The following is a 115,343-nucleotide window of genomic DNA, read 5'->3' on the forward strand; positions in this document are numbered from 1 at the left end:
ACTACCTGGACGGACTCGTCCCGCTGGCCCACGTGCTGGGGGACGAGGCGCTGCTCGGCAAGGCGCAGAAGTGGATCGAGGCGATCCTCGCCGGCCAGCGCCCCGACGGCCAGTTCGGCCCCGGGACCAACGAGGACTGGTGGCCCCGCATGGTCGCCCTCAAGGTCCTCGTCCAGCACGCCGACGCGACCGGCGACGACCGCGTACCCGGCTTCCTCGCCCGGTACTTCGCCTACCAGCTGGCCCACCTCCCCGACCGGCCCCTGGAGGAGTGGGGCGCCTACCGCGCCACCGAGAACGTCCTCGCCGTCCTGTGGCTGCACCGCCGCGAGCCGGACCCGCGCTGGCCCGAGCTGTGCGCGCGGCTGCTGGAGCAGAACGCCGACTGGACCGGCTACCTCACCGGCGACCTGATCACCGGCCGCGCCACCGTCTTCGACCACCTCACGCACGGCCCCAACGTCGCCATGGGCCTCAAGGAACCGGCGGTCCGCGCCCTCATCGACGGCGACCAGGAGCGGTACGCCGACCTCCGCGCCTGCCTCGCGGCGCTCGACCGCTGGCACGGGCAGGCGCACGGCATGTTTTCCGGCGACGAGTGGCTGGCCGGCCGCGAGGCGTACCAGGGCGTCGAGACCTGCCAGGTGGTCGAGTACCTCTACACGCTGGAGCAGTCGGGGCTGGCCTTCGGCGAGGGCGAACTCGGCGACCTCGCCGAGCTGGTGGCCTTCAACCACCTCGCGGCCAGCTGCGACGAGCGGATGCTCTCCCACCAGTACCACCAGCAGGCCACCCAGGTCTCCGCCACCGTCGAGCGCCGCCCCTGGACGCACAGCTCCGACGAGGCCAACATCTTCGGCCTCGAACCGCACTACGGCTGCTGCCTTGCCAACTTCCACCAGGGCTGGCCGAAGTTCGCCGCGTCCCTGTGGATGCGGCTGCCGGAGGACGAGGGGCTCGCCGTCTTCGCGTACGCCCCCAGCACGCTGCGCACGCGCGTCGGCGGCGCCGAGGTGACGATCGAGGAGTCCACCGACTACCCCTTCGAGGACACGGTGCGCCTCGCCGTCGACGTGTCCGAGCCCACCGCGTTCACCCTGCGCCTCCGCGTCCCGCGGTGGTGCGACGCGCCCGAACTGCTCCTCAACGGCGAGCGCCACCCCCTTCAGACCGGGGACGACGGCTACGCGACCGTGCGCCGCACCTGGCGGCCGGGCGACACCCTTCAACTCCGCCTGCCCATGGCGATCCGCCGCGTCCGGCGGGAACGGAACGCGGTCGGCGTCCGGCTCGGCCCGCTCGTGATGGTCGTCCCGGTCGAGGAGGGGTGGCGCCCCCTGCCCGAACCCCGCGGCCTCGGCGAGTGGGAGGTCGTCCCGCTGTCCTCCTGGAACTACGGCCTCCACCTGCGCGGCCGCGGCGGCCTGGAGAACTGGCGCGTCGAACGCGCCCCCGTCTCCGCCGTCCCGTTCGACCGCCGCGCCGTGCCCGTCACGATCCACGGCCGCGCCGCCACCGTGCCGTCGTGGGACCTCCGGGACGGCAGCGCGGCGGAGCCGCCGGACAGCCCGGTCGTGACCGGCTCGCCCGTCGTGGACCGCACACTCGTGCCGTACGGGTTCGCGCGGCTGCGCGTCGCCGAGATGCCCACCGTGCTCTCGGTCGCGGCCGACGGGCACGAAGTCCCCTGACCCACCTCGCTCCACCCCTCCTCACCCTGCTTCGGGAGACTTCACCCATGCACAGCGACCACTCCCTGATGGAAGCCCGCCTCCGCCGGGTCCTCGACGAACGCGTCCGCCCCGCCGTCTACCCCGCGTCCGTCCCGCTCGACGTCACCGTGTGGCACGCGCCGGGCGAACCGGTCCCGGTCGCCGAGGGGATGGCGGCCCCGCGCACGCCCATCGCGGTGGGCGACACGTGGGGCGCGCCCTGGGGAACGAGCTGGTTCACCGTCTCCGGCACCGTCCCCGCCGCCTGGGCGGGCCGGACGGTGGAGGCCCTGCTCGACATCGGCTTCGACGGGGACATGCCGGGCTTCCAGTGCGAGGGGCTCGTCCACCGGGCGGACGGCTCGCCGGTCAAGGGGCTCAACCCGCGCAACCAGTGGGTGCGCGTCGGCGACCCGGTCGCGGGCGGCGAGGAGGTGCTGCTGCACATCGAGGCGGCCTCCAACCCCGTCATCCTCGGCCCCGGCATGCCGTTCCTCCCGACGGAGCTCGGCGACCGCGAAACGGCGGGCGTCGCGAACCAGTACACCCTGCGGCGCATGGACCTGGCGGTCTTCGACCGCACGGTCTGGGAGCTGGTCCACGACCTCGAAGTGCTCGGCGAACTCGCGGCGGAACTCCCGCTGGACGCCGCGCGCCGGTGGGACATCCTCCGCGCGACGGAGCAGGCCCTGGACGCGCTCGACCTCCAGGACGTCAACGCGACGGCCGCCGCCGCCCGCGAGGCACTCGCCGGTGTCCTCGCTGCGCCCGCCACCGCGTCCGCCCACCGCGTCAGCGCCGTCGGCCACGCGCACATCGACTCGGCCTGGCTCTGGCCGCTGCGCGAGACGGTCCGCAAGGTCGCCCGCACCGCCGCGAACATGACGGCCCTGCTCGACGACGCGCCGGACTTCGTCTTCGCCATGTCCCAGGCGCAGCAGTTCGCCTGGATCAAGGAGCACCGGCCCGAGGTGTACGCGCGGGTGCGCGAGGCCGTGTCGGACGGCAGGTTCGTCCCGGCGGGCGGCATGTGGGTCGAGTCGGATACCAACATGCCGGGCTCCGAGGCGATGGCGCGGCAGTTCGTGCACGGACGGCGGTTCTTCCTGGAGGAGTTCGGGATCGAGAACGACGAGGTGTGGCTGCCCGACACGTTCGGCTTCGCGCCGGGACTGCCGCAGATCATCAGGGCGGCGGGCGCCAAGTGGCTGCTGACGCAGAAGATCTCCTGGTCGCAGACGAACGTCTTCCCGCACCACACGTTCGCCTGGGAGGGCATCGACGGCACCCGCGTCTTCACGCACTTCCCGCCCGTGGACACGTACAACTGCGAAGTGACCGGCGTCGAACTCGCCCACGCCGCCCGCAACTTCAAGGAGAAGGGCGCCGCCGGCAGCTCCCTCGCCCCCACCGGGTTCGGCGACGGCGGCGGCGGCACGACGCGCGAGATGGTCGCCAGGGCGGCGCGGCTGCGCGATCTGGAGGGCTCCCCGAAGGTCGTCTGGGAGACGCCCGCCGCCTTCTTCACCCGCGCCGAGGCCGAGTACCCCGACCCGCCGGTGTGGGTCGGCGAGTTGTACCTGGAGCTGCACCGGGGCACGCTGACCAGCCAGGCCCAGACCAAGCAGGGCAACCGGCGCAGCGAACACCTGCTGTACGAGGCCGAGTTGTGGGCCGCCACCGCGGCGGTGCGCACCGGGTTCCCGTACCCCTACGAAGCGCTGGACCGGCTGTGGAAGACGGTGCTGCTGCACCAGTTCCACGACATCCTGCCCGGCTCCTCGATCGCCTGGGTGCACCGGGAGGCACGCGCCACCTACGCGCGCCTGACCGAGGAACTGGACGGCATCGTCACCGCGGCCCAGCGCGCGCTCGCCGGCGAGGGCACGCACACCCTGACGTTCAACGCCGCCCCGCACCCCCGCGACGGCATCCCCGCGGGCGGCGCCGCCTCACCCGCCGCGGCCGGCTCCACCACCCGCGTCACGCCCCGCCCGGCGGGCGGCTTCGTCCTCGACAACGGCCTGCTGCGCGCCGAGATCGACGGCCGCGGCCTCCTCGTGTCGGTGTACGACCTCGCCGCCGGGCGCGAGACGATCCCCGCCGGAAGCGCGGCCAACCTGCTCCAGATCCACGCGGACTTCCCCAACCAGTGGGACGCCTGGGACATCGACAGCTTCTACCGCAACCAGGTGACCGACCTCCTCGCCCGCGACGAACTCGCCGCCGACGGCGAGGCATCGGTCCGCGTCACCCGCTCGTTCGGCTCCTCCCACGTCCGCCAGGTGATCACCCTCGCACCGGGCACGGCACGCGTCGAGATCGCCACCGAGGTGGACTGGCACGAGACCGAGAAGCTGCTGAAGCTCGCGTTCCCCCTCGACGTCCGCGCCGAACGCTACGCGTCGGAGACCCAGTTCGGGCACCACTACCGGCCGACGCACCGCAACACCTCCTGGGACGCCGCCAAGTTCGAGTCCTGCAACCACCGCTTCGTCCACGTCGAGGAGCCCGGCTGGGGCGTCGCCCTGGTCACCGACTCCACGTACGGACACGACGTGACGCGCACCGGCACCACGACGACGCTCCGCGCCTCCCTCCTGCGCGCCCCCCTCTTCCCCGACCCCCGCACCGACCAGGGCGTCCACCGCTTCCGCCACGCCCTCGTCCCGGGCGCGGCCATCGGCGACGCCGTGCGCGAGGGCTACGCGTTCAACCTGCCGCCACGGCGCCTGAACGGGAGCACGGCCGAGGTCCCGCCCCTGGTCGAGGTCACCGGCGCCGGGGTGGTCGTCAGCGCCGTGAAACTCGCGGACGACGGATCGGGCGACGTGGTGGTCCGCCTCTACGAATCCCACGGCGCCCGCACCACCGCACACGTCACACCCAGCTTCACCGTCACCGGAACGCACCGCACCGACCTGCTGGAACGCCCACAGGAGGAATCCACACTGGACATCCCCCTGCGCCCCTTCGAACTGACAACCCTCCGCCTCACAAGGCCCAAGTCGAACTGACACCAAACGCCGGGCGCGCCCCCCCACCAACGGCGCGCCCGGCGACCCGGGCACGCGATCGTAGGGCGAAGGCGGGTGGCCGGGTCAGTCGTACGCGGGCAGGCCGAGGTGCCGCCTCAGGCCCTCGGCCCCCGCGTCCGTGAGCCGGACCACGCGGGGCGCGGGACCCCGCCGCACCCAGTCGAGGTCGAACAGCCGCGCGGCGAGCGCCGCGCCCAGCCCCCCGGCGAGGTGGTGCTCCCGCTCGCTCCAGTCGACGCAGTAGCGCACGGCCGGACGGCGCGGCGGGAGCCGGTCGGTGTCGATGCCGAGCGCCGCGAACTCCCGCCGCCCGGTGTCGGTCAGCTCGTAGACCACGTCCCGTCCGTACGAGGCCGGCCGGTCGCGGACCGCCTCCCCGGGGCGGTGCACCCCGTCGTACCCGACCAGCATCCGGCGTTCGAGCAGGGCGCGCATCAGCGCGACGCCGAGCTGCCCGGCCAGGTGGTCGTAGCACGTCCGCGACCTGTGCAGGGCGTTGGTCCGGCTGCTCTCCCTCAGGGATGTGATCGGCAGCGGAGGCGCGATCAGCGCGAGGGCTTCCAGCGCCGCGACGACGTCAGGTCCCGAGAGCCGGTAGCAGCGGTTGCGGCCGCGCCGCTCGACCGTGACCAGCCCGCCGTCGACGAGCCTGGCGAGATGGACGCTCGCCGTCGCGGCGCCGACCCCGCCCTCCTCCGCGAGCACGCCCGCCGTGAGGGCCCGGCCGTCGGCGAGGGCCTTGAGCATCCGGGCACGCGTCGGATCGGCCACCAGGGCGGCGGCCCGCGCGATGTCCGTCTGCTGCTTCAGGGGTTCGCTCACGCCCCCACCGTACGACACCCACACTTCGTTCCCCGACGAAGTGTCCGGCGCCCAGACTCGGCACCATGACAGCCACCGAGACCAGGCGCGGCCCGCTCCGCACCGCCCCGCTCATCGCGCTGAGCCTCGGCTACTTCCTGGTGATGCTCGACGTCACCGTCGTGAACGTGGCGGTGCCCGACATCCGCCGGTCCCTGGCCGCGGACGCCTCCGCCCTCCAGTGGATCGTGGACGGATACAGCACGGTCTTCGCCGGGCTGCTGCTGCTCGGCGGCAGCCTCGGCGACCGCCTCGGCCACCGCAAGGTCTTCCTGGCCGGTCTCGCGGTCTTCGCCGGCTCCTCCGCCCTGTGCGCGCTCGCCCCGTCCACCGCCGCGCTGGTCGCGGGGCGCCTCCTCCAGGGCGCCGGCGCCGCGCTGCTGGTGCCCGCGTCCCTCGCCCTCCTCCAGCGCACCTACCCGGACCGGGCGGTACGGGCCCGCGCCATCGCCGTGTGGGGCGCCGTCGCCTCCATCGCGTTCGGCGCGGGTCCCGCCGTGGGCGGCCTGCTCGTCTCGGGACTCGGCTGGCGGGCGGTGTTCTGGCTGAACGTTCCCGTCGGCCTCCTCGCGGTCGTCCTCACGACCCGCCACATCGGCGCGGGCACCGGCGCGGCACCGTCCCACAGGACGGACCACGTCGGCCAGATCCTGGGCATCATCGGCCTCGTCTCCGGCGCCACCGCGCTGAACGAGGCGGGCACGCGCGGCTGGACGTCCCCGCTGGTGCTCGGCGCCCTGGCCGTCTCCGCCGCCGCCCTGACCGCCTTCGCCCGCGTCGAACTCTCCCTGGAACGGAGCGCCGCCGACGGCGGTGCACGGGCCCCGCTGATGCCGCCGTCGCTCTTCCGCGCCCGGGCCTTCTCCGCCACGGCGCTCATCGGCATGCTGATCAGCCTCGGCTACTACGGCATGCTGTTCCTCGCCACCCTCTACTTCCAGCAGGAACGCGGCTGGTCCACGCTCGCGACCGGCTTCGCGCTGCTCCCGTCGGCCTGCATGGGCCTGATCGCCGCTCCGCTGTTCAGCCGCATCGCCGCCCGCACCGGCCCCTACGCGCCGATGACCGGCGGCCTCCTCCTGGGCGCGGCCGGATTCCTGGGCTGGCTCCTCGCCTCCTCCGACACCCCGTACCCGGTCCTGCTGGCCGCCCTCGCCGCGACCGGCCTGGGGCAGACCACGACCGCCCTCGCCGCGACCGCCGCGATCATCGAGTCTGCCCCCACCGAGGGCGCGGGCATCGCCGCCGCGGTCTTCAACGTCGCACGCCAGCTCGGCAGCGCATTCGGCGTGGCCCTGTTCGGCACCTTCACCACCACATCGCGCAACTTCACGACAGGCCTGCACATATCCACGATCCTCGCCGCCACAGCGTTCTTCACCGGCGCACTACTGGCAGCCTCAACCAGCCGCCACACACACCCGCACACCCCCTGATCCACCACCCGGACCTGGGCCCTCTCCCCATCGAACTGCCCGAGCCGGACGTCCGCTGATTGAGAGCGGCGTTCGACTTGCACCCTGCGGCCGGAGGTGTCGTACGCGTGCCTGACGAGGCCCGGTGCTACTGCTCCGTGCGACGCAGGAACTGCCAGCCCAGCACGGCCAGGGCGAGCGTCTGCCCGAGAGAGGCGAACATGAGCACGGGCTGAACGACGGGAGAGCACCAGAACGCGGTCGTGCAGACCATGGGGAGAACCAGGTACGTGAACAGGTCCACCGCCGTCTGAAGCCGCTTGCGCACGGTGCGGCCCGCAACGTTGCGGTTGTAGACCTCCCAGCCGAACACTGCGCCTTGGGCGGAGGTGAGTTCCCCCAGGCGAGGTCCGAGCCGGTCGCGGACGTAGCAGCCGATCGCCGAGATCTTCTCGTCGTTGACCAGGTAGGTCCAGCCCAGGATCAGACAGATCGCGGGGATGGAGAGCAGCAGCCGGAACTGTCCGCTCCGGACGGTGATCGCCATGACCGCGGTGGCTGCGGCGAGCGTGAAGTAGAGCAGGTTGTCGCGAAACCCTATGCGGGTCTTCTGCTCCTCTTTGAGACGGTCGTACTCGGCCAGCAGGATCTTGCTCTCGGTGACATCATCCGTGGAGGTCACAGGGCACTCCTCTGCTCAAGCTCAGGATCAGCCGGCTGTCTGGAAGGGCGCGAGGTTGTCGGGACCGTGCCGTTCGATCCAGCTCTTTCCGTCCGCCGCTATCCCCTCAAGGAGGCGGAAGGTGTGGGTGGACCCGGCCGCGCTGAGGTTGATTTCTGAGATCTCCTCGGAGTCCTCGGTCGGTGCCAGTTGATGGGCGTCGGCGTCCTTGACGCGGATCTTCCTGGCCGGTCCGTTGGCGAGGAGGAGTTCCAGGTCGTAGCCGACGTCGGTGTTCTCCGTCACCTGCACGGAGGTCAGCGCGTCGAACCGGTAGTTGTTCCGCTGCTCGTTCTTGCGTGTCGCGTCGGCGAAGTTGAACTCGGAACTGACCTCGCGGATGCCGTCCTGGGTGAACAGGAACAAGCGGAAGACGTAGTGCGAGTACCGCCATGGGCCGCCTCGGACCCGGCCCCGCTTGTAGGAAGGCGCCGGGGCAACAAGGATGGTGTGGGTGATCAGGTCGCGCCAGGTGAGCCGGTGGTGCCGCAGTGCCTCATCGACGAAGGAAGTCTTGTCGCAAGTGAGCCAGGTCTCCATCTCCAGTTCGCTGGGGCGCGTATCGTCCAGGAACGACCGCCAGCGCCGGTAGGCGATCTGTCGTGCGGTCAGCTGCTCCAGGTACTCCTGAGTCTCCCGGTCCAGCCGGTGCTCTTCACGCCGGACCTCCAGCCACAGGCAAGCGGTCGCGTGCCCGGACCAGGCCGCACCGAGCACGGCCAGGAACGCCCACAGAGCCTGCGGTTGAGCGGCATCGGAGACCGCCGTGGCGAACGCGGCCAGAGCTGCCGCGCCGAGAACAGCGAGGGCCGCCACTGTCAGGGCCTTCGTCCTGGCCGGAGTCCGGTCCTGGCGGTGCTGATCGGACAAGGTGCCGTTGTTGTGGCGATGTCGGACGTCCTCGGCGAGGTACCGGATCAGCCAGTCGACCCGCTCCACACCGACCCGGCTCTCCCTGTAGAGATCCGCGATCTCGGCGGCGAGGCTGGCGCGGATCTGAACCGTGTGGTCGAGCCAGGCATCCGAGGTGAACCCGTGGGGCCTGCGAATGCTGAAGTAGTGATCGAACGAATGGCGGACGCGCTTGGTGAACCCGTCCTCGGCGGAGGTGGGGTCGCGCGGGTGTGGCACGCGGGCCCCGGCCGCGGAACCCGGCTTGGGCTCCCTGCCCCACCACCGGACGCCGAAGCGGCCCGCGGTCAGGCCCGCGCCGAGTGCCACCGGTAACTCGACGATCGCCTGGGCCGGATTCGAGATCAGTGCCAGGGTCCAGAGGAGCGCGCTGCTGACGACGAACAGGGCCGCCCGGACAGGGATGGCCGCTCTGGCGGCGGCAGCGGTGCTCGGGCGGGGCGGAACGGCCCGTGCCCCGATGGGGGCGGGGGTGAAGTATGCCCAGACCCTCTGGGCCCGGTCGTTGCCGAAGCGTTCTGCCCTGGCCCGTTCGAGGGTCTGCGCCCACAGGTCGTCCTTCAGCCCTCCGGTGAGCATGAGGTCGAGGTGGCGGAGGATCGCGTCGTGCTGGCGGCGCGGCAGGTCCTGCAGCTGCTTCAGCACGGGGCCGGTCTCGCTGCCGGCGGTGCTGAGCGCCGCCAACAGATCGAATGTGACGCGCAGTGCTGCTGTCCACTCGTCCTGGGCGTAGTTTTGAACGTGCCCGGAGATGTAACGCAGCCGCTGGACCTCTTCTGTACTCAGGTCGTGATGGGTGCGTGCGCTGAGCATGGCGAGCACCCAATGGAAACGAACCTCCGTGCCGTCGTAGCCCCGGACGATCGCATCAAGAATCATCTCTCGGGCTCGGCTGGGGACGCCGTCCTCCAAAAGCTGCACGCCGACCCGGTACTTCTCCTGCGGCGAGGCGTCTGGAGGGACGATGTAGATGGTGGAGTCGTGTACGGTCTCGGCCTGGATTCCGATGGTGGAGTTGTAGGCGGCCGAGCTGTACGCGGCCCCGTCGTCATTGCTCATGCCGAGTCACCGGCCGCAGCAACCATGGGGGCCAATGTGGCCACCAGGGCAGGGCACTCCGCGACCAGTCCGCGCAGCCTCTTGAGCGTCATGACCGTCCGCTTCGACGCTTCAGGAGTGCGCTCCCCGGCCGACCGGAGGGCGGACTCCAGATCGTTCAGGGCCTCCCGGTAGCTGTCCTCGTCGAGGGTGCCCTCGGCGCGGTGCCACCCCAGCTGATCGCGGAAGGCGTTCAGTTCTGTGATCAGGCCCGGCGGGCCGGATGCCTGCGAGGCCGCGTTCATGTAGACGCTGCTGCCCGTGACTGAGCCGGCCATGATGCCGACGGTGCTGTTGTGGACGGTGTTGCTGACTCGCCGGTCGAACCGGTCGGCCGAACCGGCCGCCCTGTCCTCCTTGGGCATTGCGGCCTCCTCCTGCTCGCCCACCAGTTCCACTGCCAACCGGATGGCGAACGCCGCCGCGTTCGCCGCGGCCCGCGGCTGCCAGTTGCGATCATCCGCACTGTTCTTCGTGCCGTCCGCCCGGTCGCTGATTCCCCGGACGATGGCCACCGGCGCTCCGCTGAGATGGCCGGCCTGGGCCACACCGGCCGCCTCCATCTCGATGGCGAGCGCGTCGTTGTAGTGCTGTCGGATCCACTTCGCCTCGGCTGAGATCCTTGAGTTCTGGACGATCTCGCCGGCGGCGATCGCCCCGAAACGCACCGCCGGTCCGTCCTCATGACCGGGTGCGGGATCCGCCCAGTCGTCCGAACGGGCCACGTGCGAGGCGAGCTGGCTGATGCCGTGCGGCGCCTCCCACACCCGGGGACGGGCTTTGAGTCCGTCGTCCTCGCTGGTCCCGCCGTGGTAGGCGTACACGTGTGACGCCATCACCACGTCACCCAGCCTGGTGGCGTCCCACAGGGCACCGGCGACTCCGACGAACAGCACGGCCACCGGTGAAAACTCCTGGATCGCGCGTTCCGCGATCACCGCGGCGGAATGGTTCCCCTTGTTCGTCAGACCGAGCGCGACGCGGCACGATGTGCCCCTTACGGTGCCCACTTCGAACCTGGTGCCGCGTTCATGGCGACGCACTTCCAGATCCACCAGCCTCTGGCGCACGGACTGGTATTCGAGATTGAGGGCGGTGAGAATAACCACCGGGCGTTTCGGCATCTACTCCTCTTCTCCTTTCGTGTTCTCTTCCGTCGCAGATGGCGCGGGTCGGATCAGCGGTGGGAACAGCACGGTGTTCGGACCGGCCCGGTAAAGCCGGGCGGGCCGTCCTCCCGTGGTCCTGCGGGCCGCGCCGACGGGGACGATGAATCCCTTCGCGGCTTGGACCTTCCGATAGAAATTGCGGGTGTCGAGTGTGGTGCCCCAGACAGCCTCGTACACCTGTTGCAGCTCTGCGATGGTGAAGATCTCCCCGCAGAACGCAGTGGCCAGTGCCGAGAATTCGAGCTTGGTACGCGCGCGTTCGATCCCGTCCGCGGCGATTCGACGGTGATCGAAGGCAAGGACAGCCTCGCCGGACAGAACGGCCTCTGCGGGAATCCACGCGGCATCGGTGGCATCCGTTCCCGCGACAGGGTCGGGCAGCCCCGGTGCGATTGCGAGGTGAGCCACAGAGACGACTCGGCCCCGCGGGTCGCGACCCGACCTCCCGTACACGGCCAGCTGTTCAAGGTGCACCCAGCCGGAGGTCAGTGCCGTTTCCTCACTCAGTTCGCGATGGGCGGCGTCCAGGATCTCCTCGCCATCGTGGTTCAGGAATCCTCCGGGCAGCGCGAGCATGCCTCGAAAGGGATCTTCGCCCCGCTCCACCAGGAGAACGTGCAGACGACTCTTCCGCAGCGTCAGGATCACGAGATCGACTGTCAGTAGGACAGGAGGTGGCGACCACGCCTCATCTTGCATGTCGGCAAGCTACTGCAGTTACTGTCACTTGCACAAGAAGTGGGGTGCTGGGGTCGAGGCGCCGCTCGATCCCACCGTCCTTCTCCGGGCGCCTCGGGGGCGTCCGGCGTGGCGAGGTGCCGCCGCCGCTACAGCCAGGTCGTCGCCAGCCAGGTGGTGGCGGCCGCGACGGCGATGAGTGCGAGGTTGAGTGCGATCTGACGGTCTCCCCGGCGGAGGTGCACCCCGGTCGCCAGGATCTGCAGCACTACGAAGCCGATGGCCGCGGCCAGCGCGAGCCAGGGCGCGATGCCGGTCACCGGGGGCAGGATCAGCCCGGCGGCACCAAGAACCTCCACCGTTCCGATGGCCCGGACGACCGGCATGGGCGTGCTGTCCACCCAGGCCATCATCGGCTGGAGCCGTTCCTTGGACCGGACGAGCTTCACTCCGCCCCCGTAGACGTAGAAGAGGGCGAGCGGCCCGGCGACGACCCAGTAGGCAACGTTCATGATGTCCTTTCGATCTCCCGACGACATATTCAGTACTGAACAAGTCTTTCAGAAGATGGCGACTGGTAAAGACCCCAGGACCCCTCTGGGAAGCTTCGGTAGGGTTGCCCGTCATGGGGACGTCGGAGGAAGGCGCTGTCGACCCGCGGGTCCAGCGCACACGCCGTGATGTCGTCGACGCCGCCACGGAGCTGTTCAAGTCCGAGGGCTGGGCGGCGGTGACCCATGCCGAGGTCGCCCGCCGCGCCGGATACTCCAAGGTGACCGTCTACGCGCACTGGCCGACCCGCCTTGACCTCGTCCGCGCCTCGGTCGGCCGGATCTGCGGCACGACCGAACATCCGCAGCCGACCGGCGACCTGCGCGCCGACCTGATCCGCGACCTGCTCGACTTCGCGGGCGACCTCTCCGAAGGCCACCTGACCCGCGTGCTCGGCGGCGTGTTCGAACGTGCGGGGACCGACCCGGCCGTGGACGAGATGCGCCAGCAGCTCTACGCCGAGGGCGCACACTCCCTGGAGGCGATCCTTGCCTCCCACCTGCCGGAAGAAGCGGTCACCCCCTGCGTGGCCCTGCTGACCGGCGGCGTACTCGTCCGCGTGGCCCTGCAAGGCGCACCGGCGACACGAGACTTCATCGAAGACCTGGTCGACAGGGTTCTCGCCTCGACAGACCGGTGACCCACCAACCCCCTGAGGCTTCACACATCCCCGATGCTTCCGCAGAGCCTTGATTAGTTGTCGCGGTCGGAGGTCAGGACGATCACAGGGGCCGGGGGACCGGAGCGCGAGCGCGGCGGCTGCGTACCTGTGTCGTGGACGCGTGAGAGGGTGGCGGCGTGAACCGACTCGGTGAAGCGACCTCGCCGTATCTGCTCCAGCATGCCGACAACCCCGTGGACTGGTGGCCCTGGTCTGGGGAGGCGTTTGCCGAGGCCCGGCGGCGTGATGTGCCGGTGTTGCTCAGTGTCGGGTATGCCTCGTGTCACTGGTGCCATGTCATGGCGCGGGAGAGTTTCGAGGACGCTGAGGTGGCGGCGTATCTCAATGAGCGGTTTGTCGCTGTCAAGGTGGACCGTGAGGAGCGGCCTGATGTGGATGCCGTCTATATGACGGCGGTCCAGGCCGCGACGGGGCAGGGTGGGTGGCCGATGACCGTGTTCATGACGGCGGAGGGGGAGCCGTTCTGGTTCGGCACCTACCTGCCGCCGAGGCCCGCGCACGGGCTGCCGTCGTTCCGGCAGGTGCTCGAAGGTGTCCACGCCGCGTGGAGCGAGCGGCGTGGTGAGGTGGACGGTGTCGCGGCCAGGATCGCCGCCGATCTGGCGGGCGCCGAGCGTGAGTACGACGCGCCGCGTCCGCCCGGTGCGGACGAGCTGGCGGCGGCCGTACGGGAGCTGGCGGAGCAGTTCGACGCGGAACGCGGTGGGTTCGGCGGCGCGCCGAAGTTCCCCCCGGCGATGACGCTGGAGTTCCTGCTGCGGCACCATGCCACCACCGGCTCGGCCGAGGCGCTGCACATGGTGGAGCGGACGTGTGAAGCCATGGCGCGTGGCGGGATCTATGACCAGCTCGGTGGAGGGTTCGCCCGGTATGCGGTGGACGCCGAGTGGGTGACGCCGCACTTCGAGAAGATGCTGTACGACAATGCGCTGCTCGCGCGTGTGTACACCCACCTGTGGCGTGCGACCGGTGCCGTGTGGGCCCGCCGGATCGCGCTGGAGACGTGCGACTTCATGGTCCGCGAACTGCGCACCCCGCAGGGCGGCTTCGCCTCCGCGCTCGACGCCGACAGCGAGCTGCCGGGCGGCGGCCACGAGGAGGGCGCGTTCTACACGTGGACCCGCGCGCAGCTCGCCGAGGCGCTGGGCGAGGGCGACGCCGTACGGGCCGCCGCCGCGTTCGGCCTCACCGACGACGCGCCCGTGCTGCGGCTGCCGCACCCCGCCGCCGCGCCGCCCGACGACCTGCGCGCCCGGCTGCTCGCCGCCCGCGCCCTGCGGCCGCGCCCCGAGCGCGACGACAAGGTGGTCACCGCGTGGAACGGCCTGGCCGTCGCCGCGCTCGCCGAGGCCGGCGCCTGCTTCGACCGGCCCGACCTCGTCCACGCGGCCACCGAGGCGGCCGTGCTGCTCGCCGAGCTGCACACGGACGGCGCGGGCCGCCTGGTCCGTACGTCGCGCGACGGCGGCGCCGGGACGAGCCGGGGCGTGCTGGAGGACTACGGGGACGCCGCCGAGGGCTTCCTCGCGCTGCACGGCGTGACGGGCGACCCCGTGTGGCTGGCCCGCGCGGGGGCGCTCCTGGAGACGGTGCTGACACGTTTCCGCGGCCCGGACGGCGCGCTCTTCGACACCCCCGACGACGGGGAGCGCCTGATCAGCCGCCCGCAGGACCCGTCCGACGGCGCCACCCCGTCCGGCTGGACCGCCGCCGCCGGGGCGCTGCTGTCCTACGCCGCGCTGACCGGCAGCGACCGGCACCGCGCGGCGGCGGAGACGGCGCTCGGCATCGTCACGCCGCTGGCGGGCCGGGCGCCCCGGTTCATCGGCTGGGGGCTCGCCGTCGCCGAGGCGGCGCTCGACGGGCCGCGGCAGGTGGCGGTCGTCGGCCCGCCGGGCGACCCGGCGACGGCGCTGCTGCACCTGGCGGCGCTGCGGGCGACGGCGCCGGGCGCGGTCGTGGCGCTGGGCGGGCAGGGGGAACGGGACGGTGCGGCGCCGCTGCTCGACGGCCGCACCGCGCGCGACGGGCGGGCGACGGCGTACGTGTGCCGCGGTTTCGTCTGCGAACTGCCGACGTCGGACCCGGCCGCCCTCGCGGGACAGCTGGGCCGCGACGCCTGAACGGGGCGGGACCCGGCGGTCAGCCGTGCTGGTAGGCCACCAGTGACACGCCGATGTAGTGCACGATGAACGCGGCCAGCGTGAAGAGGTGGAACACCTCGTGGAAGCCGAACCAGCGCGGCCACGGGTCCGGCCGCCGCAGCCCGTACACGATCCCGCCCGCGCTGTAGAGCAGCCCGCCGACCAGCACCAGCGTCAGCACCGCGCTGCCGCCCGTCTCCAGGAAGTCGGGCAGGACGAACAGCGCCGCCCAGCCGAGCGCGATGTAGCAGGGCGTGTACAGCCAGCGCGGGGCGCCCACCCAGAACACGCGGAACGCGATCCCCGCGAGGGCGCCCGCCCAGATCCCCCACAACAGGATCTGCTCCCGTGCGCCGTCCAGCAGCAGGATGGTGAACGGCGTGTAGGTGCCCGCGATGATCAGGAAGATGTTCGCGTGGTCCAGCCTGCGCAGCAGCCCGGCGACGCGCGGACTCCACTCGCCCCGGTGGTACAGGGCGCTGATGCCGAACAGCAGGCAGGCGGTCAGGGTGTAGACCGCGCAGGCCAGGCGGGCGCGCGGTGTCTCCGCGAGTGCGGTGAGGAAGACGCCCGCTATCAGGGCGGCGGGGAACATGCCGGCGTGCAGCCAGCCACGGAGCAAAGGCTTGGCGAGCGAGGTCATGCCGCTGATGGTACTGGCCTCGCACGCCTCTTCAAGCTCCGCTCACATGAGCCGCTCTGGACACAGACGAGAGAAGCAGGCACTATCAGATGAGCGGGGCCGCTCATCCGATGAGCACCCGTGCATTGTGTGCGATTCGCAGAAGAAAACCCTCAACTGTCAGGATCGAACGTGACGCTGACTCCAGCAGCTCCCGTCGCCGCCCACGCCCCGACCCGCCACCGCGACCTGCTCGCCTGGGTGGCGGACATAGCCGCCCTCACCGAGCCCGACGAGATCGTCTGGTGCGACGGGTCGCAGGAGGAGTACGACCGCCTGTGCGCCCTCCTCGTCGAGCGCGGCACCTTCACCCGCCTCGACCAGGAGAAGCGGCCGAACTCGTACTACGCCGCCTCGGACCCCACCGACGTCGCCCGTGTCGAGGACCGCACCTACATCTGCTCCGAGCGCGAGGAGGACGCGGGCCCGACCAACAACTGGATGGCGTCCGCGGAGATGCGGGACATCTTCGCCGGGCGTGAGGGCCTCTTCCGCGGCTCGATGCGCGGCCGGACGATGTACGTGGTCCCGTTCTGCATGGGCCCGCTCGGCTCGCCGCTGTCCGCGCTCGGCGTGGAGATCACCGACTCGGCGTACGTCGCCGTCGCCATGCGGACCATGACCCGCATGGGCGCCGACGTGCTCCGCGAACTGGGGGACGACGGCGCGTTCGTCCGGGCCGTGCACTCGGTCGGCGCGCCCCTCGCCCCCGGGGAGACCGACGTCCCCTGGCCGTGCAACCAGGTGAAGTACATCTCCCACTTCCCCGAGTCCCGCGAGATCTGGTCCTACGGCTCGGGCTACGGCGGCAACGCCCTGCTCGGCAAGAAGTGCTACGCCCTGCGCATCGCGTCCGTGATGGCCAGGGACGAGGGCTGGCTCGCCGAGCACATGCTGATCCTCAAGCTGACCCCGCCCGGCGGCGAGAAGCCGACGTACGTCGCCGCCGCGTTCCCGTCCGCCTGCGGCAAGACCAACCTCGCCATGCTGCGGCCGACGCTGCCCGGCTGGAAGGTCGAGACGATCGGCGACGACATCGCGTGGATGCGGTTCGGCGAGGACGGCCGGCTGTACGCGATCAACCCGGAGGCCGGTTTCTTCGGCGTCGCGCCCGGCACCGGCGAGGCCACGAACGCCAACGCCATCGCCACGCTGTGGGGCAACTCCGTCTTCACCAACGTCGCCCTCACCGACGACGGCGACGTCTGGTGGGAGGGCATGACGGACACCCCGCCCGCGCACCTCACCGACTGGCGCGGCGACGACTGGACGCCCGCGTCAGGCACCCCGGCCGCGCACCCCAACGCGCGGTTCACCGTCCCGGCCGCCCAGTGCCCGACGATCGCGCCCGAGTGGGAGGACCCGGCGGGCGTGCCGATCTCGGCGATCCTCTTCGGCGGGCGGCGGGCCACGGCCGTGCCGCTGGTCACCGAGTCGTTCTCCTGGCGCCACGGCGTCTTCCTCGGCGCCAACGTCGCCTCCGAGAAGACCGCCGCCGCCGAGGGCACGGTCGGCGAGCTGCGCCGCGACCCGTTCGCCATGCTGCCGTTCTGCGGCTACAACATGGGCGACTACTTCGGCCACTGGCTGAAGGTCGGCGAGCGCGCGGCCGACCCGGAGAAGCTGCCGAAGATCTACTACGTCAACTGGTTCAAGAAGGACGCCGAGGGCTCCTTCGTGTGGCCCGGCTTCGGCGAGAACATCCGCGTCCTCCAGTGGATCGTGGAGCGGCTCGACGGGCGGGCCGAGGGCGTCGAGACGCCGATCGGCGTGCTGCCCGCGCCCGGCGCGCTGGACACCGAGGGCCTCGGGCTCACGCAGGAGCAGCTCGACTTCCTGCTGGAGGTGGACCCGGAGATCTGGCGGCAGGAGACGGCGCTGGTCCCCGACCACCTGAAGACGTTCGGCAGCCACACGCCCGAAGGGCTGTGGGAGGAGTACCGCGCGCAGGCGGAACGTCTCGGCTGACCTCCGCGCGGCACGAGACGGCCCCCGCACAACGGCGTGCGGGGGCCGTCGTACGTGCTGGGCCGCTCAAAGGCGGTCAGTACTGGGCGTAACCGTCCAGGAACGAGCCGATGCGCTCGACCGCGTCCGTCAGCTCCGCCGCCGAGGGCAGCGTGACGATGCGGAAATGATCGGGTTCCGGCCAGTTGAAGCCCGTACCGTGCACGATCATGATCTTCTCCGCCCGGAGCAGATCGAGCACCATCTGCCGGTCGTCCTTGATCGGGTACACCGCCGGATCGAGCCGGGGGAACGCGTACAGCGCGCCGCGCGGCTTCACGCACGTGACGCCCGGGATCTTCGTCAGCATCTCGTACGCCGCGTCCCGCTGCTCCAGCATCCGCCCGCCCGGCAGCACCAGCTGCTCGATCGACTGGCGGCCGAACAGCGCCGCCGCCACCGCGTGCTGCGCCGGCATGTTGGCGCACAGCCGCATGTTGGCGAGGATCGTGAGCCCCTCCACATAGCTGCGCGCGTGGTCCTTCGGGCCGCAGACCGCGAGCCAGCCGCAGCGGAAACCGGCCACCCGGTAGTTCTTCGACAGGCCGTTGAACGTGAGCGTCAGCACGTCGGGCGCGAGCGCCGCCGTCGAGGTGTGGGTGGCGCCGTCGTAGAGGATGCGGTCGTAGATCTCGTCCGAGCAGAGCACCAGGCGGTGGCGGCGCGCGACGTCCGCGAGCTGCCGCAACATGTCCTCGTCGTATACGGCGCCGGTCGGATTGTTCGGATTGATGATCACCAGGGCCTTGGTGCGGTCGGTGATCTTCCGCTCGATGTCCGCGATGTCCGGCATCCAGTCGGCCTGCTCGTCGCACCGGTAGTGCACCGCCGTGCCCCCGGCGAGCGACACCGAGGCCGTCCACAGCGGGTAGTCGGGGGCGGGCACGAGCACCTCGTCGCCGTCGTCCAGCAGCGCCTGCATGGCCATCTGGATCAGCTCCGAGACGCCGTTGCCGAGGTAGATGTCCTCGACCGACAGGGGCACGCCGCGCGTCTGGTAGTGCTGCATCACCGCACGCCGGGCGGACAGGAGGCCCTTCGCGTCGCCGTAGCCGTGGGCCGTCGCGACGTTGCGGAGGATGTCCTCCAGGATCTCCGGGGGGCAGTCGAAACCGAACGCCGCCGGGTTGCCCGTGTTGAGCTTCAGGATGCGGTGGCCCGCCGCCTCCAGGCGCTGCGCCTCGTCGAGAACCGGGCCGCGGATCTCGTAGCAGACGTTGGCGAGCTTGGCCGACTGGAGCACCTGCGTCATGCCCGCAACCTTACGACCGTGTAACGCGGCCCGCCGTGTGTTTTCCCCCACGCGGGTGGTGACGCCCTCCCGGCCGGGACGCGCGGGGCGCTACGCTCCCAGCCGCGCACGGCACCGCGACACACACCCTGTCCGCCCCCACAGGCCATCGGAGTCGCCATGACCATCCCGCTCGACACGCTCGCCGACGAGATCGTGGACCACCGCTTCAAGGGACTGCCCCCGGACGCGGCCGGCAGGACCGTCCGCGACCTGGCGGCGGAGCGGCGCGACCTGTGGACCGGCGGCTTCACCACGCCCGTGCTGACGCTGTCCGCCGAGGCGGTGCGGCACAACCTGACGTCGATGGAGCGCTTCGCGGGGCGGCACGGCCTGGCGTTCGCGCCGCACGGCAAGACGTCCATGGCGCCGCAGCTCTTCCAGCGGCAGCTCGACCACGGCGCGTGGGGCATCACCGTCGCCGTGCCGCACCAGGCGCGGGTGGCGCGCGCGTACGGGGTGCCGCGCCTGTTCCTGGCCAACGAGGTGGTGGACCCGGCCGCGCTGGCGTGGCTCGCCGCCGAGCAGGACGACGACCCCGTGTTCCGCTGCGTCTGCTACGTGGACTCGGCGCGCGGCGTGGAGCTGATGGACCGCGCGCTGCGGGACGCGGGGGCCGGGCGGCCGGTGGAGGTGGTGGTCGAGCTGGGCGTGCCCGGCGGGCGCACCGGCGTACGGGACGCGGCGGAGGCGGCGGCGGTTGCTGACGCGGTGGCCCGTACGGGGACGCTGCGGCTGGTCGGCGTGGCCGGGTACGAGGGGGAGGTGCCGGGCGCGGACGCGGCGTCGGTGCGGGCGTGGCTGGCGGGGCTGTGCGCGCTGGCGGCGGACTTCGACGCGGCGGGGCGGTTCGCCGGGGTGCCGGAGATCGTGGTGAGCGCGGGCGGCAGCGCGTGGTTCGACGTGGTGGCCGAGGTCTTCGAGGGGCTGCCTGGGCTGTCGCGGCCGGTGCTGAAGCTGCTGCGGTCGGGCGCGTACGTCAGCCACGACGACGGGCGGTACCGGGAGGTGACGCCGTTCAACCGCGTGCCGCAGGAGGGGTCGCTGCTGCCGGGTTTCCGGCTGTGGGCGCAGGTGGTGTCGCGTCCTGAGCCGGGGCTCGCGCTGGTGAACGCGGGGAAGCGGGACGTGGCGTACGACCTGGGGCTGCCGGAGGTGCAGGCCGTGCGGACCGTGGACGGTGAGGTGCGCGGCGGGGGCGGGCTGAGCGTGGCGCGGCTGGCGGACCAGCACGCTTTCGTCGTGGGGGAGGGGGCGCCGGAGGTCGGGGACTGGGTGGGGCTCGGGATGTCGCACCCGTGCACGATCTTCGAGAAGTGGCCGCTGATCCCGCTGGTCGCGGGCGACGGCACGGTGACCGACTACATCCGCACGTTCTTCTGAGGGCGTACGGGTGGGTGGCCGGGCGCGCGGGGTGTCCCGCGCGCCCGGCGTGCGGTCAGGGGAGTGCCGCCACGTGCGGGCCGACCACGTCGGACCAGGCGTTGCCCGAGGCGGCGTCCCAGTTCACCGACCAGGTCATCGCGCCGCGCAGGTCCGGGTAGGTGCGGTCGGGCACGAAGCTGCCGCAGCGGGTGCCGCGCGTCAGGCAGTCGAGCGCGGCCGTGACGACGGACGGCGCCACGTACCCCGAGCCCGCCGCGCTGGGCGAGGCCGGGACGCCGATGCCGACCTGCGACGGCGCGAGGCCGTTCTCCAGCTGGATGCAGGCGAGGGCGGTGAGGAAGTCCACGCTGCCCGACGCGTACACCTGGCCGTCGCAGCCGAGCATCGAACCGCTGTTGTAGTACTGCATGTTGACGACCGTGAGGAAGTCCCGTGTGTTCAGGGCGAGCTGGAAGTACTGGCTGCCCGTGTTCTGCATGTCGATGGTCTGCGGCGCCATCGTGTAGACGAGGCCGTCGCCGACCGCGTCGTGGATCGTGGTGAGCGCCTGTGTGAGGTAGGTGGCGCTGATGCTGTGTTCGAGGTCGATGTCGAGGCCGTCGAAGCCGTACTCCGCCATCAGCCCGAGCGTGCTGTCGGCGAACGCCTGGGCGGAGGCCGGGTCGGTCACCGCGACCGAGCCGTTGGCGCCGCCGACCGAGATGATCACCGAGACGCCCTCCGCCTGCTTGGCGGCGATGTCGTCCTTGAACTCCTGTTCCGATCCGTAGCCGAGGGCCGGGTCGAGGCGGAAGTCGATCGCGCCGGGCGTGGCCGTCGACTCGGCGAACGAGACGGCGACGATGTCGTACGCGTCCGACACGTCGCGCAGCTTCTGCACGACCGAGCCGTTGTCGAAGTTGTGCCAGTAGCCGGTCAGCGCGTGCCGGGGCACGGCGGTGGGGGAGGGCGCCGCTCCGGCGGGGGCGGCCGCGGCGAGCGTGCCCGCGGCCAGGAGGGAGAGCGCGGCGGCTGCCGCGGCGAGGCGCGGCGCCCGCGCGCGGGCGGGCGTCCGGGGAGTGCTGTCCACGTGTTCGTCTCCGTGCTGTGGGGGTGTGGGGCTGTGGGACGAAACGGTGGCCACCGTCACGCAGGAGATTGGTCCAGACCAGCGCCGCTGTCAATGGTCCCGGCGGACAAGGCAGTTCAGCGCTGTTCCCGGCGCCCGCGATATCGATAAGCTCCCGACTGGCAGACCCAGCGACGTCACTGACGGGTGTTCAGCCCGGGGGGAGCGGCATGCCGATCGCCATCGCGGTCACCAGCGCGGACCTGGTGCTCCCGCCCACCGACCAGCACACCCCCGGCGCCCACGTCCTCACCCCGCCGGACGCCCAGGAGTTCCCCGACGCGCTCGCCGAGACCGCCAGGCTCCTCGACCAGCACGGCCACCTCGTCACCGTCTACCCGACGACCACGCCCCGCGCGACCGTCCAGCGGCTCCACGCCGTACGCGCCATGCTGGAGTCCGACCGGATAGCCCTGCTGCCCAGCGCGCTCCCGCCGCTCGGCACCGCCGTCCTCGTCCGGCAGCTGCGCCAGCTGTCCGTCTGCGACTTCGCGCCCGGCGTCCTCGGCGCCTCCACCCGGCTGCTGGCCCACTACGTGTACGCGGGCGCCCTCCTCGCCCCCGGCTCCCGCCTCGACCGCGTCCCCGTCGCCCTCCCCGCCGACCCGACGGGCGCACCAAGACCGTCCGGCCAGCTCGCCGTACTCGCCGGGCCCGCGCCCCAGTTGGTGCGCGCCGACGGCGAAGGGTCGCTCAGCGGCCCGCAGTTCTCCACCTCCCTGACCTACGCCCCCGGCGCGCTCGGCAACGGCAGCGAGTGGGTCACCGCCCGCCTCGCCCGCCAGTGGCAGGTCCGCGGCGTCCACCCCGTGCCCCTGCCCGCCGAGTCGGCCGCCTGGTGGGGGACGGGGAAGCTCGTCGAGTTCGCCGCCGCCATCTCCGACGTCTCGCTGCTCTACCAGATGGTCGGTTCCATGCGGCAGGAGACGTGCCACTGGTGCGGCCTGACGCTGATCGGCGACCGCTGCGCGTTCTGCTCCGCCCCCCTGGTGCAGCCCGACCGCACCCCCCGCGCCGCCATAGGCCAGGCGCGGCACCGCGCGCTGGCCCCCGGCGGCCCGCACCGGTCCGCGTGACACGCCTGCCCAGCCTGCACACCTGCCCAGCCTGACAGGCCTAAAGAGAGCACGAGAAGGTAGAGACACTGCATGAACGCCCGCCAGCGACGCGGCACCCTGCTGCTGATCTTCTCCGGCCTCCTCGCGCTCGGCGCCTTCGCGGGGGTCGTCGCCGTCGTCAACGACGTCGAGTCCCGCGTCGGCCCGGAGCGGACGGCCTACGAACTCGCCGAGGACGTCGAGCCGTATGAGGAGGTGACGGCCGACCGGCTGCGCGAGGTCAGCATGCCCGAGCGCTACATATCGCCGTCCACCGTCACCGACCTGGACCAGATCGACGGGCAGGTCGCCGTCGGCCCGCTGTCCGAAGGGTCGCTGCTCCAGACCGACATGCTCTCCGACCGGCCCGAACTCGACCCGGGACAGCAGGAGATCGCCGTCATGATCGACGCGTCCACCGGCGTCGCGGGGAAGATCTATCCCGGCGCCACCATCAATATGTACGCCGCCTACCGCGTCGAGGGCGGCGGCAGCGGCGGTGACGGCGGCAACAACGACGGCGAGTACGAGATCGTCCAGCTGATGGTCAACAACGCCGAGGTCATCGAGGTCGGCGACCTCACCGAGGTCGAGGACGACGACGGCACCACCGACGCCGTCCCCATCACCTTCGCCCTCGACAACACCGACGCCCAGCGCGTCACCTTCGCCGAGGCGTTCGCCGAACAGGTCAGGCTCGCCCTCGTCGCGCCAGGCGACGAGCAGGAAGTCCCGCCGCAGGAGCGCACGTACACCATCATTGGTGACATCAACGGCGATCCGCACGCGGATCTCGACGCGATCGTCCCGTAAGGACCAGGTGGACCCGATGACCACGCGCATCCTCCCCGCGGTGGGCGACCCGGACGCCGCCCGCTCGCTGATCACCCTGCTCAGCCAACTGCCCGACAGCGAACCGATGCGCCCCGTGCCCGACTCGGCCGGGCTGCTCGACACCCTCGCGTCGCTCGCCCAGGAGTCGGTCGCGGGACTGCCCGAGGTCGTCGTCGTCCACGAGCGGATCGGACCGCTGCCCGCCCTGGAGCTGATCCGCGAAGTCGCCCTGCGCTTCCCGGCCGTGGGCGTCGTCCTCGTCTCCGCCGACCCCACCGCGGGCCTCTACTCGGCCGCCATGGACGCCGGCGCGCGCGGCCTCGCCGGGCTGCCCCTGTCGTACGACGAACTCGCCGCCCGCGTCGGCACCGCCGGCCAGTGGGCCGCCGGGATGCGCCGCCACCTCGGCGCGGGCGACACCGGGCCGGGCACGCCCGGCGGCCGCGTCGTCACCGTCGCGGGCGCCAAGGGCGGCGTCGGCACCACCCTCGTCGCCGCGCACCTCGCGCTGGCCGCGCAGTCGGGGCCGTACGAACGGGGCGCCGTCCTCGTGGACCTCGACCTGCTCGCCGGGGACGTCGGCTCGTACTTCGATGTCCAGTTCCGCCGCTCGGTCGCCGACCTCGCGGGCATCCCCGACATCACGCCGCAGGTGCTCGCCGAGGCCGTCTTCGCGCACGAGACGGGCCTGTCCATGCTCATCGCGCCCGCCGAGGGCGAGCGGGGCGAGGACGTCACCGACGCCGCCGCGCGCCACATCCTCCAGACCGTGCGCGCCCGTTACGACGTCGTCGTCGTGGACTGCGGCTCCCACATGAACAGCGCGGTCGCGGCGGCCGTCGAGACCGCCGACGCCGCCCTGCTCGTCACGACGCCCGACGTCATCTCCGTCCGCGCCGTCAACCGCATGGTCCGCATGTGGGACCGGCTGCGCGTCCGCAAGGCGCAGGACACCCTCACCGTCGTCAACCGCATGGGCCGCGGCGGCGCGATCCAGCCGCAGCTGATCGCCCGCATCACCGGCACGCAGGTGGCGCGGTCCGTCGTCCCGGCGGGCTACCGCGACCTCCAGGAGGCCCAGGACGCCGGGCGCGTCCAGGACATCGACCCCAAGTCCCCCGTACGCAAGGCCCTGTGGGCGCTGGCCGCCGAGCTGGGACTCGTCCCGCCCGAGGCGGCGCCCGGGGGCGGCAGGCGCCGCGGCAGGCGGGGATGACCGGCCCCGCGGCACACCGCGACCGGGGCTCCACCATCGTCGAGTTCGCCGGGCTGTTCCCGCTGATCCTGCTGATGATGGCCGTCATCTGGCAGTGCATCCTGATCGGCTACACGTTCTCCCTCGCCGGGAACGCCGCCGACGCCGGGGCGCGCGCGGGCGCCGCCGCCCGGGGCGACGCGGAGGGCGCGTGCGCCGCGGCCGCCCGCGAGGACCTGCCGGGCGCCTGGGACGCGTCGGTGTCCTGCCCGTTGGAGGGGGATGTACGGCGCGCCCGCGTCGAGCTGCGCGTGCCCGTCCTCTTCCCCGGCGCGTTCAGCCTGCCCGTGACGGTCACCGGCACGGCGGGCGCGGCCGAGGAGGACCGGCCGTGAGGAGGGGGCGCGCGCAGGAGCGCGACAGGGGCGTGACGGCGATCGAGTTCGCCGGCTGGCTGCCGATCCTGCTGATCGTCGCCCTCGCCGCGCTCCAGCTCGGCGTCGCCGGGTACGCCGCGCTCCAGGCCGGTTCGGCCGCCCGCGCCGCCGCCCGGCTCGCCGCGCAGGAGGAGACGGAGGACGCGTACGTCGCCGGCGGGCTCGCGTCCCTCAGCGACGCGCTGGCGGACGAGGCCTCCGTGGAACGCACCGCCGCCTGCGGGGACGAGGCGACCGTCACAGTCAGCGTCCGCATCCCGTCCGTCCTGCCGTTCCTGCCGAACCTCGGCACCGCCAGCCGGACCGTCACCATGCCCTGCGACTGAGGAGGCAACCGTGGCCCTGCGATCCCGCGTCACCGCTCCCGACGAACCCGCCGCCCCCGGACCGGGCGACAGCCGTCTCGTCGCGACCTACCGCGCCAAGCTCCTGGAGGAGATCGACCTCGCCGAGATGTCGTCCCTCGACATCTCCGAACGCCGCGACCGCCTCGAACGCGTCCTCGGCCACATCCTCAGCCGCGAGGGCCCCGTCCTCTCCACCCAGCAGCGCGCCCTCCTGATCCGCCGCGTCGTGGACGAGGCACTCGGGCTCGGCATCCTCGAACCCCTCCTGGAGGACGCCTCGATCACCGAGATCATGGTCAACGGCCCCGACCACATCTACGTCGAACGCTCCGGGCGCGTCGAACGGCTGCCCCTGCGCTTCGCCTCCGACGAGCAGCTGATGCAGACCATCGAACGCATCGTCTCCACCGTCAACCGCCGCGTGGACGAGTCGAATCCGATGGTCGACGCCCGCCTCCCCACCGGCGAGCGCGTCAACGTGATCATCCCGCCGCTGTCCCTCAGCGGCGCCACCCTCACCATCCGCCGCTTCCCCCGCGCGTACACCCTGCCCCAGCTGATCGGCTTCGGCACGCTCGACGAGCAGCTCGTGATGCTGCTGTCCGGGCTGGTCAGGGCGCGGTTCAACGTCATCGTGTCCGGCGGCACCGGCTCCGGCAAGACCACGCTGCTCAACGCGCTCAGCGGCCTGATCCCCGAGGGCGAGCGCATCGTCACGGTCGAGGACGCCGCCGAGCTCCAGCTCCAGCAGAACCACGTCATCCGCCTCGAATCCCGCCCGCCCAACATCGAGGGCAAGGGCGAGGTCACCATCCGCGACCTCGTCCGCAACTCCCTGCGCATGCGCCCCGACCGCATCATCGTCGGCGAGGTGCGCGGCGGCGAGACCCTCGACATGCTCCAGGCCATGTCCACCGGCCACGACGGCTCCCTCGCCACCGTCCACGCCAACAGCGCAGAGGACGCCCTGCTGCGCCTCCAGACGCTCGCGTCCATGTCCGAACTGCAGGTCCCCTTCGAGGCGTTGCGCGACCAGATCAACAGCGCCGTGGACATCCTCGTCCAGCTCGTCCGCCACCCCGACGGCACGCGCCGCCTCGCCGAGATCGCCGTCCTCGCCTCGCACGGCCGCGAGCCGTTCCGCATCGCCACGCTCGCCGAGTTCCGCGTCCAGCCGATGGGCTCCGACGGCCGCGTGCACGGCACGTTCGTCCACCACCCCCTGCCCCGAGCCGTCGCCGACCGCCTCTACCTGGCGGGCGAACAGGTCCCCGCCGCGTTCGGCGTCCACCTCGACGACTCCCACCTCGCGACCCGGGAGGCGAGCTGACATGGAGACCGACCTCTCCCTCCTCACCATCGGACTCACCCTGCTCGCGCTCGCCTGCGGCATCGCCGGACTCCAGCTCTGGTCCTCGGGGCGCGCCCAGCGCCGCGACCTCCTGAGCCGCCTCAGCGCCACCGCCGCCCTTCCCGCGGGCGGCGGCGCGGCCGACACCCCCGGCCGCAGGCGCCGCTTCGACGCCCTCGACCGCCGCCTGCGCGGCACCAGGCTCGGCCGCGGCCTGCGCCGCAAACTCCAGGCGACCGGCCTCGACATCACCCCCGGCGAGTACGCGGCGTACGTCCTCGGCGCCGTCGCCGTCCTGTGGCTGCTCGGCACGGCCGTCCTCGCCCCGTTCTTCGGCCCGCTGTGCGGCGTCGTCGCGCTGTGGGGCGGCAACGCGTTCCTCAACTGGCAACGGGCCCGCCGCACCGAGCGGTTCATCGGCCAGCTCCCCGAACTCGCCCGCCTCATCGCCAACGGCACCGCCGCCGGACTCGCCATGCGCACCGCGCTGTCCATGGCCGCCGAGGAGATGGAGGAACCGGCCGGGGCCGAACTGGCCACCGTCGCCAACCAGCTGGCCGTCGGCCGCTCCATGGAGGAGGCCCTCACCGAACTGGGCGACCGCCTCCCCTCGCGCGAACTCAACGTGCTGGTCACCACGCTGATCCTCGCCAACCGCGCCGGCGGCACCATCGTCGCGTCGCTGCGCAACCTCACCACCACCCTGGAGGAGCGCAAGGAGACACGGCGCGAGGTACGCACCGTGCTCGCCGAGGTCAACGCGACCGCCGTCACCGTGCCGCTCCTCGGCGTCGGCGCGCTGCTGATGATCAACGGCATGTCGCCCGGCGCGCTCGGCCGCGTCACCGGCAGCACCGGCGGCCAGATCGCCATGGTCGTCGCGCTGGCCCTCTACATCGTCGGCTTCGTCGTCGTGCGCCGCTTCGGCCGCATCGACGTCTGACCGGCACGCCGCCCACGCACGAAGCGCCGCACAAGAAGCGACACGGAAGAAACGGGACACACCAATGGTGGGACTGCTGCTCGGCCTCGCGATGGGCGCCGCCGTCCTCGGCATCGTCACCGCGATCCGCATCCTGCGCGCGGGCACGCCGCTGCCGCCCGACCTCGCCGTCGCCCTGGAGATCGGTTCGAGCCGCGTCTCGGCGGGCGGCTCGGCCGTGGACCGCCTCGGCATGCGCTTCGCGCCGCTCGTCCTGCGCCTGATGGGCCCGCGCGCCGTCGACCGCAAGCGCCGCCGCATCGACCAGGCGGGCAACCCCGGCGGCCTCACCCTCGACCGCTACGCGGCGCGCCGCGCCGTCTACGGCGTCTTCGGGCTGCTGACGACGCTGGTCTTCGTCTCGGCCGGGCAGCCGGTCCTGGCCCTGTTCAGCGTGGCGTTCGGCGCGTTCGCCGCCGACGCGGCCATATGGCAGGGCATCCGCGAACGCCGCGACGTCATCGACCGCACCCTCCCCGACTTCCTCGACGTCCTCGCCGTCGTCGTCTCCGCGGGGCTCGGCTTCCGGCAGGCGCTCGACCGCGTCTCCGGGCGGTACGAGGGCCCCTGGGCCGACGAAATACGCATCACGCTGCGGCAGATGGACATGGGCGTACCGCGCCGCCAGGCGTTCGACGAGCTGCGCAGGCGCAACGACTCCGAGCCCGTCAACCAGTTCGTCTCCGCGCTCCAGCAGGGCGAGGAACTGGGCGCGCCCATCGCCGACACGCTGATCCAGATCGCCACCGACATGCGCCGCACCGACGCCCAGAACGCGCGCCGCCGCGCCGCCCGCGCCATCCCCAAGGCGACGATGGCGACGCTGGTCTTCATGGTCCCGGCGACGATGATCATCATCGTGACGGGCATGATCCTCGGCTCGGGCACCGACTTCGGCGCCATCCTCGGCGACTGACTGTTGCGCCGCTGTGCGGCGGCTGTTACGAATCCGTGGAGGAGCCCGCGCGGACGGCCGCGTAGGCTTGGCGGCGAGGGGGTGTTGCACATGGCACAGGGCGATCTCGACGTCACGTACCAGGACATGCACGACGCGGCGGACCACCTGCGGGACGCCAAGGACGAGCTGAAGATCAAACTCGACCAGCTGCGGACGTACATCACCGATCTCGTGTCCGACGGCTACGTCACGTCCAAGTCGTCGGTGCGGTTCGATTCCCTGTACGAGGAGTTCACCACGGGTGCCAGGGAGGCGGTCGACGCCCTCCAGGGGCTCGGCGACTTCCTCGACGGAGCGGCCGACGGCTTCTCCGACCTCGACCAGCAGCTGGAGGAAGGCCTCCGCGACTAGTCCCCGTGACTGGCGCGGGGCCCGGAGGGAGGAGCGGCATGGCCGACAAATGGGTGGACACCGTCACCGTCGAACGGCAGGGGTTCCGCATCTCGGTGCCGGACTCGTGGTGGGAGTTCGACCTGCGGCCCGAGACGCGTGACAACAGCATCCGCCGCATGGTGGACGAGCGCGTCAGGAACGTGCCGGAGCTGGCCGAGCACCGCGAGGTCGTCGCCTCGTTCCTGCGCCGGCAGGCACGGCAGGCGTGGGACTCGGGCGCCGTCTACTGCGGCTGCATGGCACAGAGTTTCGGCGGCGGGCCGCCGATCACCGCGTCCGTGACCGTCTCCATCGTCGGCGCCCGCACGGCGTCGGGCGAGGTCCTCCCGACCGACCCGGCGGCCATCGTGAGCCGGCTCGGCACCCGGGTGGCCCGCCGCGAGGGCGACGCGTGGCGGGACGTGACCACCGTGGACATCCCGGAGGTGGGCCAGGCGGCGCGGACAAAGGGCGTCGAGGACATCAGCGTCCCGGGCGACACGCGGACGATCCGCGCGGTGCTGATGCAGACGTTCATCCCGCTGCCGGGCGACCAGCAGGCCGTGGCACTCGTCGCGGGCAGCAGCCAGGTCCTCGACCTGGCCGACTCGTTCTTCGACGTGTTCGACGCGGTCACCTCCACGTTCCGCTTCACGGCGGAGTGACGGGCAGGACAGCGAGCACCAGGGAGGGAGGCAGGAGATGGGTGACGGCGGCGAGCGGATGGCGATCCCGCTCACGGAACTGGCCGAATTCGGCCCCCAGCTGCGCACCGTCAAGGAGTACATGAACCGGACGGGCGACACGTTCGACTCGTACAACGACGCGTTCGGCGACGACCGCGTGGTGGACGCGCTGGACGACTTCGTGAGCGGCTGGAAGGACGGCCGGGGCGACATCAGCGAACAGCTGGAGGGCCTGGCCGAGATGGCCGACACGGTGATCCGCACGGTCGACGAGTTCGAGACCGAGCTGGAGGCGTCCCTGGAGGGCGACGGCGGCGGCGGAGGCGACCAGCAGGCCGTCTGAGCACGCGCGGCACGGGTTTCACGGCCCGGCGCACCGGGCAACGTCCCGTGTGCGCCGGGCCGTTCCCGACGGGGCGTCATCTGATCGGATGGTCTCCCTGCCGAAGGCGCGGCCGGTGTGGCACAGTCAGTGCCGACAGGGGTACGGACCGGTGTGCGGGGAGGGGGCCGACATGACACGACGAAGCGTCAACCGCCCCGGTCACGCGCAGAGTTACCACCCACCACCCGTACCGTCACGGGCCGCGCGGCAGTACCGTGGCAACGGGAGCACAAAAGGCCCGGAACGGCCGCCCGCACCGGCCCCGGCCGGAGGAGAGGGACACCATGAGCAGGCTGACGCTGAGGTGGCTGCACACCATCACGAACCACCTCCACGGCCACACCAAGGACCGCGGCGCGGGCTTCGTGGAATACGCAGGCCTCCTCCTGCTGATCGCGGGCATCGTGGCGCTCGTCGTCGGGCTGAATCTGGACAACCAGGTGAGCGACGCCGTGCAGAACGCGGTCAACAGGGTCCTCAACCAGTAGGCGCAGCCGGCCTGGCGGGCCTTGCGCGGGAGCGCGGGGCGGTGTTCCCCCTCTACATATGGATGGTGTCCGGCCTTCTCTTCGTCGCGCTCGCGTTCTTCGTGTTCGCGCAGGCGGCGATGCTGCGTGGCGGAGGGCAGTCGGCGGCGGACGCCGCGGCGCTGGCGGCGGCGCAGGAGGCACGCGATCGTCTGTTCGACGGGGTCCTCGACTCGGCCGCCGGGGAAGGCGCCCCGGATCTCGGCGACATCCTGGGGGGCGACGGGATCGCGGCGCCCGGAGCCTGTGACGCGGCGGGCCGCCTGGCGGAACGCAACGGCGCGGTGGTCGACGAATGCGCGCCGGTCGGCGGGCGCCCCGGGTACCGCGTGGTGGTCACCAGCGAGGACGACATCGACTCCGTGATCCCGGGTGTCGGCGGGCCCACGACCGTGCGGACCGAGGCGACGGCGGTGATCGAGGGCCTCTGCGACCTGGTCGAGACAGCGCCGGAGGAGCCGGAGGACCCGGACGACGGTGAGGAACCGGACGATCCCGGCGACGGCGAAGGCGGCGAAGGCGATGAAGAGGAAGACGATCCGGCGCCGGTCGAGCTCGACTGCGAGGATGACCGGTGGACCATAGATCCGGACGACGAAGACCAACTGCCCGAGGCACGGGACCTGTTCCGCGTGTACCTGGAAGACTGACCACCGACTCGCTGACATTCGAAGGACCGGCGCCCGATGGATCTCCGTGATAGCAAGTCCCGCCTCATCCTGATCGTCGTGGCGCTCGGTGCCGCGCTCGTGGTGGCGGTCGCCAGTTGCTCCGGCGGCGGTGGCGACGACGACACGTCTCGGGGGGCCGGCACCTCGGAGTCCGCTCCCGAGGACGACGGTGCCGGGGAGCCGCAGGACGAGGAGACGCCGGAGGGCGACGAGAACTCGGACGAGCCCGCGCAGGCCCTGGCCGAGGTCACGGGCGAGGAGAGCATCACGCTGACGGTCACGAGGGCCGAGCGCGAGGCGGGCGGTTTCCTCACCATCGAGGGCACCCTGCGCAACGACGGTTCGGAGATGTGGTTCGCCAGTGCCTGGGCCGGGCAGGAGGAGGAACTGGCGGAGAACGGGTTCTCCATGGCCGGCGCGTCCCTCGTGGTCCCCGAGGAGGGGAAGCGTTATCTCATCCTCCGCGACACGACCGGGCGTTGCCTGTGCACGGGCTTCGGCAACGGGATCGAGGCCGGTGCCACGGTCTCGTGGTTCGCGCAGTTCCCGGAGCCGGAGGCCGGCTCCACGCAGGTGAACTTCCAGGTCGGCAACATGCCCCCGGCCACCATCGAGATCCGCTGAGTGGAGCTGACGGATGACGCACCGATCACAGTGGGCAGCGAGGGCGGTCGTCGCCGCGCTGACCGGCACCGCAGTACTGGCTTTCGCGACGCCCGCTCTGGCGGACGAGGGCGACGAAGTGGACCAGCCCCCGGGCTACGTGGCACCTGAACTGCCGGAGATCGACCCGGACGCGCCGGGACTGATGCTCGGCGACGGAGCCACCCTGGCCGATCCCCGTGTCCTGGACATCAAATTCATCACGGAAGACGTCGGCGGGGCGCCGGAGCAAGGCGGTCAGGACGACAGCGCGTCCGGCGGCGGCTCGCAGGACGGTGACACGTCGGGCGGCGGCACCGACACCGGTGGCCAGACCCCCAACGGCGGGGACGACAGCGGCCAGCGCGAGGAACAGACGGGCAACACCCGTAAGTTCACCCTCCAGACCGACGTGATCTTCGGCGAGGGCAGCAGCGAGATCACCCCGGAGTCCGAGGAGGCCCTGGCCGAGGTCGCCGCCGCCATCGACGAGTACCAGCCGTCGCGGGTGAACATCTTCGGCTTCACCGACGACCAGGGCTCGTACGAGAGCGGACGCACGCTGTCCGACGAGCGGGCGAGCAACACGCATCAGGTCCTGCTCGGCCTCATCGAGAACCCGACCGGCATAGTGTTCAACGTCCGCGGCTACAGCGAGGACTACCCCCTCTACGACAACGCCACCGAGGAAGGGCGCCAGCGCAACCGGCGCGTGGAGATCTCCTGGCCGACCTCCGAGTGAACGGCCGGTCGGCCACGGTCACCGGTTGGGCTGCCACTGGGTCGCCGTCGTGAAGTAGGTCGGCAGGTCGTGGTTGGTGGGGTCCGTCTCCACCCTGTCGATCCACAGCATGGTGATCGATCCGTCCGGGCTCTCGGCGCAGAGACCGACGCCCTCGTGGAGGGTACGGCCCCGGAGAATGTCGTCCAGGGCCACGGGATTCGGCAGGGGCGACTCATGGGCCGCCGCGTAGCACTCCTCGGCGGTGGTCGCCGGGTCGTCCACCAGGCCGACGAAGGTGTCCGCGTCGTACGAGATGCCGTCGTCCCGCGCCCTCTCATGGTCGCAGAAGAGGTACTGCAGCCTCGTCTGCTCGTTCCTGTGGTCGATGCTCCCGAACCCGATGTCGTTGAGCACCTCCAGGCGTTCGAGGCTGACGACGGTCACATTCGCGTCGAAGCACTGTCCGGTGATGTCGACGTAGATGTCCTCGCGATATCTCGGAGCACGGATCACCAACTCCTCACCGCTCCTGGCCTCCCAGTAAGGCGCATCCGGGTCGATGTCGGGCGGCGGCTGCCGGCTGGGGGTCTCGGACGGCTCCGACGCGTCGGTCGAGTTCTCCGCGTCGTCCGTCGGGGTGGAGGGCGGGCTGGTGGTCTCCGAAGCCGTGCCGGTTGTCCGGGGAGTGCCTGAGTCGTCGGTCAGGAGCTGTGATGCCAGCAGACCGCCCGCCGCCGCTGCCGCGACCGCCGTCGCAGCCAGCAGGGCGACCATCCTGCGGTTGCGTCGGGGCGGTGGTGCGGAGGGTGCGGGCGGGGGTGGGGGAGTGGTCGGGGCCGGGGTGGAGGCGCGGTGGTCCAGGGTCGCCGCCAGCTGCGCCGGCAGCCAGCTCTCGCCGCGCTGGAGCGTGCGCCCCGGCGCCAGCGCCCGGCACGCCTCGATCACCTGCGCCGGGGTCGGCCGCGCCTCCGGCGCCTTCGCCAGGCAGGCGGCGATCAGCCCCGCCAGCTGCGGCGGCGCGGCGCCCAGGTCGGGCTCCTCCCGCGCCGCCCGGTACATCACGGCGTGCGCCGCGCCCTCGCCGAACGGATGGCCGCCGGTCGCCGCGTAGTACGCCACCAGGCCCAGCGTGAAGACGTCAGTCGCCGGTACGGTCGCCCCGCCCGTGATCTGCTCGGGCGCCATGTACGACGGCGTCCCCACCCGTACGTCCGTGCCCGTGAGCGCTGTCGCGTCCGCCGCCCGCGCGATGCCGAAGTCGATGACCTTCGGCCCGTCCGGCGCGAGCAGCACGTTCCCCGGCTTGAGGTCCCGGTGCACGATGCCCGCCGCGTGGATGCTGGCGAGGCCTTCCGCGACCCCGCCCATCAGCAGCAGCACGGTCTCCAGCGGCAGCGGCCCGTACGCGCGCACCGCGTCCGCGAGCGACATGCCGGGGACGTACGCCGTCGCCAGCCACGGCGCGGCGCCTTCCGTGTTGCTGTCGAGCACGGGCACGGTGTACGCGCCCTGCACCCGCCGCGCCGCCCGCACCTCCTGCTCGAACCGGCGCCTGAACTCCGGGTCCGCCGCGAACTCGCCGCGGACCACCTTCAGCGCCACCGGCTGCCCGCCGCGCGTATAGGAGAGGTACACCGTGCCCATGCCCCCGGCGCCGAGGCGGGAGGTGAGGCGGTAACCGGCCACCTCCCGGGGGTCGGCGGCTTCCAGTGGCCGGAACGGTGACGGTGTCGCTGGACCTGTCATGGTGGCCCCCCACTCGTGTGTCGGCTGCGGAGCGCATCCTAGTGGCCACGGTCCGGCGTGTTGTGGGTGTGTCGAGGTGTCTGGTAGCCAGGGTGTGTGGCGGACTTCACCTATTCCTGGGTCGGTGTCACCCGTGAGCTGCGGGAAGGCGGGGTGTTGCCCGTCGGGGTGCGGGTGATGTGTGTGCGGGTGGCGGTCGGGTCCGGTGTGGAGGTGTGGGAGGCGGCGGGGCGTGCCGTGTTCGGGTGGGAGATGCACCGTGCGAGTGGGTTGAGGGTGCGGGCGGCGGAGGGCGAGGCCGTGCCGGGGGCCGAGGTGGTGCTCGCGCTCGGGGTGGGGCCGCTGCGGCTGACCGCGCCCTGCCGTGTGGTGTGGACGGTGCGTGAGGAGGACCGCGTGGGCTTCGCCTACGGCACGCTGCCGGGGCACCCCGAAAGGGGTGAGGAATCGTTCATCGTTGAACGACGCTCCGGCGGTGAGGTGTCGCTCACCGTGACGGCGGTCAGCAGCCCGGCCGCGTGGTATCTGCGCGGAGCTGGGCCGTTGGGGCGGGCGGCCCAGCGGGTCATCGCGCACAGTTACGGCCGCGGGCTCCGGGGGCTGTGCTCCGGGGGGTCACGGCCCGGCTGACGGTGCGGTATCGTTCCCAGTGCTGGCAGTCGCTGCCATCTTTTTCGGCCAGTGCCGCCATTCCCACCCCGGCGGCAGCTGGCGGGGCGGATCGTGAGCCACCCCCCCCGCTCCGATACCGCCCCATCAACGGGCCGGTCTGTCCTTCCCCCCCACTCGGACAGACCGGCCCGCATGACGTTCCCCCCCCGTTACGCTCAGGGCCGTGTCCGCCCCGTTGCTGATCCCGCTGGCCGCCCTCTGGGGCGCGCTGGCCGGCGCGCTGATCGCCAGGCCCGGCTACCGGCTCGCCGTCGAACCGGGCACGCCCTGGCGCTCCGCCTGCCCCTCCGGCCACCCGATCCCGTCCGGTGCCCCCGGCTGGCTGGGGCGCGGACGCTGCGCCGACTGCGCTGTGGCGCTGTCGCCCGCCACCGCCCATACGCCGCTGGCGCTGACGGTCGTGGCCGCCGCCGTGTGCGTGGCGCTCGCCGCGGCCGTGGGGGAGCGGCCGGAACTGGCCGTGTGGCTCGCCCTCGCCCCCCTCGCCGTCCTGCTGGCCGCCGTGGACGCGGCCGTGCAGCGCCTGCCCGACGTGCTCACGCTGCCCCTCGCGCTCCTCGTCGCCGCCGGGCTCGGGCTCGCGGCGCTCCTGCCGGGGGCGGGCGGGAGCTGGCCGCGCGCGCTGCTGGGCGGCGCGGTCCTCGGCGGGGTCCACTTCGTCCTCTTCCTCGTCAACCCGCGCGGGATGGGCTTCGGCGACGTCAAGCTGGCGGTCCCCGTCGGTGTCGCCCTGGGGTGGTACGGGTGGCCCGCCGTGCTGCTGGGCACGTTCACCGGCTACCTGCTGGCCGCGTGCTACGGCCTGGGGCTGGTCGCGCTCGGCAGGGCGGGGCGGAAGACGGCCGTGCCGTTCGGGCCGTTCCTGGCGCTCGGGGCGCTCGCGGGGCTGCTGGCCGGCGGACTCGCCGCGCCCGGGTAAATATCCGCGCGCGGATGTCCCGGTTCGGTCTCCGATGCGTTACGGTGGAACCCCCCCCTCGGGCCGGTCCGTAACCCCCCCCACGGACCGGCCCGCTTTCTGTTCCCGCCCCCCGCCGCGCACCCGTCACCCCGGTGGCCGGATTCGCCGGTTCCGGTTCGAGGGCCTCCGGCACGGCAGTAGAGTTCCGGGACACCCGAGCGGTCTTCGAGGGGTTGGGCACACGGCATGAGCGCGTTCAAGAGCGCGATGAAGAACACACTGCGCCGCCTGGTCGTGCGGCTCTACGCACGGCGCGTGGAGGGGCGTCTCGACACCGAGCGGGCGCCCAAGCACATCGGCGTCATCCTGGACGGGAACCGCCGCTGGGCCAAGGCGGCGGGCAGCACCACCAAGGAGGGCCACGAGGCCGGCGCCGCGAAGATCCGCGACCTCCTCGGCTGGTGCGAGGAGACCGACGTCGAGGTCGTCACCCTGTGGATGCTGTCCACGGACAACCTGAACCGCGAGCCGCGCGAGCTGGAGCAGCTGCTGTCCATCGTCGAGGGCGCCGTCCGCGACCTCGCCGCCGACGGCCGCTGGCGCGTCCACCACGTCGGCGCCCTGGACGTCCTGCCCGAGCGGACCCGCCGCGTCCTGCGCGAGGCCGAGGAACAGGCCGGGGACCGCGCGGGGATACTCGTCAACGTCGCCATCGGCTACGGCGGGCGGCAGGAGATCGCCGACGCCGTCCGCTCCCTGCTCGCCAAGCGTGCGACCGAGGGGCAGACGCTCGGCCAGGTGGCGGAATCGCTGTCCGTCGAGGACATCTCGGAGCACCTCTACACCCGCGGCCAGCCCGACCCCGACCTGGTGATCCGCACCAGCGGCGAGCAGCGGCTGTCCGGGTTCATGCTGTGGCAGAGCGCTCATTCGGAGTACTGGTTCTGCGAGGCGTACTGGCCCGCGTTCCGGAAGGTGGACTTCCTGCGCGCCCTGCGGGACTACGCGGCGCGTCACCGGAGATACGGAGTCTGAGGGCCCCCGAACGGCCCTGGCGTACGCCCCGTACGGCGGCGGCGGTGACACGGGCGACACGCCCGGACGCGGACAGCCGCCCCGGGCCGCGCCCGCATGAGTTGTGCGGGAAGCGGGCATATTCCCGGCGGACCGTGCGCGGGTGCGGTCCCCGGGAGGCCCGTTTGCGCACCACGAATCCCCCCTCTCCACTGGGGACCAGGGCCGGTAACGGGCCCCGTGTGTCGCGGGGCCTGGCCGGCCGGCAGATCCCCGGCGCCGTGGGCGCCGTGATCCCACACCTCGTCCCGAGGGGGTTCGTCCACACGTGGCCACCAGCAACAAGCGTTCGAACGATCGCCGCATGTACGTCCTCGACACCAGCGTCCTGCTCGCCGACCCATCGGCACTCACGCGCTTCGACGAGCACGAGGTCGTGCTGCCCGTCGTGGTCATCTCCGAGCTGGAGGCGAAGCGCGCCCACCCCGAGCTGGGCTACTTCGCCCGCCAGGTGCTGCGACGCCTCGACGAGTACCGCGTGCGCTACGGGCGGCTCGACATGCCGCTGCCGATCGGCGACCTCGGCGGCACCCTCAGGGTCGAGCTGAACCACTCGGACCCCACGGTCCTGCCCGCCGCCATGCTGAACGAGCGGGGGCGGCTCGCGGACAACGACTCGCGGATCCTCGCCGTCGCCCGCAACCTCCAGGCCGAGGGGCACGACGTCACCGTCGTCTCCAAGGACCTGCCGCTGCGCATCAAGGCGTCGTCGGTCGGGCTCGCCGCCGAGGAGTACCGGGCCGAGCTGGCCGTCACCGACGCGGACGGCTGGACGGGCCTCGTCGAGGTGGCGCTGAGCGCCGAGGCGGTGGACGAGCTGTTCACCACCGAGCAGGTGAGCGACCCCGTCGCCGCCGACCTGCCGGTGCACACCGGCCTCGTCATCTCGTCGGACCGCGGGCGGGCCCTGGGCCGGGTCACGGCGGACGGCCAGGTGCGGCTGGTGCGCGGCGACCGCGAGGCGTTCGGCATCCACGGGCGCAGCGCCGAGCAGCGGATCGCGCTCGACCTGCTGCTCGACCCGGAGGTCGGCATCGTGTCGCTCGGCGGCCGGGCCGGTACGGGCAAGTCGGCGCTCGCGCTGTGCGCGGGCCTCGAAGCGGTGCTGGAACGGCGCCAGCACAGCAAGGTCGTCGTCTTCCGGCCGCTGTACGCGGTCGGCGGCCAGGACCTCGGCTACCTGCCGGGCACCGAGGCCGAGAAGATGAACCCGTGGGCCCAGGCCGTCTTCGACACGCTGTCGGCGGTGACGACCCGTGAGGTCATCGAGGAGGTCGTGGCGCGCGGCATGCTGGAGGTCCTGCCGCTGACGCACATCCGCGGCCGGTCGCTGCACGACACGTTCGTCATCGTGGACGAGGCGCAGTCGCTGGAGCGGAACGTGCTGCTGACCGTGCTGTCCCGCATCGGGCAGGACTCGCGCGTGGTGCTGACGCACGACGTGGCGCAGCGCGACAATCTGCGGGTCGGCCGGTACGACGGTGTCGTCGCCGTCGTCGAGAAGCTGAAGGGGCACCCGCTCTTCGCCCACATGACGCTCACCCGGTCCGAACGCTCCCCGATCGCCGCGCTGGTGACGGAGATGCTGGAGGAGGACCGCGGCTGACGGTCCGGCAGGGGCGCGCGGCGGGCGGGTGTTCCGGCGGCGGACGCGGCGGTGGCGCCGTGACGCCGCCCACCCGCCCGCCGCGCGTTTCGCCGTTCGCCCCGCTGGGTAAACCGGCGAAACCCCTGGCAGGAGGCGTGGAACCGGTCCCGGGACGGTTGACAAGACCGGCGTGCGTGTGACCTTTCCCACACAGGACTGAATTGCCACCGCCCGGCGGCTTCCGGCAGTGTGTGCCTCTGTCAGGCCCCGCATACGGCACCTGGTCTCCGCGAGGACACCTCAACGACTGCGTTTCACAACTGAAAAGCCGCTCGCCGTATGCCGCCCGAAGCACCACGCGGGTCCCCTCACCGGGACCCCGGCCGGGTCAGCGCCTCCTGTGACCACCACCAGGGGAGGCCCGTGTCAGGGGCACGATTGCGTCCGCGGGCTCCGGCCGCGCGGTCGACTGTCGGAAGGAAACCGTGTGACCGGGATTTCGGTCCGTGGATTCGCAGTGGCGTCCGCCACCGCGGTGACCACCGTCGGCGCTGCCGTCGGTGTCGCCTCGGGGGACGAGCAGGGCCGTTCGACCGAGCCGGTCGAGGTGGTCGCTGCCGACGCGACGCTGCTCGCTGAGATACCCGCTGGAGCGAATGCCCAGCTGCACACCGCCTCGCTGACGCAGCAGGCGGAGTCGCAGGCGAGCGCCGCCGACGCGGACGCCCGCCGCGCCGCCCAGGAGGCCGCCCGCCTCCAGGCCGCGGAGGACGCCCACGACCGCCGCGCCGAGGAAGAGCGCGCGGAGGAGGAGCGGCGTGCCGCGGAGGCCGCCGAGGCCGAGGCGGCAGCGGCGGAGGCCCAGGCGGCGAGCGCGGAGGCCGCGGCGTCCGCGCCCGTGCAGTCCTCGTACTCCGTCGCCGACGTCCAGGCGCTCGCCCGGCAGATGGTGCCGGCCGACCAGTTCCAGTGCTTCTCGAACATCGTGGACCACGAGAGTGGCTGGAACTACCAGGCGACCAACCCGTCGTCCGGCGCGTACGGCCTCATGCAGGCGCTGCCCGGCTCCAAGATGTCCTCCGCCGGCGCCGACTGGCAGACCAACCCCGCCACCCAGATCCGGTGGGGCCTGGACTACATGGACAGCCGCTACGGCAGCCCGTGCGGTGCCTGGGACTTCTGGACGGTCAACAACTGGTACTGAGCCGGTGGGGAGCGCCCCCGGGCGCCCGTATCGTTCAGGTCAAGCCCCCGTGTCAGAACTGACACGGGGGCTTCGCCGTGTCCCCGGGGGCTCCGCGCCGCCACCGGCGCGCGGTAACGTCGGACGGCAGTGAGAGCACGAGGGAGCGGAGCGCCGCTCCCGCACGGGGAGGGAAACGGATGTCACGACTTGGCCGGTTCGGGACCAGGGTGTCCCGGCTCGGCAGGCGGGTCTCTGGCCTGCGGGACGAGGCGGAGCGCGAACAGGAGCGCCGGGTGCGCGAGGCGGACGAACGGGGCGGGGCCGGGGTGACCGGCGCGCGGACGTCCGCGGGCGGGCCCGGGGACTCCGGCGCGCCCCCGTCCGCACCGGCCGCCGTGGCACCCGCCGCCGCGGCGGCGACGCCCGCGACGGCCGTGGGCGACGGGCCGGGCGGCGGCGGTGGCGGCGGTGGCGGCGGTGACGTCCGGCCGCCGGTGCCCACCGGCCCCGCCGGTCCCGCTCCCGGCCGCCGTCCCCCGCCCGCGGAGGCGATCCCCTGGGGCGTACGCGTGGCGGGGGAGGCCGGCTGGCGCCTGCTGGTGATCGCGGGTGTCGTGTGGGTGCTGATGCAGGTGGTCAGCGCCGTGAGCCTGCTGGTGGTGTCGTTCGCCGCCGGGCTGCTGATCACCGCGCTGCTCCAGCCGTTCGTGGGCTGGCTGAAGCGGATGGGCTTCAGCCGGGGCGCGGCGACGGCGGTGACCGCGTTCGGCGGCTTCGCCGTGATGGGCCTGATCGGCTGGTTCGTCGTCTGGCAGATAATCGAGAACACGGACAACCTCGTCGAGCAGGTGCGGGACGGCATCGAGCAGCTGCAGGACTGGGTGACGCAGCTGCCGTTCGACATCACCGAGGACAACCTCGACGAGTGGGTCGAGAACCTCAACGACTGGATCAGCAGCCACAGCAGCGAGTTGACGTCGGCGGGGCTCGAAGGCGTCAACTACGCCGTGGAGTTCTTCACCGGCGCGGGCATCACGCTGTTCGTGGTGCTGTTCCTGCTGTACGACGGCGCCGGGGTGTGGGGCTGGTTCCTGCGGCTGGTGCCGCGCGCGGCGCGTGAGGGCGTCGCGGGCGCGGGGCCGCGGGCGTGGATCACGCTGACGGGGTACGTGCGGGGCACGGTGCTCGTGGCGCTGATCGACGCGATCGGCATCGGCGTCGGGCTGCTCGTGATCGACGTGCCGATGGCGGTGCCGCTCGCGGTGATCGTCTTCCTGTCGTCGTTCGTGCCGCTGGTCGGCGCGATCGCGTCGGGCGCGCTGGCCGTGCTCGTCGCGGTGGTGACGAACGGGGTGGTCGACGCGCTGCTGGTGCTCGGCGTGGTGCTGCTGGTGCAGCAGATCGAGGGGCACATCCTCCAGCCGTTCATCCTCGGCCGCATGGTGCGCGTGCACCCGCTGGCCGTGGTGCTCGGCGTCGCGGCCGGGTCGATGCTCGCGGGCATCCCCGGCGCGGTCGTGGCGGTGCCGCTGATCGCGGTGACGAGCACGGTCGTCAGCTACCTGCGGGCGTACCAGGAGGAGGTGGACCGGCGCGCCGGGCGGGAGACGCTCGCCGGCGGCGCGACGATCGCCGAGGTCTCCCCGGCGCCGCCCGCGCCCGGTGGCGACTGAGGACCTTTCGCGCGACGCGCGACGCGCGACGGCCCGGCCGCCGCGACCTCCGACGGGTCGCGGCGGCCGGGCCGTCGCCGTACGCGGCGGGGGTCAGCCCGCCCAGCCGTGCTTCGGCGGGTGCCGGATCTCCAGCAGCCAGCCGAGGCGTTCCGAGTCGGTCGCCGTCCAGCCGTCCGGCGGGGAGATGGCGGCCCAGGCGAAGACGGGGTTGGCGCCGTACCGGTGGCCGTGGGGCGCGGGCGCGCCGTACGAGACGGCCATGTCCACGGTCGTCTGCCAGAAGCTGACGAACGGGAACCAGTCGATGGCCGAGGTCACGTCCGGGCCGAGCGGCTCGTCCAGCCAGTCGGGCCGCTGGAACAGCAGGTCGGGCGACCACCACACGACGGGGTCCGACGCGTTCTGGAGGTAGACGACGCGCGGTTCCAGCCACGGCTCGCCCTGCGGCAGCCGCAGGTCGCGGTCGGGGTACTGGGCGAAGCGGACGTGCCGCCCGTCGTCGTACTGCGGGCGCCACACGGGGCTGCCGGGGTCGCGCCGGTCGACCAGCTCGCTGTGGATCGTGCTGAAGTCGGGCGGGCCGATCAGCAGCGCGCCGTCCGTGCGGGCCAGCATGTCGTCCAGGCCGTCGAAGGCGGCCTCGACCGCCGAGACGGCCAGGCTCTCGCCGAAGACGAGCAGTTCCGGCCGGTCGTCCGCCGGTTCCTGCCGCCAGCGCTCGTAGACGGCGTCGAAGAGGGCGCGGGTGGCCGTGCCCGCCTCGCTGCGGTCCACCATGAACGAGGCCCAGCTCGGCAGGTACGAGTACTGGATCGTGACGACGGCGGTGTTGCCGCCGTGCATGTACTCCAGCGCCTCGACGGTGGTCGGGTTGACCCAGCCGGTGCCCGTGGTGCCGGTGACGGCGAGGACGTCGCGGTCGAACGCGCCGGTGCGCTCCAGCTCGCGGACGGCGAGCTGCACGCCGTCGGCGTAGCCGTCGTACGCCTTGCGGCCGACGTAGACGCGCACCGGGTCGAGCGCGTCCGTACCGGTGAAGTCGGAGATCTCGGCGGCGGTGAGGGCCGTTCCGGTGAAGGTGCGGCCCTTGTTGCCGAGGTCGTCCCAGTCGATCAGCGAGTCGGGGCTGCCCGACAGGGCGGGGGAGAACGGGCGCATGACGCCCGGGTCGGTGCTGTTGTCCTTGGCGGCGGCGAGGCGGCTGGCGATGCCGAGCACGCCGCGGTCCCACACGACGTCGCGCGCGCCGATGACGACGACGGTGGTGGACAGCGCGAGGCCGAGCGCGACCGCCACCGGCCAGGGCACGAAGCGGCCGAGCAGCCGCGTCAGCAGGCGCGTGCCGAGCCGGATCGAGCGGGCGACGAGCAGCAGCAGCGCCAGCACCACGAGCGAGATCAGCGCGATCATCAGCGAGTGCCACGTCAGGGTGGGCGGCAGCTCCTGGAGGCGCCGCAGCTCGCGCTGCATGTCGGCGCTGCGGCCCAGGAAGAACGCGACGGCGAACGGCAGCAGCACCAGGTACGCCAGCCAGCAGCGCGCGCGGGCCCGTTCGTCCGGCTGCCAGGGCGACAGGCGGCGGAACAGCCAGCTCGCCAGCGCGCCGAGCCCGTAGCCGATGGCGGCGGTGATGCCGCCGATGAGGCCCTGGTAGTACCAGGGGCGCGGCACGAGGGACGGGGTGAGGGACAGCCAGAAGAAGAAGGTGGCGGCCAGGCAGGCCGTCAGGTCGGGCCAGCGGCGGACCACCCAGTCGCTGTCCGGCCGTTCCCAGTACGGGTGGCGGGCGATCGCCGCCGTACGGCCCGCCGCGCGGCGTCCGGCGGCGCGCAGGCGGTCGCGCGGCCCGGGGGCGTGCGCTTCGGGCGCGGGCGGCGCGGGGGCGTCGGCGGGGGCGTGGTGCGCCTCGCGGACACCCCCGCCGGCGGGTGCGCCCGCTCTGTCCGGCTCCGGCGTCGGTCGGTCGTTCACGGTACGCCCCCGTCCACCTGTCGCCGTCGTGAAGCTCTCCCACGCTAGATGATCGGACGCAGGGGCGGTATGCGGCGTTGCCTCTCCGGTGCCGATCCGTGCCATGAGCGTGCCGTGGCGGGCCATCGTCCGGGCGGCGGACGGCCGTTCGGGGAAAGCAGCAGCTCAGGGCGTATACGCTCCCGCTATACACGAGGTTTATACATCGTGTGTATAGTGCGGGGCATGTCCATCAGCCACACCCTGCTCGGCCTCCTGGAGGCGGGACCGCGCCACGGGTACGACCTCAAGCGCGCCTTCGACTCCCACTTCGGCCACGACCGCTCCCTGCACTACGGGCAGGTCTACTCGACGATGTCCCGCCTGCTGAAGAACGGGCTCGTGGAGGTGGACGGCGTCGAGCCCGGCGGCGGCCCCGAGCGCAAGCGGTACGCCATCACCGACGAGGGCGTCACCGACGTGGCCGGCTGGCTCGCGCGCGCCGAGAAGCCCGAGCCGTACCTCCAGAGCGTCCTGTACACCAAGGTCGTCCTCGCCCTGCTCACCGGCCGCGACGCCGACGCGCTGCTCGACGTCCAGCGCGCCGAGCACCTCCGCCTCATGCGCGAGCTGACCGCCCGCAAGGCGGGCGGAGACCTCGCCGACCAGCTGATCTGCGACCACGCCCTGTTCCACCTCGAAGCCGACCTGCGCTGGCTCGAACTCACCGCCGCCCGCCTGGACCGGCTCGCCTCGGAGGTCCGCCCGTGAACCACCCGCACACCGCCCCCGCCCTCCTCACCGCGACCGACATCCACAAGACCTACGGCGCGACGCCCGCCCTCGGCGGCGCCGACTTCACCATCAGGGCGGGCGAGATCGTCGCCGTCATGGGCCCCTCCGGCTCCGGCAAGTCCACGCTCCTGCACTGCCTGTCCGGCATCGTCCCGCCCGACAGCGGCGAGATCCGGTACGCCGGGCGCGACCTCGGCGGCCTCTCCGACGCCGAGCGCAGCGCGCTGCGCCGCACGGACTTCGGCTTCGTCTTCCAGTTCGGCCAGCTCGTGCCCGAGCTGACGTGCACCGAGAACGTCGCGCTGCCCCTGCGGCTGACCGGCACCCCGCGCAAGGAGGCGGAGCGGCGCGCCACCGAGTGGCTGGCCCGCCTGGAGGTCCAGGACGTGCGCCACCACCGGCCCGGCCAGATCTCCGGCGGCCAGGGCCAGCGCGTCGCCGTGGCCCGCGCGCTGGTGAACGACCCGCGCGTCCTCTTCGCGGACGAGCCGACCGGCGCCCTCGACTCCCTGAACGGCGAACGCGTCATGCAACTGCTCGTCACCGCCGCCCAGGAGACCGGCACCGCCGTCGTCCTGGTGACGCACGAGTCGCGCGTCGCCGCGTACTCCCACCGCGAGGTCGTCGTCCGCGACGGGCGCGCCCGGGACATGGCGGGCGCCGCGTGAGCGCGGGCCTCACCGACATCAGGGCCACCGGCCAGGACCGCCCGGAGCGCCCCGACGGCGGCACGAGCTGGCGGCGCGACCTCGGCATGGGGGCGCGCTTCGCGCTGGCGAGCGGCGGGTCCGGCTGGATCAGGACGGCGCTGACCGCCGTCGGCGTCGGCCTCGGCGTCGCCGTCCTGCTGCTGGCCGCGTCGATCCCGGGGATGCTGTCCGCCCGCGCCGACCGGCAGGACGCGCGGGTGCCCCACTGGGGAACGGGCGAGATGGCGCCCGGCCAGGACACGTTCCGCTTCCAGGACATAAGCACCGAGTACCACGGCGACCGCATCGGGGGCCTGGCGGTCCAGACCGACGCGTCCCCCGACACCACCACCGCGACCCTGCCGCCCGGCACCGACCGCTGGCCCGGGCCGGGCGAACTCCTCGTCTCCCCGGCGCTCGGCCGCCTCCTCGCCTCCGACGACGGCGCGCTGCTCGCCGACCGGCTCGGCGACGACGTCGTCGGCACCATCGGGCGCGAGGGCCTCGTCGGCCCAGGCGAGCTGTACTTCTACACGGGCGTGGACGACCTCCCCGAGGAGACGCCCCGCACCGACACGTGGGTCGAGAACATGGCCGGCGAGCCCCTCGGGCCGACGCTGACCCTGCTGATCCTCATCGTCTGCGTCGTCCTGCTGATGCCCGTCGCCGTGTTCATCGCCACGGCGGTCCGCTTCGGCGGCGAACGGCGCGACCGGCGGCTCGCGGCCCTGCGGCTCGTCGGGGCCGACACGATGATGACGCGGCGCGTGGCGGCCGGCGAGGCGATGACCGGCGCGCTGCTCGGCCTCCTCGTCGGCGGCGTGTTCTTCTTCGCGGGCCGGGGGCTGCTGGGGGACGTCAGCGTGTGGGGCGAGTCGGGGTACGCGTCCGACATCATGCCCTCGCCGGTGCTCGGCCTGCTGATCGTCCTCGCCGTGCCCGCGTCGGCCGTCGCCGTGACGCTCTTCGCGCTGCGCGGCGTCGTGATCGAGCCGCTCGGCGTCGTACGGGAGGGCGCGGCGCGCGGGCGGCGGCTCGGCTGGCGGCTGGTGCCCGGCGTGCTGGGCGCGCTGCTGCTCGTCCCGCTGGCCTTCACGTACGACGTGGCGGACGACGTCACGCTGGCCCAGGCCACGGCGGGTGTGGTCCTGCTGCTCGTCGGCACGACCGTCGTCCTGCCCTGGCTCGTCGAACGGGTCGTCGCCCGGCTGTACCGCGGCCCGGTCGCGTGGCAGCTGGCCATGCGCCGCCTCCAGCTGAGCAGTGGCCCGGCCGCGCGGGCGGTCAGCGGCATCACCGTCGCCGTCGCGGGCGCCACGGCGCTGCTGATGCTGCTGGCGGGGGTGGACGAGGAGCAGACGTTCGACACCGGCCGCGACCCGAGCAGGGCGCAGTTCGAGGTCACCGTGTCCTCCTCGGAACCGGGGGAGGCGGAGCGGCTGGCGGCCGACATCGGCGCCCAGTCCGGCGTGGAGTCGGTGTACGGCGCGGTCGTGGGATGGGGCGTCGAGACGGACGCCGGGATGTTCGACTTCACGATCGCCGACTGCGCCGTGCTGGGGGAGCTGGCGGTGCTGGACTCGTGCGAGGACGGCGACGTCTTCCTCTCCGACTTCGTCTACCAGGGCGGCGGCGCCGCCCGCCCCGACCCGGGGCAGGAACTCGCCTTCACCGGCACGTCGGACAGCTGGACCGTACCGGCGGACGCACCGGTCGTCCACGCGTCGGGCGACCCGGGCGGCGGGGTGACCGCCGGAGTCCTCGCCACGCCCGCGGCGTTCGACCAGCGCGTGCTGACCGACCCGATGAGCCGCGTCCTCGTGCGCGTCGACGACGCCGACCCGGACGCCGGTGAACGGGTCAGGAACGTCGTCTGGGGCCACGGATTCGACACGTCCGTCTGGGAGATGGAGAGCGAGCAGCAGCCCGAGCGGTTCCAGAGCATCAAGCAGGGGCTGCTCGTCGGCGCCACCGGCGTCATGGGGATCATCGGGCTGAGCATGGTCGTCACCACGATCGAGCAACTGCGGGAGCGCAGGCGGCTGCTGTCGGTCCTGGTCGCCTTCGGCACGCGCCGCGGAACGCTCGGTGTCTCGGTGCTGTGGCAGTCGGCGGTGCCCGTGGTGCTGGGGCTGCTGCTGGCGTCGCTCGTCGGCACGGGGCTCGGCGCGATACTGCTGGCGATGGTGGACCTGCCGGTGGGCAGCTGGTTCTTCTTCTGGCCCATGGCGGGCGCGGGGGCCGGGGTCATCGCCCTGGTGACGCTGGCGAGCCTGCCGCCGCTGTGGCGGATGATGCGCCCGGACGGCCTCCGCACGGAGTGACACGCCCGGCACCCGCCCACCCGCGCCCCCCGACCCGCAACGGCCGGGGGGCGCGGGTGGGCGGTCGTGCGCTGGGCCGGGGCACGACCGCAACGGCATGCGTGTGGTGGGCGATCTGTTCAGGTTCCGGGCTGCCGAACGGTGTGGTCGGTCGTCGGGGCCGGGCGCGACGATGCGGGCCCACCTGTGGTGGGTTACGCGTGCCGGCTCGGGAGTGCCTGACGGAAGCGGCCGGTCGTCCGCTCCGGCGGGTGGTCCGTGCCGGTGCCGGAACGTGCGATCGGTGCAGCAGACCGGCTTCCGCCGGGCCGGTCGGCGAGGCGGGCGGCCCGCTGCTGGCAAGCGATCCGGTCCGGATCCGGGAGTTGATCGGCCTGGCGCGGACCGTTGCGGCCGGTGTGCGGCAGCGGCGGCCCGCCCGTGGCGGGCTACGTGTGCCGGGGGGTGCCTGCTGGGTGCGGCCAGTTGCCTCCTATCGGGGGCAGTCGTTCGCTGGGTGCCGGGATATGTGAGCGGTGCAGCAGACCGGCTTCCGCCGGGCCGGTCGCCGCAGGTGGGCGGTCGTGCGCCCGGCTGGGGCGCGACAACACCGGCCTGCTTCCGGTGGTGGCCCGTTCCGAGTCCCGGAGTGCAGTGCTCGGCGTACGGGGTCGGCCTCTGACGGGCCGTGAGAGCAGGCCCTTGTGACCGCCCTCACCGGGGCATGGCGCACCTGCCGGACGGGAGTCGGCCGACGGGTCCGGATGGCTCCGGCCCGGTGTGTGGCAGTGACCGTGGCCGCGTGGCCGAGGCGGTCCCGGGCTCAGGCCACGGGGGTGGGCCGCCGTGCGTCGGCGGTGCGCAGCCACACGGTCAGTGCGCGCCGCAGCCGTTCCGCGTCCGCGCGCACGACCGCGACCTCGTGCCACGTCATCGCCTCGTCGTGCGCCGTGAGCATGCGCTCGTACTCGCTGCGCAGCCGTTGCAACGCCCTCAGCCTCGTGGGGTTCTGCGGCGTGGCGACCCGGGCGAGGTCGTCGCCCAGCGCCACCAGGTCACGCCAGACCGCCACCGCCGCCACATCGGCGCGCTCCTGCTCCCTGCGCGCCTGGGTCGCGGGCAACCGCGCCAGGCGCCGCCGCCACTTGGCCGTCGCCCGTATCCGGCGCTTGCGGCGCGTCGAGTTGGCCGCCAGCAGCGGCACCAGCCACAGGGCGCCCATCCCGAGCACGACCAGCAGGTAGATCCGCAACTGCCCCGTGTCGCCCGCCGCGCCGGGCAGCCCGGAGCCGGAACCGCCCCCGTCGTCCCCCAGTTCGGTGAGCAGTTTCTCCAGCGGCCCGGATATGGCGGGAGTCTCGCCGTACGTCCACTCCGTCGCCTCCACGAACGACGAGTCGCCCGTCGCCGAGACGTCCGTCACGTACGCGTCCGACTCGGTGTCCACCGTCCAGACGACCACATCGGTGCCGTCGCCCTCCGGCACGAACATCTCGGCCAGTTCGGGGGAGTCACTGTCCGGCAGGTCCTCCCCGAGGCGCAACTCCAGCACCCCCTCCGGCATGAACGCCGCACGCGCGGACGGGTCCGCGTTCCGCAGCCGCTCCCGCAGCGCGTCCAGCTCCTCCCGGCCCGTCTCGCCGTCCGACACCCCCGGGTGCACGTAGACGGGATCGTCCGCCAGCGCCTGCCGTGCCACCTCGACCGGGTCGGGGCCGAGGAGCGCGGCCAGCAGCGCCATCCGCTGCGGGAGCGCCTCGGGCGGGACCGCGCCGATGCCTATGCCGCCGACCGTGGTGTTCACGTCGTCCACACCGAACGGCGCCTCCCTGGTGCCGGTCGTCACCGAGAAGTCCTCGTCCTCCCAGCGCAGCAGCACCCCCGTCCCGCCCTCGGGCAGGTCCGCGAACAGCGCCTCCTGGATCGCCGACTCGTCGCCGCCGAGCGCCGTCACGACCGCGACCCGCACGGGCGTGCGCGCGTCGGCGAACGTGGTGGCGAGCGACGCCGCGTCCACGGACGGGAAGACGTCCGTCACCGCCGGGTCCACGAAGAACGGCTCCTCGTCCGACAGCGCGAACACCGCGGGGGACAGGTCGCCGTCGAAGGCGTCCGGCAGGCTGAGGAGGAAGTTGCCCACGCCTATGCCGACGCGGTCCATGTACTCGTCGTCCATCTCCTCGCCGGTGAACCCCGCGCCGTAGGTGGTCCACTGGGAGGCCGTGGTGGGGTAGTCGGAGGTCGGGTCGTCGGTCTCGCTGTAGACGACGTACGCCCCAGGCTCGCCGACGGCGGCGGCGAACTGCTGGGCCGCCGCGTCGCCCTCGCCCAGCTCCTCCGTGACCATGGCGACGCGCACCGGCGTCTCCGCCCGCGCGTACCGCGCCCGCATCAGCGCCACCAGCGGCTCCGGCGCGCCCTCGAACCCGTCGGCCACCCACACGCCGGGCCCGTCCGACAGCGCCTCGGCGGCCTCGTCGAGCTGCCCGGCCGCCCGCGCCGGGGGCGCGGTCAGCAGCCCGAGCGCCAGCAGCGGCGCGAGCACGGCCCCGAGCAGCCCGACGCCACGCCCCCTGGAACGCCTCCGCATCGCGCACCCCCCTCACCTGATGCCGTTCGCTGTGGAATCCTAAGCCGCGCCACCGACAACGGCGCCGACGCAACGGAACCGGCACCGACGGCATCGGCATCGGCATCGGCATCGACACAGCAACAGCCACCGGCGGACCGCGCCGCCGGGTGGTCCGGGGGACACATGGTCGCGACGGGCGACGTACTCGAAGGCCGCTACCGCCTCGTCCGCAAGCTCGGCGAGGGCGGCATGGGCCAGGTCTGGCACGCCCACGACGAGCGGCTGCGGCGCGACATCGCCGTCAAGACCGCCACCGAGGGCGGCGCCGCCGACGACGACATCGTCGCCCGCCTCGAACGCGAGGCCCTCGCCATCGCGCGCCTCGCGCACCCCCACATCGTCACCGTCCACGACCTGTTCACCGGCGCACTCGACGGCAGGCCGACCGTCTTCCTCGTCATGGAGATGGTGCCGGGCCGCTCCCTCGACCAGCTCCTCGCCGAAGGCCCGCCGCCGCTGCCGACCACGCTGGAGTGGGCCGCGCAGATGGCCGACGCGCTCGCCGCCGCCCACGCGCCGGGCGTCGGCATCATCCACCGCGACCTGAAACCGGCCAACGTCATGGTGGTCCAGAGCCGGGTCAAACTGCTCGACTTCGGCATCGCGCGGTTCGCCGAGGGACTCAGCGACCGCCACCGCAGCTCCCTGACCGCCACCGGCGCCGCCATCGGCACCCCCGACTACATGGCGCCGGAACAGTGCCTCGGCGACCCCGTGGACGCCAGGACCGACCTGTACGCCCTCGGCTGCGTCCTCTACCGCATGCTCACGGGCCGTACGGTCTTCCCTCCCGGCGGCACGGTGATGCAGGTCCTCTACCGCCAGGTGCACCAGGCCCCGCAACCCCCGCGCGAACTGCGCGACGACCTCCCCGCCGACGTCGAGGCGCTGGTGCTGCGCCTCCTCGCCAAGAACCCCGCCGAGCGCCCGGCCCACGCCACCATCGTCCGGGACCGCCTGCGTGCGCTGGCCGTACGGTATGCCGACGGCCCGTCCCACGACACCCCGACGAACGACCTGCGGCACAACGGCCCCGCCCCCGCTCCCGACGTGCCACCCGCCGACGCCCACCCGGCCGCCCCGCCGGAGGACGCCCGCCCGACCGGCGCGCCGGACCCGCGTACGCCCGCTCCCGACGCCCACAGCACCCACAGCACCCGCAGCACCCACAGCACCCAGAACAGCCAGAACGGCCGGAACAGCCGCGACACCCAGGAGCCGCGCCCCCTGCGCCGCTCCTCCGTACGCCACGCCCCCAGCGAGGCCACCACCCTCCGCGAACGCCTCGCCGCCGCCGAAGCCGCCGCCTCCCCCGCCGACTGGGCCGCGCTGATACCCGACCTTGCCCGCTACCACGGCCCCGACGGCTGGCCGACCGAACGTGCCTGCGTCCGCCTGGGCCAGCTCGACCCCACCGGAACCGCCCGCGACGTGGCCGCGCTGCTGCGCCGCGAACACGGCGCGCGCCGCACCCGCCGAGCCCGCCGGGCCCTCCAGGGGAAGCGCATCACTCTGGGCTGAAGCCCTCCCGGTAGATTCCTCCCCATGAGTGGTAGCAACGAATTCCGCATCGAGCACGACTCCATGGGCGAGGTGCGGGTCCCGGCGGACGCGAAGTGGCGTGCGCAGACCCAGCGGGCCGTGGAGAACTTCCCCATCTCCGGTCAGGGCATCGAGCGCGCGCACATCGCCGCCCTCGCCCGCATCAAGGCCGCCGCGGCGACCGTCAACGCCGAGCTGGGCGTCATCGACAAGGACATGGCGGAGGCCGTCGCCGCCGCCGCCGGCGAGGTCGCGGACGGCGCCTGGGACGCGCACTTCCCGATCGACGTCTTCCAGACCGGCTCCGGCACCTCCTCGAACATGAACACCAACGAGGTGCTGGCCACCCTCGCCACCGAGCGCCTCGGCCGCCCGGTCCACCCCAACGACCACGTCAACGCGAGCCAGTCGTCCAACGACGTCTTCCCCTCCTCCATCCACATCGCCGCCACCGGCTCCGTCACCGGCGAGCTGATCCCGGCGCTGGCGCACCTCGCCGAGGCGCTGGAGCGCAAGGGCCAGGAGTTCGCCGGCATCGTCAAGTCGGGCCGCACCCACCTCATGGACGCCACGCCCGTCACCCTGGGCCAGGAGTTCGACGGCTACGCGGCGCAGATCCGGTACGGCATCGAGCGCCTGAACGCCTCCCTGCCGCGCCTCGCCGAACTGCCCCTCGGCGGCACCGCGGTCGGCACCGGCATCAACACCCCGCCCGGCTTCTCCGCCGCCGTCATCGCCGAGGTCGCCCGCGTCACCGGCCTGCCCCTGACCGAGGCCCGCGACCACTTCGAGGCCCAGGGCGCCCGCGACGGCCTGGTGGAGACGTCCGGCCAGCTGCGCACGATCGCCGTGTCCCTCACCAAGATCTGCAACGACCTGCGCTGGATGTCCTCCGGCCCCCGCACGGGTCTGGCCGAGATCGCCCTGCCCGACCTCCAGCCGGGCTCCTCGATCATGCCGGGCAAGGTCAACCCGGTCATCCCCGAGGCCGTCCTGATGGTCGCCGCCCAGGTGATCGGCAACGACGTGACCGTCACCACGGCGGGCGCGGCGGGCAACTTCGAACTGAACGTCATGCTGCCCGTCATCGCGAAGAACCTGCTGGAGTCGATCCGCCTCCTGGGCAACGCCTCCCGCCTCCTCGCCGACCGCACGGTGGACGGCATCACCGCGAACGCCGAGCGCGCCCGCGAGTACGCCGAGTCCTCCCCGTCCGTCGTCACGCCCCTCAACCGCTACATCGGCTACGAGGAGGCCGCGAAGGTCGCCAAGCGCGCCCTCAAGGAGCGCAAGACCATCCGCGAGGCCGTCCTCGACGGCGGCTACGTGGAGCGCGGCGACCTCACCCTCGAACAGCTGGACGAGGCGCTGGACGTCCTGCGGATGACGCGCCCCTGACGTACTTCTCGGCCGGATGCGCCCGCTGTCCGTGGCGTCGCCCATACCATGTGTAGATGACAACGGGAACTGAGCGGACCGGCGGCGCGCATCCGTGGCGACCCGGCGACCACATCCTGTGGCGCTACCGCGCGAACGGCGCGGGAGGCACCGCCGGGCGCTTCCACATCTGCCGCCCCGTGACCGTTGTCCAGGACTCCGCCGACCTCCTCGCCGTCTGGCTCGCGCCCGGCACCGAGTGCATCAAGCCGGAGCTGGCCGACGGCACGCCGGTGCACCTGGAGCCGCTCGCGACCCGTTACACCAAGCCGCGCACGACCGTGCGCTCCCGCTGGTTCGGCGCGGGCGTGCTGAAGCTCGCGAGACCCGCCGAGCCGTGGTCCGTCTGGCTGTTCTGGGACCGCGGCTGGCGCTTCAAGAACTGGTACCTCAACCTGGAGGAGCCCAGGAGCCGCTGGCCGGGCGGCATCGACTCCGAGGACCACTTCCTCGACATCGCCGTCTACCCCGACCGCAGCTGGGAGTGGCGGGACGAGGACGAGTTCGCCCAGGCGCAGCAGGCCGGGCTGCTCGACGCGGCGCAGGCGGCCAGGATCGGCGCCGCGGCCCGCGAGGCCGCCCGGCTCGTCACCGCCTGGGGCCCGCCGTTCTCCGACAACTGGCCGTCCTGGCGCCCCGATCCGCGCTGGCGCACGCCCCAGCTGCCCGCCGACTGGGACCGCGCGCGCCCCGCGCTCACCGGCCCGCGGCAGGCCCGCCGGATGCCGGATCATCCCCGAGCCTCTTGATACGACCCCCCGCGCCGCCCGTAGGATCGGTCCCCACGACCGCACAACTGCACAACACCCCCACCACGCGCCCCAGTTTCCGCAGTTCCAGCCTGGATGGACACCCTCTCGTGACGGACCCGACCCCCTCGCAGCCCGTGGCTCGCACGGCGGACCTGACCACCTTCGCCGAGAGCCGGACGCTGCCGCACGCGCGCTCCGAGTCCGCACCCGCGGAGCATCCGCCCGTCAGGCCCGTCGCCGGGGAGGGCCTCGGCGGCGGCATCGCGGAGTCCGACAGGCTGCGGTTCGTGGGGTCGGCCACGCGCCGCATCGCGCGCGGCATGGACCTGGACGAGATCGTGCTCGGCCTGTGCCGGTCGTCGGTGCCGACGTTCTCGGACGTCATCCTCGTCTACCTGCGCCACCCGCTGCCGGTCGGCGACGAGCAGCCGGTCACGCCGTGGGTGCTCAAGCTGCGCCGCAGCGACCGCATCCCCGAGCACATGTACCTCGGCGGCGCCCGCCCCGCCGAACGCCCGCCCGCGCTCCCGCCGCTGCTCGGCGAGGCGATGCCGCAGGTCGAGGTCAGGGGGAACGGGCCGCTGGCCGAGGTGCTGCGCGGCGTCAGGCCCGTCTTCACCGACTCGCAGGTGCCGCGCGCCGCGATGCGCGAACTGACCGGCGCCACCGACCTGCCGGAGGGCCGCCGCGTCATCGTCGCGCCGCTGCGCGGCCGGCGGCGGGTGATCGGCGCGGCCGTCTTCCTCCGCACACCCGATCGTGAATCGTTCGAACAGGAGGACCTGCAGGTCGCCGCGCAGCTGGCCACCCACTCCGCGCTCGGCGTGGACAAGGCGGTGCTGTACGGGCGGGAGGCGTCCATCGCCGACGAACTCCAGCGCACCATGCTCCCCGACGACCTGCCGGAGCCGACCGGCGTCCGCCTCGCGAGCCGCTACCTGCCCGCCGCCCAGTCCGCCCGCGTCGGCGGCGACTGGTACGACACGATCCCCCTGCCCGGCAGCCGCGTGGCGCTCGTCGTCGGCGACGTGATGGGCCACTCGACCACGTCCGCCGCCATCATGGGCCAGCTGCGCACGACGGTGCAGACACTCGCCGGGCTCGACCTGCCGCCCCAGGAGGTCCTGCACCACCTGGACGAGCAGGCCCAGCGGCTCGGCACCGACCGGATGGCGACCTGCCTCTACGCCGTCTACGACCCGGTCGCCCACCGCATCAAGGCCGCCAACGCGGGCCACCCGCCGCCCGTCCTCCTCCACGTGGACGGCTCCACCGAGCTGGTGCAGATGCCGCCCAACGCGCCGATCGGCGTCGGCGGCGTGGACTTCGAGACCGTCGAGTTCGACGCCCCGGCGGGCGCCACCCTCGTCCTCTACACGGACGGCCTCGTCGAGTCCCGTACGCGCGACGTCTGGACGGGCGTGGAGCAGCTGCGCGAGAAGCTCGCCGAGATCTCCCGGCTGACCCGCCCCGACGCGGCGCTGCCCCTTGAACCGATGTGCGACGAGATCCTCGACATCGTCGGCCCGGGCGACCGCGACGACGACATCGCCCTGCTGGCCGCCCGCTTCGAGGGCATCGCGCCGGAGGCCAACGCGTTCCTCCGCCTCGACCCGCGCGCCCAGTCGGTCCGCGAGGCGCGCCGCCTCGTCCGCGAGAGCCTGGCCCGCTGGGACCTGCTCGACATCGAGGACACGGTGGAGCTGCTGGTCAGCGAGGTCGTCACCAACGCCGTGCGGTACGCGGAACGGCCCGTCACCGTCCGGCTGCTGCGTACCGACGTGCTGCGCTGCGAGGTGGGCGACGACGTGCCCCAGCTGCCGCGGCTGCGCCAGGCGGGCCCGGCCGACGAGGGCGGCCGCGGCCTCTACCTGGTGCAGCGGCTGGCGCGGAGCTGGGGCGCGACGCGGCTGAGCACCGGCAAGGTCGTCTGGTTCGAGATGGCGACGCCGGCGGCCTGATCAGGTCCCGGCGAGCAGCGCGTCCGGGTCGAGGACGGGCTCGCCGCGCGTCCACCCGCAGGGCGTCAGCCCGTCGCTCTGGAGCGCGTCGAGCACCCGCAGGACCTCCTGCGGGTTCCGGCCGACCGACCCGGCCGTGACCATGGCGAAGCGGATCTCGTCCTGCGGGTCCACGAGGAAGACGGCCCGCTGCGGCAGCCCGTCCGGGCCGAGGACGCCGAGCGCGGCGCACAGTTCGCGCCGTACGTCCGACAGCATCGGGAACGGCAGGTGCCGCAGGTCGGGGTGCTCGCGGCGCCACGCGTGGTGGACGTACTCCGAGTCGAGCGACAGGCCGAGGACCTGGGCGCCCCGGTCGGCGAACTCCTGCGCCATCCCGCCGAAGGCGGCGATCTCGGTCGGGCAGACGAAGGTGAAGTCCATGGGCCAGGCGAAGACGACCTTCCACGCGCCCGCGTGGGTCTTCTCGGTGATCCTGGCGAACTCCTGGCCCGGCTCCAGCGAGACGCAGGCGGGGAGGTCGAACGGGGGGAACGGGTCGCCGACGGTCAGCACGGCGGGGCCTCCTCGGGGCGCGGTGCACGAAAGGTTCGTCGCATACCGTGCCACACCCGTCACGGATCGTCGCCCTCCTGCCGCGCGCGCCGCGGCTCAGGCGGGGGAATCGCCGTCCGGCGCGTCCTGGCGGCGCGGCCGGCCGCGCCGCCGGGCGGGCGAGGTGTCGTCCGGGAGGCGTCCCGCGGCGAGGAGGGCCTGCCGCAGGAGGTAGTCGATCTGCGCGTTGGTGCTGCGCAGCTCGGCCGCCGCCCACCGCGCGAGCGCGTCGTGGACGGCGGGGTCGAGCCGGAGCAGGACCTGCCTGCGCGGGGGCGGCGGCGGTGCGGTCACTGGTACAGCGTCCCGGTGTTCAGCACGGGCTGGGGGGAGCGGTCGCCGCACAGGACGACGAGCAGGTTGGAGACCATGGCGGCCCGGCGTTCCTCGTCCAGCGTGATGTCGTCCATCTCCGCGATGCGCGACACGGCGTCCTCCACCATGCTGCACGCGCCCTCCACGATCGTCTTGCGCGCCGCGACGACCGCGCCCGCCTGCTGGCGCTGGAGCATCGCGGAGGCGATCTCGGGGGCGTACGCGAGGTGCGTGAAGCGCGACTCGATGATCCGCACGCCCGCGGCGGCGACGCGCGCGGTCAGCTCGACGGCCAGCTTGTCGGTGATCTCCTCGGCGTTGCCGCGCAGCGACAGCTCGTCCTCGCCGTGCGCGTCGTACGGGTAGTCGAGCGCGATGTGCCGGACGGCGGACTCGGTCTGGACGCTGACGAACTCGACGAAGTCGTCCACCTCGAACGACGCCTGCGCCGTGTCCTCGACCTGCCAGACGACGACGGCGGCCAGCTCGATCGGGTTGCCGTACGCGTCGTTGACCTTGAGGACGTTGGTCTCGTGGTTGCGGACGCGGGTGGAGATCTTGCCGCGGGTCGTCAGCGGGTTGACCCAGCGCAGGCCGTCCTTGCGGATGGTGCCGGTGTAGCGGCCGAAGAACTGCACGACGCGCGCCTCGCCGGGGGCGACCATGTTCAGCCCCGTCATGAGGACGACGCAGACCAGCGCGAGCAGGATGCCGCCGACGATCAGGGCGGCCCCGGCGGCGGCGGACCCGTCGTCGGCGAGGACGATGCCGTACGCGGCGGCGCCGAGCCCGCCGAGGAGGCCGAGGAAGGTGAGCAGCAGCGCGAGGCCGCCGGGCACGCTGTGCGCGGGGAACTCGCGTACGCCCGGCTCCGGCATCGCCGGTATGTCGGCGCCGTCCGTGGTGGCGCGGGTGGGCTGTGTGGGTGTGCCGTCGGTCATGGGGTCCCCGTTCCGGTCGGTCCGTCACATGTCTGTCTGCTGGACGTCTGCTCCGCCGTATGTCCGGCTGTCCGGTCTAGCAAACTGCTATCACTTTACTCCATAGGGGTGGTCGCGATGTATCGCGAGTCGCTAGGCTGTCGCCCGTGACAGCCGAGAATCCGCCCGCGGTACCGCTGGGCAAAGAACCGCCGCCCCCGCCGGTCCGCGCCTCCGACGCCGAGCGGGACCGGGTGGCCGAGATCCTCGCCCAGGCCCTGGGCGACGGACGCCTGGACGCCGAGGAGCACGCCGAGCGCGTCGACGCCGTCTACGCGGCCAAGACCGTCGCCGAACTGGAGCCGCTGATCCGCGACCTGCCGGAGGGTCAGGCGTTCGCGCCCCCCGCGGCGCGTGCCGCCGGGCCCGCGCCCGAGGTCCGCCCCGCGCCGGGCGGCGCGTCCGCCGGGACGCGCAACGTCGTCGCCGTCCTCAGCGGCTCGACCCGGCACGGGCGCTGGCGCGTCGGCGGCACCATCAACGCGGTGGCCGTCCTCGGTGGCATCGAACTGGACTTCACCGAAGCCCTGTTCGAGCAGCGCCACGTCGTGGTCAACGCGGTCGCGGTCCTGGGCGGCATCGAGATACGGGTGCCGGACAACGTCTCGCTGCGCTGCGAGGGCAGCGGCTTCATGGGCGGCTTCGAGGTCCGCGAGACCGAGGCGGCCGACCCGGACGCGCCCGTGATCGTCGTCAAGGGGTTCGCCGTGATGGGCGGCGTGGAGGCGAAGCCGGTGGACGGCCGGCGCGTCAAGGACCTGCGCAAGGACTGACCGGTACGGCTGATACGGCGGGCCGCGTTGTCGCTCCGTGCATAAGCGTGCGCACAGCGGGTAGGGCTCGGGGGACCGTCACTCGTATGGCCGCATGGTGGGAAGGGCAAGCGCGGCGTCCCCCAGGACGGGTGAGGGTCCACCAGCCAGGAGCGACCCCCGTAGCCGTCGTCAGGAGTTGACCGTGCTGCAATCGTCACCGCCACATGAGTCCCAGTGGTCCCCAGCAGCCCCCGCCCAGCGCAGTCCGAGAGACCTGGGCGGCCCCTGGCACTCGGAGGCCGCGTGCCGGCGCGACGAGGCCGGCCTGTTCTTCGCGCCGTCCCAGGAGCCCACCGCCGCCCGGCTGTCGCGCGAGCAGGCGGCCAAGTCCGTGTGCGCCCGCTGCCCGGTCCTGCTCGAATGCAGGGAGCACGCCCTCCTCCAGCCGGAGCCCTACGGCGTCTGGGGCGGGCTCACGGCGGCCGAGCGCCGCGTCGTGCTCAGCCGCAGGCGCCGCCGGGACACGGCCGCGCCCGGCGGCCGCACGGCCGACATCCCGCGCATCGCGTGAGCGGCCCGCCGCGCGCCGCCTGAGCGAGCCGGACGCCGCCGAGCGGGGCGGCCGCCCCCCACCCACCGCCCGCCCCGCCGGCTCCCCTTCCCGACCCGCCGGGCGACCCGTCAGCCCGCGCGGTCGAAGTCCACGGCGCTGTACGCCCGCAGCTTGCTCAGCCGGTGCGTGGAGTCGATCTGACGGATCGTGCCGGAACGCGACCGCATCACCAGCGACTGCGTCGTCGCCGTCTCGGCGCGGTAGCGCACCCCGCGCAGCAGCTCGCCGTCCGTCACCCCGGTCGCGACGAAGAACACGTTCTCGCCGCCGACCAGGTCGTCCGTGTGCAGCACCCGGTCGAGGTCGTGCCCCGCGTCCAGGGCGGCGCGGCGCTCGGCCTCGTCCTTGGGCCACAGCTTGCCCTGGATCGTGCCGCCCAGACATTTGATCGCGCACGCCGCGATGATGCCCTCGGGCGTGCCGCCGATGCCGAGCAGCAGATCGACGCCGGTGTGGTCGCGCACGCTCATGATGGCCCCGGCGACGTCCCCGTCCGCGATGAACTTGATCCGCGCCCCGCTCTCCCGCACGCGGCGCACCAGGTCGTCGTGGCGCGGCCGGTCGAGGATGACGACGGTCACGTCCTCCGGCGTCCCGCCCTTGGCCTTGGCGACCCGGCGGATGTTCACCTCGGGCGGCGCGTCGATGTCCACGAACTCGGCGGCCTCGGGGCCGGTCGCCAGCTTGTCCATGTAGAAGACCGCGCTGGGGTCGAACATCGCGCCGCGCTCGGCCACCGCCAGCACCGACACGGCGTTCGCCATGCCCTTGGCGGTCAGCGTCGTCCCGTCCACCGGGTCCACGGCCACGTCGCACTCGGGGCCCGTGCCGTCGCCGACGCGTTCGCCGTTGTAGAGCATCGGCGCCTCGTCCTTCTCGCCCTCGCCGATGACCACGACGCCGTTCATCGAGACGGTCGAGACGAGCGCGCGCATCGCGCGGACGGCGGCGCCGTCCGCGCCGTTCTTGTCGCCGCGGCCCACCCAGCGGCCGGACGCCATCGCCCCGGCCTCGGTGACGCGGACGAGTTCGAGCGCGAGGTTGCGGTCGGGCGCCGCGGGGGCGACGTCGAGGGGAGGCGGAAGGTGATCGGGCATCTGAGGACGCGCCTTTCTGCGCCGGGCGGCGCGGGGAGGGTGCTCCGACTCTAACCGCATGCCCTTCAGATGAGCGGGGCAACCGTCGTTTGAGCGAGACCGGGGGTGGGTGCGGGCTCCGGCCCGGCGTGCGCGACGATGGCTGTGTGGCGAGCGAAGTGTCGAGTGAGAGCCCCGCGCCGGACAGCGCGCCGGACGCCGCGGCGGAGACCCCGCCGGAGAGCACGGACGGAACGGCCCCCGCGGCGCCCGGCGGAAGGCCGGGCGGCGGGCGGGCGAACCGCCTGCGCCTGCAGAGCTTCCGCAACATGGTGCTGTCCATGGCGCTCATCTGCGTCGGCGCCTTCGGCTTCTGGCTCGTCATCCCGCACGACGAGTCGCGCGACCCGGTCCGCACCGTCGAGTACGACGTCGCCGCCGCCACCGCCGCCCGCGCCGCCCCCTACGACCTGCTCGTCCCGCGCGGCCTGGACGAGGACTGGCGGGCCACGGCGGTGCGCTACGACCCGCAGGGCGAGTTCGGCGCGACCTGGCGCCTCGGCTTCATGAACCCGTCCGACGAGTACGTCGCCCTCACCCAGGCCGTGCCGGTCGCGGGCAACGAGGACGCGTTCGTGTCCTCCGTCACCGTCGGCGCGACGGCCACCGGCGAGACCGTCGAGGTCGCCGGTGACACGTGGGCGCGCTACGAGGGCGAGAAGTACGACGCGCTGGTCCGCGTCGGCCCCGAGGACACCACGGTCGTGATGGGCACCGCGCCGCTCGACGGCCTCACGGGGCTGACCGAGGCGCTCGCGGCTGAGCCGGGACGGGCCGCCTGACGACGGGACCGGCGGGCGCGTCCCACCGGTCCCGCGCCGCTCACCTCGCGGGACTCACAGGGTTCACAGCACTCACAGGGTTCACAGGAAGCTGACGGCCTCGGCGGCGTCCAGCCTGGGCTGGCGCGGCCGGTAGGCGGTCTCGGCGGGCCGGCCTATGTTGACCAGCACCAGCGACCGCTGCCGCCCGTCGGGGAAGAACTCCTTGTCCACACCGGCGCGGTCGAAGCCGCTCATCGGACCGGCCGCCAGTCCCGCCGCCCGCACGCCGAGCACGAAGTAGCCGATCTGGAGGGACGCGTTCAGCCGCGCGTCCGCCTCGCGCACCCCGGGATCGCCGTACAGGTCCTGCGCCAGCGTCGGGTAGACCGGGAAGAGCGTCGGCAGCTTCTCGTGGAAGCTCAGGTCGGCGGAGAGGATCGCCGTGGCCGGGGCGGGCGCCGTGTGGACGCGGTTGCCCTCGGTCAGGTGCGGCAGCAGCCTCGCCTTCGCCTCGGGACTGCGGATGACCGTCACGCGCAGCGGCGAGATGTTGAACGCCGTCGGCGCGTACTTGATCAGGTCGTAGACCGCCTCCACCTGTTCGTCGGTCACCGGCTCATCGGTGAACGCGCGGGCGGTGTGCGCCTGGTGGAACAGCAGGTCCTGGGCGTCGGTGTCGAGGCTGAGAGCCATCGGGTAGTGCCTTTCGCGATCGCGGCCGACCGGCGGAAATTGACCGGTCAACTTGTTCGGCCGCGATGCTATTCCTCCTCGCCGGCGCCCCGCGCACCGCCCACCGGCTCGGCGCCGTCGCCGCCGTCACCCTCCTCGTCACCGGCCGCCAGCGCCGCGTCCAGCCGCGCCCGCGCGCCCTCCAGCCACTGCCCGCAGATCCGCGCCAGCTCCTCGCCCCGCTCCCAGAGCGCGAGCGATTCCTCCAGCGTCGCGCCGCCCGTCTCCAGCCGGCGCACCACGTCGATCAGCTCGTCGCGCGCCTGCTCGTAGCCCAGCGCCGCGCCGGGACCGGTCCCCGCTTCCGTCATGCCAGCCACCCTATGTCCGGCCCCGCGGGCCACCCGTCGCACCTCACACCCACGCCGCCCTCAGCTCCCTTCCGCCCCGTCCCGCCCGTCCCCGCTCACCGTCACCCGGAACGTCCCGTCCGCCACCCGGGCCCGCAGCCCGTCCCCGGCCGCCACCTCGTCGGGGGACCGCACGGCGGCGCCGTCCTCCCGCTGGAGCACCGCGTACCCCCGCCGCAGCGTCGCCGCGGGGGAGAGCGCCACGACGCGCGCCCTCGTGTGCTCCACGTCCGCCCGCGCGCGGTCCAGCAGATGGCCAAGCGCACGCCGGGAGCGCCCGACGAGATCCGCCAGCTCCGCCCCGCGCCCCTCCACCAGCCCGTACGGCTCGGCCAGCGCCGGACGGCTGCGGATGCCCGCGAGCCCCCGCTCCTCCCGGTCGAGCCGCGCCTCGACGCACCGCCGCGCCCGGTCCCGCAGCTGCCCTATCCGCGTCAGCTCCTCCCGCACGTCGGGCACCACCCGCTTCGCCGCGTCCGTGGGCGTCGAGGCGCGCAGGTCGGCCACCAGGTCAAGCAGCGGCGCGTCCGGCTCGTGCCCGATCGCCGAGACCACCGGCGTCCCGCACGCGGCGACCGCCCGCACCAACTCCTCGTCGGAGAACGGCAGCAGGTCCTCGACGCTGCCACCGCCCCGCGCCACCACGATCACGTCCACCTCGGGATCGGCGTCCAGCTCGCGCACCGCCGCCACGACCTGCGGCACGGCGTGGACGCCCTGCACCGCCACGTTCCGCACCGCGAAGCGGACGGCGGGCCAGCGCAGCCGCGCGTTCTCCAGCACGTCGCGCTCGGCGGCCGACGCGCGGCCCGTCACCAGCCCCACGCAGCCGGGCAGGAACGGCAGCCGCCGCTTCCGGTCGGCGGCGAACAGCCCCTCGGCCGCCAGTTCGCGCTTCAGCCGTTCGAGACGGACCAGCAGCTCGCCCATCCCCACGGCCCGGATCTCCGTCGCCCGCAGCGACAGGTCACCCCGCGCCGCGTACCACGACGGTTTCCCGAAGACGACGACCCGCGCCCCCTCCCGCACCACGTCGGACACCTGGTCGAACACGGCGCGGTAGCACGTCACCCGCAGCGACACGTCCCGCGCCGGGTCGCGCAGCGTCAGGAACACCACCCCCGCCCCCGGACGCCGCGTGAGCTGCGTGATCTGCCCCTCGACCCACACCGCGCCGAGCCGGTCGATCCACCCACCGATGAGCCGCGACACCTCCCCGACCGGGATCGGTGCCTCTGCGGACGTCGTGACAGCCATGCGCGCAACGCTAACGCCCGCCACTGACAACGCGGTCCGTTCCCCGGCCGCCCGCCCGCCCCCGTACGATGAACGCATGGCCGACCCGACCGAGACCAAGCGCCGCGTCCTGCTCGCCGCCCCCCGCGGATACTGCGCGGGAGTGGACCGTGCCGTCATCGCGGTCGAACGCGCGCTGGAGCAGTACGGACCCCCCGTCTACGTCCGCCACGAGATCGTGCACAACAAGTACGTCGTGCGCACCCTCGAACAGAAGGGCGCCGTCTTCGTCGAGGAGACGGCCGAGGTCCCCGAGGGCGAGATCGTCATCTTCTCCGCCCACGGCGTCGCCCCCGAGGTGCACCGCGAGGCGGAACGCGGGCGGCTCGCCACCGTCGACGCGACCTGCCCGCTCGTCACCAAGGTCCACAAGGAGGCCGTCCGGTTCGCCAAGGAGGACTACGACATCCTCCTCATCGGCCACGACGGGCACGAGGAGGTCATCGGCACCAGCGGCGAGGCCCCCGAGCACATCACCCTGGTGGACGGCCCCGGCGACGTGGCAGGTCTTGAGGTCCGCGACCCGGAGAAGGTCGTCTGGCTCTCCCAGACCACGCTGTCGGTGGACGAGACGATGGAGACCGTCGCCGCGCTCAAGGACCGCTTCCCCCAGCTGATCGACCCGCCGAGCGACGACATCTGCTACGCCACGCAGAACCGGCAGACCGCCATCAAGCAGGTCGCGGCGGACGCGGAACTCGTCCTCGTCGTCGGCTCGAAGAACTCCTCCAACTCCGCCCGCATGGTCGAGGTCGCCCTCGGCGCGGGCGCGGACGCCGCGTACCTCGTGGACGGCGCCGAGGAGATCGACGAGGCCTGGCTCGACGGCGTGACGACGGTCGGCCTGTCCTCCGGCGCGTCCGTGCCCGAGGTGCTGGTGGACGGCGTGCTGGAGTGGCTGTCGGCGCGGGGCTACGCGGACGTGCAGATCGTGCAGCCGATGCAGGAGCACATCCAGTTCTCGCTGCCGAAGGAACTGCGCCGCGACCTGCGCGCCGAGGCCGCCGCCGCCAAGGCCGCCGCCCGCTGAGCCGCCGCGCTCAGACCCGGCGCCCCTCGGCCGCCCGGCGGCGGTCGCGCAGCCTGCGGCCGAGGAGCAGCAGCAGCTTGCGGACGAGGGCGATCGCCCCGGCCACGGCCGTGCCCGCGAAGACCCACGGCGCCTGGAGCGCCAGCTGCGTGACGGCGTCGAGCGGGCCGCCCGTGGTGAACAGCCCCGCCGCGAACGCGATCGGCGCCGCCACCGGCGCGAACACGAGGTCGGCGGGCCGCACCCACACCGCCGCGGCGGTCCCCGTCACGACGAACAGCACGCCGTAGAGCGTCGGGACCCCGCCCAGCAGCTCGCAGAACCACGCCGACCCCACCATCGCCAGGGTGGTCAGCACGCCGCAGCCCAGGCCGGTCAGCCGGGGACGCGGGAGCCTGCGGGTGGGCCGGCCCGGCTGGGGCCTGGCTCGTACGGCGCCGGCCGGCCGGGGCACCCGTGTCCGCACCCGGGCCGCGGCATTCGTGTGCCGAGGGTGATGAGCTGTGTGCGTAGAGTGTTCCACGGGGTCAAGGTAAGCCGCCGGGCCCCGGGTGGGGGGTGATGGACACGCGTGCGCGCCGTATGACTGTCCTCCTGGCTGCCCGTCGGACGGTACGCACGGCCGCCAGGCCGCCGCCCCGGCAGGCGCCCGTAGACTGGGTCCTCGGCCCTTCCGCCGTCCGGCGGACCCACGACCTCGCTCCGGGAAGTCTCACGTGTCGCTCACGATCGGTATCGTCGGCCTGCCGAATGTCGGCAAGTCCACGCTGTTCAACGCCCTGACCAAGAACGACGTGCTGGCGGCCAACTACCCGTTCGCCACGATCGAGCCGAACATCGGTGTCGTCGGCGTCCCCGACCCGCGGCTGGCGCGGCTCGCCGAGGTGTTCGGATCCGAGCGGATCGTCCCGGCGCACGTCGACTTCGTCGACATCGCGGGCATCGTGCGCGGCGCCAGCGAGGGCGAGGGCCTGGGCAACAAGTTCCTGCACCACATCCGCGAGTCGGACGCGATCTGCCAGGTCATCCGCGCGTTCAAGGACGAGAACGTCGTGCACGTGGACGGCAAGGTCTCCCCGAAGAGCGACATCGAGACCATCGACACCGAGCTGATCCTGGCCGACCTCCAGACCATCGAGAAGGTCCTCCCGCGCCTCCAGAAGGAGGCCCGGGTGAAGAAGGACCGGCAGCCGCAGGTCAAGGCCGTCGAGGAGGCCCAGGCGATCCTGGAGGAGGGCCGCACGCTCTTCGCCGCCGGCATCGCTCAGGGCACCGAGCGCGCCGAGCCGCTGCACGAGCTGCACCTGCTGACGGTCAAGCCGTTCCTCTACGTCTTCAACGTGGACGAGGACGAGCTGACCGACGACGCCTTCAAGGCCGAGCAGGCCGCCCTCGTCGCCCCGGCCGAGGCCATCTTCCTCAACGCCAAGCTGGAGGCCGACCTCGCCGAACTGGACGAGGACGAGGCGCTCGAACTGCTCGCCACCGTCGGCCAGACCGAACCCGGCCTCGCCACCCTCGCCCACGCGGGCTTCCGCACCCTCGGCCTCCAGACCTACCTGACGGCTGGCCCGAAGGAGACGCGCGCCTGGACCATCAAGCAGGGCGCCACCGCCCCCGAGGCCGCCGGGGTCATCCACACCGACTTCCAGAAGGGCTTCATCAAGGCGGAGGTCATCTCCTTCACCGACCTGATCGAAGCCGGCTCCACCACCGAAGCCCGCGCCCGCGGCAAGGCCCGCATGGAGGGCAAGGACTACGTGATGCGCGACGGCGACGTGGTGGAGTTCCGCTTCAACAACTGAACTCCACCACGTCGCTGATGTGGTGGAGTTCAGCCCGAGGATACAAGTGAGTGATGAGGCCAGGACGACCTCGTTCCGGCCTCATCAGTCATGCCTGCCATCTTTGATGGTGCACGAAAGGTCCAAGCCGTCCTCCCGGGGCCTGCGTCACTGCCAGCGGCGGGGCGCCTGCCGGGAGCGACTACGAGCGGCTGGTGCGCCTCGCCGTCAGCACGAGCCGTGACGCGAACTCATCCGATCAGTCCCGCCGGCCCACGCTTCTCGTAGCATATGAGACGTTCAAACGCGCGGTCGTGACTGGGGGCAGGGATGAGTAAGAGCGGGCAGGCAATGCCGCTGGAAGTCCGGCATGTTCGCGATGCGTTGAAGCGCGAGTTCGATCCGTTGATCTCGCTGGCTGACTACGAGAAACGTCAGCCGTTGGAACGTGAGAACGCCTTCAACTCGCGTGCGTTGTCCGCTAGGGCGGCTCGCATGCTCACGGACTGCACGTCCGAGGAAGCAGCCGAGTCGGTGATCGACGGCCGGGACGACTTCGGTATCGACGCCGTCGCCTTCTCCGCCTCCGCTCCTGAACTGTGGCTGATCCAGGCCAAATGGAGCGACAAAGGCAAGGCCGGCTTCGACACGAGTGCCGCACACAAGCTGGTGCACGGCCTGAAGAAGCTCGACAACCGGGACTTCGATCAGTTCAACGAAAGGTTCCGCCGTCTCGCTGACCGTGTGCGGTCAGTTCTTGACGTGCCTACCTGCAAGGTGGTCCTAGTCATCGCTGTCATGGGCGAAGGACACCTGTCTACGGAGACCGAGGCCATACTCGTTGAAGCGGCTGAGGAGTTCGGCGGCTACACGCGCTCTATCGAGCACCGAGTGTTGAACCAGACGGACTTCCACCGTGCCGTCCGCGAGGACCTCACCCCCGAACCGATCACCCTCACCGCCACCATGACTCAGGGCTGGCATTCCCGGGAAACCCCATTTCAGGCATATTCGGGGCTGGTGGCGGCCGACGAACTTGCTCAGTGGTACGCCGACAATGGGGAGCGGTTGTATGACCGCAACGTCCGCAGATCGCTGGGTCTGACCGGAGTCAACCAGACGCTCGTCGAGAGTCTGATTCGGGATCCGCAGGGCTTCTGGTACCGCCATAACGGCATCACGGTGCAGTGCGACAGGATCGAACCGCATTTCTTCGCGAAGCAGAAACCCAGTGAGCCCGTGAAGCTGGTCCTCGAAAACGCAAGCGTCGTCAACGGTGCGCAGACCGTCAGTTCTGCCCACCGGGCGTTCCAGCAGAACGAAGAAGCGGTGGGAGAGGCGTACGTCACCGTCCGGATCATCTCAGTTTCCGGTGCCCCGGAGGGGTTCGCAGGCGAGATCACCGAGGCGACCAACACGCAGAACCACATGGAGCGGTCGGACTTCATCGCGATCAAGCCAGTACAGAGTCTGATCCGTGAGGACTTCCGACTCTCTCTTGACAAGGACTACGTATTCAAGCGCGGTGAGATCGAGCCGTCGCCGGCGTTCGGATGCTCGGTCCGCGAGGCCGCCACCGCCCTTGCCTGCGCGCACCCGGACCCGGCCCTGGCGGTCCGGGTGAAGGGCTCAGCCGACGCGCTCTGGGAGGACGGTCCTGGAGGCATCTACACCCGGCTGTTCGGGCGCAGGCCGAGCGCTTATCAGATCTGGCGTAGCGTCCTACTCATGCGGCGGGTGCGGGAATCCTTGCACGAGGTCCGCTCCACGCTCACCGGACGGGCGGGTTCGATCGCTGACAGTGGTGCTCTGCTGGTGGCGCACATGGTCGCCCAGCAGGTCGGCTCAGAGGGAATCGACGAACCGGACTCAGGTTGGGAGTCCTCTCTGGAGGACGTGCCGGCGCGGGTCGGCGCAACGCTTGCCCAGCTTATTCCGCTGGTAAATCACCTTTTTGGTGGCGGAAGTTACATCACCAGTACCTTTGCCAGCGAGGAACGCTCCCGAAAACTGGTCGCCGCCGTCCTTCAAGCGCTCTCCGATGGTACGGATGCCGGAGACCTCGCTGCGTACCAGCAGCGGGACGACTCGAAGCCGCCTAGGCGCCCCAATACCGTGACCCTGCTCATCGACCATGACCGTATTCCAGCCGGTACCAGACTGATGTACCGCCCCAGCGCGACGGAGGAGCAGGCCATCGGAGACTGGCTGAACGCTGACCCGCGCCGGGCCTACGCGACCTGGGTCAACGACCGGCGCAAGCCGTTGCTCTGGGAGGCTGACGGGAGCCGTTACTCGCCAAGCGGCCTGGTCACGCATATCTGGCAGCAGGCCGAGTGGCGCGAGGCATGGAGCGCGGTCCAGGGGCCAAAACAGTGGGGTTTGCTGGGCGAGGATGGAACGCTTGTTGACCTTGCAGAGCAGCTCTGGCAGCAGCTCCTGACGGAGTCCTTGCCCGAGGAGGAACAGTCCGAGTCGCTCCAGTAAGGGCAGCTTCCGGCAACGCCCGACACAGTGACGCGTGTCGGCGAACCAGCTCCGCCTCGGTCTCCTCACGATTCGGCATCTGGTGGGCGAGGCGCTAGCGCGGAGCGCGCGGCGCTCCGCGCTAGCCTCGGTGACTTCGATGCGCAAAGTGCACGGCCTCAACGTGAATCGGAAGTCGAAGTCCCGTCCGACGACGCGTGAGCTGATCTGCGCGGCCGAACCCCCCTTGTCCCCGATGCCGAACCTTTCCAGGATGAGGACTTTCAGGCCCCCTCTGCGAACCGGGGCCGAGCCGTGTGCCGCGAGATGCGCGGCATCGTCTCGCCTGGTGAACGACGGAGCAGCTTCATGTCGCGGCCCTCGACCCAGGCGTTCCAGGACTTGAGGTAGTAGAGCAGGTGCTCTCGCGAGTCGTCGCGCCTGCGGTGGGTCTTCCCGGCCGCCAGGTTCAGCAGCGTATTGCGCAGAGTCAGCCGCGGGTCACCGATGCGCAGCCCCGCACGGGTGACCAGGGCCTTGTGCCAGGGGAGCTGATCGAGCTCGGGACGGGCGTCGGTGGTCGCGTACCAGCCGACCGCGGCGGCCGTCACGGTGATGCGGAAAGCCTTGTTCATCGGGATCGCCGCCCGGACAGCGTCCCGCATGCAGGGGTGCTGGTCGAGGACGGTGAGCAGTAGATCGTTACTGACGGCGGCGCTCTGCCCGCTCCACGCGGAGTCCGGGGCGGTCAGAAAGAGGTGCAGACCGCGCAGAGCGGCGGCCAGGTGGGTGCTGTGCTCCTCGCCCGCCAGGGCCAAGGCGTCGCGTCCGCTCCGCTTGCGGCCGGTGTCCATCACTGTGAACGCGGACTGCGCCACCCCGCGTGTCACCACGCACTGCACGGGGATGCCCGCCTTCGCGACCGCCTCCAACCGGTGCTGGCCGTCGATCAGTGCCCCGTGGTCGTCGAAGGCGATGCCCTGGTGGGTGAGCTGCCACTCGCCGCGCTCGATCTGCTGGGTGAGCTGCTGGACGAACGCTTTGCTCAGCGGGCGGTTCCTGGTGTTGAACAGCAACCACTCGCGAGCCAGCTCGGGCGTGATCACTTCTACGTTGCTCTACATGGCGTCCCCTCCATTGCCATCACCGGCAGCACCCGTCGATAGCAACGATGAGAGCATCGCCTGAAAGCATTGTCAAACATTGTTCTGCCGTGCTGTACTGTTCGTGCGTGTTCGATGAAGACGAAGGGGGCTGCTGATGGCCGCACAGACCACGGTGAGTACCTCCGACATCGCCCGTATCGCGGACGTCGGCCGCGCGACCGTGACCAACTGGCGGCGCCGCCACTCCGACTTCCCCGCTCCCACGGGCGGTACGGAATCACGTCCCACGTTCACGCTGGAGGATGTGGAGGGGTGGCTGGCCGAGCATGGCCGCCTCCCGCAGTTCACCGAGCAGCAGCAGTTGTGGCGTGAGCTGCTGCGAGAGGCCGAGGGGTCGGGGCTGACTGAAGCGATGGCCCGGGCCGCGCTCTTCCTCGCCTTCCTGGAACGCGAAGGTCACACCTCACGGGAAACGCGTTACCTTCACTACGCCGAAGGGCCGGACCTGGACGACGAGAGTCTCGGTGACGGCATGCTCGACGAGATCGGCAGAGCACTTCAGGACATGCCTGAGCCGCTCGCCCTGCTGCGTTCCGCGTCGCTGATGCGTGAGCTCGCGGCTGCCGCGACACGGCAGACGCCGGACGAGGTCCTGTCGGACATGCTCGACCGCTACGCGAGCGAGTCGCGAAGGCGCGGGCCGGGGACCCCGGCGGCGGTGGCCCACTTCATGGCGACACTGGCCAAGGCCGCCTCGCCGGACGGCGCGCTGAGCGCCGTACTCGACCCGGCATGCGGGACGGGGGACCTGCTGGAGGCGGCCCGGATCCAGGGGGCCACGCAGCTTGACGGCCAGGACCGGGAGCTGCCTTTGGCCCAGCTGGCCGCGTCCCGGCTCTCACTCCGGCTGGGCGGGAAAGGGTACTGCTCTGTCGATGCCGAGGACGCTCTCGCCCGATCCCGGCATATGGGTGGGGAGTTCGACGCGGTCCTGTGCAATCCCCCGTACAACGAACGTGACTGGGGCGCGGACGAGTTGGCGTACGACTCCCGCTGGGAGTACGGCCTGCCGTCCCGGTCCGAGTCCGAGCTCGCCTGGGTGCAGCACAGCCTGTCGCGGGTGCGGCCGGGTGGTGTGGTGGTCATGCTGCTGCCGCCGTCCGTCGCCTCCCGGAGTTCTGGGCGGCGGATCCGGGCGGCGCTCGTACGGCACGGCGCGCTGCGGGCTGTGTTGGCACTGCCTGCCGGGGCCGCTCCGCCGGCGCACATCGGGCTGCATCTGTGGGTGCTGCGGAGGCCGGGCGGGGGCAATGGCGCAGAGGCCAGCCATGTGCTGTTCATGAACTGCAAGTCGTTGCCGGACATGAACAGTCGTGGCGGGCGTCCCTCCGTCATCTACCGAAAGCTGCTTGCAGCGCCTGAGAAGTGTCTTGCCATGCCAGGCGTGTACCGTGCCGTCCCAATCACGGATCTGCTCGACGACACAGTTGACCTCACGCCCGCGCCACGACTCGCGGGGGAGCGCGGCATGCCGCAGGTAGACGACCTCCGCCGTACCCTGAGCGGCCGTCGCGACAGCCTCGGCTCCGTGCTGTCGCAGGCATCGGCACTCGCCCCGAGCGACGATTGGGGCGTCTCCCGGACGGGCGGGCCATGGACGATGGCCCCGCTCGCCGATCTGATCCGTACGGGGGCGCTGACTCTGCTCAGGCCCAAGGCGAAGGGCGGCAACGGGGATTCGGATGGCGACGATCCCGTCCTCACGGCTGCGGATGTGAACGAGGGGCGCTCCCCGTCCGGGCGCGGTCCGGCAGGGGATGAGGACGCGGTGCGGATCATGGTCGGGGACGTGATCATCCCCGGGACCCTGCTGTCCGCGGACAGGACCGCCGCGCGGGTTGCGGACGACACCGACGCGGGCGCGCTGCTCGGCAGGAACCTGCACCTGCTGCGCCCGGACGAGGCGCGGCTCGACCCGTGGTTCCTCGCCGGCTTCCTCGCCGACCCGGCCAACGTGCAGCGGGCGAGCCAAGGGACGTCCATCGTTCGGGTGGACGCGCGCAGACTTCAAGTGCCTTTGCTGTCGCTGGAGGAGCAGCGGACATACGGAGCAGCGTTCCGGCGGCTGCACACCTTTGTGACGGCTATGCGCCGGGCTGCACTCCAGGGCGAGGAGACGGCCGGGCAGCTACGGGCCGCACTCACGGCAGGTGCTCTGCGACCGCCGCCACCGGCCTGAACTCATGCGAATCAGCCCGCACACACGACACACTGACCTTGTACGTACCGCACTGAAGCATTCGCCGCCCCGGCGGCCCGGAAGGACAACGGTGGAGCAGGACCACAGCAGGCACTCGGAGATGATCAACTTCATCTGGAAGGTCGCTGATTTGCTGCGCGGTGACTTCCGAGCACATGACTACGGGAAGATCATTCTTCCGTTCACCGTGCTGCGTCGACTGGACTGTGTGCTGGAGCCGACGAAGGCCGCTGTGTTGGCACAGGTTGCGGAGATGGAGGAGCGGGGTCGCCCGCTGGCCTATCGGGAGATGAAGCTCCGCGAGGTCGCGGGGCACGGGTTCTACAACACCAGTGAGCTCACCTTCAAGCTGATCGCCAAGGATCATTCACAGGCGCAGACGCTGCTGAAGTCTTACTACAGTGCCTTCTCCGAAAACGCCCGGGAGATCCTCGACCGCTACAACTTCGAGAAGCACATCTCCGATCTGCAGGAGAAAGGGCTGCTCTACCAGGTGGTCGGCGAATTCGCCAAGATCGATCTGCGGCTGCCGAAGGAGCCGCACGACAAGGACGGCATCGACAACCATCAGATGGGCTACATCTTCGAGGAGCTCATCCGGAAGTTCTCCGAAGACAACCCCGCAGGTGAGCACTTCACACCGCGCGAGGTGGTCCGGCTGATGGTGAACCTGCTGCTGGCCCCGGACGAAGGGGAGGGCAAGACCAGGACGGTCCTTGACCCGGCCTGCGGGACGGGCGGCATCCTCAGCGAGACCGAGGAGCACATCAAGCGCAAGGCCCCGCAAACGACTGTCGGGCTGTACGGGCAGGAGCTGAACTCCGAGTCGCACGCCATCTGTCAGTCCGACCTGCTGATCAAGGGGCAGGAACCGGACAACATCAAGTACGGAAACTCTTTCACCCAGGATGGCCACAAGAAGCAGAAGTTCGACTATTTGGTCGCGAACCCGCCCTTCGGAGTGGAATGGAAGAAAGTCAAGCAGGATGTGGAGCGGTTCGCTAGAAACGGGGATCGTTTCCACGCGGGACTGCCGAGGATCAGTGACGGCTCCTTCCTCTTCCTCCAGCACATGATCTCGAAGATGAAGCCTGCGCGTCCTGACGGGAAGGGCGGCTTCGAGGGCGGAAGCCGTATCGCGATCGTCTTCAACGGGTCGCCGCTGTTCAGCGGTGGGGCGGGCTCCGGCGAGTCCGACATCCGGCGGTGGATCCTGGAGGAAGAGGACCTGCTGGAGGCCATCGTGGCTCTGCCGGACCAGCTCTTCTACAACACCGGAATCTCCACCTACTTCTGGATCCTGTCGAACAGGAAGCACCGGAGCCTTAAGGACAAGGTCATTCTGCTGGACGCGCGAGGCCAGTGGACGAAGATGCGAAAGTCGCTTGGGGACAAGCGCAAGGTCATCTCCGATGCTCAGATCGCGGCGGTGACGGACATGTACACGGAGGCGGTGGCTGCGGCGGCCGACCCTGAACAGCCGCTGCCGGAGAACGCGAAGATCTTCGACACGAAGGAGTTCGGCTACCAACGCATCACCGTGGAGCGGCCGTTGAAGCTGCGCTTCGAGGTGACGGAGGAGACGCTGCCCGCGCTCCGGGCTTCGGCTGCGATCGACAAAGCAGTTGACGCCGGGGCGTTCGCAGATGCATTGAAGTCGCTGGTGGGTGAGCGATGGGCGACGAAAGCGGAAGCGTGGGACGCGATCCGTGAGGCCATGGTGTCGGCGGGACTGATGATGCCGACGGGCAAGCCGTTCCAGAAGGCGCTACGAGATGTGGTGGGGGTGCGCGACCCCGAGGGTGAGGAGCAGTACCTCAAGAAGGGCGACCCACACCCAGAACCGGACCCTGACCTCCGCGACAACGAGAACGTGCCGCTGGAGGAGAACATCGACGCGTATATGAAGCGCGAGGTGTTGCCGCATGTACCGGACGCGTGGGTGGACCACGAAAAGACGAAGATCGGCTACGAGATTCCGTTCACGCGGCAGTTCTATGTGTATGAGCCGCCGAGGCCGCTGGAATTGATCGACGCGGAATTGACGTCGCTGGAGGCCGAGATTCAGTGGCTGCTCGGGGAGGTGACGAAGTGAAGGGGGCCTTCGGGAGAATTCCTAAGCATTGGCAGTTGACTCGTGTGGACCGGGTCGCTTCGGTCAATGCCCGCATTGGGTGGAAGGCGCTTACGGCCGCCGAGTACCAGGAAGACGGCTACGCCTTTCTGGCCACGCCCAACATTAAGTCTGCCGAGATCGACTTCGAGAACGTCAACTTCATCTCCGAGTTCCGGTACGAGGAGTCGCCGGACCTGAAGCTCGCCACCGGGGACGTGCTATTGGCCAAAGATGGCAACACTCTCGGCATTGTAAATATCGTTCGCGACCTTCCTCGTCCTGCCACTGTCAATGGATCTATTGCAGTTCTCCGCGCTCGCGATGTCGACCCCAATTTTCTGCGATATGTAATCGCGAGTGATATCACACAGAGTGCTATTTCTGCTGTCAAGGACGGTATGGGTGTGCCGCACTTGTTTCAGCGTGATATTAATCGGCTTGCCGTTCCGCTTCCGTCCGCCGAGGAACAGCGACGGATCTCTAGATTCCTTGATGTGCAGATTGGTCACATTGACGACGTGATCGCGAAGCGGACCCGCCAACTTGCGCTCCTCGGTGAGCGAGAGCTTTCCGCAGTTTTCCATGCGGTTCGCGGGGCTAGTCAGTCCGGGCAACGGAAGGGGAGTGGGCTCGCCTGGATGGGGTCAGTCCCCGAAGCTTGGGCAGTTGCGGCAGTTTCGCACCACTACGAGGTGCTACTGGGGAAGATGCTGAACCAGGAGCGAGTGGAGGGAGAGTATCTGCGGCCGTATCTAAGAAATACGAACGTTCAGTGGGACCGCATTGCGACGCATGACTTGTTGCGAATGAACTTCCCACCTAGCGAAAGGTCTCGCTATGAAGTGCGGGCTGGGGATCTTCTAATCTGTGAGGGTGGAGAGCCGGGGCGTTCCGCTATTTGGCGGGGCGAGGTAGGTGAAATCTACTATCAGAAGGCATTGCATCGGGCGCGCCCAAGGGGTGAAAGCTCAGCCCGTTGGCTTTACTATTGCATGCGTGCGGCTACCGCACTCAATGTCTTCGCAGTGGAAGGGAACACTACTACTATCGCGCACCTCACCGGAGAACAGCTGCGCGTTCTACGATTCCCGTTCCCGCCTCGCGAGGTTCAAGATCAAATTACCTCCGAGCTGGATGAAGAGGTTAGATTGCTGCGTGACCTTGCGAACAGAGTGGGGGAGCAGTTGGATCTGCTCGCTGAGCGCCGGAGCGCCTTGATCACCGCCGCCGTAACCGGTCAAATCGACGTGACAACCGCACGGGGGGTGCGAGTTCCATGACTCACAGCAATCCGTTCAGCAACAAAGGCCCGAAAGGGCCCCAGCACAAGGTCCACCACGAAGAGGCGTTCCGCGTCGCGATCATGAACTGGCTCCTCGCCCACGGCTGGAAGATGGGCCTCAACTCCGACTACCGCCGCGACCTCGCCCTCGACACCGCACAGGTCTTTGCGTTCATTGGTGCCACCCAGAACAAGGCCTGGCTGAACTATGCGGGCTACTACGACAACGACCCCGACACCGCCCAGCGCGCGTTCGCCGAGCACCTCGCCCGGTGGATCGACAAGCGGGGCACCCTCCAGACCCTCCGCCAGGGGGTCAAGGCGCATGGCATCCACTTCGACCTCGCCTACTTCAAGCCGTCACAGACGATCGACCCCGGCGCCCTCAGCTCGTACAGCAAGAACCGGCTCACCGTCGTCCGCGATCTCATCTACGCCACCCGCCGTGCGCCGGACGGCGCGACCAGCAAGGACGAGGGCAACAAGCCTGACCTCACCCTCTTTGTCAACGGCATCCCCGTAGCCACGGCCGAGTTGAAGAATCCGCTTACCGGCACCGGTACCGCCGAAGCCATGCACCAGTACCGGGCCACCCGGGACCATCGGGAGCTGCTCTTCGCCAAGCGCGCCCTCGCGCACTTCGCGGTCGATCCGGACGCTGTGTTCCTCACTACCCAGTTGAAGGGCAGGGACACCGTCTTTCTGCCTTTCAACACCGGTTCCGACGGTCCCGGAAACCGCGGCGGTGCCGGAAACCCGGCGATCCCTGACGCGGCTCGCGCCGGCACGTATCGGACCTCGTACCTCTGGGAACAGATCTGGCACCCGGACACTTGGCTGGATTTGCTGGAGCGGTACGTTCACCAGAGCATGGAGAGGAAGGACGACGGCAGCACCGTCAAGAAGCTGATCTTTCCGCGCTTCCATCAGTGGCATGCCGTCAGGGAGTTGACCGCACACGCCGCGCGGAACGGAGCGGGGCACAACTACCTGGTCATGCACTCCGCCGGGTCCGGCAAGTCGAACACCATCGCCTGGCTCGCCCACCGGCTCTCCGACTTGCATGACGCAAGCCACGAGTCGGTCTTCGACAAGGTGCTGGTGATCACGGACCGCACGGTCCTGGACGATCAGCTGCAAGAAACCATAGGCGACTTCCAGCAGACCAATGGCCTGGTCCTCGGAATCGGAGGCAAAGGCGGCTCGAAGTCGTCGCAGCTGGCGGATGCGCTTGCCCAGGAGACGGCGAAGATCCTCATCGTCACCCTCCAGACCTTCCCAGCACTGCTCGCCTACCTTCGCAAGTCGCCGGTCGAGATACGAGGCAGTCGCTTCGCGATCATCGTCGACGAAGCGCACTCCTCCCAGTCGGGCGAAGCCGCCACCGACGTCAAGAAGGCGCTGCGCGATCTCGGCCTCGACGCCGACGACGAAGAGACCGGAGCCATGGAGGCCGAGGAAGAAGCGTTGGAGCCCACCACCGACGAACGTCTCGCTGCGTCCGCCCGTGCTCGCGGACAGAGCGCGAACCTCTCCTACTTCGCGTTCACCGCCACACCCAAGCACAAGACGCTGAAGCTCTTCGGCACCAAAAACCCGCTCACCGGCCTCTACGAGCCCTTCCACACCTATTCCATGCGGCAGGCGATCGAAGAGAAGTTCATCCTTGATCCGCTGTGCCAGTACGTGAGGTATGAGACGTACTGGCAGATGGTCAATGAGGACCCGCATGAGGCGGACCGCGAGGTCGACAAGAAGAAGGCCAACGCGTTGCTCGCCCTGACCGCGCACAGCCACACCACGACCGCCGTGCAGCGGGCCAGGGTGATCGCGGAGCATTTCATGGTACACACCCGCAGGCGGCTGGGAGGGCGGGCCAAGGCCATGGTGGTGTGCCGATCGCGGTACGGCGCGCTCCAGCTGTACCGACAGATCGTCAAGTACTTCGACGACAACGGCTATCCGGACCCCGGGGTACTCGTCGCCTTCTCCGGCTCTCTCAAGGAGGGAGAGGAGGAGGTCACCGAGGCGAAACTCAACGGCTTCTCGGAGGGCGAGCTGCGCAAGAGGTTCGCGTACACCGCGGCCGACGACAAGAAAGGCACATCAGCCGGGCGGCAGCGCGAGTACCGGATCCTGGTGGTCGCGGACAAGTACCAGACGGGCTTCGACCAGCCGTTGCTGACCACGATGTACGTCGACAAGAAGCTGAAGGGCGTAGCCGCCGTACAGACGCTCTCCCGCCTCAACCGCACACACCCGCTCAAGGAGCAGCAGGATCTGTGCGTCCTGGACTTCGCGAACGACCCGCACGTCATCCAGAGCGAGTTTCGACCGTTCTTCGAAGAAGCCCAGACCATGCCCACCGACCCCAACCTGGTCTACGACGCGCAGCATCAAGTCATGGATCCGCCGATCCTGCTCGTCGGCGAGATGCAGGCGTTCGTGGCCGACTACCTCAGGGCTCAGGAGGCGGCGGCCGGTGACGACACCCGCTGGGAGAAGCTGCACGCGGAGCTCTACCGGCACACCGACCCCGCCCGCGACAGGTTCATCGCGCTCAGGGACAGCGAAGTGCGTGCCGAGCACGAAAGCGCTGAGCAGTTCCGGGCCGACCTCGCCGACTATGTGCGCAAGTACAGCTTCCTCGCGCAGATCGTGCCGTACATCGACATTGATCTGGAGCGCCTGCACCTCTTCGGGCAGCATCTGCTGCGCAGGCTGCCCCCGCGCGAGGCGGGCGGGGTGGACATCGGGGAAACCCGGCTCGAGGCCGTGCGTCTGGAGAGGGTCGGGGAGGTCAATGTGAGCCTGACTCCCGAGGGCGCGATCGAACTGAAGGGCTTCGGTAGTGGTGCCGGAGGTGCCGCGGAGCCCGAGAAGTCGCCGCTGGCCGAGGTGATCGACCGGTTTAACGAGCGGTTCGGTACGGACTTCACCGAGGAGGACTTCATCGTGCCGCTGCGGGCGGTGATGGCCGACGAAAAGGTCCGGCGATCCGCCTCGCAGGACGACGAGGACGGATTCAAACACGTCATCGACCCGGTGTTGGACGCCGAGATGATGAAGCACATCGACTCCGTTCGCGAGTTGGGGGACCACTACTTCCACGCCGACCGCGATCACCGGGAGTCGATTAAGCGTGACCTGCGGCGGCACGCCTTCCGCATGCTGCGCCGCGAGCTGGGCATGGACGACGCGGCCTGAACCCACCGCGGGCAGCGCGGGCCGTCCACGGCAACTCCCCGTAACCGTGGACGGTTCACGGCGACACGCGCCACACTGGGCACACATGATTACGGGGCACGGGGAGGACAGCGCAGGTGGCGCCAGAAGTACGAGTCATCGCCGAACGCTATGAACTGCGGACCAGGATCAGTACCGGGGGGATGGGACAGGTCTGGCTCGGCTACGACCCAATCCTGAACCGGGACGTGGCGGTCAAACTCATCCGCCGGGACCTGACCACGCCGGGCCCAGACGCGGAAGAGCTGGCCGAGCGCTTCAAGCGGGAAGCGCGGGTCACAGCCAAGTTCGACCACCCCGGGGTGCCCGCGGTCCATGACGCGGTGCTCGACCGGGCGGCGGACGGCGTCTACATGGTGATGCAGCTGGTGCGCGGCGCGCTGCTCACCGACATCCTCGCCAGGCCCGGTGTGCTGCCGGTCAGCTGGGCGGTTTCCGTCGCCGCGCAGGTCTGCTCGGTGCTCTCGTACGCGCACGCCGTGCCCGTCGTCCACCGCGACCTGAAGCCGGACAACATCATGGTCGCCGGGGACGGCACCGTGAAGGTTCTCGACTTCGGGGTCGCCGCTGTGCTCGGAACCGATGTCACCAAGCTGACGTCCACCGGGCACATCATTGGCACCCGCCGCTACATGTCGCCCGAGCAGATCCAGGCGGCCGCGGTCAGCCCCCGCAGTGATCTCTATGCGCTGGGCTGCATCCTTCATGAACTGCTCGCCGGGAAGCCGCCGTTCACGGCCGAGGCGGAGTTCCAGCTGATGGAGGACCACATGTACCGGGCGCCAGCCCCGCTGTGCGGGCTGCGCGCCGAGGTGGCCCCGGCGCTGGAGCGGCTGGTCCTGGATCTGCTGGCCAAGGTGCCCCATCAGCGGCCTGACTCAGCCCAGGATGTCTACGACCGTCTGGTGCCTTTCCTCCCCGCACCCGACTCCGAGCGGACCACCGAGCAGCGGGGGCAGGGAGTCACTGACCCCACGGGCCCTTACCGCCGTCCGCTCGCGCCCCGCCCCCGCCCGGCCGAGAAGGCCGTGTACACGCCGACCGCTGGGGACTCGCCACTGCGGCCAGCCGCCCCTGCCGTACCGGATGAGGAACTGCAGCAGGCCCGCGGCCACGCAGCGGCGCTCGTCGAGGAGGAGCGGTTCTCCCAGGCATCCGGAATGCTGGAGGACGTCCTGGCCCGCGCTGCTGCGGTGCGTAGCGCTTCCGAACCGCTGATGGTCGGCCTCCGTCTTGTCCACGCGCTCGCGCTCTTCTGTGACGATGACTACGGACGAGCACTACCGGAGTACGAAGCACTCGTTGAGGTACTGGATGCCGCAGGTCCTGCCCGTGGCGAAGATGCCCTTTACTGCCGCAGGCAGGCCGCCTTCTGTCGGATGGAGCTCGGCGACAGCGAAGGTGCGCTGATCGAGTTCGAGGCCGTACTGGGGCAGATGAGGCAGGAGCTGCCGGACAACGACGTGGACGTCCTTGAGGTACGCAGGCATGTCGGCCTGCTGCTTCAGGCGGTCGACCGGCTGCGCGAGGCGGTCGAGGTGCTGATGCCGCTATACCAGGACCTGATGGCCGAGTACGGACCGGATGCCCCGGAGACCGCCCAGGTGCGGGACGCACTCGTGCGTATCCGGCTGCGGACCTCGCGTACTACCGGCACCGGCAGGGCCGTCACACGCAGAAACTGACCGAAGGAGCTTTTCCCATGGCACAGCTGGCTCTCTCGGTCCGGTTTCTCGACGAGTTCGGGAAGCTCGACTCCAAGGCGCGGTCCGGGGCCGTGAAGACGGCTCTGAAGTTCCAGCAGCTCACACTCAAACAGCTCTGGGCGGACCCCGGACTCGATTTCAAGCAGCCCAAGGGGGCCAGGGACAAGCACATTTACACCTGCCGTATCGATAGGTTCTACCGGGGAGTCGTACTCGCGCCCGGCACAGGCGAGGATTTTCTGCTGCTGCGTGTGATGGCGCACGACGACGCCTACGCCTGGGCTTCCAAGCAGGTGCCGAGCGTAAACGCGGTGACCCACGGACTGGAGATCCGTGACGTCGTCACGGTGGAGCAGCTGGTGCCGGCATGGGAGGCGGAGGCGGCCACCGCCGAGGCGGAACCTCTCTTCGCTCGTCATCCGGACGGGGATCTTCGTGGTCTGGGTATCGAGGATGATGTGCTGCGCGCGGCCCGTTCTCTGACCTCCAAGAAGCAGCTCGATGCATTCGCTCCGTTGATGCCGGAGGATCAGTGGCAGGTGCTGCAGTTCCTCGCCGAGGGACTGAGCGTGCAGACGGTATGGGGTGAGCTGGTCGCCTTCCGAGCCCGGAACAGCGCGCTTACGGTGGACCGTACAGACCTGTCCAGCGCGATGAGGAACACCCCATCGCGTATTGCCCTGGTGACTAGCCCGGGAGAACTGTCCGACATCCTCGACAAGCCGTTCGCCGCGTGGAGGATCTTCCTGCATCCGTCTCAGCGGTACATGGCGTACCGGCCCAGCTACTCGGGTCCTGCCCAAGTGACCGGTGGACCGGGCACGGGCAAAACTGTGGTGGCACTTCATCGGGTCAAGCACCTCCTGGAGCATCTACGGACCGGCGAGCGCATCCTGCTCACCACATACACGGGGGCGCTCACGTCGGCTCTTCGCGAGGGGCTGGCCTTGCTGATCGAGGACGAGGAGCTGCGCGGTCGGGTGGACGTGTCGACGGTCAACGCCCTGGCACGAGAAATTGTTGAACCACATGACACTGTCCGGCGTGCTTACCTTGACGGGGCGCAGGAGACTGCTCTCTGGGGAGAGATCGGCGACCAGCTGGGTTTGCCGTGGAACGGCCAGTTCCTGGCCCAGGAGTACAAGCATGTCATCTTGGCACAGGGTCTGCGCTCGCTCGACGCCTACCGTGAGGCGTCCAGAAGCGGTCGGGGCTCCCGGCTCGCCTCCGCTCGACGGCACGAGCTCTGGCAGGCGGTGGAGGCGTTCCAGGTTGCGCTCGACAAGCGCTCCGCGCGTACACATCTGGGTGTGTGCGATGAAGCGGCGTTGCGGGTCACCGCATCCGGAGTGCAGCCCTACCGGCATGTGGTCGTTGACGAGGCACAGGACCTGCACCCCGCCCAGTGGAGGCTACTGCGGGCCGTGGTGCCCAATCGTCCTGACGACTTGTTCATTGCTGGCGACCCGCATCAGCGCATCTACGACTCGAGGGTGTCTCTGAGATCGTTGGGGGTCGCCGTGACCGGACGTTCCACTCGGCTGCACATGAACTACCGCAGCACGCAGGAAATTCTCGCTTGGGCGGTGTCGTTGCTGGACGGTCGGCCTGTGGAGCAGTTGGAGAACGGGAGTGCGGACACGCTGGTAGGTTTCCGGTCCTCGCTCCGCGGCGCCCGCCCGACCGTGTGTGCCACGGATGACCCGGATGCGGAACTGGCCGAGCTGGTGGCGCGCATCCGCGAGTGGGCCGACAGTGGAGTTGAGTTCTCTGATATCGCGGTGGCTGCCCGATTCAACAAGATCGTGTACCGCGTGGCGCAGCGGCTGCGGGGCGAGGGAATCCCTGCGATCCGGCTACGGCAAGACGGAAGCGTAGACGCTGAGGGCGTCAGGGTCGCAACCATGCATTCTCTCAAAGGGTTGGAGTTCAGGTGCGTGGCGGTCGTTGGGGTGCGTGAAGGGACGGTTCCGTACCCAGGAGCCATCACGCCAATGGAAGTTGACCCCATCCAGCACCACACGGATCTGACAGCGGAGCGTTGTTTGCTCTTCGTAGCCTGTACGCGCGCACGCGACCGACTGCATGTGTCGTGGAGCGGTCCAGCGAGTCGCTTTCTCGCTGAAGTGGGAGCGACATAGGAGCCTCGTGTGCGCCGCACTGGCAATCCGGCTTGAGGCTAGGGCCCGGCGCCCAGCCGCCGGGCAAACCTTACGGTCCCGGGAGCACGGTGGTTGCTTCGTCCGCGCATGAAGCGTCACTTTCGCTGACAGGGGCGGTTTAGTGTCGTGCATCTTGTCTGGTTATGAAGTGATGGAAACGCTTTAGGTCGGAGGGCCAGGCTGATCGGGGTGTTGGGTGGCGAGCGTAAATCAGAGGTGCAAGCGGGACGCCCGAGATCGGGCACTACCCGTGTGAGCGTCCAAGGTGCGGTCACGCGTGGACCGTGCGGTATAGGGAGCCAGGCGGCAGCGGGAGGAGTCGTTTCTGCGGAGGATCGGCCTCGACGGTGCGGACGCCTTCACCGCTGGTGCACCGTTCGGTCAAGACGACGGTCGACATCTACGGAAATCTGCTGCCGAGCGCTTGGGGATCGCTGCGGGGATGTTCTGCAGCGCGCCATGCGGCCTGTATCCCAAGACGCGACGTCCCAGCAGGCAGAGGAGGTGGAGCTCGAGCGGCAGTGCCCGAGCTGCGTAGGTGTACGGGGGCGCCTGGCCTGCACGGTGCTGGGATAGAACGCCCGTGCTGGGATGGTGCTGGGATGACGCTGCCCTGCAGATTCGGTTCAACGTGTAGTCGCACTCTTGCTTCGTGTTAGCTAATTTGATTAAGGTGCAGGTCGGAAGGGGTCGGGCTCTGGCGAGTCCGACCCCTTCCGTGTTCCGGCGCTGGCTTGGTGCTGACTTTGGCGCCTCGCAACGGCCGCTCCAGCCTCTCGGGTGGGAACAAGGGAATACGGACTGTTACTTTCATTGGACGCCTGATATCCCGCGTCCAATGAAAATGTCGCCGAGCCTGCTCCCCATCCTCCGGTCTCGCATGCAAGGGGAGCTTCTCGCTCTGGTGCTCCTGCACCCGGGCCGCGAGTACAGCATCACCGAGCTCGCGGCCGAGGTCGGCGTGACCCCCACCGCTGTCCTTCGGGAGGTCGACTGGTTGGCCGGTGGTGGCATCCTGGCTGATCGGCGAGTGGGCCGCAGTCGCCTCGTCAAGGCCCGCACGGACACTCCGCTGTACCGCCCGCTGAGCGAGCTCATGTCCGTCTCCTTCGGCCCCGTGCCCGTGCTCACTGATGCGCTCGCTGGACTCGAAGGCGTGGAGCGGGCTTACATCTACGGCTCGTGGGCCGCTCGGTACGACGGCGAGCCGGGGCTGCCGCCTGCTGATGTGGACGTCCTCGTCGTGGGTGCTCCCGATGCTGACGCGCTCTTCGACCTTGCTGAGGAGGCGTCACGGATCTTGCGTCGCGAGGTCAACATGCACCGGGTCTCCGCCGCGGCGTGGGAGGCCCGGACGGACGATCCGTTCCTCACCAGCGTTCGCGAACGTCCCCTGGTACGGCTGAATCTTGACTTGGAGGCGCAGTGACGCGCTGGAATCAAGGCCGGTCGACGGTCGACGCGCTCATCGCCGGCGGCGGACTTGAACGAGTCCCCGCTTCCCAGGAGGCCGCCGAAGCGGAACTGGTCCGGGCGCGCGTGCATGTCGGCTCCGCACGGCAGTTGGCGGCCACGGACCCGGAAGGTGCGTACACGCCGGCCTACGATGCCGCGCGCAGGGCGCTGGCGGGTTGGGCCGCCCGGTGTTCAGTTCCCGGCCGTGTCGCTGGGGTTTCTGCGGGGTGGGACGAGGCGGGTGAGGTCCAGCGTGATGTCGAATGGTACGGGGCGGTGCAGGGCGCCTCGGGAGATGCTGGCGGGCGCGTACGCGCCGGTGGGGCCGTCGAGTTCGTACACGTGCACCGCGGGGGAGCCGTCCTCGTCCTCGACGCACCAGTAGTGCGGGATGCCCGCTTCCGCGTACTTGCGCAGCTTCACGGTGCGGTCGCGGTGGGCGGACTCGGGTGAGACCACCTCGACGACGAGCCGGATGTCCTCGGGCGCGCACCAGGTGCGGTCCGGGTCGTACGGCGCGGTCATCGCCAGAAGGTCCGGCTCGGGACGGTTGCGCGCGTCGAGGCGGATCGTCATCTCCCGCTCGATCCCGACACTGGCGGGCGCCACCGCCATGAGCGCCGTCGTCAGCCCGGTGACGAGACGGCCGTGCCGGGACCGCTGGGGGGACGGCATGAAGACGAGGGCTCCGTCGATCAATTCCGTGTGGCGCGGTGCCTCGGGGAGGCGGTCCAGGTCCTCCGCGAACCAGCCTTCCGCGCGTGGCGGGCGCATCCAGTCGGGCTGTCCGCAGCGGGGTCAGGGGCGCTTGCGGGAGGTGGGCTTGGACGGCTTGGCGGGGGTGGCGTTCTTCTCCTTGATGCGGAGTGTCTCCTTCTGGACCTCCGCCTGTGTGGCCCGTTCCCGCTGGAGCCACTCCGGGTTCTCCGTCCGCAGTTCCTCGATCTCCTCGGTCGTCAGCGCCTCGGTGACGCCGCCGCGTGCGAGGCCCGAGATGGAGACGCCGAGCCGGGCGGCGACGACGGAGCGGGGGTGCGGGCCGTTGCGCCGCAGGTCGCGCAGCCAGGCGGGCGGGTCGGACTGGAGGGCGTCCAGCTCGTCGCGCGAGACGGTGCCCTCCTGGAACTCGGCCGGAGTGGCCTTGAGGTAGACCTCCAGCTTCTTCGCCGCGGTGGCGGGCTTCATCGTCTGGCTGGTCCTGTGCGGCGTCATGGTGTCAAGCGTAACGAGCGTGTCGGGGTGCCCGGGACGCGCCCGGTAACCTGGCCGGGTGACAGGCTTGGACACCCCGCCCCCGTTCAGGCTCGCCTACGTCCCGGGGGCGACGCCGGGCAAATGGGTGCGTATCTGGCAGGAACGGCTCCCTGCGGTGCGGCTCGAACTGGTGCCCGTGGACGCCGCCGACGCGGCCGGGCTGCTGCGCGAACGCGGCGCGGATGCCGGGCTTCTGCGGCTGCCGGTCGACCGGACGGACCTCAGCGCCATCCCCCTGTACACGGAGACGACGGTCGTCGTCGTGCCCAAGGACCATGTCGTGACTGCCGCCGACGAGGTCGCGCCGGACGACCTGGCCGACGAGGTCGTGTTCCACCCCTTGGACGACGTTCTCGCATGGGAACGCCCGCCCGGCCGCCCGGCGGTCGAGCGGCCCGCCACGACGGGGGACGCCGTCGAGCTGGTCGCGGCGGGCGTGGGGCTGCTCGTCGTCCCCATGTCGCTGGCCCGGCTGCACCACCGCAAGGACCTCACGTACCGGCCGCTCACCGGCGACGGCGTGCCCGCGTCGCGCGTCGCGCTGTCCTGGCGGGAGGACGGGACGACGGACCTGGTGGAGCAGTTCATCGGCATCGTGCGCGGCAGGACGGTGAACAGCACACGCGGGCGCCCCGCGACGCCGCCCGAGCCGAAGGCGAAGCCCACCGCGAAGGCCAAGGCGAAGGCGAAGGCCAAGCCCCGCCCCCAGCCCGCCGCGAAGAAGGCGGGCGCCCGGCGCGGGAAGCCGCGCCGCAAGGGCTGACGCGCCCGCCCGGCACGTCACATGCTCTGCGTCCCGATCGCGGCCAGCAGCGCGAGCTTGCCCTCCGACTCGCTGCCGGGCTCCGCCGTGTACAGGACGATCCGCAGGTCGCCGCGGTGCGTGGTGAGGACGTCGCAGTCCAGGTCGAGGCGCCCGGCGTCCGGGTGCTCGATGCTCTTCACGGTCGGCCCGTGCTCCGCGATCTCGTGCCGCCGCCACAGCTCCCTGAACGGCGCGCTCTCCTCGCCCAGCCGCGCGACGAGCCGCCGCAGCTCCGGGTCGTCCGGGTAGCGGCCCGCGCTGCGCCGCAGGTCGGCGACCATCGACGCGTCGAACGCCATGCTGCCCTGCGTCGCGCGGACGTGGCAGTCGGTGAGGCCGGCGAAGTGGAGCCACAGCACGTTGCGTTCCGCCTCGCGCAGGCGGGAGGGGTCGGACATCAGGGCCGCCCACACCGGGTTCCAGAGCAGCAGGGTCCACATCGCGTCGAAGACGGCGACGGGGCGGTCCGGCGTGCGCTCCACCAGCCGCCGGATGCCCGCGGGGACCAGGCGGCTGATGCGGCCCGTACCGGTGGCGTGGCCCGCCAGCCGGAAGAGGTGCTCCTGCTCGGTGTCGCTGAGCTGCAGCGCGCGGGCGAGCGCGGCGCAGACCTGCGCGGAGGGCGCGGAGGCGCGTCCCTGCTCCAGGCGCACGACGTAGTCGGCCGACACCCCGGCGAGGACGGCCAGCTCCTCGCGGCGCAGGCCGCTCGTGCGGCGGGAGGTGTTCGCGGGGAGGCCGGCGGCCTGGGGGGGGCAGGCGTTCGCGCCATACGCGGAGGACCGCCGCCAGCTCGCCCGAGGCACCGTTCATATGCCCATCGTCCCAGCAGGGGCGGCGGACAGCCTGGTACCCGCGTTCCCAGGACGAGGCGTCCCTGGAGGGCGCGCGCGGCGCGGCGCATGCTCGACCGCATGACCGTCACAGTCGTCACGGGAGCGAACAAGGGCCTCGGGTACGAGACCGCGCGCCGCCTCGTCGCCGAGGGCCACACCGTCTACGCCGCCGCGCGCGACCCCGACAGGGCCGGGCGCGCCGCGCGGGAGCTGGGCGCGCGGCCGCTGCTGCTCGACGTCACCGACGAGGAGTCCGTCCGCCGGGCCGCCGCCCACGTCGCCGACGCGCATGGCGCGCTCGACGTCCTGGTCAACAACGCGGGCGTCAACGGCGGCATGAAGGCGGTCGGCGACTGCACCGCCGCCGACATGACGGCGGTCCTCGACACCAACGTCGTCGGCATCGTCCGCGTGCTGCACGCCTTCCTGCCGCTCCTCGGACGCAGTGCCGCCGGTGTCGTCGTCAACGTGGGCAGCGGCCTCGGGTCGTTCGGCCGTGTCCACGACGCCGCGCGCGCGGCGTCGCGGGTGCGCAGCGTGCCGTACACCGCGTCGAAGGCGGCCGTGTCCATGCTGACCGTCCAGTACGCCCGCGCGTACCCGGGGCTGCGCGTCAACGTCGTGGACCCGGGGCCGACCGCCACCGACCTCAACGGGCACCGGGGCGTGCAGACGGTCGAGGAGGGCGCGGAGCCGATCGTGCGCGCCGCGCTGCTCGGCCCGGACGGGCCGACGGGCGCGTTCCTCGACGGCGACGGCGTCAGCCCCTGGTGACCGCGGGGCCCGCCGGGACGCGGGGCGGGACGGCCGCCGCGTGATCCGCCTCCGCCGTTCGCATCCGCGTACGGCATGCCGTACGCGCGCCGTGCGCCGTACGCGCGCGCCGTTCCCCAGCATGGGAAGCACCCCGCGTTCCCACCCCACCACAGGAAGAGGTCCCACATGATCGTCGTCACCGGAAGCACCGGGCAGTTCGGCCGGCTCGTCGTCGAGCACCTGCTGAAGGCCGGGGTACCGGCCGGACGCGTCGCCGCGGGCGTGCGCACGCCCGCGAAGGCGGCGGGCCTGGCCTCCCTCGGGGTCGAGGTGCGCGTGGTCGACTACGACAGGGCGGAGACGCTGACGGCCGCGTTCGCCGACGCGGAGAAGGTCCTGCTCGTCTCCTCGACCGGTCCTGACGAGGCGCGCGTCGCCCAGCACCGGGCGGTCGTCGGCGCCGCGCGGGCGAGCGGCGTGGCGCTGCTCGGCTACACGTCGGTCACCGGCGCGCCCACCAGCCCGCTGGGCCTCGCCGAGGTCCACCGCGCCACCGAACGCGCCATCGAGGAGTCGGGCGTCCCCGCCGTGCTGCTGCGCAACGGCTGGTACACGGAGAACTACAGCGCCGTCCTCCCCGGCGCGGTCGCGCGCGGGGAACTCGTCGGCAGCGCGGGGGACGGCCGTATCGCGTCCGCGAGCCGCTCGGACCTGGCCGAGGCCGCCGCGGTCGTCCTCACCCGTGAAGGGCAGGCGGGCGCGGTCCACGACCTGACGGGCGACACCGCCTGGACGATGGCGGAGCTGGCCGCGGAGGCCGCCGCGCAGTCGGGCAGGCCGGTCGCCTACACGGACCTTCCGGCGGACGAGTACCGGCGGGTGCTCGACCGGGCGGGGCTGCCGGGCCCGGCCGTCGAGCTGATCGTCGACGCGGATGTGCAGATCGCGCGCGGCGCCCTGTCCCGGACGACGGGCGACCTGAGCGCGCTCCTCGGCCGTCCCACGACGCCGCTCGCCGTCACGGTCGGGCAGGCGCTGGGCGGCTGACGGGGGGTCGCGCGCCGGATGGGGTGTGCCGGTCGTGTGGTGGAAAACGTAACATCCCATCACCTGACCACCGTGACACGGCCGTGACCTGCGCGAAGGATCGTCGCCTTGATTTCACGAAGATGTCCGCCGTGTGTCGCTACTCGCGTAGGTCTTGTCAACTCCTGTACGTGATCGGATCATTCCATCTGGCAGCCCCCCACGGTCATGGATATGTCATGGCCATGCCATGGTGCATCGGTGACCGTGCGCTGCCCTCCCTTGGGTTTTGGCGCACCACCGATGAGGAGGAACCCCTCGATGGCAAAGACGCGATTCCCCGGCCTGCCGCGGACCAGGACGAGCGTGGCCACCGCCGCGCTCCTGGCCCTCGGCGCCGGGGCGCTGATGCCGGTGACAGCACAGGCCGCGGACGGGCCGCGGGCGGCGATCGCGAACGCCGGGGCGGCGGACACCGTGCCCGGCAGCTACATCGTCGTCCTGAAGGACGGCGGCTTCTCCGCGTCCTCCGCGCGCGCCGAGTCGCTCGCCGACCGGCACGACGCGAAGGTGACGAGCGTCTACACCCACGCCCTCAACGGCTTCGCCGCCGAACTGAGCGAAGCCGACGCGCTGGAACTGGCCGCCGACCCGGCGGTCGAGCGCGTCGTGCAGAACAGCGTCTACCACGCCGACGCGACCCAGACGGACCCGCCGTCCTGGGGCCTCGACCGGATCGACCAGCCCAGCCTGCCGCTCGACGGCAGCTACACCTACCCGGACTCGGCCGGTGAGGGCGTCACGGCGTACATCATCGACACCGGTGTGCGCGTGACGCACGAGGACTTCGAGGGCCGCGCGCGCGTCGGCTTCGACGCCTTCGGCGGCGACGGCCTCGACGGCTACGGGCACGGCACGCACGTCGCCGGCACCGTCGCGGGGGCGGACTACGGCGTCGCCAAGGAGGCGGAGATCGTCTCCGTCCGCGTGCTGGACGACAACGGCTCGGGCACCACCGAGTCGGTCGTCGCCGGCATCGACTGGGTCACGGGCGACGTGGCGGACCTCGACGGCCCGGCCGTGGCCAACATGAGCCTGGGCGGCGGCGCCGACGACGTGCTGGACGAGGCGGTCGAGAACTCGATCGACGCCGGTGTCGTCTACGCCGTGGCCGCGGGCAACGACTACGGCGACGACGCGAGCAGCTACTCGCCCGCCCGCGTCGCCGACGCCATCACGGTCGGCGCCAGCGACTCGACCGACGCCATCTCGTACTTCTCGAACGTCGGCAGCGTCGTGGACCTCTTCGCGCCCGGCAGCGGCATCACGTCGGCCTGGAACGGGAGCGACACGGACGAGGACACCATCTCCGGCACGTCCATGGCGACCCCGCACGTCGCCGGCGCCGCCGCGCTCTTCCTGAGCGAGAACCCGGACGCCACCCCCGCCGAGGTGGAGGACGAGCTGGTCGACACCGCCGTGTGGAACCAGCTGTCCGGCATCCCGGCCGACACCGCCAACGCGCTGCTGCACACCGGCGGCGAGGGCGGCGGCGGCCCCGAGCTGCCGACCGGCCCGAAGTTCACCAGCGACACGAACGTCGCGATCGTCGACAACAGCACCGTGTCGTCCCCGCTCGCCGTCTCCGGCGTCGGGACGCTCAGCGGCATCTACCAGGTGGAGATCCACATCCAGCACACCTGGGTCGGCGACCTGACCGTGGAGCTGGTCACCCCCGCGGGCGACACCATCCTGCTGCGCGACCAGTCGGGCGGCTCGGCCGACAACATCGACGCCGCCTACAACCTGAACGGGAACGGGGTGGACGCGGACGGCACCTGGACCCTCCAGGTGACGGACAACGCCAGCCTGGACCAGGGCCTCATCGACTCCTGGTCGCTCCAGTTCTGAGCTGAGCACCACGCACGACGGCGCCGGCCCGTCCTCCCTTCGAGGACCGGCCGGCGCCGTACGCGTCACCGCGCCGCGCCACCCCGTCGCGTCACTCCGCCGGGGCGTGCCGCCGCAGGATGTCGGGCTCCAGGTAGATGACGCGCGCGGCCGGTTCGGCCGCCCGGATACGGGCCTCGGCGGCGTCGATCGCCCGCGCGACGGTGGCCGCGTCGTCCCCGCTCTCGACCGCTATCTTCGCGGCGACCAGCAGCTCGTCGGGGCCGAGGTGCAGGGTGCGCATGTGGATGACCTGGGTGACGGTCTCGCCGTCCACGATGGCCGCGCGGATACGGACGACCGCGCCCTTGCCCGCGGCCTCGCCGAGCAGCAGCGACTTCGTCTCGGCGGCCAGGACGAGGGCGATGACGATCAGCAGGATGCCGATGCACAGCGTGCCGACGCCGTCCCAGACGCCGTCGCCGGTCGCCAGCGCGAGGCAGACGCCGCCGAGCGCCAGGACGAGGCCGACCAGCGCGCCGAGGTCCTCCAGCAGCACGACGGGCAGTTCCGGCGCCTTCGCCGTGCGGACGAACTGCACCCACGACTGCGTACCGCGCGTCTCGTTCGACTCCTTGATGGCGGTGCGGAACGAGAAGCTCTCGGCGATGATCGCGAAGACCAGCACGCCCACCGGCCAGTACCAGTGCTCGATCTCGTGCGGGTGCCTGATCTTCTCGAAGCCCTCGTAGAGCGCGAACACGCCGCCGACGGAGAACAGCACGATCGAGACGAGGAACGCGTAGATGTAGCGCTCGCGCCCGTAGCCGAAGGGGTGCTCCTCGCTCGCCGCGCGCTTGGCGCGCTTGCCGCCGAGGAGGAGCAGCGCCTGGTTGCCCGAGTCGGCGAGCGAGTGCACGCCCTCCGCCAGCATCGAGGACGAGCCGCTGAAGACGGCGGCCACGAACTTGCTGACGGCGATGGCGAGATTGGCGCCCAACGCGGCGACGATCGCCTTGGTTCCGCCTGACGCGCTCATGTCTGTGGGTCCCCCTTCGGACGGTCTCCGCACCCTGCGGCGCGGCACATTCTTGCAGTACCGCTTCCCCGTCAGGGGGCCGGTATAGGGGGCCGTCGTGGGCCGCTCCCCGGCGCGTCCCGGCCGCGCGCCCGCGGGGTGCCTGCGGGTGGTCCCGCCCGTGGTCATCACTTCGGGTGAAACTCTGGCCGTCTCTTGCGTATCGCAACCGAGCGTTGTCAAGCTGTTGCAGGTAGTCAACAGCATGTCAACAGCACCGGGTGACGAGCACCGCGGTCGACAGCACCGGGAGGGCCAGTGCCGTTGGGTGAGAAGCCCGCGTACCTCCGTGTCGCGGAAGACCTCAGAGCGCAGATCGCCGACGGCACGCTGCCGCCCCACACCAGGCTGCCGTCGCAGGCCACCATCCGCGCCGCCTACGGCGTCTCGGACACGGTCGCGCTGGAGGCCAGGAAGGTGCTCATGGCCGAGGGGCTGGTGGAGGGCCGCTCCGGGTCGGGGACCTATGTGCGGGAGCAGCCCGTGCCGCGCGCGATCCGCCGCAGCGGCTTCAGGACGCTCGGCGGCTGCACGCCGTTCCGCCAGGAACAGACGGACGAACGGGTGCGCGGCACCTGGGAGGGCGACAGCGAGCGGGAGGAGGCCGCGCCCGCCATCGCCGCCCGCCTGCGGGTGGAGCCGGGCGACCCGGTGATGCGGACGCGGTACGTGTTCAGGACCGGCTCCGAGGCCGTGATGCTCTCCACGTCATGGGAACCGCTGCGGCTCACCGGCCGCACGCCGGTCGTGCTCCCGGAGCACGGGCCGCTCGCGGGCCGCGGGGTGGTCGAGCGGATGGCCGCCATCGACGTCACGGTGGACAACGTCGTCGAGCACGTCGGCGCGCGGCCCGCCCTGGCCGAGGAGGCGAGGCAGCTCGGCGGGCTGCCCGGGCACGCGGTGCTGGTCATCAGCAGGACGTACCAGGCGGGCGGGCTGCCGGTGGAGACGGCCGACGTGGTCGTCCCCGCCGACCGGTTCCGCATCGCCTACCACCTGCCGGTGCGCTGAGGGGGCGCGGCGGCGGGATCGTGCGGGACCGGGGAGGGGACGGGGATGGGGACGGGGACCTCAGGGGTCGGAGATGGACAGTTCGAACCAGATGCTGCGGCCGATCGGCCCCTCGCGCGTGCCCCAGCGGTGCGCCTCGGAGGAGACGAGCGGCAGCCCGTGCCGCGCGTCGTCGTCGAGGACGGACGCGGTCTCCCGCAGCGGGTCGGGGGACGGGTCGGTGACCTCGACCAGCAGCGTGGTGCTGTGCACCATGCGCAGGGCGACCGGATCGCGGAGCGTGCCGACCGCGTTCCCGACCAGCTCGGCCACCAGGCGTTCCGCCCGGTCGGCGAGCACGGCGAGGTCCCAGGCCGAGAGGGTGTCGCGGACGCGCCGCCGCGCCTCGTCCACGGCGTCGGGACCGGACGCGAACCGGAAGCTCTCCACCCGGTCCGCGGGCAGGACGGAGAGCCTGGCGAGGAGCAGCGCGAGGTCGTCGGAGTCGTGCCCGTCGTCCGGCGGGCGCAGCTCGTCGATGACCCGGTCGCAGACGGCGTCCAGCGGGGCGCCGCGTCCGGCAGACCCGGCGAGCAGGTCGGCCAGCCCGGCCACGCGGTCGGTGATGTCCTCGTCCCGCGTCTCGACCAGCCCGTCCGTGTAGAGCGCGAGGACGCTGTCCGGCGAGACGTCCACGCGCAGCTCCTCGAACGGCACGCCGTCCACGCCGAGCGGCGCGCCGGACGGCATGTCGAGGACGCGGGCGGTCCAGCGGCCGGTGGCGGGGTCGGTCCCGGCGAGCACGGGCGGCAGGTGCCCCGCCTTGGCGAGGACGAGCACGCCCGTCGCCGGGTCGTAGACCGCGTACAGGCAGGTGGCCATCACCGGGTCGTCGGGCCGCTGGGCGATGTCGCGGCCCAGCTGGTTGAGCCGCCGCAGCAGCTGGCCCGGCGCCAGGTCGAGCGCCGCGAGGGTCCTGACGGCGGTGCGGAGCTGGCCCATCAGGGCGGCGGCGCGCAGCCCGTGCCCGGTGACGTCGCCGATGACGAACGCGACCCGGCCGCCGGTCAGCGGGATGGCGTCGAACCAGTCGCCGCCCACCTCGGCGCCGGTGCTGCCGGGGACATAGCGGTGGCTGACCTCGACGCCTGGCTGGGCGGCGAACGACTGGGGGAGCAGGCTGCGCTGGAGGGTGAGGGCGCCCTCGCGCTCGCGGATGTACAGCCGCGCGTTGTCCAGGGAGATGCCCGCGCGCCCCGCCAGTTCGAGGGTGAGCGCGAGGTCCTCGCGGTCGAAGGCGGCGCGTTCCCCCGCGCGGCTGACGACGAGGAGCCCGAGGACCGTGCCGCGGGCGCGCAGCGGCACCGTGAGCATCGAGTGGATGCCGAGCAGGTCGACGGCCTCGGCCATCGGGTCGTCGTGCGCGATGGCGGCGCGGAGCTGCTCGCGCGTCTCGGCCAGGTGGGGTGTGCCGGTGGTGAGGACCGGGCCGAGGATCGAGCCGGGGAGGAACGTGACCTCTTCGAGGCCGATGCGCAGGCACCGGTCGACGGTCGCGTCGTGCCGCTTGGCGGCGATGCCGACCTGGACCAACTCGACCGCGCCGCTGTCGGCGACGCTGGGCGGCTCGCCGCCGGTGGCGACCGGGACGAGCAGCTCCACCCCCGCGTAGTCCGCGAAGCGCGGGACGAGCGCGAGGGCCAGGGCCTCGCCGATGCGGCGGACGTCGAGGAGGTCCCCGAGGGTCGTGCCGACGTCGTCGAGCAGCGCGAGGCGCTGGCGGGTCCGCTCGATGTCGGCGAGGGCGACGCGGCGTTCGGAGATGTCCAGGACGGTGCAGCTCACGCCGAGGGGGCGGCCCGAGCGGTCGGTGACCCGGCCGAACGAGACGGACTGCGCGCCCTTGCCGTCGGGGGACGCCGTGACCAGGTCGGTGATGGGCTGGCCGGTGCGCAGGACGGCGCGCTGGATGCGGTGCAGCTCCTGGCCCATGGGGGCGGGCAGCACGTCCCTGACGGTACGGCCGATCAGGTCGGCGGCGGGCATGCCGTACAGGCGGGAGAGCGTGTCGTTGACCCGTGTGTAGCGCTGCTCGGTGTCGAAGAGGGCGATGCCGAGCGGGGACGCGGTGAACAGGGCGTCCAGCGCGGCGAGGTCGCGTCCGGCCCCGTCGAGCGGCGCGGCCTCGGCCAGTTCGGCCAGGACGCGCGGGGTGCCGTCCGCGTCCATGACCCGCCAGGCGAGGACGGCGGTCGCGACGGTGCGCCCGTCGCGGTGGCGCAGGGGCAGGACGCCGCGCCAGTGGCCGTCGCGGAGGAGGGCCCGGAGGAGTGCGGTGCCGTTCCCGGCGGGGTGGCCGGGGGGCAGGAAGGCGGTGAACGCGCGCCCGGTGACCTCCCGGGCGTCCCAGCCGAGGATGTCCCCGGCGGGCGGGCTCCAGAGCAGGAGCGTCCCGCGGGCGTCCAGCGCGGCCGTGCCCACGGGCAGGAGGTCCAGCAGGGAGCGCGGGTCCGGCCGTCCCGTGACGGCCTCGTCACGGCCGCTCGGTTCGGTTGGATCTGCAGACACCGCCGGCCCCTGTCGGGTTTGGGTTTTCCTGTCCCTTATACCCGATTGTGCCAAGGGTGCCGCGGGTCAGCGAGGTATGCGGTCCGCGGGCGTATCGACGCGCTCCACGACGTAGTGCGCCGGAGCGTCCGCCGCCTGCGGCCCCGCGTTCAGCAGCAGCCGCTGGATCAGGCGCTGGGCCTCGGCACGGGTGGCGCAGTGCCCTATCCGGTACCTGCTGCCGTCCTCGTCCTGCCGGACCACCTGCCAGGGCTGTGCATTGCCGGCGTTCATTCCTCACCCCCCCTCCGCATATGCCAGACCATACGCCAGCGCCTCACCCACCGAACAGGGCTTTGGGCGGCCGGGGCGTCCCCTCAGGTCAGCGGCCCGGCGTCACGTTCCGTCCTGGCGGCGGACGCGCGGGCGAGCGCGTCCGCCAGGCGTGCCGCGGCGAGGGCGCGGACCGGTTCCCGGTCCGCCCGCGCGGCGGCCTCGTCGAGCACGCTCCGGGCCGCCGCCAGCCGTGCGCGGGTGGCGGTGCCCAGGGCGGCGCGGTGTGCCGTGACCAGGGCGTCCGCCCAGCTCACCTCCGTATGGGCGAGCAGCATGGCCTGGGCGAGCAGCGCCCGCGCGCGCCGTTCCCGTTCCCCGGGCGTCCGGTGCTCCGCCAGGTCGCCGGCGAGCGGCGCGGCTTCGGCGAGCAGTGTCCGCAGTGCGTCGAGGGGGTCGTGCGCCCGGCGCACGCCCGCGAGCGCGGCGGCGGCCCGCGCGACGGTCCCGGGCGCCGCGCGCCCCGCGCGTGCCTCCGCCAGGTCCGCCGCGGTCCCCGCCGCCGCCTCGGCGAGGACGACACGGGCGCGCGCCTGGGCCGCGGTACGGCGCGCGGTGGCCGCGAGCAGCGTCTCGGCGGCCGCGACGGCGTCGCGCGCGGCCCGGACGGCGCGTGCCGTCGCCGACCGGTCGTTCCGGGCGAGCGCCCGCCGGGCGCGGGCGAGTTCCTCGCGGGCGCCGGCCAGCCGTGCCCGTGCGACGGGCAGCGCGCGGGCGGGCGCCGTCACGGCGGCGGTCCTGGCCTCCGCGGCGGCGACCGCGCCCGCCGTCCCGGCCGCCGCGACCGGTCCTGCGGCGGCCAGGTGCTCCTGGGCGAGGGCACAGCGCTCGGCGATCCTGATCAGCGTCCGGCGCCTGACGACCGCGCCCGCCCCGGCCGCCGTCGCGTCCGCCTCGTACCACTCGCGCAGCGCGGTGGCGGTGCCCGCGCGCGCGTCCTCCAGCTCCGCGAGAGCCGATCGGGGGGCGGCCGGGGTGAACGACAGTCCGGCCTCGCGGGCGCGTACGGCGTCGTCCAGGTCGATCAGCAGTCCCCGGACATGGGTGTCGAGCGCCGTCAGCGGGACGACGGGCGGCAGGCTGCGTTCCCCGTGGCGGATCAGGAAGACGACCAGCGCGGCCGCCCCGGCGAGCAGCACCAGGGGGACCACCCAGTCGCGGATGTCCCTGCCGGGGGAGGGGCCGGGGTCCTGGTCGCCCGGCACGATCGCGGGCCGCCGGACCTGTCCGCCCTCCTGGAGCGCGGCGAAGCCCTCGGCCGCGCCGATGGCGGCCCCCGCCCAGTCGGCGTGCCGCAGGGCGGGGGCGACGGCGACCGACTCGACGCGTGCGAGGTCCCGGGCGGAGAAGCCGGAGTGCACGTCGGCGGAGAGCGCGTACCGCCGTTCGTGGGTCGCGAAGGCGAGCAGCAGGTCATGGGCGCCGAGCCGGTTGCGGTCGGCCACGCCGTCCGCCCACGACTGGGCCTCGTGCCCGGAGAAGTCGCGCACGTACACGACGAACAGCTGGTACCGCTCCTCGTCCTCCAGCCGGATCAGCGCGCGCTGCACCGCGTCCGTGCGTCCGCCGAGGGCGCCCACCTGGTCGGTGATCTGCCCGGCGTGGTCGAGCGTCACCGTGTCCGCGGCCACGGCAGGGAGGGGGACGGCCGTCAGGCACGCGGCCAGTGCGGCGGTCAGCGCGGCGGCCGGGCGTGCGCGCATCCGCCCACCTCCCGACCGGGGAAGCGCATCGCCTCGACCGTAGTCGCGGGGGCCCGTGGACGCGAACGCTCCGGGCCGGACGGGCGGCCCGTGTCGCCCGCGCGGGCGCCGGGGTCCGTGGCCCGGACGGGGTGGGCGGTCCCAGGGCGGGCTGTCCGCCGCGCCCCGGCGAACGGTGTGCCGCCCGGCTCGGCCGCGCGCCGCGTGCACGGGTCTCCGCATGCGCGGGCGGAGGGCGACGGTGCGGGAGGTGCGGAAGGTCCTGCCGTCCGCTGTACGGAGGCGAGGGCGTGACGGGGGAGGACCGTGATCCCGGCTCAAGGCAGGGCTGTGCGCCGTTCGCTCCGGACTGCGTGGCGGGACTCCGGTGCGTGCGGTCTTCTGCCCGACGGACGGGTGCGTACGGGCCTTCCGGGCCGCACGCGAGCGGGCAGGGACGGGCAGTTCGGCCGGTCGCGGCGGGGGAGCGGGATGGGCCGTGGGCGTCGGCGTGGTGGAGAGGGTCCTGGACGGTCGGAGGCGTGGAGGTGAGGCAGTCACCCTCGGCGTCCCGGCAGGTGAGGCCGCGGGCCGGGCAGGGGGGACTTTCGGGGCCGCGCCACGGGCGCTCGACGCCGTCACCGCGCCCGCTGTCCGGGGACACGACGGCGCGCAGTCCGGAGGAGTCGCGGGCACGGTCGGGGTGACTCCCGGGCGCCGGGACCGGCCGCTGCGGGGGACACCGGACCTGGCGGAGCACCGGACGCTGGGGGAACGTGACCTGCCCCGGGGGCCTGCTGCCTCGGGTGCTGCGCCGTCAGGGGCCGCGCGCCGTGCCCCGCTTCCTCCCTCAGCGGGCGGGTGTCGGACGACGGGTCGATGGACCGGACACAGAGGCGTCGCGTCCGGGTTCAGCCGAGCGGTCGGCGTCGGCCGGGCCTCACGACATGCCGGGAGTGCCTCTTGCGGCTGGTCGCGGGCCGGACCCGGGTGCCGGGGTGGGCGCTCGCGTGGGCTCCTGCGGGGAGGCCACGTGGTGACATCCCCGCCGGGACTGGCTCCCTGCCCGCCGCTCCCCGGCGAGGTTCTGCCGTGCACGGAGGTGAGCTGGGCGGATGCCCTGGGCGCCGCTGCCCGGACGGAACACGAGGCCGGGCGGATCGGGTGGCCCGCTGCGCGGCCTCCTCGGGTCTCCGGCCGAAAGGCGTCCCGGAGGAACGGCGGTCCTCGCGGGGCGGGGAGTCAGGGGCGTGGGGTGGTGGCCAGGGTGACGAGTTCCTCCACCAAGGCCTCGTCGAGCGGTTCGCGCGTGGCGATGACGCGGTACCACAGCACGCCGAAGACCAGGTCGAGGAGCGTCCCGGGCGTGGGGACCGGCGGCAGGTCGCCGCGGCGCGCCGCCCGTTCGACCAGGGCCCGCAGCGCGTCGCGCCGCGTCGGCAGGAAACGGGCGCGGAAGCGCGCGCCGAACTCCTCGTCGGTCAGGGACTGGCCCATCATCGCGCGCAGCAGCGGCCCGATCTCCGGCCGCGTGGCCAGCGCGAACGTGGCGCTCAGGAACGCCCGCAGGTCCGCCGCCCACGACCCCTGGTCCGGCACGTCGATCGCCATCTCGCTCCGGGTGAGCGCGGCGTCCATCAGCACGTCCGCCTTGGACGGCCACCAGCGGTAGATCGTCTGCTTCCCGCAGCCCGCGCGCTGCGCGATGCCCTCCACCGTCAGCTCGGCGTACCCCTTCTCGGTCAGCAGGGACACGGCGGCCGCCAGGATCGCCCGGCGGCTCTCCTCGCTGCGCGGGCGGCCCGCGCGGGGCGGGCCTGGGGAGCGGATCGGCATGGGTGTAAGTTTATATCGAGACGCAACGGTCCGAAATTGAACGCGGACCGTGACCGTCACGCGTCCTCCCTGTCAGGAAAGGCGGCACCCATGTCATCCCGGACGCCCTCCCAGCCCATCGCGGTCGTCGTCGGAGGCACCTCCGGCATAGGCCTCGCCACTGCCCGCCTCCTGCTCCGGCGCGGCACGGCCACCCATGTCGTCGGCCGGTCCGCTGCGCGCGCCGAGGCGCTGGCCGTCTCCGACCCGGACCTGACCGTCCACCGGGGCGACGCAGCCGACGCCGCCCGCATGGCCGGGCTGTTCGCGTCCGTCGGCCGCGTGGACCACCTCGTGCTCGCCAGCAGCGGCGGCGCGGGCGCCGGGCCGCTCGCCGAGCTGGAACCCGACGTGCTGCGCGGCGCGTTCGAGGCGAAGCTGTTCGGCCAGCTCACGGCGGTGCGTGCCGCGCTGCCGCACCTCGCGCCCGCCGGATCGGTCACGTTCATCAGCGCGGCCAGCGCCCGCGCCGCCCTGCCGGGCACCGCCGGGCTCGCGGCGGTCAACGGCGCCATCGAGGCGATGGTCCGCCCGCTCGCCGTCGAACTCGCCCCGGTGCGGGTGAACGCGGTCTCGCCCGGCGTCGTCGACACGCCCTGGTGGGACACCCTGCCCGCCGGGGCGCGCGACGCGTACTTCGCCCAGGTCGCCGCCGCCCTGCCCACCGGCCGCGTCGCCACTGCCGAGGACATCGCCGAGGCCGTCGTCCTCGCCGCCACCAACCCGAACGTCACCGGCACCGTGCTGGAGACCGACGGCGGCGCCCGCCTCGTCTCCCTGGGCTGACCCGACCGGCCGCCCCGCCCGCCCGTTCGGGTGGCCTGCCGCCCCGCCGCCGCCGTGCCTCCGGCGCGATGACCTGCGACTCCTCTTCAGTGAGCGCATAGATGTGATCAACGCACCGGTAGGGCCGGAGGTAGCAGGATGGCAGGCGGGACGGGACGCGCGTGGCTGGCCGCGTGCGCCATGGGAGCGGTGCTCGTGCCGGCGCTGACGGCCTGCACCACCGGGGACGCGACCGAACGGGCGGCGCCCCGGTCCGTCCAGTCCGTCAGCACCGCGCGCCGCGCCCAGCTCGAACGCGGCGGCACCGCCCGCTGGGCCGTGGACGCCCTGCCCGCGACGCTGAACGCCTACCAGTTCGAGGCGGACGCCGTCACCGACCGCGTCGCGGGCGCCGTGCTGCCCAGCCTCTTCACCCTCGACGCCGAGGGCCGCCCACAGCTCAACACCGACTACCTCAGGTCGGCCGAGATCACCGAACGCGAGCCGCGCCAGCGCGTCGTCTACACCCTCGACCCGGACGCGCGCTGGAGCGACGGCACCCCCATCGGCGCCGACGACTTCATCGCCCAGTGGAAGGCCCTCAACGGCGAGGACAAGGACTACTGGTCGGCGCGCAACGTCGGCTACGACCGCATCGAGAAGGTGCGCAAGGGCCCGGAACGCCACCAGGTCGAGGTGACGTTCACCCGCCCCTACGCCGACTGGAAGTCCCTGTTCACGCCCCTCTACCCGCGCGCGGTCACCGGCGACGCCGACGCGTTCAACGACGGCGCCCGCACGGAACTGCCCGTCTCCGGCGGCCCGTTCGAGGTGGCGGACGTGGACGGGGAGGCGGGGACCGTCACCCTGGAGCGCAACGACGCGTGGTGGGGCGACCCGGCGCTCCTCGACGAACTCGTCCTGGCCGCCGTGCCCCGCGCCGAACGCCGCGCCGCGCTCGCCGCGGGCGAGCTGGACATCGCCGAGGTGACCCCAGGGGACGCCGAACGGATCACCGCCGCCCGCCGCACAGCGTCCGCCGCCGCGCCGGACGCCGACGACGGCAAGCAGCCCCCGCCCGCCGCCCCCTCCGCCGCCGACGCCCTCGGCGACCTCGCCCGCGCCCGCCTGGAGGGCGAGGAGGTGGAGGCCGCCGCCGAGCGCTACCGCGACGCGTACGCCGACGCCGAGCACGCGCGCGAGCGCCAGTGGGCCACCCGCGAGGAGGCCGACCGCGAGGCCATGAGCCACCTCGTCGTCCACCGCGCGTTCGACCCCTCCTGGACCCAGCTCACCCTGAACGGCACCTCGCCCGCCCTCACCGACGAACGCGTCCGCTGGGCCGTCGCCCGCGCCGTCGACCGCGCCGCGCTCGCCGAGGCCGTCCACGGCCCGGCCGACCTGCCCGCCACCCCGCTCGGCAGCCACCTGCGCACCCTCGGCCAGGCCGGCTACCGCGACAACAGCGCCGCCATCGGCGAGACGGGCACCGCGTCCGCCGCCGGACTGCTGGACGACGCCGGGTGGCTGATGCCCGGCGCGGGCGCGAAGGCCGGGCGGGACGGCGACGCCAAGCCGGGCGCGGCCGCCCCCGCGCCCCTGAACGCCGCAGGACCCGCCACCGCCGCGTCCGCCGCCCTCCTGCGCCAGTCGGCCGCCGCCGAACGCGCCGCGGGCGACGACGACGACGCCGCCCGTACGGAACGCCGCGCCGAGGCCGCCGAACGCCGCGCCGCCGAGCTGGCCGAGGCCGCCGCCACCCCGCCGCGCACCAAGGACGGCGCCCCGCTGGAACTGCGCTTCGTCCTCCCCGACGGCGCCGACGCCGCGCCCCTGCGCGCCGCCGCCCGCCGCATCGCCGCGATGCTCGCCACCGTCGGCATCCGCGCCGTGACGGCCGAGGTGGACGCCGACCGCTACTTCGAGGAGCACATCGCGACCGGCGACTTCGACCTCGCCCTCTTCTCCTGGCCCGCCACCGCGTACCCCGCCACCGACGCCCGCCCCCTGTTCCGCAAGCCGCGCGAGCTGCCCGGCGGCGTCCTGCGCGTCGAGCAGAACTACGCGCGCATCGGCACCGACTACGTGGACCAGCTCCTCGACCAGGCCGCGGGCGAGCTGGACGAGAAGGAGCACGCGGCGCTCCTCGACCGCGCCGACGCCCGCATCTGGGCCGCCGCCGGTTCCCTGCCGCTCTACCAGCGCCCCCAGCTCGTCGCCGTGCGGGACACCCTCGCCGGGGCGGGCGCGTTCGGCCTCCAGACCCCCCGCTACCAGGACATCGGCCACCGCCGCTGACCCCCGCGCCGCCGCCCCCGGCCCGTCCCGGGCCGGGGGTCGCACCGCGCGGCTCGGCCCGGTCCGGCGCGGCAACGTACGATGGCGGGTGACGCCGGTTGCTGTGGTCTGTTCGGGGGCGAACCCCCGCCGGGCGGACATCCCCCGCCGAGCCGTCCTGACACCGTCCTCGCTCGGGAGAAGCGCCCAGCCATGCCTACGCGCCACGACATCCGTAATGTCGCCATCGTCGCCCATGTCGATCATGGCAAGACGACCCTGGTCGACGCCATGCTCCGGCAGGCGGGAGCCTTCGCCGCCCACCAGCAGGTGGACGACCGCGTCATGGACTCCAACGACCTGGAGCGCGAGAAGGGCATCACCATTCTCGCGAAGAACACCGCCGTCCGTTACCACCCCAAGGGCGGCGGCGACCCGGTCGTCATCAACATCATCGACACCCCGGGGCACGCCGACTTCGGCGGCGAGGTGGAGCGCGGCCTGTCCATGGTGGACGCCGTCGTCCTCCTCGTGGACGCCTCCGAGGGCCCGCTGCCGCAGACCAGGTTCGTCCTGCGCAAGGCGCTCCAGGCCCGGCTGCCGGTCATCCTGTGCGTGAACAAGACGGACCGCTCGGACGCCCGGATCTCCGAGGTGCTCAACGAGACGTACGACCTGTTCCTCGACCTGGAGGCGGACGAGGAGCAGATCGAGTTCCCGATCGTCTACGCCTGCGCCCGCGACGGCATCGCCTCGCTGACGCAGCCCGCCGACGGCACCGTCCCGGCCGACAGCGACAGCCTGGAGCCGTTCTTCTCGACGCTCCTGGAGACCGTCCCCGCGCCGGTGTACGAGGAGGACGCGCCGCTCCAGGCGCACGTCACCAACCTCGACGCGGACAACTTCCTCGGCCGCATCGCCCTGTGCCGCATCCGCCAGGGCACGCTGAGCAAGGGCCAGACCGTCGCCTGGCTGAAGCGCGACGGCAGCCAGCAGAACGTGCGCATCACCGAGCTGCTGATGACGGACGCGCTCACCCGCAAGCCCGCCGAGCAGGCCGGTCCCGGCGACATCTGCGCCGTCGCGGGCATCCCCGAGATCATGATCGGCGAGACCCTCGCCGACCCGGAGAACCCGCTGCCGCTCCCGCTGATCACGGTGGACGAGCCCGCCATCTCCATGACGATCGGCACCAACACCTCGCCGCTCGTCGGCCGCGGCGGCAAGGGCCACAAGGTCACCGCCCGCCTGGTGAAGGACCGCCTCGACCGCGAGCTGATCGGCAACGTGTCCCTGCGCGTCCTGCCCACCGAGCGCCCCGACGCCTGGGAGGTGCAGGGCCGCGGCGAGCTGGCGCTGGCGATCCTCGTCGAGACGATGCGCCGCGAGGGCTTCGAACTGACCGTCGGCAAGCCGGAGGTCGTCACCCGCGAGATCGACGGCAAGCTGCACGAGCCCGTCGAGCGCATGACGATCGACGCCCCCGAGGAGCACCTCGGCGCGATCACCCAGCTGATGGCCACCCGCAAGGGCCGCATGGAGACGATGACGAACCACGGCTCCGGCTGGGTGCGCATGGAGTTCCTGGTGCCCTCGCGCGGCCTGATCGGCTTCCGCACGGAGTTCCTGACCGAGACGCGCGGCACCGGCATCGCGCACAGCATCTTCGAGCGGCACGAGCCGTGGGCGGGCGAGCTGCGGACCCGCAAGAGCGGCTCCCTGGTCGCCGACCGCGCGGGCGTCGCCAGCCCGTACGCGATGATGAACCTCCAGGAGCGCGGCGTCATCTTCATCGAGCCAGGCACCGAGGTGTACGAGGGCATGCTCGTCGGCGAGAACTCCCGCGCGGACGACATGGACGTGAACATCACCAAGGAGAAGAAGCTCACCAACATGCGCGCGGCCTCGGCCGACAACACCGAGAACCTCGTGCCGCCGCGCAGGTTGTCGCTGGAGCAGTCGCTGGAGTTCTGCCGCGAGGACGAGTGCGTCGAGGTGACGCCGGACGAGGTGCGGCTGCGCAAGGTCGTCCTCGACCAGCGCGACCGCGCCCGTACGACGGCGCGGGCCAAGCGCGCCTGACGCGGGAGTTCCCAGGGAGCCCCCGGCCCGTTCGCACGCGAACGGGCCGGGGGCTCAGCCGTCGGAACGGCCGAGCACCAGCGTGCGCCAGGTGAAGCCGTCCGCCGAGACGCGGTAGTTCCCCGGGCGCCGCCGGTCGATCAGGAGATAGCCGAACGGGACCGTGTCCGCCCACTCGGGCGGCGGGCCCGGCCGGTCCACCGCGAACGTCCTGCCGCCGTCCTCGCTCACCCAGATGGCGTCGTCGCCGTAGAGGAAGATCCGGCCGTCCGGTGTGACGATCGGGATGCCGTTCGCCAGCTCAGGACGCGCGCCGCCGCCGCCGTCCCCCGCGGTCCAGCGCGTCTCCCAGGTCCTGCCGCCGTCCGCGCTGTGGTGGAGGCGGAGCAGGGCGGACTCGCTCGTGCCGTCGCCGCCGATCTGGATGAGGTACAGCCCGCCCGCCTCCGTGGCGGCGAGCCAGCGCTGCACGGCGCCGGGGAGGTCGTCGCCGTCCGGTGCCGGGGGCGCCGCGAGCGGTTCCCACGTACGGCCGCCGTCGTGGGTGACGGTGATGCGCGGCTGGTCGTCCGCGTACGCGGTCCCGTCCAGCCAGAACGTCCCGTCGGGCAGCACGCCCGACCGCCCGCTCGTCGTCCCCGCGCCGTCCGGCTGGGTGGCGAGCACGCGCAGTTCCCCCGTGCCGGGCAGCAGCGCGTGGAGAGCGTTCCCGCCCGTGCCCAGGTAGGACGTGACGAGGCGCGCCCCCTCCGGTGCCCCGTCGACCGCCTCCTCGGGCGACGCCGCGCAGGCCGTCTCCGCCCAGGTGGCCGCGGCGTCGGTCGTGACCCAGCAGGTCCGCCGCCCGGCGGAGTCCATGAGGTTCAGCCGCGCCACCCCCGGGCCCGCCACCAGCAGGTCGCGCAGCAGCCGGCCGCCCTCGCGCGGCATCGGCGGGACCTGCCGGACCTCCCAGGTGCCGTCGGACAGGACGGCGATGTCCCGCGAGCACGGGTCGGCGGCGGCGTTCGCGGCGCAGTCGCTCCACGGGAGGGCGAACGCGTGCGACCCGTCGGCGAACCAGGGCGTCCACCCGTCGCCTGGCGGCAGGTCGGGCGCGGACGGCACGGGCGGCGGCTCGACGGACGGCGGCGCGGTGGGCGGCGGCGTCGGAGCGGGGTCGTCCGGGGCGTCCTGTGGGGACCCCGTACACCCGACCGGCCCCAGGAGGGCCAGCAGGACGAGGGCGGCTAACGGCGATCTGCGCATCCCCGGAACCTAGCCCAGCGGCCTCCTCCGGCATATGGGGGGTTCTCGGCAACACTCCGCCTCACCGGCGCTCGCCTGGATGCACGAAAGGGACATAAGGGGTGTGATGGTACTCGGATGTGACTTTCGGGATTTCTGAGGAGGCGCCCCATGCGCGGCAGCACCCACCTCACCATGGCCCTCGCCTGCGCGGCGGCCCTCTCCGTGACGGCGACGGCCTGCGGCACCACCCCCGCCGACGCCGGTGCGGGCGACCGCGTGGTGCGTGCCTCGTGGGGCGACCCGCAGCACCCGCTCGAACCCGCGAACACCAACGAGGTGCAGGGCGGCAAGGTCCTCGACATGATCTTCCGCGGCCTCAAGCGGTACGACCCGAAGACCGGCGAGGCCAAGAACGCCATGGCCGAGTCGATCGAGACCGACGACCAGCAGAACTTCACCATCACCCTGAAGGACGGCTGGAAGTTCAGCGACGGCACGCCGGTCACCGCCGCGTCGTACGTCGACGCCTGGAACTACGGGGCCAACGCCAAGAACGCCCAGGTCAGCAGCTACTTCTTCCAGTTCATCGACGGCTACGACGCGGTCCACCCCGCCGACGAGGACGCCGAGCCCACCGCCGACACCCTCAGCGGCCTCGCCGTCAAGGACGAGCACACCTTCACCGTCCGCCTCAGCGAGCCGTTCTCCCTGTGGCCCGAGACGCTCGGGTACGCCGCCTACTCGCCGCTGCCCCAGTCGTTCTTCGACGACCACGACGGCTGGCTCGACAAGCCGGTCGGCAACGGCCCGTACCGCATCGACACCTACCGGCCGAGCCAGAGCATGAAGCTGGTGAAGAACAAGCACTACGCCGGGTCGGACAAGCCCAAGAACGACGGCGTCGAGCTGCGCGTCTACACCGACAACAACACCGCGTACACCGACCTCCAGGCCGGGAACCTCGACATCGTCGACGACATCCCCGCCTCCCAGCTCGCCAACGCGGAGAACGACCTCGGCGACCGCTTCATCAACCAGCCGGCCGGCATCATCCAGACCGTCTCCTTCCCCCTCTACGACGAGGACTGGCAGGGCGCGGACGCCGCCAAACTCCGCAAGGGCCTGTCGATGGCGATCAACCGCAAGGAGATCACCTCGAAGCTCTACCACGACACCCGCACCCCGGCGACGGACTTCACCTCGCCCGTCCTCGGCAAGGACGGCGGCTACAAGAAGAACCTGTGCGGCGAGGCCTGCCGTTACGACCCCGACCGCGCCAAGCAGCTGATCGAGGACGCGGGCGGCCTGCCCGGCGGCAAGATCACGATCACCTCCAACGTCGACACCGGCTCGCACCGGCAGTGGATGGACGCGGTCTGCAACAGCATCAACAACGCGCTGGACAAGTCGAAGGCCTGCACGGTCAACCCGGTCGCCACCTTCGCCGACTTCCGCAACCGCGTCAGCGACCACAAGATGACCGGCATGTTCAGGACCGGCTGGCAGATGGACTACCCGCTGATCCAGAACTTCCTCCAGCCGCTCTACTACACCGACGGCTCCTCCAACGACTCCGGCTACAGCTCCAGCCGCTTCGACGACCTGGTGGACCGCGCCAACGCCGCGAACGACGAGGACGACGCCATCGGCCTCTTCCAGGACGCGGAACGGCAGCTCGCCAAGGACCTCCCCGCCATCCCGCTGTGGTACCAGAACGGCACCGGCGGCTACTCGGACCGGCTGAGCGGCGTCCGGCTCAACGCGTTCTCCGTCCCCGTCTTCACCGACATCAAGGTGGACTGACTCCGTGGGGCGCTACATCGTCCGCCGGCTGCTCCAGATGATCCCCGTGTTCATCGGGGCGACGCTGCTGATCTTCCTGATGGTCTACGCGCTCGGGGACCCGGTCACCGCCCTGTTCGGCGACCGGGCCCCCGACCCGGCGACCGCGCGGGCGCTGCGCCACGAGTTCAACCTCGACAAGCCCCTGTGGCAGCAGTACCTGCTCTACATGGGCAAGATCTTCACCGGCGACTTCGGCACCGCGTTCAACGGGCAGCCCGTCACCGACCTGATGCGGCACGCGTTCCCCATCAGCCTGCGGCTGGCGATCGTCGCGCTCGTCCTGGAGATGCTGATCGGCATCGCCCTCGGCGTCGTCACCGGCCTGCGGCGCGGCCGGGCGGTGGACACCACGGTCCTCGTCCTGACCCTGGTCGTCATCGCGATCCCCACCTTCGTCCTCGGCACGACCGCGCAGTACTTCCTCGGCGTCAAGCTCGGCTGGATCGACCCGGCCGTCAGCCCGGACGCGCCGTTCAGCGAACTCCTCGTCCCCGGCCTGATCCTGAGCCTCGTCTCGCTGGCCTACGTGACGCGGCTGACGCGCACCTCCGTCGTCGAGAACGCCCGCAGCGACTACATCCGCACCGCCGTCGCCAAGGGCCTGCCGCGCAGCCGCATCACCGTGCGGCACCTGCTGCGCAACTCGCTGATCCCCGTCGTCACCTACCTCGGCGCGGACATCGGCACGCTGATGGCGGGCGCCATCGTCACGGAGCGGATCTTCAACATCCAGGGCGTCGGCTACCAGCTCTTCCAGGGCATCCTGCGGCAGAACTCGCCCACCGTCGTGGGCTTCGTCGTCGTCCTCGTGCTGATCTTCCTCCTCGCCAACCTGCTCGTCGACCTCCTGTACGCCGTGCTCGACCCGAGGATCCGCTATGCCTGACCCGCAGGCGCGCCAGCCGCTGGGCGCCCAGGAGGACGCCGCCGCAGGGGGCCTGACGGCCGGGACGTCCGGCGCCACGCCCGAGCCGGGCGCGCCCCACGGCCTGTGGACGGACGCCTGGCGCGACCTGCGGCGCAATCCCGTCTTCCTCGTCTCGGCCCTCCTGATCCTCTTCCTGGTCCTGGTCGCGGTGTGGCCGGGGCTGATCGCGAGCGGCGACCCGAACCGCTGCGAGCTGATCCGCTCGCTCGAAGGCCCGTCGTCCGGCCACTGGTTCGGCTTCGACACCCAGGGCTGCGACGTCTACACGCGCACGGTCCACGGCGCCCGCGCGTCGATCGCCGTCGGCGTCTGCGCGACGCTGGGCGTGGCGCTGCTCGGGGCCGTCATCGGCGGTCTCGCGGGCTTCTACGGCGGCTTCTGGGACGCGCTGCTCTCCCGGATCGGCGACGTCTTCTTCGGCATCCCGATGGTGCTGGGCGCCATCGTCTTCCTGTCGATGGTCTCGCTCGGCGGGATCTGGCCGGTCGTCCTCATCATCGCGGCGCTCGGCTGGCCGCAGATCGCCCGCATCGCGCGCGGCGCGGTCATCACCGCCAAGCAGAACGACTACGTGCAGGCGGCCCGCGCCCTCGGCGCGAGCAACACGCGGCTGCTGCTGCGGCACATCCTGCCGAACGCCGTCGCCCCGGTCATCGTGATGGCGACGATCATGCTCGGCACGTTCATCGCCCTGGAGGCCACCCTCAGCTACCTCGGCGTCGGCCTGCGCCCGCCCACCGTCTCCTGGGGCGTGGACATCTCGGCCGCCTCGGACGGCATGCAGTTCCGCAACGCGCCGCACATCCTGTTCTATCCGGCCGCCGCCCTGAGCATCACGGTGCTCGCGTTCATCATGCTCGGCGACGCCGTCCGCGACGCCCTGGACCCCAAGCTCCGCTGACCCGCCGGGAGGCCCCATGCTGCTGGACGTACGCGACCTGCGCGTCGAGTTCCGCACGAGGGAGGGCGTCGTGCGGGCGGTCAACGGGGTCAGCTACTCGGTGGCGGAGGGTGAGACCCTGGCGGTGCTCGGCGAGTCGGGCTCGGGCAAGTCCGTGACGGCGCAGGCGGTGATGGGCATCCTCGACACCCCGCCCGCCCGGGTCACCGGCGGCCGGGTCCTCTTCCAGGGCACGGACCTGCTGACGCTCGGCGCGGAGGAGCGGCGGCGCGTGCGGGGCGAGCGGATGGCGATGATCTTCCAGGACGCCCTGTCGTCCCTCAACCCGGTGCTGCCGGTGGGGTACCAGCTGGGCGAGATGTTCCGCGTGCACCGGCGCGCGTCGCGCAAGGAGGCGCGGGAGCGCGCCGTGGAGCTGATGGACCGGGTCCGCATCCCGGCGGCCGGGGCGCGCGCCGGGGACTACCCGCACCAGTTCTCCGGCGGCATGCGCCAGCGCATCATGATCGCGATGGCGCTCGCGCTGGAGCCCGAGCTGATCATCGCGGACGAGCCGACGACGGCGCTCGACGTGACCGTGCAGGCCCAGGTCATGGAGCTGCTGGCCGACCTGCAGCGGGAGTTCGGGATGGGGCTGATCCTCATCACGCACGACCTGGGGGTGGTCGCGGACGTCGCCGACAAGATCGCGGTGATGTACGCGGGCCGCATCGTGGAGAACGCGCCGGTCGCGGACCTCTACAAGCGGCCGGCGCACCCGTACACGAAGGGGCTGCTCGACTCGATCCCGCGCCTGGACCGCAAGGGCAGGCAGCTGCGCGCGATCAGCGGGCTGCCGCCCAACCTGCTGCGCATCCCGCCCGGCTGCCCGTTCCACCCGCGCTGCCCGCAGGTCAGGGACGTGTGCCGCGTCGATCCGCCGCCGCCGCTGTACGAGGTCACGTACGCGGGCCGGGACGCCGAGGCGGTGCGGGCGGCGGAGCTGATGCCGGACGACCCCTCGGCCCTCGGGCGTTCCAGCGCCTGCCACTTCTGGAAGGAGACCGTCGGTGAGTGAGGCGGCGAATGAGGCGGCGGGTGAGCCCCTGCTGGAGGTGCGCGGCCTGATCAAGCACTTCCCGCTGACGCAGGGCGTGCTGGTGCGCCGCAGGGTCGGCGCGGTGCAGGCGGTGGACGGTGTCTCGTTCGACCTGCGGCGCGGCGAGACGCTGGGCATGGTCGGCGAATCCGGCTGCGGCAAGTCGACGGTGGCGAAACTGCTGATGCACCTGGAACAGCCCACCGGGGGGCGCATTCTCTACAAGGGCGAGGACATCGCCGGGCTGTCCGGCCGTGCCCTGAAATCCGTCCGCCGAAACATCCAGATGGTTTTCCAGGACCCCTATACTTCGCTGAATCCGCGGATGACCGTCGGCGACATCATCGGGGAGCCGTTCGACATCCATCCGGAGGTTGCACCAAAGGGGGACAGGCGCCGCCGGGTGCGGGAACTCCTCGATGTGGTGGGCCTCAATCCGGAGTACATCAACAGATATCCGCACCAATTCTCCGGCGGGCAGCGGCAGCGTATCGGCATCGCGCGCGGACTCGCGCTGCGGCCGGAAGTGATCATCGCGGACGAGCCGGTCTCCGCGCTCGACGTCTCGGTGCAGGCGCAGGTCGTGAATCTGATGGAGCGGCTCCAGGACGAGTTCGGCCTCGCGTATCTCTTCATCGCGCACGACCTTTCCGTGGTCAGGCACATCTCGGACCGGATCGCGGTGATGTACCTGGGCCGGATCGTGGAGACGGGAACGGACCGGGAGATCTACGAGCACCCCACGCACCCGTACACGCAGGCGCTGCTCTCGGCGGTGCCGGTGCCCGATCCGGGGGCGCGGCGGCGGGAGCGGATCATCCTCGCCGGAGACGTCCCCTCGCCCGCCGACCCGCCGTCCGGATGCCGGTTCCGCACCCGGTGCTGGAAGGCGCAGGACCTGTGCGCGGAGGTCGATCCGCCGCTCGCGGTGCCGGTGGCGTTCGCGAAGGCATCGGGCCCGGCGGCCCATGACTCGGCCTGTCACTTCGCCGCGGAGGAGCCGACCGTGTCGGCGGCCTGAACGGGGAAAACGCCTGGACAGCGACCGGGGTGGTACCGCTTGGAAGCGGTACCACCCCGGTCTACGGCACCCGCACGGCCGTACCGCTCCAGTCTGGGGCGTTCGCATATCGTGAAGGCGTCACCGGTGTTGCCTCCGTGTTAAAAGGCGCGGTCCCCACTTAGGGGCAAATTCCGGAAATCCGGAATCGAAGTCAAGCACGCTACGGGCTCGATCTGCATAAGTCTCGCCTATGAATTGACTGTCATAGGTTTATACCATTGCTATCTCTTGACGGGAAAGTGTGTGCCTTGCCACAGTCGCGATCTACACGCATCGCATGCAGGTCCATCCCGCCGGGGGCGCCGAGATGTCCATTGCAACCAAGCCTGTCGAGGCCGAACTCGTAGGCCGCTCGCCAGGGCAGCTGATGTGGCGCCGCTTCCGACGTGATCGGATAGGCGTCATATCCGCCCTGATCGTGGCGTTCTTCTTTCTGGTGGGACTGTTCGCGCCGGTCATCTCCCGTCTGTACGGCAAGGACCCCTACACCCGATACGGACAGGAACAGCCCGGTCTGCTCAACGACTACGGCTATCCGGTCAAGCCCAACGGCGGTATCGACGGGGAGTTCTGGTTCGGCCTCGAACCGAGCACCGGACGTGACGTATTGACTGAGCTTCTCTACGGAATCCGCACGTCTCTCTTCATCGCCCTGGCGGTGACGGTCCTCGCCGTGCTGACGGCGATCGTCCTCGGCATCGCGGCCGGCTACCTCGGCGGCGTGTGGGACTTCCTGATCAGCCGCACGACCGACCTGCTCATGGCCTTCCCCCAGCAGCTGTTCTTCGTGGCCTTCCTCCCGATCACGACCAGCCTGTTCGTGGACCCGAGGGAGGAGACACCGGTCTGGATCAAAGTCATCTCGATCATCGTGGTGCTGTGGGCCCTCGGCTGGATGACCCTGGGCCGCATCCTGCGCGGCGTGACCCTGACGCTGCGGGAGCGCGAGTTCGTCGAGGCGGCCAAGGTCAGCGGCGCGTCGTCCTGGCGCATCATCCGCAAGGAGCTGCTGCCCAACGTCGTCTCGCCCATCCTCGTGCAGGCCACCTACATGCTCCCCTCCTTCGTGACCACGGCGGCGGCCCTGTCCTTCCTCGGCGTCGGCATCACCGAGCCCACGCCCGACTGGGGCCGGATGTTCGCCACCGCCGCCCAGGTGTACCGCAGCGACATCACCTACATGTTCTTCCCCGGAGTCTCGCTGGTGATCTTCGTCGTCGCCTTCAACCTCCTGGGAGACGCGGTCCGGGACGCCTTCGACCCGAAGACCGTGCGATGACCGGCACGACCTCTCACAACGAACGGGCAGGTGCCAAGGAACCCATGAGCAAGCGAACAGCGCACAGAAGGCGCACGGCGGGGGCGGCGCTCGCCCTTGCCGGGGCCCTGGTCCTCAGCGCGTGCAGCAGCGGCGGCGGAGGCGGGGGCGACCCCGAGGGTGAGGACAGCGCCGGGCCCGAGGTGTCCGCCGCCATCACCTTCGGCGACGAGGCCGCCTCGACAGGACCCGCCGAGGAGGTCCCCGGTGCGGCCCCTGGCGGCACGATCCACGTGCTCCAGGAGACCGCGCCCGACCACCTGGACCCGGGCCAGGTCTACGTCTCGCACGAGTCGAACATCACGCGCCTGCTCCACCGCGGCCTCACCGCGATCCGTCTCGACAACGAGGGGAACTACAGCGTCCTCGGCGACCTCGCCACCGACGCGGGCCAGGTCAGCGACGAGGGCCGCACCTGGACGTACACCCTCAAGGACGAGATCTTTTTCAACGACGGCACGCCGATCACGTCCGCCGACCTCCGGCACACGTTCGAGCGCATGTTCGCCCCGTTCATCACCCAGGGCCCCAACTACATCCAGGGCTGGCTGGCGAACGACCCGAAGGAGTACCGCGCGCTGCTGCCCGACGGGCCCTTCGAGGGGGAGCACCTGCCCGACTCGATCCTGGAGACCCCGGACGAGCGCACGATCGTCTTCCACTTCGAGGAACCGCAGAACGACCTGCCCTACGCCCTGGCCACGCCGGGCTACGGCGTCGTCTCCGAGGCGGGCGACACGCGGGAGCAGTACGACCAGGAGCCGGTGACGTCCGGCCCCTACCAGATCGAGGAGTTCCGCCCCGGACGCTCCATGACGCTGACGCGCAACGAGTACTGGGACCCGGCGACCGACCCGGCGCGCAACGCCTACCCGGACCGGTACGAGATCTCGTTCGGCCACACCCGCGAGGACACCACCGCGCGGCTCATGGCCGACAACGGCGACAACCAGACGACCGTGACGTTCAACAACGGCCTGGACGCGGGCAACGGCCCCTCCGTCGTGGAGGACCCGCAGTACCAGGACCGCCTGATCGACGGCTACCAGCCCTACGTCTGGAGCCTCGCGATCAACCAGGACACCGTCACCGACCGCCGCATACGCGAGGCGATAGCCCTGGCCGTGCCGCTCAACGGCGTCCGCGCCGCGTACGGCGGCGCGCTCGGCGGCGAGTACGCGGGCAGCCTGATCAGCCCGCTGCTGCCCGGCCGCGAGGACGACTACGACCCGTTCGGCAAGGTCGCCAACCCGCAGGGCGACATCGAGGGCGCCCGCGCCCTCCTGGAGGAGGCCGACGCGGTCGGCTACGAGCTGAGCTACGTCCACCACACCGCGCCCGAGGACCAGCAGGCGGCCGTCGCCGTCGAGGACGCGCTCGAGGACGCCGGCTTCGTCGTCAACCGCACCGAGGTCCCGTCGGAGACCTACTACGACACCATCGGCGTCGTGGAATCCGGCTACGACATCTACCGCTCCAGCTGGGGCGCCGACTGGCTGTCGGGCTCCACGGTCATCCCGCCGCAGTACGACGGCCGCCAGATCGCCGACGGCGCCTCCAACTACGCGCACCTCAACGACGAGCACGTCAACTCCGAGATCGACCGCATCCTGCTGATCGAGGACCCGGACGAGGCCGCCCGCGAGTGGTTCGAGCTGAGCAAGTACGTCGTCGAGGACGCCATCGCGTCCGTGCCGGTCATCTACTACCGCCAGACGCTGCTGCACGGTTCGCTCATCGGCGGCGCCGTCTTCAACGACGACGTCGGCACGATCGACATGCAGCGCCTCTACGTCATCCAGGAGTAGAGCCGGACCCCCGCCCCTCCCGGCCGTCCGCCCCAGGGCGGGCCGCCGGGCGGGGCGGCCAAGGCCCCGCACATCCGGCCGGGTGCGGGGCGGGCCGCCGCCCGCCCCGCACCACCCGGCGCCACCCCCGGCCAACGAACCGAAGGCTGCGACCCGATGCTCAGATTCATCCTGCGGCGATCCCTCGGCGCCCTCGCCATCCTGCTGATCATCAGCGCCGTGACGTTCTTCCTCTTCTACGCGATCCCGCGCAACCCCGCGCTGCTCGCCTGCGGCAAGGGCGTCTGCACACAGGAGCAGCTCGCCGTCGTCGAGCACAACCTGGGCATCGACAAGCCGATCCCCCAGCAGTACTGGGAGTACATGATCGGCATCTTCGCCGGCCGCGAGTTCCCCGCCGGGAGCTGCCCGGCACCCTGCCTCGGCTTCTCCTTCCGCGACAACAGGCCCGTCCTCGACACCATCCTGGACCGGCTGCCGACCACCGTGTCCCTCGCCGCGGGCGGCACCGTCGTCTTCCTCATCCTGGGCCTGGCCTTCGGCATGATCGCCGCCTGGCGCCGCGGGACCCTGCTGGACCGCTCGGTCAGCTCGGCGTCCCTCGTGCTCAGCTCGGCGCAGATCTACTTCCTCGGCCCGCTCGCGCTCGCGCTGCTCGTCTACAACAACCAGATCCTGTCCCAGCCGGGCTACTTCCCCATCTCGGACGACCCGGGCAAGTGGTTCGCCGGGCTGCTGCTGCCCTGGCTGGTGCTCTCCACCATCTTCACCGCGCAGTACACCAGGCTCTCCCGCGCCTCGCTCGTCGAGCAGCTCCAGGAGGACCACGTACGGACCGCGCGCGCCAAGGGCATGGGACGGCGGACCGTCTTCTTCCGGTACGCCTGGCGCGGCTCGCTGATCCCGATCGTCACCGTCCTCGGCATCGACATGGGGTCGCTGATCGGCGGCGCCATGATCACCGAGAAGACCTTCGCCCTGCCGGGCCTCGGCCGCCTGGCGGTGGACTCGGTCACCCAGTCCAACCTGCCGATGCTGATGGGCGTCATGCTCTTCGCCGCCCTGATGATCGTCGTGTTCAACATCATCGTCGACGCCTGCTACGCGCTGATCGACCCGCGCGTACGGCTCGCGTAGCGCAAGGGAGCTGACGACGTGACCACCACAGAGCCCGCCGCGACGCCACGGCCGGGCACGGGCACGGGGACGGACGCGGGGGCGGACGCCGAACCGTTCCTGTCCGTACGGGACCTGCGCGTG

The 115,343-nt window shown here is 71.7% G+C and carries 94 protein-coding genes and 1 pseudogene (2 of these 95 only partly in view); 65 read left to right on the forward strand and 30 right to left on the reverse strand.

All coding sequences use genetic code 11. The annotated features are described in order from the left end of the window. Nucleotides 1–1,691: the 3' portion of a beta-L-arabinofuranosidase domain-containing protein gene (locus ACIBPC_RS00290; protein WP_398840227.1), read on the forward strand. 178 nt of this gene lie to the left of the window's left edge; the window shows 1,691 of its 1,869 coding nt (coding positions 179–1,869); its start codon lies beyond the left edge, outside the window; the stop codon is at nucleotides 1,689–1,691. 47 nt (nucleotides 1,692–1,738) lie between these two features. Continuing rightward, the gene (locus ACIBPC_RS00295; protein ID WP_398840228.1) at nucleotides 1,739–4,729 is read left to right on the forward strand and encodes an alpha-mannosidase; all 2,991 of its coding nucleotides are present in this window, start codon (nucleotides 1,739–1,741) and stop codon (nucleotides 4,727–4,729) included. An 84-nt stretch (nucleotides 4,730–4,813) separates the two neighbouring features. Here the strand turns inward: ACIBPC_RS00295 and ACIBPC_RS00300 are convergent, their stop codons facing one another. Beyond that, a complete protein-coding gene (locus tag ACIBPC_RS00300) occupies nucleotides 4,814–5,572 on the reverse strand; it encodes an ArsR/SmtB family transcription factor (RefSeq protein ID WP_398840230.1) in 759 nt (252 codons plus the stop codon). Between the two features lie 65 nt (nucleotides 5,573–5,637). On the opposite strand from ACIBPC_RS00300, the gene ACIBPC_RS00305 reads away from it, so the two are divergent. Then, nucleotides 5,638–7,047 carry an MFS transporter gene (locus tag ACIBPC_RS00305; protein WP_398840232.1) on the forward strand — a complete coding sequence of 470 codons (1,410 nt, stop codon included), beginning with the start codon at nucleotides 5,638–5,640 and terminating at the stop codon, nucleotides 7,045–7,047. A 127-nt stretch (nucleotides 7,048–7,174) separates the two neighbouring features. On the opposite strand, the gene ACIBPC_RS00310 is transcribed toward ACIBPC_RS00305, so the two are convergent. The 5 genes from ACIBPC_RS00310 to ACIBPC_RS00330 form a co-directional block, all read right to left on the reverse strand. Continuing rightward, nucleotides 7,175–7,708 carry a hypothetical protein gene (locus ACIBPC_RS00310; protein WP_398840234.1) on the reverse strand — a complete coding sequence of 178 codons (534 nt, stop codon included), beginning with the start codon at nucleotides 7,706–7,708 and terminating at the stop codon, nucleotides 7,175–7,177. Nucleotides 7,709–7,735: 27 nt separating this feature from the next. Further along, the gene (locus tag ACIBPC_RS00315) at nucleotides 7,736–9,718 is read right to left on the reverse strand and encodes a hypothetical protein (protein ID WP_398840236.1); all 1,983 of its coding nucleotides are present in this window, start codon (nucleotides 9,716–9,718) and stop codon (nucleotides 7,736–7,738) included. Continuing rightward, nucleotides 9,715–10,881 (reverse strand): purine phosphorylase, encoded by a 1,167-nt coding sequence (locus ACIBPC_RS00320; RefSeq protein ID WP_398840238.1) that lies wholly within the window; start codon nucleotides 10,879–10,881, stop codon nucleotides 9,715–9,717. The genes ACIBPC_RS00315 and ACIBPC_RS00320 overlap by 4 nt, the downstream gene beginning before the upstream one ends. Continuing rightward, complete coding sequence (locus ACIBPC_RS00325) at nucleotides 10,882–11,625, reverse strand: NrtR DNA-binding winged helix domain-containing protein (protein ID WP_398840240.1); 744 nt, start codon at nucleotides 11,623–11,625, stop codon at nucleotides 10,882–10,884. Between the two features lie 128 nt (nucleotides 11,626–11,753). Further along, the gene (locus ACIBPC_RS00330) at nucleotides 11,754–12,116 is read right to left on the reverse strand and encodes a DoxX family protein (RefSeq protein WP_398840242.1); all 363 of its coding nucleotides are present in this window, start codon (nucleotides 12,114–12,116) and stop codon (nucleotides 11,754–11,756) included. A 113-nt stretch (nucleotides 12,117–12,229) separates the two neighbouring features. On the opposite strand from ACIBPC_RS00330, the gene ACIBPC_RS00335 reads away from it, so the two are divergent. Next, nucleotides 12,230–12,796 carry a TetR/AcrR family transcriptional regulator gene (locus ACIBPC_RS00335; protein WP_398840244.1) on the forward strand — a complete coding sequence of 189 codons (567 nt, stop codon included), beginning with the start codon at nucleotides 12,230–12,232 and terminating at the stop codon, nucleotides 12,794–12,796. 158 nt (nucleotides 12,797–12,954) lie between these two features. Beyond that, entirely contained in the window at nucleotides 12,955–14,961 is a 2,007-nt protein-coding gene (locus ACIBPC_RS00340) for a thioredoxin domain-containing protein (RefSeq protein ID WP_398840246.1), read from the forward strand. Nucleotides 14,962–14,980: 19 nt separating this feature from the next. Here ACIBPC_RS00340 and ACIBPC_RS00345 read toward each other — a convergent pair whose 3' ends face one another. Continuing rightward, entirely contained in the window at nucleotides 14,981–15,625 is a 645-nt protein-coding gene (locus ACIBPC_RS00345) for a hemolysin III family protein (RefSeq protein ID WP_398840247.1), read from the reverse strand. Nucleotides 15,626–15,796: 171 nt separating this feature from the next. On the opposite strand from ACIBPC_RS00345, the gene ACIBPC_RS00350 reads away from it, so the two are divergent. Then, nucleotides 15,797–17,632 carry a phosphoenolpyruvate carboxykinase (GTP) gene (locus tag ACIBPC_RS00350; protein ID WP_398840249.1) on the forward strand — a complete coding sequence of 612 codons (1,836 nt, stop codon included), beginning with the start codon at nucleotides 15,797–15,799 and terminating at the stop codon, nucleotides 17,630–17,632. 76 nt (nucleotides 17,633–17,708) lie between these two features. Here ACIBPC_RS00350 and ACIBPC_RS00355 read toward each other — a convergent pair whose 3' ends face one another. After that, a complete protein-coding gene (locus tag ACIBPC_RS00355) occupies nucleotides 17,709–18,923 on the reverse strand; it encodes a pyridoxal phosphate-dependent aminotransferase (protein WP_362966201.1) in 1,215 nt (404 codons plus the stop codon). A gap of 159 nt (nucleotides 18,924–19,082) precedes the next feature. On the opposite strand from ACIBPC_RS00355, the gene ACIBPC_RS00360 reads away from it, so the two are divergent. Next, nucleotides 19,083–20,345: an alanine racemase gene (locus ACIBPC_RS00360; protein ID WP_362966199.1), complete on the forward strand. Its 1,263-nt coding sequence runs from the start codon at nucleotides 19,083–19,085 to the stop codon at nucleotides 20,343–20,345. A 55-nt stretch (nucleotides 20,346–20,400) separates the two neighbouring features. Here ACIBPC_RS00360 and ACIBPC_RS00365 read toward each other — a convergent pair whose 3' ends face one another. Then, nucleotides 20,401–21,417, reverse strand: coding sequence for a chitinase (locus tag ACIBPC_RS00365; protein WP_398840252.1), 1,017 nt, complete (start codon nucleotides 21,415–21,417; stop codon nucleotides 20,401–20,403). Between the two features lie 209 nt (nucleotides 21,418–21,626). Here ACIBPC_RS00365 and ACIBPC_RS00370 point away from each other — a divergent pair, with 209 nt between their 5' ends. The 15 genes from ACIBPC_RS00370 (at nucleotide 21,627) to ACIBPC_RS00440 (ending at nucleotide 32,682) form a co-directional block, all read left to right on the forward strand. Then, nucleotides 21,627–22,532 (forward strand): hypothetical protein, encoded by a 906-nt coding sequence (locus ACIBPC_RS00370; RefSeq protein WP_398840254.1) that lies wholly within the window; start codon nucleotides 21,627–21,629, stop codon nucleotides 22,530–22,532. Nucleotides 22,533–22,604: 72 nt separating this feature from the next. Next, nucleotides 22,605–23,366: a Flp pilus assembly protein CpaB gene (cpaB, locus tag ACIBPC_RS00375; protein WP_362966193.1), complete on the forward strand. Its 762-nt coding sequence runs from the start codon at nucleotides 22,605–22,607 to the stop codon at nucleotides 23,364–23,366. 16 nt (nucleotides 23,367–23,382) lie between these two features. Continuing rightward, nucleotides 23,383–24,603, forward strand: a complete 1,221-nt coding sequence (locus tag ACIBPC_RS00380; protein WP_398840256.1) for a CpaE family protein — start codon at nucleotides 23,383–23,385, stop codon at nucleotides 24,601–24,603. Further along, nucleotides 24,600–24,977 (forward strand): TadE/TadG family type IV pilus assembly protein, encoded by a 378-nt coding sequence (locus tag ACIBPC_RS00385; RefSeq protein WP_362966189.1) that lies wholly within the window; start codon nucleotides 24,600–24,602, stop codon nucleotides 24,975–24,977. The genes ACIBPC_RS00380 and ACIBPC_RS00385 overlap by 4 nt, the downstream gene beginning before the upstream one ends. After that, nucleotides 24,974–25,345, forward strand: a complete 372-nt coding sequence (locus ACIBPC_RS00390; protein ID WP_398840258.1) for a TadE family protein — start codon at nucleotides 24,974–24,976, stop codon at nucleotides 25,343–25,345. Before ACIBPC_RS00385 ends, ACIBPC_RS00390 begins: the two co-directional genes overlap by 4 nt. Nucleotides 25,346–25,355: 10 nt before the next feature. Beyond that, nucleotides 25,356–26,696, forward strand: coding sequence for a CpaF family protein (locus ACIBPC_RS00395; RefSeq protein ID WP_362966185.1), 1,341 nt, complete (start codon nucleotides 25,356–25,358; stop codon nucleotides 26,694–26,696). Between the two features lies 1 nt (nucleotide 26,697). Continuing rightward, nucleotides 26,698–27,660, forward strand: coding sequence for a type II secretion system F family protein (locus ACIBPC_RS00400; RefSeq protein WP_398840259.1), 963 nt, complete (start codon nucleotides 26,698–26,700; stop codon nucleotides 27,658–27,660). A gap of 64 nt (nucleotides 27,661–27,724) precedes the next feature. Next, complete coding sequence (locus ACIBPC_RS00405) at nucleotides 27,725–28,615, forward strand: DUF5936 domain-containing protein (RefSeq protein ID WP_398840260.1); 891 nt, start codon at nucleotides 27,725–27,727, stop codon at nucleotides 28,613–28,615. A gap of 90 nt (nucleotides 28,616–28,705) precedes the next feature. Continuing rightward, the gene (locus ACIBPC_RS00410; protein WP_362966179.1) at nucleotides 28,706–29,008 is read left to right on the forward strand and encodes a WXG100 family type VII secretion target; all 303 of its coding nucleotides are present in this window, start codon (nucleotides 28,706–28,708) and stop codon (nucleotides 29,006–29,008) included. Between the two features lie 38 nt (nucleotides 29,009–29,046). Beyond that, complete coding sequence (locus ACIBPC_RS00415) at nucleotides 29,047–29,694, forward strand: hypothetical protein (RefSeq protein WP_362966177.1); 648 nt, start codon at nucleotides 29,047–29,049, stop codon at nucleotides 29,692–29,694. A gap of 37 nt (nucleotides 29,695–29,731) precedes the next feature. Continuing rightward, the gene (locus ACIBPC_RS00420) at nucleotides 29,732–30,058 is read left to right on the forward strand and encodes a hypothetical protein (protein ID WP_362966175.1); all 327 of its coding nucleotides are present in this window, start codon (nucleotides 29,732–29,734) and stop codon (nucleotides 30,056–30,058) included. A gap of 326 nt (nucleotides 30,059–30,384) precedes the next feature. Then, nucleotides 30,385–30,588: a hypothetical protein gene (locus ACIBPC_RS00425; RefSeq protein ID WP_362966173.1), complete on the forward strand. Its 204-nt coding sequence runs from the start codon at nucleotides 30,385–30,387 to the stop codon at nucleotides 30,586–30,588. A 41-nt stretch (nucleotides 30,589–30,629) separates the two neighbouring features. Then, on the forward strand, nucleotides 30,630–31,277 hold the full coding sequence (locus ACIBPC_RS00430; RefSeq protein ID WP_362966171.1) for a hypothetical protein: 648 nt from the start codon (nucleotides 30,630–30,632) through the stop codon (nucleotides 31,275–31,277). A 36-nt stretch (nucleotides 31,278–31,313) separates the two neighbouring features. Next, on the forward strand, nucleotides 31,314–31,922 hold the full coding sequence (locus tag ACIBPC_RS00435; RefSeq protein ID WP_398840263.1) for a hypothetical protein: 609 nt from the start codon (nucleotides 31,314–31,316) through the stop codon (nucleotides 31,920–31,922). Between the two features lie 13 nt (nucleotides 31,923–31,935). Then, nucleotides 31,936–32,682: an OmpA family protein gene (locus tag ACIBPC_RS00440; protein ID WP_362966167.1), complete on the forward strand. Its 747-nt coding sequence runs from the start codon at nucleotides 31,936–31,938 to the stop codon at nucleotides 32,680–32,682. Between the two features lie 18 nt (nucleotides 32,683–32,700). On the opposite strand, the gene ACIBPC_RS00445 is transcribed toward ACIBPC_RS00440, so the two are convergent. Then, the gene (locus ACIBPC_RS00445; protein ID WP_398840266.1) at nucleotides 32,701–34,410 is read right to left on the reverse strand and encodes a serine/threonine-protein kinase; all 1,710 of its coding nucleotides are present in this window, start codon (nucleotides 34,408–34,410) and stop codon (nucleotides 32,701–32,703) included. 96 nt (nucleotides 34,411–34,506) lie between these two features. On the opposite strand from ACIBPC_RS00445, the gene ACIBPC_RS00450 reads away from it, so the two are divergent. The 6 genes from ACIBPC_RS00450 to ACIBPC_RS00475 all read left to right on the forward strand — a co-directional run bounded on the left by ACIBPC_RS00450 (nucleotide 34,507) and on the right by ACIBPC_RS00475 (nucleotide 41,504). Continuing rightward, nucleotides 34,507–35,040, forward strand: coding sequence for a DUF1990 family protein (locus ACIBPC_RS00450; RefSeq protein ID WP_398840268.1), 534 nt, complete (start codon nucleotides 34,507–34,509; stop codon nucleotides 35,038–35,040). A gap of 205 nt (nucleotides 35,041–35,245) precedes the next feature. Further along, entirely contained in the window at nucleotides 35,246–36,001 is a 756-nt protein-coding gene (locus tag ACIBPC_RS00455) for a prepilin peptidase (RefSeq protein ID WP_398840270.1), read from the forward strand. A gap of 228 nt (nucleotides 36,002–36,229) precedes the next feature. Next, nucleotides 36,230–37,018, forward strand: a complete 789-nt coding sequence (locus tag ACIBPC_RS00460; protein WP_398840272.1) for an isoprenyl transferase — start codon at nucleotides 36,230–36,232, stop codon at nucleotides 37,016–37,018. 343 nt (nucleotides 37,019–37,361) lie between these two features. After that, nucleotides 37,362–38,663 (forward strand): PhoH family protein, encoded by a 1,302-nt coding sequence (locus ACIBPC_RS00465; RefSeq protein ID WP_362966342.1) that lies wholly within the window; start codon nucleotides 37,362–37,364, stop codon nucleotides 38,661–38,663. 469 nt (nucleotides 38,664–39,132) lie between these two features. Further along, on the forward strand, nucleotides 39,133–39,849 hold the full coding sequence (locus ACIBPC_RS00470) for a transglycosylase SLT domain-containing protein (protein ID WP_398840274.1): 717 nt from the start codon (nucleotides 39,133–39,135) through the stop codon (nucleotides 39,847–39,849). A 179-nt stretch (nucleotides 39,850–40,028) separates the two neighbouring features. Beyond that, a complete protein-coding gene (locus tag ACIBPC_RS00475) occupies nucleotides 40,029–41,504 on the forward strand; it encodes an AI-2E family transporter (protein WP_398840275.1) in 1,476 nt (491 codons plus the stop codon). 93 nt (nucleotides 41,505–41,597) lie between these two features. On the opposite strand, the gene ACIBPC_RS00480 is transcribed toward ACIBPC_RS00475, so the two are convergent. Beyond that, nucleotides 41,598–43,478 (reverse strand): alpha/beta hydrolase, encoded by a 1,881-nt coding sequence (locus ACIBPC_RS00480; protein WP_398840277.1) that lies wholly within the window; start codon nucleotides 43,476–43,478, stop codon nucleotides 41,598–41,600. Between the two features lie 225 nt (nucleotides 43,479–43,703). Here ACIBPC_RS00480 and ACIBPC_RS00485 point away from each other — a divergent pair, with 225 nt between their 5' ends. From ACIBPC_RS00485 to ACIBPC_RS00495, 3 genes are read left to right on the forward strand one after another with little or no spacing between them, the layout of a single operon-like run. Continuing rightward, the gene (locus ACIBPC_RS00485; RefSeq protein WP_362967736.1) at nucleotides 43,704–44,228 is read left to right on the forward strand and encodes a PadR family transcriptional regulator; all 525 of its coding nucleotides are present in this window, start codon (nucleotides 43,704–43,706) and stop codon (nucleotides 44,226–44,228) included. Further along, nucleotides 44,225–44,920, forward strand: a complete 696-nt coding sequence (locus ACIBPC_RS00490; protein WP_398840279.1) for an ABC transporter ATP-binding protein — start codon at nucleotides 44,225–44,227, stop codon at nucleotides 44,918–44,920. The genes ACIBPC_RS00485 and ACIBPC_RS00490 overlap by 4 nt, the downstream gene beginning before the upstream one ends. Then, entirely contained in the window at nucleotides 44,917–47,265 is a 2,349-nt protein-coding gene (locus ACIBPC_RS00495; protein ID WP_398840280.1) for an FtsX-like permease family protein, read from the forward strand. The genes ACIBPC_RS00490 and ACIBPC_RS00495 overlap by 4 nt, the downstream gene beginning before the upstream one ends. Nucleotides 47,266–48,067: 802 nt before the next feature. Here the strand turns inward: ACIBPC_RS00495 and ACIBPC_RS00500 are convergent. Further along, nucleotides 48,068–49,834, reverse strand: coding sequence for a hypothetical protein (locus ACIBPC_RS00500; protein WP_398840282.1), 1,767 nt, complete (start codon nucleotides 49,832–49,834; stop codon nucleotides 48,068–48,070). A gap of 165 nt (nucleotides 49,835–49,999) precedes the next feature. Here ACIBPC_RS00500 and ACIBPC_RS00505 point away from each other — a divergent pair, with 165 nt between their 5' ends. The 4 genes from ACIBPC_RS00505 (at nucleotide 50,000) to ACIBPC_RS00520 (ending at nucleotide 55,568) form a co-directional block, all read left to right on the forward strand. Next, complete coding sequence (locus tag ACIBPC_RS00505; protein ID WP_398840284.1) at nucleotides 50,000–51,397, forward strand: serine/threonine-protein kinase; 1,398 nt, start codon at nucleotides 50,000–50,002, stop codon at nucleotides 51,395–51,397. A gap of 24 nt (nucleotides 51,398–51,421) precedes the next feature. After that, complete coding sequence (locus tag ACIBPC_RS00510) at nucleotides 51,422–52,816, forward strand: class II fumarate hydratase (protein ID WP_362967741.1); 1,395 nt, start codon at nucleotides 51,422–51,424, stop codon at nucleotides 52,814–52,816. A gap of 56 nt (nucleotides 52,817–52,872) precedes the next feature. Continuing rightward, the gene (locus ACIBPC_RS00515; protein ID WP_362967742.1) at nucleotides 52,873–53,604 is read left to right on the forward strand and encodes a DUF402 domain-containing protein; all 732 of its coding nucleotides are present in this window, start codon (nucleotides 52,873–52,875) and stop codon (nucleotides 53,602–53,604) included. Nucleotides 53,605–53,714: 110 nt separating this feature from the next. Further along, entirely contained in the window at nucleotides 53,715–55,568 is a 1,854-nt protein-coding gene (locus ACIBPC_RS00520; RefSeq protein WP_398840286.1) for a SpoIIE family protein phosphatase, read from the forward strand. Here ACIBPC_RS00520 and ACIBPC_RS00525 read toward each other — a convergent pair whose 3' ends face one another. The 3 genes from ACIBPC_RS00525 to ACIBPC_RS00535 form a co-directional block, all read right to left on the reverse strand. Then, on the reverse strand, nucleotides 55,569–56,123 hold the full coding sequence (locus tag ACIBPC_RS00525) for a peroxiredoxin (protein ID WP_362967744.1): 555 nt from the start codon (nucleotides 56,121–56,123) through the stop codon (nucleotides 55,569–55,571). Between the two features lie 96 nt (nucleotides 56,124–56,219). Further along, nucleotides 56,220–56,456, reverse strand: coding sequence for a hypothetical protein (locus ACIBPC_RS00530; RefSeq protein ID WP_398840288.1), 237 nt, complete (start codon nucleotides 56,454–56,456; stop codon nucleotides 56,220–56,222). Continuing rightward, nucleotides 56,453–57,418: an SPFH domain-containing protein gene (locus ACIBPC_RS00535; RefSeq protein WP_362967746.1), complete on the reverse strand. Its 966-nt coding sequence runs from the start codon at nucleotides 57,416–57,418 to the stop codon at nucleotides 56,453–56,455. The genes ACIBPC_RS00530 and ACIBPC_RS00535 overlap by 4 nt, the downstream gene beginning before the upstream one ends. A 146-nt stretch (nucleotides 57,419–57,564) precedes the next feature. On the opposite strand from ACIBPC_RS00535, the gene ACIBPC_RS00540 reads away from it, so the two are divergent. Both ACIBPC_RS00540 and ACIBPC_RS00545 read left to right on the forward strand, forming a co-directional pair. Then, on the forward strand, nucleotides 57,565–58,230 hold the full coding sequence (locus ACIBPC_RS00540) for a DUF1707 domain-containing protein (RefSeq protein ID WP_362967747.1): 666 nt from the start codon (nucleotides 57,565–57,567) through the stop codon (nucleotides 58,228–58,230). A 184-nt stretch (nucleotides 58,231–58,414) separates the two neighbouring features. Beyond that, nucleotides 58,415–58,783, forward strand: coding sequence for a WhiB family transcriptional regulator (locus ACIBPC_RS00545; RefSeq protein WP_398840290.1), 369 nt, complete (start codon nucleotides 58,415–58,417; stop codon nucleotides 58,781–58,783). A 110-nt stretch (nucleotides 58,784–58,893) separates the two neighbouring features. On the opposite strand, the gene glpX is transcribed toward ACIBPC_RS00545, so the two are convergent. After that, a complete protein-coding gene (gene glpX / locus ACIBPC_RS00550) occupies nucleotides 58,894–59,922 on the reverse strand; it encodes a class II fructose-bisphosphatase (protein WP_362967748.1) in 1,029 nt (342 codons plus the stop codon). 146 nt (nucleotides 59,923–60,068) lie between these two features. On the opposite strand from glpX, the gene ACIBPC_RS00555 reads away from it, so the two are divergent. Continuing rightward, entirely contained in the window at nucleotides 60,069–60,743 is a 675-nt protein-coding gene (locus ACIBPC_RS00555; protein ID WP_398840292.1) for a DUF4245 domain-containing protein, read from the forward strand. Nucleotides 60,744–60,824: 81 nt separating this feature from the next. Here the strand turns inward: ACIBPC_RS00555 and ACIBPC_RS00560 are convergent, their stop codons facing one another. The 3 genes from ACIBPC_RS00560 to xseA all read right to left on the reverse strand — a co-directional run bounded on the left by ACIBPC_RS00560 (nucleotide 60,825) and on the right by xseA (nucleotide 63,064). Continuing rightward, nucleotides 60,825–61,418: a malonic semialdehyde reductase gene (locus ACIBPC_RS00560; RefSeq protein WP_398840293.1), complete on the reverse strand. Its 594-nt coding sequence runs from the start codon at nucleotides 61,416–61,418 to the stop codon at nucleotides 60,825–60,827. Between the two features lie 68 nt (nucleotides 61,419–61,486). Beyond that, complete coding sequence (locus ACIBPC_RS00565; protein ID WP_398840295.1) at nucleotides 61,487–61,768, reverse strand: exodeoxyribonuclease VII small subunit; 282 nt, start codon at nucleotides 61,766–61,768, stop codon at nucleotides 61,487–61,489. A gap of 60 nt (nucleotides 61,769–61,828) precedes the next feature. Continuing rightward, on the reverse strand, nucleotides 61,829–63,064 hold the full coding sequence (gene xseA / locus ACIBPC_RS00570) for an exodeoxyribonuclease VII large subunit (protein ID WP_398840296.1): 1,236 nt from the start codon (nucleotides 63,062–63,064) through the stop codon (nucleotides 61,829–61,831). A gap of 76 nt (nucleotides 63,065–63,140) precedes the next feature. On the opposite strand from xseA, the gene ACIBPC_RS00575 reads away from it, so the two are divergent. Beyond that, a complete protein-coding gene (locus ACIBPC_RS00575) occupies nucleotides 63,141–64,133 on the forward strand; it encodes a 4-hydroxy-3-methylbut-2-enyl diphosphate reductase (RefSeq protein ID WP_398840298.1) in 993 nt (330 codons plus the stop codon). A gap of 10 nt (nucleotides 64,134–64,143) precedes the next feature. Here the strand turns inward: ACIBPC_RS00575 and ACIBPC_RS00580 are convergent, their stop codons facing one another. Beyond that, on the reverse strand, nucleotides 64,144–64,656 hold the full coding sequence (locus ACIBPC_RS00580) for a DUF6542 domain-containing protein (RefSeq protein WP_398840300.1): 513 nt from the start codon (nucleotides 64,654–64,656) through the stop codon (nucleotides 64,144–64,146). Between the two features lie 193 nt (nucleotides 64,657–64,849). Here ACIBPC_RS00580 and ychF point away from each other — a divergent pair, with 193 nt between their 5' ends. Both ychF and ACIBPC_RS00590 read left to right on the forward strand, forming a co-directional pair. Beyond that, entirely contained in the window at nucleotides 64,850–65,938 is a 1,089-nt protein-coding gene (ychF, locus tag ACIBPC_RS00585) for a redox-regulated ATPase YchF (RefSeq protein WP_398840301.1), read from the forward strand. 330 nt (nucleotides 65,939–66,268) lie between these two features. Continuing rightward, nucleotides 66,269–68,404, forward strand: a complete 2,136-nt coding sequence (locus ACIBPC_RS00590; RefSeq protein WP_398840303.1) for an AIPR family protein — start codon at nucleotides 66,269–66,271, stop codon at nucleotides 68,402–68,404. 263 nt (nucleotides 68,405–68,667) lie between these two features. Here the strand turns inward: ACIBPC_RS00590 and ACIBPC_RS00595 are convergent, their stop codons facing one another. Then, on the reverse strand, nucleotides 68,668–69,489 hold the full coding sequence (locus tag ACIBPC_RS00595) for a hypothetical protein (protein WP_398840305.1): 822 nt from the start codon (nucleotides 69,487–69,489) through the stop codon (nucleotides 68,668–68,670). A 154-nt stretch (nucleotides 69,490–69,643) separates the two neighbouring features. Between ACIBPC_RS00595 and ACIBPC_RS00600 the strand changes: the two genes are divergently transcribed. The 7 genes from ACIBPC_RS00600 to ACIBPC_RS00630 all read left to right on the forward strand — a co-directional run bounded on the left by ACIBPC_RS00600 (nucleotide 69,644) and on the right by ACIBPC_RS00630 (nucleotide 83,690). Further along, the gene (locus ACIBPC_RS00600) at nucleotides 69,644–71,728 is read left to right on the forward strand and encodes an N-6 DNA methylase (protein ID WP_398840306.1); all 2,085 of its coding nucleotides are present in this window, start codon (nucleotides 69,644–69,646) and stop codon (nucleotides 71,726–71,728) included. Nucleotides 71,729–71,849: 121 nt separating this feature from the next. After that, nucleotides 71,850–73,844: a class I SAM-dependent DNA methyltransferase gene (locus ACIBPC_RS00605; protein WP_362967787.1), complete on the forward strand. Its 1,995-nt coding sequence runs from the start codon at nucleotides 71,850–71,852 to the stop codon at nucleotides 73,842–73,844. A gap of 35 nt (nucleotides 73,845–73,879) precedes the next feature. Then, nucleotides 73,880–75,145: a restriction endonuclease subunit S gene (locus ACIBPC_RS00610; RefSeq protein WP_398840307.1), complete on the forward strand. Its 1,266-nt coding sequence runs from the start codon at nucleotides 73,880–73,882 to the stop codon at nucleotides 75,143–75,145. Then, the gene (locus ACIBPC_RS00615) at nucleotides 75,142–78,354 is read left to right on the forward strand and encodes a type I restriction endonuclease subunit R (protein WP_398840309.1); all 3,213 of its coding nucleotides are present in this window, start codon (nucleotides 75,142–75,144) and stop codon (nucleotides 78,352–78,354) included. Before ACIBPC_RS00610 ends, ACIBPC_RS00615 begins: the two co-directional genes overlap by 4 nt. 116 nt (nucleotides 78,355–78,470) lie before the next feature. Continuing rightward, the gene (locus ACIBPC_RS00620) at nucleotides 78,471–80,078 is read left to right on the forward strand and encodes a protein kinase (protein WP_398840311.1); all 1,608 of its coding nucleotides are present in this window, start codon (nucleotides 78,471–78,473) and stop codon (nucleotides 80,076–80,078) included. A gap of 17 nt (nucleotides 80,079–80,095) precedes the next feature. Continuing rightward, nucleotides 80,096–82,240 (forward strand): UvrD-helicase domain-containing protein, encoded by a 2,145-nt coding sequence (locus ACIBPC_RS00625; RefSeq protein WP_398840312.1) that lies wholly within the window; start codon nucleotides 80,096–80,098, stop codon nucleotides 82,238–82,240. 925 nt (nucleotides 82,241–83,165) lie between these two features. Continuing rightward, on the forward strand, nucleotides 83,166–83,690 hold the full coding sequence (locus tag ACIBPC_RS00630; RefSeq protein WP_398840314.1) for an ArsR family transcriptional regulator: 525 nt from the start codon (nucleotides 83,166–83,168) through the stop codon (nucleotides 83,688–83,690). A 218-nt stretch (nucleotides 83,691–83,908) separates the two neighbouring features. On the opposite strand, the gene ACIBPC_RS00635 is transcribed toward ACIBPC_RS00630, so the two are convergent. Further along, nucleotides 83,909–84,490, reverse strand: a complete 582-nt coding sequence (locus ACIBPC_RS00635) for a Uma2 family endonuclease (RefSeq protein WP_398840316.1) — start codon at nucleotides 84,488–84,490, stop codon at nucleotides 83,909–83,911. Between the two features lie 24 nt (nucleotides 84,491–84,514). Next, complete coding sequence (locus tag ACIBPC_RS00640; protein ID WP_398840318.1) at nucleotides 84,515–84,928, reverse strand: DUF5997 family protein; 414 nt, start codon at nucleotides 84,926–84,928, stop codon at nucleotides 84,515–84,517. 58 nt (nucleotides 84,929–84,986) lie between these two features. Between ACIBPC_RS00640 and ACIBPC_RS00645 the strand changes: the two genes are divergently transcribed. Beyond that, nucleotides 84,987–85,733, forward strand: a complete 747-nt coding sequence (locus ACIBPC_RS00645; protein WP_398840319.1) for a LysR substrate-binding domain-containing protein — start codon at nucleotides 84,987–84,989, stop codon at nucleotides 85,731–85,733. A 17-nt stretch (nucleotides 85,734–85,750) separates the two neighbouring features. Here the strand turns inward: ACIBPC_RS00645 and ACIBPC_RS00650 are convergent. Next, nucleotides 85,751–86,588, reverse strand: a pseudogene (locus tag ACIBPC_RS00650) (helix-turn-helix transcriptional regulator). A 101-nt stretch (nucleotides 86,589–86,689) separates the two neighbouring features. Here ACIBPC_RS00650 and ACIBPC_RS00655 point away from each other — a divergent pair. From ACIBPC_RS00655 to ACIBPC_RS00665, 3 genes are all read left to right on the forward strand, one after another. Next, nucleotides 86,690–87,385, forward strand: a complete 696-nt coding sequence (locus ACIBPC_RS00655; RefSeq protein ID WP_398840320.1) for an SDR family NAD(P)-dependent oxidoreductase — start codon at nucleotides 86,690–86,692, stop codon at nucleotides 87,383–87,385. A 168-nt stretch (nucleotides 87,386–87,553) separates the two neighbouring features. After that, nucleotides 87,554–88,414 carry an SDR family oxidoreductase gene (locus tag ACIBPC_RS00660; protein WP_362967768.1) on the forward strand — a complete coding sequence of 287 codons (861 nt, stop codon included), beginning with the start codon at nucleotides 87,554–87,556 and terminating at the stop codon, nucleotides 88,412–88,414. Between the two features lie 300 nt (nucleotides 88,415–88,714). Beyond that, nucleotides 88,715–90,304 (forward strand): S8 family peptidase, encoded by a 1,590-nt coding sequence (locus ACIBPC_RS00665; RefSeq protein ID WP_398840322.1) that lies wholly within the window; start codon nucleotides 88,715–88,717, stop codon nucleotides 90,302–90,304. A 91-nt stretch (nucleotides 90,305–90,395) separates the two neighbouring features. On the opposite strand, the gene ACIBPC_RS00670 is transcribed toward ACIBPC_RS00665, so the two are convergent. After that, nucleotides 90,396–91,322 (reverse strand): cation diffusion facilitator family transporter, encoded by a 927-nt coding sequence (locus ACIBPC_RS00670; protein ID WP_362967770.1) that lies wholly within the window; start codon nucleotides 91,320–91,322, stop codon nucleotides 90,396–90,398. A 297-nt stretch (nucleotides 91,323–91,619) separates the two neighbouring features. On the opposite strand from ACIBPC_RS00670, the gene ACIBPC_RS00675 reads away from it, so the two are divergent. Further along, nucleotides 91,620–92,372: a GntR family transcriptional regulator gene (locus ACIBPC_RS00675; protein WP_362967771.1), complete on the forward strand. Its 753-nt coding sequence runs from the start codon at nucleotides 91,620–91,622 to the stop codon at nucleotides 92,370–92,372. 60 nt (nucleotides 92,373–92,432) lie between these two features. Here the strand turns inward: ACIBPC_RS00675 and ACIBPC_RS00680 are convergent, their stop codons facing one another. From ACIBPC_RS00680 to ACIBPC_RS00695, 4 genes are all read right to left on the reverse strand, one after another. After that, nucleotides 92,433–94,919: a SpoIIE family protein phosphatase gene (locus ACIBPC_RS00680; protein ID WP_398840325.1), complete on the reverse strand. Its 2,487-nt coding sequence runs from the start codon at nucleotides 94,917–94,919 to the stop codon at nucleotides 92,433–92,435. A gap of 66 nt (nucleotides 94,920–94,985) precedes the next feature. Beyond that, entirely contained in the window at nucleotides 94,986–95,192 is a 207-nt protein-coding gene (locus ACIBPC_RS00685) for an SPOR domain-containing protein (RefSeq protein ID WP_362967773.1), read from the reverse strand. Nucleotides 95,193–95,275: 83 nt separating this feature from the next. Further along, nucleotides 95,276–96,934 carry a TPM domain-containing protein gene (locus ACIBPC_RS00690; RefSeq protein WP_398840327.1) on the reverse strand — a complete coding sequence of 553 codons (1,659 nt, stop codon included), beginning with the start codon at nucleotides 96,932–96,934 and terminating at the stop codon, nucleotides 95,276–95,278. A gap of 1,221 nt (nucleotides 96,935–98,155) precedes the next feature. After that, a complete protein-coding gene (locus ACIBPC_RS00695; protein ID WP_362967775.1) occupies nucleotides 98,156–98,749 on the reverse strand; it encodes a TetR/AcrR family transcriptional regulator in 594 nt (197 codons plus the stop codon). Nucleotides 98,750–98,839: 90 nt separating this feature from the next. Between ACIBPC_RS00695 and ACIBPC_RS00700 the strand changes: the two genes are divergently transcribed. The 3 genes from ACIBPC_RS00700 (at nucleotide 98,840) to typA (ending at nucleotide 103,912) form a co-directional block, all read left to right on the forward strand. Next, complete coding sequence (locus ACIBPC_RS00700; protein ID WP_398840330.1) at nucleotides 98,840–99,574, forward strand: SDR family oxidoreductase; 735 nt, start codon at nucleotides 98,840–98,842, stop codon at nucleotides 99,572–99,574. Nucleotides 99,575–99,712: 138 nt separating this feature from the next. Beyond that, nucleotides 99,713–101,851 carry an ABC transporter family substrate-binding protein gene (locus ACIBPC_RS00705; RefSeq protein ID WP_398840332.1) on the forward strand — a complete coding sequence of 713 codons (2,139 nt, stop codon included), beginning with the start codon at nucleotides 99,713–99,715 and terminating at the stop codon, nucleotides 101,849–101,851. 192 nt (nucleotides 101,852–102,043) lie between these two features. Continuing rightward, the gene (gene typA / locus ACIBPC_RS00710) at nucleotides 102,044–103,912 is read left to right on the forward strand and encodes a translational GTPase TypA (protein ID WP_362967778.1); all 1,869 of its coding nucleotides are present in this window, start codon (nucleotides 102,044–102,046) and stop codon (nucleotides 103,910–103,912) included. 54 nt (nucleotides 103,913–103,966) lie between these two features. Here typA and ACIBPC_RS00715 read toward each other — a convergent pair whose 3' ends face one another. Further along, nucleotides 103,967–105,160, reverse strand: a complete 1,194-nt coding sequence (locus ACIBPC_RS00715) for a hypothetical protein (RefSeq protein ID WP_398840334.1) — start codon at nucleotides 105,158–105,160, stop codon at nucleotides 103,967–103,969. Nucleotides 105,161–105,310: 150 nt separating this feature from the next. On the opposite strand from ACIBPC_RS00715, the gene ACIBPC_RS00720 reads away from it, so the two are divergent. The 9 genes from ACIBPC_RS00720 to ACIBPC_RS00760 form a co-directional block, all read left to right on the forward strand. After that, nucleotides 105,311–106,945, forward strand: coding sequence for an ABC transporter substrate-binding protein (locus ACIBPC_RS00720; protein WP_398840336.1), 1,635 nt, complete (start codon nucleotides 105,311–105,313; stop codon nucleotides 106,943–106,945). A gap of 4 nt (nucleotides 106,946–106,949) precedes the next feature. Beyond that, a complete protein-coding gene (locus ACIBPC_RS00725; RefSeq protein WP_362967781.1) occupies nucleotides 106,950–107,873 on the forward strand; it encodes an ABC transporter permease in 924 nt (307 codons plus the stop codon). After that, nucleotides 107,866–108,816: an ABC transporter permease gene (locus ACIBPC_RS00730; RefSeq protein WP_398840338.1), complete on the forward strand. Its 951-nt coding sequence runs from the start codon at nucleotides 107,866–107,868 to the stop codon at nucleotides 108,814–108,816. Before ACIBPC_RS00725 ends, ACIBPC_RS00730 begins: the two co-directional genes overlap by 8 nt. A gap of 16 nt (nucleotides 108,817–108,832) precedes the next feature. Beyond that, entirely contained in the window at nucleotides 108,833–109,873 is a 1,041-nt protein-coding gene (locus ACIBPC_RS00735; protein WP_398840340.1) for an ABC transporter ATP-binding protein, read from the forward strand. Continuing rightward, nucleotides 109,866–110,915 (forward strand): dipeptide ABC transporter ATP-binding protein, encoded by a 1,050-nt coding sequence (locus ACIBPC_RS00740; protein ID WP_362967784.1) that lies wholly within the window; start codon nucleotides 109,866–109,868, stop codon nucleotides 110,913–110,915. Before ACIBPC_RS00735 ends, ACIBPC_RS00740 begins: the two co-directional genes overlap by 8 nt. Before the next feature lie 349 nt (nucleotides 110,916–111,264). Continuing rightward, nucleotides 111,265–112,236, forward strand: a complete 972-nt coding sequence (locus ACIBPC_RS00745) for an ABC transporter permease (RefSeq protein WP_398841733.1) — start codon at nucleotides 111,265–111,267, stop codon at nucleotides 112,234–112,236. Between the two features lie 44 nt (nucleotides 112,237–112,280). After that, nucleotides 112,281–114,083 (forward strand): ABC transporter substrate-binding protein, encoded by a 1,803-nt coding sequence (locus ACIBPC_RS00750; protein WP_362966124.1) that lies wholly within the window; start codon nucleotides 112,281–112,283, stop codon nucleotides 114,081–114,083. A 156-nt stretch (nucleotides 114,084–114,239) separates the two neighbouring features. After that, nucleotides 114,240–115,220 (forward strand): ABC transporter permease, encoded by a 981-nt coding sequence (locus tag ACIBPC_RS00755; protein ID WP_362966121.1) that lies wholly within the window; start codon nucleotides 114,240–114,242, stop codon nucleotides 115,218–115,220. Nucleotides 115,221–115,238: 18 nt separating this feature from the next. Further along, on the forward strand, nucleotides 115,239–115,343 hold the start of the coding sequence (locus ACIBPC_RS00760) for an ABC transporter ATP-binding protein (protein WP_398840343.1). The gene runs 984 nt beyond the window's last position; only the first 105 of its 1,089 coding nucleotides appear in the window; the start codon lies at nucleotides 115,239–115,241; its stop codon lies off the right edge, out of view.

The organism is Streptomyces sp. NPDC049879 (genome assembly GCF_044461265.1).
Classification (GTDB): domain Bacteria; phylum Actinomycetota; class Actinomycetes; order Streptomycetales; family Streptomycetaceae; genus Streptomyces.

Excerpts from the sequence above, each read along its gene's own strand:
- ACIBPC_RS00295 (WP_398840228.1), top strand. The coding sequence starts at position 1,739 with ATGCACAGCGACCACTCCCTGATGGAAGCCCGCCTCCGCCGGGTCCTC.
- ACIBPC_RS00305 (WP_398840232.1), top strand. The coding sequence starts at position 5,638 with ATGACAGCCACCGAGACCAGGCGCGGCCCGCTCCGCACCGCCCCGCTC.
- ACIBPC_RS00315 (WP_398840236.1), bottom strand. The coding sequence starts at position 9,718 with ATGAGCAATGACGACGGGGCCGCGTACAGCTCGGCCGCCTACAACTCC.
- ACIBPC_RS00320 (WP_398840238.1), bottom strand. The coding sequence starts at position 10,881 with ATGCCGAAACGCCCGGTGGTTATTCTCACCGCCCTCAATCTCGAATAC.
- ACIBPC_RS00325 (WP_398840240.1), bottom strand. The coding sequence starts at position 11,625 with ATGCAAGATGAGGCGTGGTCGCCACCTCCTGTCCTACTGACAGTCGAT.
- ACIBPC_RS00330 (WP_398840242.1), bottom strand. The coding sequence starts at position 12,116 with ATGAACGTTGCCTACTGGGTCGTCGCCGGGCCGCTCGCCCTCTTCTAC.
- ACIBPC_RS00335 (WP_398840244.1), top strand. The coding sequence starts at position 12,230 with ATGGGGACGTCGGAGGAAGGCGCTGTCGACCCGCGGGTCCAGCGCACA.
- ACIBPC_RS00345 (WP_398840247.1), bottom strand. The coding sequence starts at position 15,625 with ATGACCTCGCTCGCCAAGCCTTTGCTCCGTGGCTGGCTGCACGCCGGC.
- ACIBPC_RS00355 (WP_362966201.1), bottom strand. The coding sequence starts at position 18,923 with ATGACGCAGGTGCTCCAGTCGGCCAAGCTCGCCAACGTCTGCTACGAG.
- ACIBPC_RS00360 (WP_362966199.1), top strand. The coding sequence starts at position 19,083 with ATGACCATCCCGCTCGACACGCTCGCCGACGAGATCGTGGACCACCGC.
- ACIBPC_RS00370 (WP_398840254.1), top strand. The coding sequence starts at position 21,627 with ATGCCGATCGCCATCGCGGTCACCAGCGCGGACCTGGTGCTCCCGCCC.
- cpaB (WP_362966193.1), top strand. The coding sequence starts at position 22,605 with ATGAACGCCCGCCAGCGACGCGGCACCCTGCTGCTGATCTTCTCCGGC.
- ACIBPC_RS00380 (WP_398840256.1), top strand. The coding sequence starts at position 23,383 with ATGACCACGCGCATCCTCCCCGCGGTGGGCGACCCGGACGCCGCCCGC.
- ACIBPC_RS00385 (WP_362966189.1), top strand. The coding sequence starts at position 24,600 with ATGACCGGCCCCGCGGCACACCGCGACCGGGGCTCCACCATCGTCGAG.
- ACIBPC_RS00400 (WP_398840259.1), top strand. The coding sequence starts at position 26,698 with ATGGAGACCGACCTCTCCCTCCTCACCATCGGACTCACCCTGCTCGCG.
- ACIBPC_RS00405 (WP_398840260.1), top strand. The coding sequence starts at position 27,725 with ATGGTGGGACTGCTGCTCGGCCTCGCGATGGGCGCCGCCGTCCTCGGC.
- ACIBPC_RS00410 (WP_362966179.1), top strand. The coding sequence starts at position 28,706 with ATGGCACAGGGCGATCTCGACGTCACGTACCAGGACATGCACGACGCG.
- ACIBPC_RS00415 (WP_362966177.1), top strand. The coding sequence starts at position 29,047 with ATGGCCGACAAATGGGTGGACACCGTCACCGTCGAACGGCAGGGGTTC.
- ACIBPC_RS00420 (WP_362966175.1), top strand. The coding sequence starts at position 29,732 with ATGGGTGACGGCGGCGAGCGGATGGCGATCCCGCTCACGGAACTGGCC.
- ACIBPC_RS00425 (WP_362966173.1), top strand. The coding sequence starts at position 30,385 with ATGAGCAGGCTGACGCTGAGGTGGCTGCACACCATCACGAACCACCTC.
- ACIBPC_RS00435 (WP_398840263.1), top strand. The coding sequence starts at position 31,314 with ATGGATCTCCGTGATAGCAAGTCCCGCCTCATCCTGATCGTCGTGGCG.
- ACIBPC_RS00440 (WP_362966167.1), top strand. The coding sequence starts at position 31,936 with ATGACGCACCGATCACAGTGGGCAGCGAGGGCGGTCGTCGCCGCGCTG.
- ACIBPC_RS00445 (WP_398840266.1), bottom strand. The coding sequence starts at position 34,410 with ATGACAGGTCCAGCGACACCGTCACCGTTCCGGCCACTGGAAGCCGCC.
- ACIBPC_RS00460 (WP_398840272.1), top strand. The coding sequence starts at position 36,230 with ATGAGCGCGTTCAAGAGCGCGATGAAGAACACACTGCGCCGCCTGGTC.
- ACIBPC_RS00465 (WP_362966342.1), top strand. The coding sequence starts at position 37,362 with ATGTACGTCCTCGACACCAGCGTCCTGCTCGCCGACCCATCGGCACTC.
- ACIBPC_RS00475 (WP_398840275.1), top strand. The coding sequence starts at position 40,029 with ATGTCACGACTTGGCCGGTTCGGGACCAGGGTGTCCCGGCTCGGCAGG.
- ACIBPC_RS00485 (WP_362967736.1), top strand. The coding sequence starts at position 43,704 with ATGTCCATCAGCCACACCCTGCTCGGCCTCCTGGAGGCGGGACCGCGC.
- ACIBPC_RS00500 (WP_398840282.1), bottom strand. The coding sequence starts at position 49,834 with ATGCGGAGGCGTTCCAGGGGGCGTGGCGTCGGGCTGCTCGGGGCCGTG.
- ACIBPC_RS00505 (WP_398840284.1), top strand. The coding sequence starts at position 50,000 with ATGGTCGCGACGGGCGACGTACTCGAAGGCCGCTACCGCCTCGTCCGC.
- ACIBPC_RS00510 (WP_362967741.1), top strand. The coding sequence starts at position 51,422 with ATGAGTGGTAGCAACGAATTCCGCATCGAGCACGACTCCATGGGCGAG.
- ACIBPC_RS00515 (WP_362967742.1), top strand. The coding sequence starts at position 52,873 with ATGACAACGGGAACTGAGCGGACCGGCGGCGCGCATCCGTGGCGACCC.
- ACIBPC_RS00535 (WP_362967746.1), bottom strand. The coding sequence starts at position 57,418 with ATGACCGACGGCACACCCACACAGCCCACCCGCGCCACCACGGACGGC.
- glpX (WP_362967748.1), bottom strand. The coding sequence starts at position 59,922 with ATGCCCGATCACCTTCCGCCTCCCCTCGACGTCGCCCCCGCGGCGCCC.
- ACIBPC_RS00560 (WP_398840293.1), bottom strand. The coding sequence starts at position 61,418 with ATGGCTCTCAGCCTCGACACCGACGCCCAGGACCTGCTGTTCCACCAG.
- ACIBPC_RS00565 (WP_398840295.1), bottom strand. The coding sequence starts at position 61,768 with ATGACGGAAGCGGGGACCGGTCCCGGCGCGGCGCTGGGCTACGAGCAG.
- xseA (WP_398840296.1), bottom strand. The coding sequence starts at position 63,064 with ATGGCTGTCACGACGTCCGCAGAGGCACCGATCCCGGTCGGGGAGGTG.
- ACIBPC_RS00575 (WP_398840298.1), top strand. The coding sequence starts at position 63,141 with ATGGCCGACCCGACCGAGACCAAGCGCCGCGTCCTGCTCGCCGCCCCC.
- ACIBPC_RS00590 (WP_398840303.1), top strand. The coding sequence starts at position 66,269 with ATGCCGCTGGAAGTCCGGCATGTTCGCGATGCGTTGAAGCGCGAGTTC.
- ACIBPC_RS00600 (WP_398840306.1), top strand. The coding sequence starts at position 69,644 with ATGGCCGCACAGACCACGGTGAGTACCTCCGACATCGCCCGTATCGCG.
- ACIBPC_RS00605 (WP_362967787.1), top strand. The coding sequence starts at position 71,850 with ATGATCAACTTCATCTGGAAGGTCGCTGATTTGCTGCGCGGTGACTTC.
- ACIBPC_RS00615 (WP_398840309.1), top strand. The coding sequence starts at position 75,142 with ATGACTCACAGCAATCCGTTCAGCAACAAAGGCCCGAAAGGGCCCCAG.
- ACIBPC_RS00625 (WP_398840312.1), top strand. The coding sequence starts at position 80,096 with ATGGCACAGCTGGCTCTCTCGGTCCGGTTTCTCGACGAGTTCGGGAAG.
- ACIBPC_RS00635 (WP_398840316.1), bottom strand. The coding sequence starts at position 84,490 with ATGCGCCCGCCACGCGCGGAAGGCTGGTTCGCGGAGGACCTGGACCGC.
- ACIBPC_RS00640 (WP_398840318.1), bottom strand. The coding sequence starts at position 84,928 with ATGACGCCGCACAGGACCAGCCAGACGATGAAGCCCGCCACCGCGGCG.
- ACIBPC_RS00655 (WP_398840320.1), top strand. The coding sequence starts at position 86,690 with ATGACCGTCACAGTCGTCACGGGAGCGAACAAGGGCCTCGGGTACGAG.
- ACIBPC_RS00660 (WP_362967768.1), top strand. The coding sequence starts at position 87,554 with ATGATCGTCGTCACCGGAAGCACCGGGCAGTTCGGCCGGCTCGTCGTC.
- ACIBPC_RS00665 (WP_398840322.1), top strand. The coding sequence starts at position 88,715 with ATGGCAAAGACGCGATTCCCCGGCCTGCCGCGGACCAGGACGAGCGTG.
- ACIBPC_RS00670 (WP_362967770.1), bottom strand. The coding sequence starts at position 91,322 with ATGAGCGCGTCAGGCGGAACCAAGGCGATCGTCGCCGCGTTGGGCGCC.
- ACIBPC_RS00685 (WP_362967773.1), bottom strand. The coding sequence starts at position 95,192 with ATGAACGCCGGCAATGCACAGCCCTGGCAGGTGGTCCGGCAGGACGAG.
- ACIBPC_RS00690 (WP_398840327.1), bottom strand. The coding sequence starts at position 96,934 with ATGCGCGCACGCCCGGCCGCCGCGCTGACCGCCGCACTGGCCGCGTGC.
- ACIBPC_RS00695 (WP_362967775.1), bottom strand. The coding sequence starts at position 98,749 with ATGCCGATCCGCTCCCCAGGCCCGCCCCGCGCGGGCCGCCCGCGCAGC.
- ACIBPC_RS00700 (WP_398840330.1), top strand. The coding sequence starts at position 98,840 with ATGTCATCCCGGACGCCCTCCCAGCCCATCGCGGTCGTCGTCGGAGGC.
- ACIBPC_RS00705 (WP_398840332.1), top strand. The coding sequence starts at position 99,713 with ATGGCAGGCGGGACGGGACGCGCGTGGCTGGCCGCGTGCGCCATGGGA.
- typA (WP_362967778.1), top strand. The coding sequence starts at position 102,044 with ATGCCTACGCGCCACGACATCCGTAATGTCGCCATCGTCGCCCATGTC.
- ACIBPC_RS00715 (WP_398840334.1), bottom strand. The coding sequence starts at position 105,160 with ATGCGCAGATCGCCGTTAGCCGCCCTCGTCCTGCTGGCCCTCCTGGGG.
- ACIBPC_RS00720 (WP_398840336.1), top strand. The coding sequence starts at position 105,311 with ATGCGCGGCAGCACCCACCTCACCATGGCCCTCGCCTGCGCGGCGGCC.
- ACIBPC_RS00730 (WP_398840338.1), top strand. The coding sequence starts at position 107,866 with ATGCCTGACCCGCAGGCGCGCCAGCCGCTGGGCGCCCAGGAGGACGCC.
- ACIBPC_RS00735 (WP_398840340.1), top strand. The coding sequence starts at position 108,833 with ATGCTGCTGGACGTACGCGACCTGCGCGTCGAGTTCCGCACGAGGGAG.
- ACIBPC_RS00745 (WP_398841733.1), top strand. The coding sequence starts at position 111,265 with ATGTCCATTGCAACCAAGCCTGTCGAGGCCGAACTCGTAGGCCGCTCG.
- ACIBPC_RS00750 (WP_362966124.1), top strand. The coding sequence starts at position 112,281 with ATGAGCAAGCGAACAGCGCACAGAAGGCGCACGGCGGGGGCGGCGCTC.
- ACIBPC_RS00755 (WP_362966121.1), top strand. The coding sequence starts at position 114,240 with ATGCTCAGATTCATCCTGCGGCGATCCCTCGGCGCCCTCGCCATCCTG.